82 protein-coding genes and 5 pseudogenes (1 of these 87 running past the window's edge) are annotated in these 88,863 nt (G+C 68.0%); 38 read left to right on the forward strand and 49 right to left on the reverse strand.

The genetic code is table 11. From position 1 onward, the window contains the following. Nucleotides 1-804 carry the 5' portion of a serine hydrolase domain-containing protein gene (locus tag ETD86_RS00280; RefSeq protein WP_170222804.1) on the reverse strand. The gene continues 336 nt to the left of window position 1, outside the view, so 804 of the gene's 1,140 nt are visible here — the first part of the coding sequence; the start codon lies at nt 802-804; its stop codon lies off the left edge, out of view. Between the two features lie 227 nt (nt 805-1,031). Between ETD86_RS00280 and ETD86_RS00285 the strand changes: the two genes are divergently transcribed. Next, nucleotides 1,032-1,217, forward strand: a complete 186-nt coding sequence (locus ETD86_RS00285; RefSeq protein WP_211369725.1) for a hypothetical protein — start codon at nt 1,032-1,034, stop codon at nt 1,215-1,217. A 59-nt stretch (nt 1,218-1,276) separates the two neighbouring features. On the opposite strand, the gene ETD86_RS00290 is transcribed toward ETD86_RS00285, so the two are convergent. Beyond that, a complete protein-coding gene (locus tag ETD86_RS00290; protein WP_138664015.1) occupies nt 1,277-1,648 on the reverse strand; it encodes a DUF1801 domain-containing protein in 372 nt (123 codons plus the stop codon). A 67-nt stretch (nt 1,649-1,715) separates the two neighbouring features. Then, nucleotides 1,716-2,369 carry a DUF998 domain-containing protein gene (locus ETD86_RS00295; RefSeq protein ID WP_138664016.1) on the reverse strand — a complete coding sequence of 218 codons (654 nt, stop codon included), beginning with the start codon at nt 2,367-2,369 and terminating at the stop codon, nt 1,716-1,718. 146 nt (nt 2,370-2,515) lie between these two features. Between ETD86_RS00295 and ETD86_RS00300 the strand changes: the two genes are divergently transcribed. Then, nucleotides 2,516-2,845, forward strand: coding sequence for a YciI family protein (locus ETD86_RS00300; protein ID WP_127933231.1), 330 nt, complete (start codon nt 2,516-2,518; stop codon nt 2,843-2,845). Nucleotides 2,846-2,924: 79 nt separating this feature from the next. Further along, complete coding sequence (locus tag ETD86_RS59550; protein WP_138664017.1) at nt 2,925-4,913, forward strand: sigma-70 family RNA polymerase sigma factor; 1,989 nt, start codon at nt 2,925-2,927, stop codon at nt 4,911-4,913. Here the strand turns inward: ETD86_RS59550 and ETD86_RS00310 are convergent. Then, entirely contained in the window at nt 4,862-5,137 is a 276-nt protein-coding gene (locus tag ETD86_RS00310) for a hypothetical protein (protein WP_138664018.1), read from the reverse strand. The two genes, ETD86_RS59550 and ETD86_RS00310, sit on opposite strands and share 52 nt — an antisense overlap. A 300-nt stretch (nt 5,138-5,437) precedes the next feature. On the opposite strand from ETD86_RS00310, the gene ETD86_RS00315 reads away from it, so the two are divergent. Together ETD86_RS00315 and ETD86_RS00320 are read left to right on the forward strand one after the other, a co-directional pair. Next, nucleotides 5,438-8,677, forward strand: a complete 3,240-nt coding sequence (locus ETD86_RS00315) for an AfsR/SARP family transcriptional regulator (protein WP_138664019.1) — start codon at nt 5,438-5,440, stop codon at nt 8,675-8,677. 347 nt (nt 8,678-9,024) lie between these two features. Beyond that, on the forward strand, nt 9,025-9,981 hold the full coding sequence (locus ETD86_RS00320; protein ID WP_138664020.1) for a DUF6879 family protein: 957 nt from the start codon (nt 9,025-9,027) through the stop codon (nt 9,979-9,981). On the opposite strand, the gene ETD86_RS00325 is transcribed toward ETD86_RS00320, so the two are convergent. From ETD86_RS00325 to ETD86_RS00335, 3 genes are read right to left on the reverse strand one after another with little or no spacing between them, the layout of a single operon-like run. Further along, on the reverse strand, nt 9,982-11,067 hold the full coding sequence (locus ETD86_RS00325) for an alkene reductase (protein WP_138664021.1): 1,086 nt from the start codon (nt 11,065-11,067) through the stop codon (nt 9,982-9,984). After that, entirely contained in the window at nt 11,064-12,254 is a 1,191-nt protein-coding gene (locus ETD86_RS00330) for an MFS transporter (protein WP_170222805.1), read from the reverse strand. Before ETD86_RS00330 ends, ETD86_RS00325 begins: the two co-directional genes overlap by 4 nt. 35 nt (nt 12,255-12,289) lie before the next feature. Further along, on the reverse strand, nt 12,290-13,600 hold the full coding sequence (locus tag ETD86_RS00335; RefSeq protein WP_138664023.1) for a tetratricopeptide repeat protein: 1,311 nt from the start codon (nt 13,598-13,600) through the stop codon (nt 12,290-12,292). Nucleotides 13,601-13,937: 337 nt separating this feature from the next. On the opposite strand from ETD86_RS00335, the pseudogene ETD86_RS59850 reads away from it, so the two are divergent. From ETD86_RS59850 to ETD86_RS00355, 5 genes and pseudogenes are all read left to right on the forward strand, one after another. Then, a pseudogene (locus tag ETD86_RS59850) lies at nt 13,938-14,117 on the forward strand (helix-turn-helix domain-containing protein); the annotation flags it as partial. 68 nt (nt 14,118-14,185) lie between these two features. Next, the gene (locus ETD86_RS59855; protein ID WP_425465604.1) at nt 14,186-14,620 is read left to right on the forward strand and encodes a helix-turn-helix domain-containing protein; all 435 of its coding nucleotides are present in this window, start codon (nt 14,186-14,188) and stop codon (nt 14,618-14,620) included. Beyond that, nucleotides 14,614-14,934 (forward strand): hypothetical protein, encoded by a 321-nt coding sequence (locus tag ETD86_RS59860; RefSeq protein ID WP_138664024.1) that lies wholly within the window; start codon nt 14,614-14,616, stop codon nt 14,932-14,934. The genes ETD86_RS59855 and ETD86_RS59860 overlap by 7 nt, the downstream gene beginning before the upstream one ends. Before the next feature lie 26 nt (nt 14,935-14,960). Beyond that, on the forward strand, nt 14,961-15,227 hold the full coding sequence (locus ETD86_RS00350; protein WP_138664025.1) for a type II toxin-antitoxin system Phd/YefM family antitoxin: 267 nt from the start codon (nt 14,961-14,963) through the stop codon (nt 15,225-15,227). Then, entirely contained in the window at nt 15,224-15,484 is a 261-nt protein-coding gene (locus tag ETD86_RS00355) for a Txe/YoeB family addiction module toxin (protein ID WP_138664026.1), read from the forward strand. Before ETD86_RS00350 ends, ETD86_RS00355 begins: the two co-directional genes overlap by 4 nt. Before the next feature lie 832 nt (nt 15,485-16,316). On the opposite strand, the gene ETD86_RS00365 is transcribed toward ETD86_RS00355, so the two are convergent. The 5 genes from ETD86_RS00365 to ETD86_RS00385 form a co-directional block, all read right to left on the reverse strand. After that, nucleotides 16,317-16,793: a hypothetical protein gene (locus ETD86_RS00365; protein WP_138664027.1), complete on the reverse strand. Its 477-nt coding sequence runs from the start codon at nt 16,791-16,793 to the stop codon at nt 16,317-16,319. Between the two features lie 808 nt (nt 16,794-17,601). Continuing rightward, the gene (locus ETD86_RS00370; RefSeq protein WP_138664028.1) at nt 17,602-18,099 is read right to left on the reverse strand and encodes a hypothetical protein; all 498 of its coding nucleotides are present in this window, start codon (nt 18,097-18,099) and stop codon (nt 17,602-17,604) included. A gap of 536 nt (nt 18,100-18,635) precedes the next feature. Then, nucleotides 18,636-19,427 carry a hypothetical protein gene (locus ETD86_RS00375; RefSeq protein ID WP_138664029.1) on the reverse strand — a complete coding sequence of 264 codons (792 nt, stop codon included), beginning with the start codon at nt 19,425-19,427 and terminating at the stop codon, nt 18,636-18,638. A 269-nt stretch (nt 19,428-19,696) separates the two neighbouring features. Next, nucleotides 19,697-20,383 (reverse strand): GNAT family N-acetyltransferase, encoded by a 687-nt coding sequence (locus tag ETD86_RS00380; protein WP_342779201.1) that lies wholly within the window; start codon nt 20,381-20,383, stop codon nt 19,697-19,699. Nucleotides 20,384-20,894: 511 nt separating this feature from the next. Further along, complete coding sequence (locus tag ETD86_RS00385) at nt 20,895-21,119, reverse strand: hypothetical protein (protein ID WP_138664030.1); 225 nt, start codon at nt 21,117-21,119, stop codon at nt 20,895-20,897. 344 nt (nt 21,120-21,463) lie between these two features. Between ETD86_RS00385 and ETD86_RS00390 the strand changes: the two genes are divergently transcribed. After that, nucleotides 21,464-22,126, forward strand: a complete 663-nt coding sequence (locus ETD86_RS00390; RefSeq protein WP_138664031.1) for a tetratricopeptide repeat protein — start codon at nt 21,464-21,466, stop codon at nt 22,124-22,126. A 399-nt stretch (nt 22,127-22,525) separates the two neighbouring features. Here ETD86_RS00390 and ETD86_RS00395 read toward each other — a convergent pair whose 3' ends face one another. Beyond that, nucleotides 22,526-23,257 carry a class I SAM-dependent methyltransferase gene (locus ETD86_RS00395; RefSeq protein ID WP_138664032.1) on the reverse strand — a complete coding sequence of 244 codons (732 nt, stop codon included), beginning with the start codon at nt 23,255-23,257 and terminating at the stop codon, nt 22,526-22,528. Between the two features lie 533 nt (nt 23,258-23,790). Between ETD86_RS00395 and ETD86_RS00400 the strand changes: the two genes are divergently transcribed. The 3 genes and pseudogenes from ETD86_RS00400 (at nt 23,791) to ETD86_RS00410 (ending at nt 27,992) form a co-directional block, all read left to right on the forward strand. After that, nucleotides 23,791-24,645: a DUF6891 domain-containing protein gene (locus tag ETD86_RS00400; protein WP_138664033.1), complete on the forward strand. Its 855-nt coding sequence runs from the start codon at nt 23,791-23,793 to the stop codon at nt 24,643-24,645. 133 nt (nt 24,646-24,778) lie between these two features. Beyond that, nucleotides 24,779-24,895 (forward strand): annotated as a pseudogene (locus ETD86_RS57785) (transposase); the annotation flags it as partial. A 214-nt stretch (nt 24,896-25,109) separates the two neighbouring features. Further along, complete coding sequence (locus ETD86_RS00410; RefSeq protein ID WP_138664034.1) at nt 25,110-27,992, forward strand: AfsR/SARP family transcriptional regulator; 2,883 nt, start codon at nt 25,110-25,112, stop codon at nt 27,990-27,992. On the opposite strand, the gene ETD86_RS00415 is transcribed toward ETD86_RS00410, so the two are convergent. Together ETD86_RS00415 and ETD86_RS00420 are read right to left on the reverse strand one after the other, a co-directional pair. Beyond that, complete coding sequence (locus tag ETD86_RS00415; protein WP_281286850.1) at nt 27,989-28,177, reverse strand: carotenoid oxygenase family protein; 189 nt, start codon at nt 28,175-28,177, stop codon at nt 27,989-27,991. The genes ETD86_RS00410 and ETD86_RS00415 overlap by 4 nt on opposite strands. A 401-nt stretch (nt 28,178-28,578) precedes the next feature. Next, complete coding sequence (locus tag ETD86_RS00420) at nt 28,579-29,340, reverse strand: class I SAM-dependent methyltransferase (RefSeq protein WP_138664035.1); 762 nt, start codon at nt 29,338-29,340, stop codon at nt 28,579-28,581. Nucleotides 29,341-29,805: 465 nt separating this feature from the next. Between ETD86_RS00420 and ETD86_RS00430 the strand changes: the two genes are divergently transcribed. Next, nucleotides 29,806-30,489, forward strand: coding sequence for a hypothetical protein (locus tag ETD86_RS00430; RefSeq protein ID WP_138664036.1), 684 nt, complete (start codon nt 29,806-29,808; stop codon nt 30,487-30,489). Nucleotides 30,490-30,783: 294 nt separating this feature from the next. On the opposite strand, the gene ETD86_RS00435 is transcribed toward ETD86_RS00430, so the two are convergent. Beyond that, nucleotides 30,784-31,419 carry a response regulator gene (locus ETD86_RS00435; protein ID WP_138664037.1) on the reverse strand — a complete coding sequence of 212 codons (636 nt, stop codon included), beginning with the start codon at nt 31,417-31,419 and terminating at the stop codon, nt 30,784-30,786. Then, nucleotides 31,416-32,786, reverse strand: coding sequence for a sensor histidine kinase (locus ETD86_RS00440; protein ID WP_170222806.1), 1,371 nt, complete (start codon nt 32,784-32,786; stop codon nt 31,416-31,418). Before ETD86_RS00440 ends, ETD86_RS00435 begins: the two co-directional genes overlap by 4 nt. A gap of 109 nt (nt 32,787-32,895) precedes the next feature. Between ETD86_RS00440 and ETD86_RS00445 the strand changes: the two are divergent. The 3 genes and pseudogenes from ETD86_RS00445 to ETD86_RS00455 all read left to right on the forward strand — a co-directional run. Next, nucleotides 32,896-33,531: pseudogene (locus tag ETD86_RS00445) on the forward strand (ABC transporter ATP-binding protein); the annotation flags it as partial. A gap of 59 nt (nt 33,532-33,590) precedes the next feature. Then, nucleotides 33,591-34,343, forward strand: coding sequence for a hypothetical protein (locus tag ETD86_RS00450; protein WP_138664040.1), 753 nt, complete (start codon nt 33,591-33,593; stop codon nt 34,341-34,343). A gap of 38 nt (nt 34,344-34,381) precedes the next feature. Beyond that, the gene (locus ETD86_RS00455) at nt 34,382-35,284 is read left to right on the forward strand and encodes a hypothetical protein (RefSeq protein WP_138664041.1); all 903 of its coding nucleotides are present in this window, start codon (nt 34,382-34,384) and stop codon (nt 35,282-35,284) included. Here the strand turns inward: ETD86_RS00455 and ETD86_RS00460 are convergent. From ETD86_RS00460 to ETD86_RS54715, 4 genes are all read right to left on the reverse strand, one after another. Beyond that, the gene (locus ETD86_RS00460; protein ID WP_138664042.1) at nt 35,266-35,850 is read right to left on the reverse strand and encodes a dihydrofolate reductase family protein; all 585 of its coding nucleotides are present in this window, start codon (nt 35,848-35,850) and stop codon (nt 35,266-35,268) included. The two genes, ETD86_RS00455 and ETD86_RS00460, sit on opposite strands and share 19 nt — an antisense overlap. 268 nt (nt 35,851-36,118) lie before the next feature. Beyond that, nucleotides 36,119-37,516 (reverse strand): hypothetical protein, encoded by a 1,398-nt coding sequence (locus tag ETD86_RS00465; protein ID WP_138664043.1) that lies wholly within the window; start codon nt 37,514-37,516, stop codon nt 36,119-36,121. A 112-nt stretch (nt 37,517-37,628) separates the two neighbouring features. Next, on the reverse strand, nt 37,629-37,964 hold the full coding sequence (locus ETD86_RS00470; RefSeq protein ID WP_138664044.1) for a hypothetical protein: 336 nt from the start codon (nt 37,962-37,964) through the stop codon (nt 37,629-37,631). Nucleotides 37,965-38,139: 175 nt separating this feature from the next. Beyond that, nucleotides 38,140-38,316 carry a hypothetical protein gene (locus ETD86_RS54715; RefSeq protein WP_170222807.1) on the reverse strand — a complete coding sequence of 59 codons (177 nt, stop codon included), beginning with the start codon at nt 38,314-38,316 and terminating at the stop codon, nt 38,140-38,142. A gap of 88 nt (nt 38,317-38,404) precedes the next feature. On the opposite strand from ETD86_RS54715, the gene ETD86_RS00475 reads away from it, so the two are divergent. The 3 genes from ETD86_RS00475 (at nt 38,405) to ETD86_RS00485 (ending at nt 42,385) form a co-directional block, all read left to right on the forward strand. Further along, complete coding sequence (locus ETD86_RS00475; RefSeq protein ID WP_138664045.1) at nt 38,405-39,028, forward strand: GNAT family N-acetyltransferase; 624 nt, start codon at nt 38,405-38,407, stop codon at nt 39,026-39,028. A gap of 273 nt (nt 39,029-39,301) precedes the next feature. Further along, a complete protein-coding gene (gene lgt / locus ETD86_RS00480; RefSeq protein WP_138664046.1) occupies nt 39,302-40,387 on the forward strand; it encodes a prolipoprotein diacylglyceryl transferase in 1,086 nt (361 codons plus the stop codon). 405 nt (nt 40,388-40,792) lie between these two features. Next, nucleotides 40,793-42,385 carry a peptidoglycan-binding protein gene (locus ETD86_RS00485; protein WP_138664047.1) on the forward strand — a complete coding sequence of 531 codons (1,593 nt, stop codon included), beginning with the start codon at nt 40,793-40,795 and terminating at the stop codon, nt 42,383-42,385. On the opposite strand, the gene ETD86_RS00490 is transcribed toward ETD86_RS00485, so the two are convergent. Together ETD86_RS00490 and ETD86_RS00495 are read right to left on the reverse strand one after the other, a co-directional pair. Further along, the gene (locus ETD86_RS00490) at nt 42,358-42,975 is read right to left on the reverse strand and encodes a type II toxin-antitoxin system Phd/YefM family antitoxin (RefSeq protein ID WP_138664048.1); all 618 of its coding nucleotides are present in this window, start codon (nt 42,973-42,975) and stop codon (nt 42,358-42,360) included. The two genes, ETD86_RS00485 and ETD86_RS00490, sit on opposite strands and share 28 nt — an antisense overlap. Before the next feature lie 222 nt (nt 42,976-43,197). Next, entirely contained in the window at nt 43,198-44,037 is an 840-nt protein-coding gene (locus tag ETD86_RS00495) for a M23 family metallopeptidase (RefSeq protein WP_246147464.1), read from the reverse strand. Nucleotides 44,038-44,044: 7 nt separating this feature from the next. Here ETD86_RS00495 and ETD86_RS54720 point away from each other — a divergent pair, with 7 nt between their 5' ends. Then, on the forward strand, nt 44,045-44,425 hold the full coding sequence (locus ETD86_RS54720) for a hypothetical protein (RefSeq protein ID WP_170222797.1): 381 nt from the start codon (nt 44,045-44,047) through the stop codon (nt 44,423-44,425). On the opposite strand, the gene katG is transcribed toward ETD86_RS54720, so the two are convergent. Both katG and ETD86_RS00510 read right to left on the reverse strand, forming a co-directional pair. Further along, nucleotides 44,394-46,625 (reverse strand): catalase/peroxidase HPI, encoded by a 2,232-nt coding sequence (gene katG, locus ETD86_RS00505; RefSeq protein WP_138664051.1) that lies wholly within the window; start codon nt 46,623-46,625, stop codon nt 44,394-44,396. The genes ETD86_RS54720 and katG overlap by 32 nt on opposite strands. Nucleotides 46,626-46,650: 25 nt before the next feature. Next, nucleotides 46,651-47,088, reverse strand: a complete 438-nt coding sequence (locus ETD86_RS00510) for a Fur family transcriptional regulator (protein WP_138664052.1) — start codon at nt 47,086-47,088, stop codon at nt 46,651-46,653. A 268-nt stretch (nt 47,089-47,356) separates the two neighbouring features. On the opposite strand from ETD86_RS00510, the gene ETD86_RS00515 reads away from it, so the two are divergent. Continuing rightward, nucleotides 47,357-47,755, forward strand: coding sequence for a hypothetical protein (locus ETD86_RS00515; protein ID WP_138664053.1), 399 nt, complete (start codon nt 47,357-47,359; stop codon nt 47,753-47,755). Nucleotides 47,756-47,893: 138 nt separating this feature from the next. On the opposite strand, the gene ETD86_RS00520 is transcribed toward ETD86_RS00515, so the two are convergent. The 6 genes from ETD86_RS00520 to ETD86_RS00545 all read right to left on the reverse strand — a co-directional run bounded on the left by ETD86_RS00520 (nt 47,894) and on the right by ETD86_RS00545 (nt 53,003). Next, on the reverse strand, nt 47,894-48,370 hold the full coding sequence (locus tag ETD86_RS00520; protein WP_138664054.1) for a hypothetical protein: 477 nt from the start codon (nt 48,368-48,370) through the stop codon (nt 47,894-47,896). A 138-nt stretch (nt 48,371-48,508) separates the two neighbouring features. Beyond that, nucleotides 48,509-49,378 (reverse strand): hypothetical protein, encoded by an 870-nt coding sequence (locus ETD86_RS00525; RefSeq protein WP_138664055.1) that lies wholly within the window; start codon nt 49,376-49,378, stop codon nt 48,509-48,511. A gap of 322 nt (nt 49,379-49,700) precedes the next feature. Further along, nucleotides 49,701-50,342, reverse strand: a complete 642-nt coding sequence (locus ETD86_RS00530; RefSeq protein WP_138664056.1) for a response regulator — start codon at nt 50,340-50,342, stop codon at nt 49,701-49,703. Between the two features lie 2 nt (nt 50,343-50,344). Then, the gene (locus tag ETD86_RS57790; protein WP_246147465.1) at nt 50,345-51,544 is read right to left on the reverse strand and encodes a sensor histidine kinase; all 1,200 of its coding nucleotides are present in this window, start codon (nt 51,542-51,544) and stop codon (nt 50,345-50,347) included. Between the two features lie 14 nt (nt 51,545-51,558). Next, nucleotides 51,559-52,284, reverse strand: a complete 726-nt coding sequence (locus ETD86_RS00540; protein WP_138664058.1) for an ABC transporter permease — start codon at nt 52,282-52,284, stop codon at nt 51,559-51,561. Beyond that, nucleotides 52,281-53,003: an ABC transporter ATP-binding protein gene (locus tag ETD86_RS00545; RefSeq protein ID WP_138664059.1), complete on the reverse strand. Its 723-nt coding sequence runs from the start codon at nt 53,001-53,003 to the stop codon at nt 52,281-52,283. The genes ETD86_RS00540 and ETD86_RS00545 overlap by 4 nt, the downstream gene beginning before the upstream one ends. A 180-nt stretch (nt 53,004-53,183) precedes the next feature. Here ETD86_RS00545 and ETD86_RS00550 point away from each other — a divergent pair, with 180 nt between their 5' ends. Further along, nucleotides 53,184-54,524, forward strand: a complete 1,341-nt coding sequence (locus tag ETD86_RS00550; protein WP_138664060.1) for an MFS transporter — start codon at nt 53,184-53,186, stop codon at nt 54,522-54,524. A gap of 3 nt (nt 54,525-54,527) precedes the next feature. On the opposite strand, the gene ETD86_RS00555 is transcribed toward ETD86_RS00550, so the two are convergent. Further along, complete coding sequence (locus ETD86_RS00555; protein WP_138664061.1) at nt 54,528-55,856, reverse strand: aminotransferase class I/II-fold pyridoxal phosphate-dependent enzyme; 1,329 nt, start codon at nt 55,854-55,856, stop codon at nt 54,528-54,530. Between the two features lie 37 nt (nt 55,857-55,893). Between ETD86_RS00555 and ETD86_RS00560 the strand changes: the two genes are divergently transcribed. Both ETD86_RS00560 and ETD86_RS00565 read left to right on the forward strand, forming a co-directional pair. Continuing rightward, entirely contained in the window at nt 55,894-56,580 is a 687-nt protein-coding gene (locus ETD86_RS00560) for an FMN-binding negative transcriptional regulator (RefSeq protein WP_138664062.1), read from the forward strand. Between the two features lie 386 nt (nt 56,581-56,966). Next, nucleotides 56,967-57,449 (forward strand): GNAT family N-acetyltransferase, encoded by a 483-nt coding sequence (locus tag ETD86_RS00565; protein WP_138664063.1) that lies wholly within the window; start codon nt 56,967-56,969, stop codon nt 57,447-57,449. 9 nt (nt 57,450-57,458) lie between these two features. On the opposite strand, the gene ETD86_RS00570 is transcribed toward ETD86_RS00565, so the two are convergent. The 3 genes from ETD86_RS00570 to ETD86_RS00580 form a co-directional block, all read right to left on the reverse strand. Continuing rightward, the gene (locus ETD86_RS00570) at nt 57,459-58,088 is read right to left on the reverse strand and encodes a GNAT family N-acetyltransferase (protein ID WP_138664064.1); all 630 of its coding nucleotides are present in this window, start codon (nt 58,086-58,088) and stop codon (nt 57,459-57,461) included. Between the two features lie 212 nt (nt 58,089-58,300). Beyond that, nucleotides 58,301-58,690 (reverse strand): hypothetical protein, encoded by a 390-nt coding sequence (locus ETD86_RS00575; RefSeq protein ID WP_138664065.1) that lies wholly within the window; start codon nt 58,688-58,690, stop codon nt 58,301-58,303. A gap of 292 nt (nt 58,691-58,982) precedes the next feature. Continuing rightward, complete coding sequence (locus ETD86_RS00580; protein WP_246147466.1) at nt 58,983-59,885, reverse strand: NAD(P)-dependent oxidoreductase; 903 nt, start codon at nt 59,883-59,885, stop codon at nt 58,983-58,985. A 397-nt stretch (nt 59,886-60,282) separates the two neighbouring features. Here ETD86_RS00580 and ETD86_RS00585 point away from each other — a divergent pair, with 397 nt between their 5' ends. The 3 genes from ETD86_RS00585 to ETD86_RS00595 are packed head-to-tail and all read left to right on the forward strand — an operon-like array spanning nt 60,283 to nt 62,256. Beyond that, nucleotides 60,283-60,696 (forward strand): hypothetical protein, encoded by a 414-nt coding sequence (locus ETD86_RS00585; RefSeq protein ID WP_425465605.1) that lies wholly within the window; start codon nt 60,283-60,285, stop codon nt 60,694-60,696. A 2-nt stretch (nt 60,697-60,698) separates the two neighbouring features. Further along, nucleotides 60,699-61,283 (forward strand): thiamine pyrophosphate-dependent enzyme, encoded by a 585-nt coding sequence (locus tag ETD86_RS00590; protein ID WP_211369728.1) that lies wholly within the window; start codon nt 60,699-60,701, stop codon nt 61,281-61,283. Beyond that, entirely contained in the window at nt 61,252-62,256 is a 1,005-nt protein-coding gene (locus tag ETD86_RS00595; protein WP_211369729.1) for an isocitrate lyase/phosphoenolpyruvate mutase family protein, read from the forward strand. Before ETD86_RS00590 ends, ETD86_RS00595 begins: the two co-directional genes overlap by 32 nt. On the opposite strand, the gene ETD86_RS00600 is transcribed toward ETD86_RS00595, so the two are convergent. The 6 genes from ETD86_RS00600 to ETD86_RS00625 are packed head-to-tail and all read right to left on the reverse strand — an operon-like array spanning nt 62,143 to nt 68,481. Beyond that, nucleotides 62,143-63,516 carry a cupin domain-containing protein gene (locus ETD86_RS00600; RefSeq protein WP_138664068.1) on the reverse strand — a complete coding sequence of 458 codons (1,374 nt, stop codon included), beginning with the start codon at nt 63,514-63,516 and terminating at the stop codon, nt 62,143-62,145. The two genes, ETD86_RS00595 and ETD86_RS00600, sit on opposite strands and share 114 nt — an antisense overlap. After that, nucleotides 63,513-64,616 (reverse strand): phosphonoacetaldehyde reductase, encoded by a 1,104-nt coding sequence (locus tag ETD86_RS00605; RefSeq protein WP_138664069.1) that lies wholly within the window; start codon nt 64,614-64,616, stop codon nt 63,513-63,515. Before ETD86_RS00605 ends, ETD86_RS00600 begins: the two co-directional genes overlap by 4 nt. Beyond that, a complete protein-coding gene (locus ETD86_RS00610) occupies nt 64,613-65,659 on the reverse strand; it encodes a glycerate kinase (RefSeq protein WP_138664070.1) in 1,047 nt (348 codons plus the stop codon). The genes ETD86_RS00605 and ETD86_RS00610 overlap by 4 nt, the downstream gene beginning before the upstream one ends. After that, complete coding sequence (locus tag ETD86_RS00615) at nt 65,656-66,198, reverse strand: NUDIX domain-containing protein (RefSeq protein WP_170222808.1); 543 nt, start codon at nt 66,196-66,198, stop codon at nt 65,656-65,658. The genes ETD86_RS00610 and ETD86_RS00615 overlap by 4 nt, the downstream gene beginning before the upstream one ends. Continuing rightward, nucleotides 66,191-67,165 (reverse strand): acetylxylan esterase, encoded by a 975-nt coding sequence (locus tag ETD86_RS00620; RefSeq protein ID WP_138664072.1) that lies wholly within the window; start codon nt 67,163-67,165, stop codon nt 66,191-66,193. Before ETD86_RS00620 ends, ETD86_RS00615 begins: the two co-directional genes overlap by 8 nt. 11 nt (nt 67,166-67,176) lie before the next feature. Beyond that, nucleotides 67,177-68,481 (reverse strand): protoporphyrinogen/coproporphyrinogen oxidase, encoded by a 1,305-nt coding sequence (locus ETD86_RS00625; RefSeq protein ID WP_138664073.1) that lies wholly within the window; start codon nt 68,479-68,481, stop codon nt 67,177-67,179. A gap of 425 nt (nt 68,482-68,906) precedes the next feature. Between ETD86_RS00625 and ETD86_RS00630 the strand changes: the two genes are divergently transcribed. Continuing rightward, nucleotides 68,907-69,263, forward strand: coding sequence for a VOC family protein (locus tag ETD86_RS00630; RefSeq protein ID WP_138664074.1), 357 nt, complete (start codon nt 68,907-68,909; stop codon nt 69,261-69,263). A gap of 152 nt (nt 69,264-69,415) precedes the next feature. Continuing rightward, nucleotides 69,416-71,806 (forward strand): ATP-binding cassette domain-containing protein, encoded by a 2,391-nt coding sequence (locus ETD86_RS00635; protein WP_138664075.1) that lies wholly within the window; start codon nt 69,416-69,418, stop codon nt 71,804-71,806. A 281-nt stretch (nt 71,807-72,087) separates the two neighbouring features. Here ETD86_RS00635 and ETD86_RS00640 read toward each other — a convergent pair whose 3' ends face one another. Together ETD86_RS00640 and ETD86_RS00645 are read right to left on the reverse strand one after the other, a co-directional pair. Further along, a complete protein-coding gene (locus tag ETD86_RS00640; RefSeq protein WP_138664076.1) occupies nt 72,088-73,803 on the reverse strand; it encodes an ABC transporter ATP-binding protein in 1,716 nt (571 codons plus the stop codon). A 2-nt stretch (nt 73,804-73,805) separates the two neighbouring features. Next, the gene (locus ETD86_RS00645; RefSeq protein WP_138664077.1) at nt 73,806-75,593 is read right to left on the reverse strand and encodes an ABC transporter ATP-binding protein; all 1,788 of its coding nucleotides are present in this window, start codon (nt 75,591-75,593) and stop codon (nt 73,806-73,808) included. Between the two features lie 731 nt (nt 75,594-76,324). Between ETD86_RS00645 and ETD86_RS00650 the strand changes: the two genes are divergently transcribed. Continuing rightward, entirely contained in the window at nt 76,325-76,711 is a 387-nt protein-coding gene (locus ETD86_RS00650; protein WP_138664078.1) for a hypothetical protein, read from the forward strand. A gap of 246 nt (nt 76,712-76,957) precedes the next feature. Here the strand turns inward: ETD86_RS00650 and ETD86_RS59865 are convergent, their stop codons facing one another. Then, entirely contained in the window at nt 76,958-77,578 is a 621-nt protein-coding gene (locus tag ETD86_RS59865; protein ID WP_246147467.1) for a helix-turn-helix domain-containing protein, read from the reverse strand. Beyond that, a complete protein-coding gene (locus tag ETD86_RS00660; RefSeq protein ID WP_138664079.1) occupies nt 77,575-78,507 on the reverse strand; it encodes an AraC family transcriptional regulator in 933 nt (310 codons plus the stop codon). The genes ETD86_RS59865 and ETD86_RS00660 overlap by 4 nt, the downstream gene beginning before the upstream one ends. 113 nt (nt 78,508-78,620) lie before the next feature. On the opposite strand from ETD86_RS00660, the gene ETD86_RS00665 reads away from it, so the two are divergent. From ETD86_RS00665 to ETD86_RS00675, 3 genes and pseudogenes are all read left to right on the forward strand, one after another. Continuing rightward, complete coding sequence (locus tag ETD86_RS00665) at nt 78,621-79,487, forward strand: NAD(P)H-binding protein (RefSeq protein WP_138664080.1); 867 nt, start codon at nt 78,621-78,623, stop codon at nt 79,485-79,487. Between the two features lie 575 nt (nt 79,488-80,062). After that, on the forward strand, nt 80,063-80,698 hold the full coding sequence (locus tag ETD86_RS00670) for a TetR/AcrR family transcriptional regulator (protein WP_138664081.1): 636 nt from the start codon (nt 80,063-80,065) through the stop codon (nt 80,696-80,698). Between the two features lie 66 nt (nt 80,699-80,764). Then, nucleotides 80,765-81,483 (forward strand): annotated as a pseudogene (locus tag ETD86_RS00675) (IS701 family transposase); the annotation flags it as partial. 463 nt (nt 81,484-81,946) lie between these two features. On the opposite strand, the gene ETD86_RS00685 reads toward ETD86_RS00675, so the two are convergent. Next, entirely contained in the window at nt 81,947-84,769 is a 2,823-nt protein-coding gene (locus ETD86_RS00685; protein ID WP_138664084.1) for an AfsR/SARP family transcriptional regulator, read from the reverse strand. 209 nt (nt 84,770-84,978) lie between these two features. Further along, a complete protein-coding gene (locus ETD86_RS56600; protein ID WP_211369730.1) occupies nt 84,979-85,275 on the reverse strand; it encodes a hypothetical protein in 297 nt (98 codons plus the stop codon). A 251-nt stretch (nt 85,276-85,526) separates the two neighbouring features. Here ETD86_RS56600 and ETD86_RS54725 point away from each other — a divergent pair, with 251 nt between their 5' ends. Further along, on the forward strand, nt 85,527-85,691 hold the full coding sequence (locus tag ETD86_RS54725; protein ID WP_170222809.1) for a hypothetical protein: 165 nt from the start codon (nt 85,527-85,529) through the stop codon (nt 85,689-85,691). A gap of 284 nt (nt 85,692-85,975) precedes the next feature. Here ETD86_RS54725 and ETD86_RS00695 read toward each other — a convergent pair whose 3' ends face one another. Further along, the gene (locus ETD86_RS00695) at nt 85,976-86,632 is read right to left on the reverse strand and encodes a TetR/AcrR family transcriptional regulator (RefSeq protein ID WP_138664086.1); all 657 of its coding nucleotides are present in this window, start codon (nt 86,630-86,632) and stop codon (nt 85,976-85,978) included. 915 nt (nt 86,633-87,547) lie between these two features. On the opposite strand from ETD86_RS00695, the gene ETD86_RS00700 reads away from it, so the two are divergent. Beyond that, entirely contained in the window at nt 87,548-88,018 is a 471-nt protein-coding gene (locus tag ETD86_RS00700; protein WP_246147468.1) for an HIT family protein, read from the forward strand. Between the two features lie 22 nt (nt 88,019-88,040). Further along, nucleotides 88,041-88,145, forward strand: a pseudogene (locus tag ETD86_RS59870) (transposase); the annotation flags it as partial. A 221-nt stretch (nt 88,146-88,366) separates the two neighbouring features. Here ETD86_RS59870 and ETD86_RS00710 read toward each other — a convergent pair. Next, nucleotides 88,367-88,863: helix-turn-helix domain-containing protein (locus ETD86_RS00710; RefSeq protein ID WP_138664087.1), on the reverse strand; the 497-nt coding region annotated here is incomplete at its 5' end.

An 88,863-nucleotide genomic window follows, 5' to 3' on the forward strand; every position in this document is an offset into this window, starting at 1 on the left:
GAAGAGGGCCTGGTAGAAGCGGTTCACGTCGCGGGCGTCCGACACCACGCCGTAGGCGGCCCAGGCGAAGGACGGGTTCAGCCGGGTGATCGGCCGCAGCGCACCCGGCTCGGCCGGGTCGGCGCCGCGGGGCAGGTGGTAGCCGGTGGCGTGCGGGCCGCGGACGGCCGGGTCGGTGAGGGGCAGGTACGAGCGCGTCATCCCGGCCGGGCGGAAGATCCGGCGTTCGAGCTCGTCCCGCAGGTCGTTGCCTGTCACCTTCTCCACCAGCAGCCCGAGCAGGATGTAGCCGGTGTTGGAGTAGGCGAAGCGGCCCGGCGCCTTGCGGGGCAGCCGTTCGCCCTCGGCCACGAGCCGCCGCGGAGTGTAGGTCCGGCGGCCGTACTGCTCGAGGTCGGCGAACTCGTCGGCGGCCACGTAGTCGGCCAGGCCGCTGGTGTGGTTGAGCAACTGGCGCACGGTGATCCGGTCGTCGCCCGCCACCAGCCCCGGCAGGCGCTCGCCGATCGGCTCTTCCAGGGTGAGCTCGCGCTCCTGGACGAGCTGCAGGATGACGGTGGCCACCATGCTCTTGGTCAGGCTGGCCACGCGGAAGCGGGCCTCGCGCGGCACCGGCCGGTCGGTGTCCAGGTCGGCCTTGCCGCTGGTGGCGATCCAGGTGCCGCGCTCGTCATCGATCCTGGCCAGGATGCCGGGCGCGCCGGCGGCCACGGCGGCGTCGAGCGCCTCCCGCACGTCGGTCTGACTGGGGGCCGGCAAGAGCGACAGCAGGATCGCGGTGGCGGCGGCGGTGGTGAACGGCATGCAGGCCTTCCTTCGGAGGGGAGAGATGATCTCCATCCTCGGGGCGCAGGCGCCCGTCCTCCTCCGCATCCGGGACGAACCTCGCCTGCGACGGCGGTCGCACCCCGGGTACGACTTCCGGCTGACCTATCCCGCACGGCGACCCGCCATCAGCCGCCGGGCCAGGTCGGAGATCTGGCGGCCGAGCTCCTTGTTGCCCCAGTGGCCGATGTGCGCCGCCACCGGACGTGTCCGCAGGGGTGGTCCGGTGCTCACCTCGTGGTAGGGCCGCCTCGTACAAGAAGCAGAGCCGCAACGAGCACGCGGTCACCGAGATCATCGAGATGCCCGGCCGCGGACACTCCCTGACCATCGACGGCGGCTGGCGCGAGGTCTGCGACACCGCCCTGGCCTTCGTCAAGCGCTTCGTCTGACGCTTCAGGAAGGGACCTCATCCCCTGATCCGCCGGTCTGCGACGGTCGAGCAGGGGAATCATGAGTTGGCCGGCGTTTCGAGGTCCCGCGCCTGGACCAGCCAGCCGGTGAACACGTCAGCGTCGACGTCGTCGGAGGTCCGCAGCTTGATCGAGGCCATGTCCCGGCCGCCGGGCTGGAGGCGGTCGGAGGGGTCAGTGATCTGTCTGCCGCGCCAGAATCCGAAGGTCAGGTGGGCGGGGTAGGCCTTGACGAAGCAGACCGGGGACTTGCCGGGTTTGTCGCCGAGGCTCCACACCGGGTGGCCGTGCCAGACGGCGCCGGCGCCCGGCAGCACCTGCTCGATCAAGGGCAGCAGCCGGTCGGCCACCTGACGCTGGGGTTCGGGCAGGGAGGCGATGTAGTCCTCGACGGTGGTGAACATGGGCATTGCGGGATCCTTCGCGCTCGGTTCGGGGCGGGGTCGGGTTCGTCAAGGTCGGCGGGTCGGTGTGGGCTCAGACGGTGCGGCGGCGGTAGCGGGCCGCGACCCACGAGACCCAGATCATCGCGGTGATGGCGCCGACGGCCAGGGTCAGGGAGCCGGCCGTGCCGCCGCTCATCGCCCAGGCGTCGCCAAGGAGGAGCGCCACGCCAGCGAGGTGGGAGGCGAGGGCGTGGCCGATGTGCCCGGCACGGTGGAAGTGGTGGCCGAGCACGTGGCAGGCGGCGATCAGCGCGATGAAGGTGATCGAGCCCGCGGCCATGTGGCCGAGGCCGTGCCAGCTGAGCGTCCCGGACCCGGCCGGGGTGCCGGCGGGGAAGCCGTCGCCCGGGTCCATGACGAACACACCGGCGGCGATCATGCCGATGCCGGTGACGCGGAGCAGGAGGGGCGCCCACGTGCCGCCGGGGGCACCGCGCAGGGCCCGGCGCAGTCCGGCCGCACCGGCGATGCTCAGGGCTCCGGCCAGGACGAAGTTGGCGATCTGCAGCCAGCCCAGTGAGCCGGTGCTCAGCAGGCTCAGCGGGTGGCGGGTCAGGTCGAAGCCCTCGCGGGTGGCGGCCTGGGTCAGGGACACCACCGACCACAGAGGGCCGGCGACGGCCGCACACGTGAGCAGGGTACGGGTGGTGGGCGAGACGGTGGCGGGGGCCTGGATGGGGATCATGTCAGTTGCCTTTCTCGGCTTGTGCTCTTCGCTTGTCGCCCACACGTCGATCGGCCGATGTGACAGGGAACGCCAGCATTCCCTGTCACATACTGGCGATCGACGTCTAGGCGGACGTAAGCCGCGAGATCAAGGGAGACCACCTGATGCGCTACCTGATGACGACCAGGGCCACCGACACCGCACCCGCCCCGGACGAGAAGCTGTACGCGGAGATGGGCGCGTTCATCGAGGAGATGACCGCCAAGGGCATCCTGCTGGCCACCGGCGGGCTGGAGCCGGGCGGCATCCGCATGACCTCCTCCGGAGACGAGATCACCGTGACGGACGGCCCGTTCACCGAGGCCAAGGAGGCCATCGTCGGGTTCGCGCTGGTGGAGGTGCGCTCCAAGGAAGAGGTGATCGAGCTGGCCCGCCGCTTCCGGAAGATCGTCGGCGACGGGGTGAGCGAGATCCGCCAGGTGTTCGGCCCCTGAGTCCCTGACCCTGCCGACGCCCCGCCCCGGGCCCCCGCCGACTTGCCGCGCGGGCCGGGGCGGTGCTGTCATCGTTGCCGTGACCGACCCCCATCGCACGATCGACGCGGTCTGGAAACTGGAGTCCGCCAAGATCATCGCCGGGCTGACCCGGCTGGTGCGCGACGTCGGCCTGGCCGAGGAACTGGCCCAGGACGCCCTGGTCGCCGCCATGGAACAATGGCCCGCCCAAGGCGTCCCCGATAACCCCGGCGCCTGGTTGATGACCATCGCCAAGCGCCGCGCCGTCGACCACATCAGGCGCGCCCAGCGGCAAGAACGCGCCAACGAGCACCTCGCCCATGAACTGCGCCGGCTCCCCGAGGACGCCGACGAGCAGCAGACCGAACGCGACGACACGCTGCGGCTGATGTTCCTGTCCTGCCACCCGGTGCTGCCGGCCCCGGCCCGAGCCGCGCTCACGCTCAAGCTGCTGGGCGGGCTCAGCGCGGCGGAGATCGCCCGGGCGTACCTGGTCGCCGAACCGGCGATCGTACGGCGCATCGCCGAGGCCAAACAGACGCTGGCCGAGCATCACGTACGATTCGAGCTCCCGGACGAGACGCACATGGCCGAGCGCCTGTCATCGGTGCTGGAGGTCATCTATTTGATCTTCAACGAGGGGTACGCGGCAGCCTCCGGAGACGACCTGATGCGCCCCGGGCTGTGCCTGGAGGCGCTGCGGCTGGGCACCACGCTGGCCGACCTGACGCCCGACCAGGCCGAGGTGCACGGCCTCGTCGCGCTGATGGAGATCCAAACCTCCCGCGCGGTCGCGCGTACCGGCCCGTCGGGCGAGCCGGTTCCGCTGCACGAGCAGAACCGGGGACGCTGGGACCAACTGCGCATCCGCCGCGGATTCGCCGCGATGCTGCGCGCCCGCCAGGCCGGCGGCGCACCCGGCCCGTACGTCCTCCAGGCCGCGATCGCGGTCTGCCACGCCCAGGCCCGCACCGCCGCCGACACCGACTGGCCCCGCATCGCCTCCCTCTATCAGGCCCTCGTACGGCTGACGCCCACCCCGGTCGTGCGACTCAACCAAGCCGTGGCCGTCGGCATGGCACAGGGGCCGCAGGCCGGGCTCGACCTGGTCGACGCCCTGACCACCGACCCGGCGTTGCAGCACTACCACCTGCTCCCCAGCGTCCACGGCGACCTGCTGCTGCGGCTGGGACGCCGCCACGAGGCACGGCTGGAGTTCCAGCGCGCCGCGTCCCTCACCGGCAACACCGCCGAACGGGCCTTCCTCCTGCGCCGCGCCGAACAGATCACCGCCGACGAGCCCGCCGGCGCCACCCTGGGTCAGACCGTCCGCGACTTCTTGAGCCGCCCCGACCTCGATCCCCAGACACTGCGCTCGTACGCCCAGACGCTGCGGCGCCTGTGCCTGGGCCTGGGCGAGCAGACCCCGCTCACCTCCGTGACCGCCGACCAGGTGACCCGCGTGGCCACCACCGCCTGGGGCCGTACGGCGGTCAAGACGTGGAACCGGCACCTTTCCACCATCCGCTCGTTCGCCACCTGGGCGGGCCTGGACGGCCTGGCCGCGGGCCTGCAGCGTCGCCCCGAGCCCCGCGCCACGACAAAACCGGACGGCGCGGCGCCCCTGGACCCCCTCTGGGGCCGTTCCGACCTGCCGCTGCGGGAACGCACCCTCTGGAGCCTGCTGCACGAGTCGGCGGCGCCGGTGTCGACCGTGCTGTCGCTGAACGTCGAGGACCTCGACCTGGACGACCGCCGTGCCCGCGCCGGCCGCACGTGGGTCACCTGGCGCTCGCGAACCGCCCGGCTGCTGCCCGACCTGATCGCCGGCCGGACCAGCGGGCCGCTGTTCCTCTCCGACCGGCGGCCTGCACCGGCCCGCACCCCGGCACCCGCCGACCTGTGCCCGCACACCGGCCGCCGCCGCCTGTCCTACGAACGAGCCGAATACCTCTTCAAACAGGCCACCAGGCACCTGGACCCGGCAGGCAACGGCTACACCCTCCGCCGCCTCAAACCCCGGGACACGCCCGGCAGATACCCTTGAGCGACGCGGCGGATGCGGCGCAGCGGGTCGCCGGTCAGCCAGCCCTGCTCGCGCCACCAGGCGCAGGCCGAACCGAGCGCGTCCAGGCGGGCGTTGACGATGCCCGAGGCCGCGGCGCCCCACCGGTCGGCGAACCAGGCCGCGACGCGGTCGGCGCCGGCCTCGCCCTCCAGCTCGGTCACGGCGGCGTGCTCGCCGAGCTCGGCTACCAAGAAAGAGATCATCCGCTGTCTCAAACGCTACATCGCCCGCGAGCTGTTCAAGATCCTCACCAGCCAGAAGGCGGCAAACAACAACCTCCCGGCATCCACTTGACAACCATAGGAGCATCGGGGCGGTTCAGGTGTTACGGCTTTCTCGGAGCACAGCGGGACATGACAGATTGAGCAGCTACCCCCCGAATTCCGAACGTTGACGCGCGCTCTCAAGAACGACGAACAAGATGACTATGCTGCCGCATAGGCGCTAACCCTGGTATCACCAAACCGAGGTAACTCAACCAGAGATGCACATGAGGTGCAGCGATGGATTTCCGAGTGTTGGGTCCGCTGCGGGTCACACGTGCGGAGCAGCCGGTTGTCCTGCCCAGCGCGTACAAGCTCCGGCTACTGCTCGCGTGCCTGTTGTCCAAAGCTGATCAACAAATTGCGACCGATGCGCTGATTGATGCGCTGTGGGGAGAGCGTCCTCCGGCCTCAGCCCGTCGTAACCTCCAGCAGTACGTGCATCGATTGAGATCCATCCTTGGCGCCGATGCGCTCAGCGGAGGAGCCGGGGGATATGAAGTCGCGGTGGGCGATCGCTTGGATGCGACCAGATTCCGCCGCCTGGTCACAGACAGATGTGGGGCAGAAAGGCACCGTGTCGATCAGTTGCGTGCCGCCCTTGATCTGTGGCAGGGACCGGCCTTCGCCGAATTCTCCGATTGTTATCTGGTCGCCGAGGAGGCGGAACGTCTGGACCAGCTCCGCCTCGCCACGTACGAGAGATGGATCCAGGCTGAGCTCGCGCGCGGGCGAAGCGCCGATCTGGTCATCGAACTGACCGATCTGGTGCGCGCCCACCCGTACCGCGAAAGCTTGCGCGGCGCTTTGATGGTGGCCCTCCGTCGGTCCGGCCGACCGGCAGAGGCGCTACAGGTCTTCCGCGCCACCCGGGCGCTCCTTAACGAGCAGCTCGGCACCGAACCTGGCCAGTACCTGCAACAGTTGCACCAGGCGATTCTTCGAGGCGACGAAGAATTGCCATCGGTCGGCCCTGACCACAATTTCTCCCGTGCCACGTACGCCGATTCGGCTCCGCTGACGCTGGTGCCCCACGAACTGCCACGCGACGTGTCCGGCTTCACCGGCCGCGACAAGGCCCTGGCGGCGCTGCATGAAATGCTGAGCGTGGAAGGCGCCACCTTCAGGCCGGTGGTGATCGTCGGCACGGCCGGCGTCGGCAAGACCGCTCTCGCGGTGCACTGGGCGCACCAGATCGCAGACCAGTTCCCCGATGGTCAACTCCACCTCAACCTGCGTGGTTACGCCGCCGAAGCGCCGATGCGTCCGATTCAGGCGCTGGATGCGCTGTTGCGGGCGCTGGGCATGCCGCCGGAGCGGATACCGGCCGATGTGGCCGGGGCGACTGCCCGCTACCGGACATTGACCGCGGGCCGGCGCCTGTTGATCCTGTTGGACAACGTTGCAACGGCGGAACAGGTGCGGCCGCTGCTGCCGGGATCCGCGCCAAGTCTGGTCCTGATTACTAGCAGGGATCGGTTGACCGGACTGGTCGCCCGAGATGATGCCCGCCGTCTGACCCTGGGCCCACTGACCGCAGCCGAGACGGAGACGCTGCTCGGCCGGCTCCTGGGTACGAGCCGGGTCACCGCTGAGCCAGCGTCCGTCGCCGAACTGGCTGAGGTCTGCTCCTACCTGCCGCTGCCGTTGCGCATAGGTGCCGCACACCTTGCCGACCGTCCCCATCACACAATCGCCGAATACGTGGCCGAACTGCGCGCCGACAACCCAATCACGATGCTCAGAGTCCAGGGAGATACGGAAGCCGCGGTCCGCACCGCGCTGGACCGGTCCTATCTGACCCTGACCGATCAGGCGCGGCAGGTCTTCCGCGGGCTCGGCCTGATCCCATTGCCGGACTTCTCGATTGCCGCCGTAGCGGCGCTGGCCGGCATTGCCGAACCACAAGCGTCGCACGCGTTGGACCAGCTGGAGGCAGCACATCTGATCGACCAGCATCAGCCTGGCCGCTACATGTCGCATGACCTGCTCGGTCAGTACGCCCGCGCCCTGGCCGACACCGAGAACACGACTCAGGAAAGCGATGCTGCGGTCTCACGGCTGCTGGACTGGTACCTGTCCATGGTCAGGGGCGCCGCCGAGCTGCTCCACCCCGATGTGCTGCGCCTTCCGCTCCCCGAACGGCACGGCACAGGCCCGTCTCCCCTGCAGGACCCCGAAGCCTGCCTCCGTTGGCTCGACGCGGAAAGACACAACCTGGTAGCCGCCATCCGTCATGCGGGACAGCACGGGCCCAGGCCGTTCGCCTGGCTACTGGCCGACGGAATGCGTGGCTATCTCGACCAATGCCGCTCCATGAACGACTGGCTCACCGTTGGCCGCGTCGCCTTGGCCGCTTCCCGCCGCGAGAAAGAGCTGCTGGCACAAGGATCCGCGTTCGTCATCCTCGGCCACGCGTACTGGTGTCTTTCCCGATATCACCGTTCTGTAGCCTATGTCACCCGGGCGGCAAAGATCTATTCGAATACCGGTTGGCTTGTCGGCGAGGCAAGCGTCTTGGGTAACCTCGGCACAGTGCTTGGCGACCTAGGGCGATTCCAGGAGGCCGAAATCCATCTTTCCCGAGCGCTCGAGCTGTCCGAGCAACTCGGACGGCCGCAGAGTCAAGCCAGCGCTCACAATTTCCTCGCCATACTGACAATGAATCTCGGCAACCTTACGGAAGCGTTGAAGCACAGCCAACACGCGATGGCCTTGTACCAGCGGGCAGGCGCCTTGGGCGGCGAGGCCACGGCACGTGCCACAGCGGGTGAGGTGCACCACAGCCTTGGACGATTCGATGCAGCACAGGAGCACCTGTCGCTGGCGCTCCGCTGCCATCGTGATTTACATAGCCAGTACGGCGAAGCGGACACTCTTGCGTCCCTGGCTCAACTGCATCGCGACACCGGGCAATTGGACTCCGGGCGTGACTGCGCCAGATCCGCACTCGAGATGGCCAGGGATATTGGCGATCGGCACGTCGAGTTCCGTGCGTTAATTGCGCTGGCAGGCGTCAGCACGGCATCCGGCGATCATGTGACCGCGATAGATCTCGGCCAGGCCGCCTTACGTCTCGCCGACGAGATAGACGCCTTCTACCTTGCGTGCCAGGCCCGAATCGAGCTCGCGGCAGCGCACCAGGCCGAGGGCCTTTACACAACTGCCGTCCACCAAGCCGAGGCTGCGATCACCATCGCGCAGAAGGCCCGGTTCAAAATCCTCGAAGGCTTGGCGCTCAACTTGCTCGCAGAAGTGCACGCGGTACAGGCTCAGTCTGGTATTGCTGCCGACCTCGCCGGTCGAGCACTTGACTGCCATCGCATGACCGGACATCGCCTTGGCCAGGCCCGCGCACATGTAGTGCTCGCTCGAGCCTTGCACGATCTTAATGAAATGACCGCCGATACCCACCGGCAAGCAGCGATACGGCTGTACACACAAATAGGCGCCCCAGTTCCCGAGGAACTCCTCAGTTGATCCGGCGATCCCGCTCCTCAAGCTCCGCCTCTGGTAGGTGTTGATCTCAGGTGGGTCACGCAGGCAGCCTCTTCGGGCGTTCAACGGACAGTCGCCGAACCAGTCCATGACCCTCCGTAATGTACCGCCGCTGAACTGACGCTATGGCGGGACCGGCCAGACTCGGCTGTGATCCTCCGACACTGAGAGCGGGAGAGGATGAACGGAGCAAGCCGCCGACGTCACCCCCGGTGCGAGGTGATCTTAAAGGGCGGCCATAGCGCGGCCATAGCGCCCATTCCTAGGCTGATATCCGTTCGCGAGTGCAATAGAACCCATGCACCCAACCGCGTGAATGGAGTTGATTGATGCTTGAAGCGCTCGGGGTTGATCCGTCCGCGGAGCAGGTATACCTGGAGATTCTCAAACGGCCGTACCTAGGGGTAGCTGGGCTGGCTGCGCGACTCGGCTGGACCGTCGAGGCGGTGCGCGCCGCTCTGGCAGAGCTGACAAGATTGTCGCTGCTCCGGCCGTCACTGGAGCCCGATCTGTTCCGCCCAGTACGCCCCGACGTGGGGCTCGAGGTCCTCCTCGCCAGGCAGCGCGTAGAGATCATGCAGCGCCAGCAGCTGATCGAGGAGGGCAGGGCGGCGATGGACGTGTTGGTCGCCGATTATGCGGGGCGGCACGACGCGACCGTGGCGAAGGAGATCCGCGGGCGGGTGCAGGTTCGGGAGAAGCTGGAGCAACTTGGCTATTCGGCAGAACGCGAGCTGTTGTCGTTCGCGCCGGGCGGCGAAGCATTTCCACCGAGCAGGCCGTTGGCCAAGTGGATGCTGGGGCAAGGGCTGACGATACGAACGGTGTACCTGACCAGCAGTCGCAACGATGCCGTGACGAGCGAGCACGTCCGGTGGCTAGCCGAGCATGGTGGGAGCGTACGCACCGTACCTGTGCTGCCGACCTGGATGCTGGCGATCGATCGGCGCTGCGTGGTGGTGCCGCTCGACCCTGAACAGCCGGCCGACGGCGTAGCCGTACACGAAGGCAGAGGGGTCGTGGCGGCGATGTGCGCGCTGTTCGACCAGATCTGGCACACGGCGGAGCCAACTGGAGTCCGCAGCACTGACAACGGTGATCTGAGCGCACAGGAGCGTTCCTTGCTGCGGCTGATGCTGCGCGTGGACACCGACGAGCAAGCCGCCAGGAGCATGGGGGTGTCGACCAGGACGATCGGTCGCATGGCCGCCGAACTCATGTGCCGGCTCGGTGCCAAGAACAGGTTCCAGGCTGGCGCAATTGCTGTCGAGCGTGGCTGGATCTGATCAGACAGTCGCGGCAGCTTCATCCAACGCCGGGTAGTCGATGTAGCCGTACGGCCCTGAGCCGATCACGGTGCTCGGCTCCGCCCTGGCCAGCGGCGCGGCGCGCTGGAAGCGCCGAACGAGGTCGGGATTCGCGATGAACGCTCGACCGAACGACACCAAGTCAGCGCCTCGGGCCAGCCAGGCTTCCGCATCAGCCCTTCCGCCATCGTCAGGCAGTTGCGCGCCCCCGTGGGCGGGGTTGGCGATCAAGGTGCCCCGCCACCTTCTCCGTATGTCCTGAACCAGCGGATCGTCGGGAGAGGCCGCTATGAGGTGCAGGTAGGCGATGTCGGGCAAGGCGGAGACAAGAGCGGGATAGACCAGGTGCGCCCGATTCTCCTCGACGTCGTTGGTTCCCTTGCCCGGCGAGAGCCGCAGGCCGACACGGTGCCGTCCGATCTCCGCAGCTACGGCCTCGACGAGCTCGGTCACGAATCTGATCCGGCCGGAGACCGACCCTCCATAGCCGTCAGTGCGCCGGTTGGTGTTGCATGCCAGGAACTGGTGGATCAGATAGCCGTTGCCCCCATGCAGCTCAACGCCGTCGAACCCGGCGGCGATCGCCCGTCCTGCCGCGGCGGTGAAGGCGCAGATGGTCTCCCTGACCATGGCCTGCGACATCGCCTGCGGCATCACGTACGGCTTGCGTCCGGCGCACGTGGTCACGGTTCCCGCAGGCTTGACCGCCGATGGAGCGACGGGTGACACCCCCGTGGTCAGCGGGTGCCCGATGCGCCCCGTGTGCATGAGCTGAACGAAGATTCGCCCGCCCATCTCGTGCACCGCCCGCGTGACGCTGCGCCATGCGATGACGTGACGCCCGGTGTGCAGCCCAGGCGTACCGGGGTACCCCTGGCCTATCCTGCTCGGGTGGGTTCCCTCAGTAATGATGAGCCCTGCGCTCGTGCGCTGACCGTAGTAGACGGCCATCTCCGGCGTCGGCACGCCGTCGCGTGTGGCTCGGCCCCTGGTGATGGGCGCCATCACCACCCTATTGGCCAGGGCCATCCCGCTCAGCTCCGTCGGATCAAGCAGGCTGCTCACGTCGTGATCCCATCAACAGGCCTCTCTGCAGGCGAAGTACGGCAGGCCGCAATGGTCACCAAAGCGACGGTGGTCAGCACGAGCACCAGCACGGCCGCCATCAGCCCAGTCACGCCCACACCGAGCGCGGTCAACGCGGCCCCGCCTCCGATGAGGCCGAGCGGTCTGAAGGCCGTGATGCAGAATTCGTCAACCGACAGCACACGGCCGAGCAGGTTTCGCGGCGTCGACAGTTGCAGCCTGGAGTGCCAGAGCGTGTCGAAGGTGCTGAAGGAAAAGCTGTACAGCACGAAGGCCGCGCACATCATCCAGAGCGAATCGGCCATGGCGAAGCCCGCCAGCGCCAACGCCGCACCCATCGTGGGTACGTACATGGAGATCGGTGAAGGTGTCCCCCGGTGACTGCGCAACCGCAGGTTCGCCACGCACTGGCCGAGAGCGAGGCTCGACACGAGGATCGGCCACGCTTGTGCGCCGAAGGAGGTGGCGGCGGCCTGTACGGGCCCCGCCACCTTGACGAACGCGTCGACGCAGGTCGCGAGTGCGAGCGAGAACAACAGGCCGGACCATAGCCATCGGGTGCGATGAATATGCCGGACCCCCTCGAGCGCTCCGCGCCAGAACCCGTCGTGCCTGGAGGCCGAAGGCGAGGTGTCGCCGAGTCGCCTCGCCGCCAACACCGCCAACACCAGGATCGACGCGGACAGGAACGGAATCGTCGTTGTCCCGATGACCCGGAACGCCACTGTCACAGCCAGCGGAGTGGTGATCCCGATAATGGTGAGTATCGTGCGCAAGTACCCGTTGATCGCCACCAGCTCATCGCGGTTGACGAAGTCGGGGATCAGCGATCGGGCCTGTGGCAGGGCCAGGCCGCCCGCCGTACCGACGACAGCCAGGACGACCAGCAGGGCGGCTGGACTGCGACCGCCGAGCGTCAGCGTGATTCCCAGACCGACGTGGCCGACGCCGGACATCATCAGCGCGACAGTCAGCAGCCGCTTGCGTGGGAACCTGTCGCTGATCACACCGGCAGGCAGCACGGTGAGCCCATATACGACGGAGTAGACGGCCAGGGCCGCCGAGAGCAGGGTCACGGAGCCGCCGTTCTTCAAGATGGCCACGGGCACCAGTGCCGTCACCGCGCTGCTTGAGATCGCCGATGCGCATAAAGCGACAGTGAGCATGCGGAAGTCGCGACCTTGACGGCTCAGTACGGACATCAGGCGTGGGCGCCGGCGCCCTGGAGTGCCCGTCGGAGGTCTCGGCCGATCTCGTCGTCCGTGGGGTCCAGGTGCTGGCCGAATCGCAGGTCGTCGAGGGACTGATCGAGCAGGCCGAGCTCACGGCGGATGATCGCACGGTTGTGGTAGGCCTCGGGGCCCGTCACGCAATGATCGATGGCGAAGTCCAGGTCGGCCAGCGCATCGTTCACCCGCCCGGCCTGATGGAGCACCAGCGCGCGCTCCATCCTGTATTCAGCCGTATACGGATCTCGGGAGACGACGAAGTCGAGGTCGTCGAGCGCGCCGTCGAGCTGCCCGAGATGGAGGCGGAGCGTGGCGCGGTTGTTGCGGGCCACCACCCGGTGCTGCAGCTCGCTGAGGTCGGCGAGTTCCTCGTCCAGAGCGCGGAGATCGCCTTCCATGTGCTGCACCGCAGCGTTGATATCGCCTCGCCGTACCTCGAGGAAGGCCATTCCGTTCTTCAGGAAAGCGCGGTAGTACGAACGCTGGCGCGCGTCGTCCAGCCGCTCGGTTGCGGCGAACGCCTGGCCGAGTGCCTCGACCGCCTTGTCCACATCACGGCGTTCCCCGCCGAGGTGGCGGGCGTGGAGCATGGCGATGGCGTAGTAAGAGGTCGCGGCGACCCACGGATGGTTCCAATGGTCGAGAAGCCGCCGATGGACGATGAGGGCATCGTCGGCACGGCCGACCGCCGTGAGTGCCCGAGCGAGCCCCCGGGTGCTCGCGTGAAAGCCGGGATCGTAGGAAGCCGGCATGTGCCACTGGCTGAACAGCTCATGGCCATAGGCGATCGCCGCGGAGTAGAAGCCCTTGGCGGTGGCATCCGCCAGCAGGCGGCGCAGTGCGGCGGGCTCTGTCGTGGGCGCGCCCTGATCGTGGTCGGGCGAGACGTCGATCGTCACAGGATCGGCCACGCCACGAAAGGCAGCGCGGGCGCGCAGAACATCGACTAGTTCACGGTCCGTTTCATCAGAATGTGCTAGATGACATACCTGCAACTCGAGAGCGGCGAGGCCTGCTCGCTCTTCGATGATTGACGCGACGGCGTGACAGAGAAACCGTAGATGGTTGGCGCTGAAATGACGGGTGCGCTGGTCCTGTCCGACCGCCAGGCTCAGCGGGCGCGCAGAATGCTCGCCGAGCAATTCGGACTCGGAATCGACAAAGGCGAGCACCACTTCTTCCCGCCTGGTCAACGGCCCGTAGCAGATCTGCCGGAGCAGTACGCGTCCGAGCGTGAAGGGGCCGGCCACGAAACGGCTGGCACAGATCTTCATTGTCGTCACCCCGTATCCATCGAGCGCATCGGGGCCGGCGTCACGCCCCGGCCCCGATGCTGATTCCTTTAGCCCGGCCAGTCGGTGTCGTAGATGGCGTTGAGAGAATTCATCCGACGCAGCATGTTGTCACCTCCAAGTTCGGGATTGATTTCCGCGGGAAGCGGAAGTTCGCGTCCCCCGTCGATAAAAAGTTTGTCGTTGGGACTGTCACCGGGTCAACGAAAATGCCTGTCCGAAGTCGGAATGGCGACAACAAGTCATCTGATACGGATGACCGCGCTACAGAGGTTGAAAGCCTGAGGCAACGCGGTGTGGTTGCGTGCTTACGGCGGGGTTCGGGAGTATGCCGGTGGGATGCGTTATCCCGGATGGTGGTGGTCTGACTCCGGCGGCGCAAGCCAAGCGTGAACAGGTGCGCTTGGAGGCCGCCGGGTTATTCGCCGCGGGCATGTCGCCGCCTCAGGTGACCAGGAAGCTGCGGGTCTCACGCAAGTCGGCTTATGTCTGGCACAAGGCCTGGCGCACGGCAGGGGTAGGGCGCTGGAGTCGAAGGGGCCAGGTGGGCAGCGCTGCCGGCTCAGCGATGCGCAGGTGGAGCGGTTGGAGGCCGCGTTGGACGCTGGTCCGGCCGTTTGGGGGTGGACCGAGGATCAGCGGTGGACTCTGGCGCGGGTCACCGCCCTGGTCGGCAGGTTGTTCCACGTCTCCTACACCCCGCGCGGGATCTCCTACCTCCTGCATCAGCTGGGCTGGAGCCCGCAGGTCCCCCAGCGCCGCGCCGCCGAGCGCGACGAAGAGGCGATCGCCACCTGGGTGCACCCCGACCGTCACCATCTCCGGCAGGGGCTTCGGGCGCGTCAACCCGGCCGGGCTGGTCTGCCTCAAGCCGGGGCAGCGGACCCGGCTGATCTACCGCATGATGATCTACCGACGTCGCAAGAACGAACGCAAAGGGTTCACCGCGACCGATTTACGCCCGCCTGCTGGACGCCGCCCACCAGCAGCTCGGCGGGCCCATCGTGCTGATCTGGGACAACGTCAACACCCACATCGACACCCTGATGCGCAGGAACACGAACATGTCCTCTTCGGGGGTCGACATAGGACGCAAGATCTTCAGCGAGAGGCATGATCGCCGCAGGGATGCCGGCTGTACGGCGGCCGGCCTCGACTCGACCAGGGCGCAGACGCATCTCCCCGGTACTTTTCATCAGGCGCAGGGCACGGCGGAAGCGGAAGGGTGGAGCTTTGGTCGTAAGAACCTGCAGCAATTCGCAACCTTTATGCAACGGCTTGATCTCTGCGTGTGCCCGTGTGCGGATCCACCGCCGCACCTTTGATGTACATCATCATGTACACTGATGACATGAAGGTGATGACCATGTCCGAATCGCGGGCCAACTACGCCGCTACTCTCGACGCCGTCATCGATGACCAGGAAGAAGTCCTCATCACCCGCCCCGGTGGAGAAGGCGTCATCATGGTGTCGCAACACGAGTACGAATCGATGCGCGAGACGCTCTACTTGATGGCGTCTCCTGCCAACCGCAGACGGCTGTCGGAGGCGGTCGCCCGTCTGGAGGCTGGAGGCGGTACCGTCCGCGAACTGGCCGATGAGGACATCACCTCGTGAAGATCCTCTTCGACGAACTTGCTTGGGAGGACTACTGCTACTGGCAGCGAGAAGATCGACGCATCCTCAAAAGGATCAATCAGCTGATCGCCGACATAGCCCGAAACGAGAACGAAGGCATCGGCAAACCAGAGCCGCTGAAGTACGAATGGTCCGGCTACTGGTCCCGCCGCGTTACCTCAGAACACCGGCTCGTCTACCGCGTCAACGACGACACCATCCTGATCGCCGCCTGTCGCTATCACTATGAGAAGTAGCGTCCGTCCAGCCGCCACCTCCACTCATCTCGCCGCCGGCACTTTGGCACCGGGAAGCGGCGAGGAGAACGCTCCCGCCGGGCCGAACTCGAATGGGAGCGCATCGCCTACAGCCGAGCCGACGACCGAACCAACGGCACGCTGCACAAGGTTCACTCCAGCAGGCCATCGAGCGGATCGAAGGAGAGGTCGGACGTCCGGGTCAAGTCGGTAAGATCGCCGGGCGGAGCGCTGTGTACAGCGGCCCCCGTTGGCAAGCAGGAAGTCAGGAGTTCGAATCTCCTAGGCTCCACATACAAAAGCCCAGGTCAGCGGCCTGGGCTTTTGATCTTTCTAGAGGCTATTCAGGGGTCCCGTGCCCGTTGCGTGCCCGATGGCTTGTCAAGCGCGCCGCGTGCCAGGTCGTTGAGCTTCTGGGCGCCCGCCCTTGCGCCCGCCCGCACGCCGGGCGTGCGGCGTGGGCGCCGGTCCCGACGTGCGGCAGGACTCCAGGGCGGCGCCGACGCCAACTCGCGCCGACCGGACCCCAACCGCCGGCTACGGTACGCACCGCCGCCCCACCACCGCACGACGATCGCCACGGGGTGCCTGATCTCCGTCGATGGCCGGGGGCGTTCGACGGTCTGGGACTTCGTTCCTCAGCCCCAGCCCGCCGGACAGCGTCGTTTACGACCGCCTACGGGGCCCGTTGCACGCCTCTCAGAAGTGCAACCGAGAGCTACCTCTGCGGCCAACCGTGCTGGGAACGTTCACGGTCGTGCTTCAGGGCCAGGCGCACGGCGGTGTAGATGACGAAGCCCGGGACGAGAGCGGCACCCCCCGTCACCTAGCGTCAGACGCTACGGGTGTGAGTGCTGCACTGTGGGTCGATGCCTTTGATGTCGAAGGTGGCCTTGAGGTCGACGTGCCACTTGGTCGAGTACTTCACTCTTGTGTTGGGGTCCTTGGAGTGGCTGCCCGGCTTGATGTCGTCTCCGGACGTCCAGCTCCACAGCGTTCGGTCGAGGCTATAGGGCAGGTCCCTGCGGATCCTCAATCTCACATTGCTCTTGTTTCCGAGCTGGTTCCCGGAGTTGGCCCCGAGGTTGTATTTGATCTCGTCGATCTCGTCGTAGCCGTTTTTCGGCGTGTAGTAGACGGTGAGGTACGCGAATCTATCGCGGTCGCCAACGTGGCATTGGCCGTAGAGCGCCCTCGCTGCGGCGGAGCTCGCGGTGGAGTTCGAAGCCGAAGCGCCCGCCGCGGGGGTGATCGACAACGCCACGCCCATGGTTCCGAAGATCGCCGTCGTCTTCAGGATGCTTGTCACTCGCATGGTGCCCTCTCGTGCCGGGGGTGATTCGGTTGCGGACAAAGGGCCAATTTAGGGAGGCGTGGTATATCAGCGGTATGTCCACTCGGAGGCTTTGAAGGCAGGCTCTAACTCGCCTATGCGTGACCAGAAGTCGAAGGGGCCCTTGGCTGGGCGGAAGCCGTACGCCTGGGGCCATGTCGGCGGCTTCGGTGAAGAGGTGGGCGAGGGCGGAGGGGGAGTCGGCGTCGCTGCCGAAGGTGAGCGTGTCGCCACCCTCCTTGCGTCACCATCGCAGGATCGTCGCGTCCATCGGGGGTCCTCGTAGAGATCGCGGAAATGACCCCTGATCCGCTCCCCGGAGGGTGGGACGACGGCGACGGGAAGATCCTCGTTGGGAGGTACGGCCGGGCCATTAGCGGGCCATTAAGGGGGTCGGCAGCGGTCAGTCACGGTCACTCGCGGGGTGTCCGCCGCCCAGGTCATGGCCGGTACGGCTCATGATCAGGCCGGTTTGCAAGCAGGCAGTCAGGAGTTCAAATCTCCTAGGCTCCACCAGCACAAACGCACTCTCGCCGAGGTGGTCGGCGAGAGCGCGTGACCATCTGAGTGACTACGATCTCTCTTCCGCTGGAAGTCATGCATCAGTATTTCGGCGTCGGCACGCTGTCCGCACACGCTGCCTCGGCGAGGCTGCACGGTGCTGTCCGGGCCTGTCCAGAAAGTGGTCCAGCGCAAGAGCACACGTTCGGCTACCATCCTGCGCGGACGGGGTCGTGTCCCCGTTGCGTACGCCGGGTGGTGTGCTCGCGGCTTCTCGGACGGCTCAGTTGTAGGGGTTGTCGTAGGTCACGGACTTGGTGCGGCTGTTGTAAGTGTTGCCGGGATAGAACCAGCCGCCCGTCACGTACAAGGTGACGTTCGTGACGGTGGTGGAGTGGGTGTATTCACCGTCGTAGAGGAATAGGGACAGCTGGCATCCGGGGGGAGCAGCTGCCGTGCCCGTCTGGGTCGGGTAGAAGATGGTGCTGCCGTTGACGGAGACGTAGAAGTTCGGCTTGGGGTAGGAACCGCTCCCCCAGCACAGCTGGAGCGCGTACCTGAACTTTGTGTTCCCGTCGTCGAACGCCAGCGTGCCGGTCAGCCGGGCGAGCATGATCGACGGCCCGGCGTTCGAGTTAACCGTGATGGACACGGTCTGGTCTGGACCGTAGGTGGCGTGCGCGGGAGTGACGGGCACCAGGATTGCCACGAGTGTGGCGATGGCGATGGCGACAGAGGTGGCCGCACGACGTGCTTTGGAACGTGTCAATTCCAACCTCATCTCTTTCATGATGTCGGGGGAGCGCGCACGGAGACTATTGTCGGGGCCTCCAGGCGTCCAGAGAGGCGATTGAGAGCCACTGATTCGGTCCGGCGTTAACTTGTGTCATGGCATCTCGCACGAGGGACGGCGAGGCGTGCCACCAGGTCGGGGATTAGACCTGTAGAGCCGTAATGCCGGAGTTACAGGTGAAATTTTCATTCCATCGGGACGCGGTCGACTCCGGCACCGGAAATGGCTAGACCGGCGTGATCGTTACTCGCTGAGCGAGATGCACGCTGCTTGCTGTACAGCAGTCCTGTACAGCAACATCGACGCATACGAGCGCGCGGCACCAGTCAGCATCTGCCGCTTGACCAGGATAAAGACCGCTGGACGATGTGGCTGGCTCTCGTTTGTAAGCAGGAAGTCAGAAGTTCGAATCTCCTAGGCTCCACCCCAGGTGAAGGGCCGCTTCCCATGATCGGGAAGTGGCCCTTTCAATCTTGTACGGCGGCACGTGCGACGACCGCCGGGCTGCATGAGGGCCTTTGGCATCATCCGCAACCCGCGTAGCCTTCCATGTCTCCTGCGAGAGCCAGCCAATGGGTATGTGCCTGAGCGTCGAGCCGCTCGTCCCCAGGGCGTAGCCGGATCCTGCCTTCCAGGACGCTGAGCCCAACGTCCCGATAGTCGGGGTCTTTCTTCCGATACACCCACACACGCAGGATCGTGCTGTTCGACATTCCGCTGACGGGTACCCCCAATGGGTCGGAGCCGGCCGGGGCATCCGGAATTCCGTTGAGCTCCTGCGGGGCAGGAATCGCGTCGTCTAAATGACGCAACAGCGAAACGATCGGGGTTCGCCCCCAGCGATCGTCCTCCACGCGGGCGACACGCAGGAGGACCAGGTTGCCGGAGGAAACTCGATAGGCCAGCACCGCTCCGGGTGCCAGGTCGGTGATGTGTCGCCACGGGGGACGCAGGCGCTTTCGTTCCGGCTGGGGGCCAGTGAGCTGGAGCTGGATCTTGTGGAGTGCGGCCTGCCTGCGGGCCAGGACCTTGGCGCCCTCTTCTGCCCAGCGCGAGAGGCCTTCGCCCTGCTCGATGATTTGAAGCGCCCTGTCACGCACCATGGGGTCCAGGCGGCCGACCTTCGACTGGGTGGCTGCAAGAGCCAGCCAGAACACCGGGCCATCGTCGGGATCATCCAAGACCTCGGCGTAGGACTTCATGATGCCGCGTTGGGCCTCCTCGTCCGTTGTCTCGTCTTCAATGAGCTCGCGATAGGCGTCTCGGACATCGCATGCGAGGTCGTCCGAGAACAGCGCGGGACCCCAAGCGCCCATTTAGCGCTCTCCCTTCGAGAGAAGGTCAAGATACCTAGCTAGCGGTTGAGCCACCTAATTTGCATAAGCATCGCACGCTACGAGGCATCACGGATTGCCAATCAATGATGGGGTGACGGCTTCACATGGCTGGCTGCTACATGCTTCTGCGGCCATCATTAGGCGACTGCTTCAGCCGTCCTATATTGACCCCAGTACGTGTTACGGAGTCGCCTGTTATCAAATTCGCCACCTTGCGGAGCGCGGGGCACTGTAGGAGTTGCCTTCGTTCAGCGACACGTCGACGCGTCGATGCCCAAGTAGGGCAGGCAGGACGCGAACCCTTCGATGCTGACGGGGATAGTCCGGTGCCGCTCCCAGGAAGCCCGGGTCAGGCATAGCCGATGCTCTACAAGCATTTTCCCGTCCAACGCCTGGCGGTGGTGGCCGTCAGGTTGGTAGCCGAGCTTGCGCGAGATGGCCAGGGAGGCGTGGTTGTGTTCAAGCGCGCCGGAAAGGGCTTCATCGGCATCCAGGCCGGCGAAGGCCAGATGGAGTACGGCCGCGCGCATTTCGGTGCCGATTCCCTGCCCCTGAAAGCGGCGACCGAGCCATGAACTTGTCCGTACCTGACGCGTGACGGCCAGGTCCCGGGCGGCGAGATTCTGTTGCCCGACCACTGTCCCCCCGCGGAATACCGTGAAGTTGAGCTCCCAGTCTCGTGGAGTCCATGCCCCGAGTTGGCGCCAATGGTAGTGGATCACACTGCGGGCAACCTCAGCGGGCGGGGCATCGGTCCACCGCACGATGAACGGCGAAGCGTCCGGGTCGTGGATACCCTCGGCGGCTAGATCAGCAAGAGCCGAAAGCTCCTCTGATGTCGGCAGCCGGAGTACGAGATGCGGCGTGGTCAGCCGCAGCCCAACCAGGGGAAAATGATCGATCAGCACAACGCTATCTTGATCGACAACCAGCAACAGGGCATTCCGTTTCGCGCCTGTTGCCCTGCCCCCGCCGCCCCATCATCCGGGGCAGCTAGCGGGGGCAGGGGGAGTGCGGCGCAGGGCCGTGAGGCGTACAGCAACGCGTACTGCAACAGAGGCACACGACTCCTTACATCGTCGATCTGGCCGATTTGCAAGCAGGAAGTCAGGAGTTCGAATCTCCTAGGCTCCACCTCGGAAGACTCTCCCTCGCCGAGCACTGTGAGGCGAGGAGAGTAACAAACTGCCTGACTACCGCGTCCGTGCTCACGCATCTCTCGCCTGTGATGGCCGCCGTCCTGAAGCGATCGTCCTCCGCGCCGCCGCGCCCCCACGCAACCCTCCTGCGCTGCGCGTGCGGCCTGGTGGCCGTTCTCGCACGGGGCACGCGCTGCTCGCCGCACACCACTGCACCGTAACCAAACGAACCGCCGACCCCGCTCCGTGCCACCGCGTTAGGCCGCCCGACCACTACGCAGCGCCAGCGGGGCTCTTTGGATTGCGCTCAGTCAGCACGGCTGTTGTCGTTCCTCATCGCTTGGCGTGGACGGACAACAGCGACCGCGAGCCAGATAAGACCGATGTGACCGAACAGCACGATGGTGTCGCCAAGGTGGTCGATCGACTCCGCGGGACGAGTCAGGTCCCAGATCTGCTTGATGGCCATGAGAGTCCCAAAGGCGGCCCAAACCCCCCACGGAACACGCTCAAGCCACTTCCAGTGGTCCATGATCCAGACTCTCCGATGCCGTCGGCATATAACACGATGACTGATCCATTGTGTGAAACACAAGCCTCCGGCGGCGGCGCTCCGACTCCGGGGTGATCACGGTGCCATGTGCCAGGGCCGTAGGCGGGTGAGGTGGAGGCCGTCGGCGTCTACGCTGTCGCAAGCGGCCGCCACGAAATCTGAAGTTGTCCCCACAAGTCGATGATGATCATGTGACGGCCATCCACCTGCGCGTAGCCACGTCGGCCAACCCACTCATCGCTGACCGTCCACATCACGATCCTGGGCCGGAGTACGCTACTGCTGATCTACCGCGTAGTGGCGATGCCAGGGCGGGGGCGGCGATGAGCGCCGAAGACCGGATCGAACAGGCCAAGACGCTCTATGAACGGGCAGTGTTCAGCGGCGACGTCAGCGTGCTGACCCACGCCGAACGGGGCCTGGACGCGGTGGAGGCCGATACCGCGTTGGCCCGTGGGCGGATCCTGCATGCGCGGTTTCTCAACGAGCGCGCTAGCGCCGGCTCGTCACCCGTCGAGGACCCGGCCGAATTGGCGTTGTTTGAGCGCGCGATCGAGCTGTACCGGGCGCTGGGCGATGCGCGCGGCGAGGCCGAGGCGTTGTTCTGGATCGGCTGCTTACATCAGGTCATCCGGCGTGACAACGAGACTGCGGTTCCGGAACTGGAGCAGTCCTGCCAGCTGGTGGCGCAGGTCGGCGGCAAGCCGACCCAGTCCGAGGCCCTGCGGCACTTGGGCATCGCGGCACACATGGCCGGTCGGCTGGATGAAGCGCGCGAGCGGCTGGAGGAGTCGTCGCGGCTGCGCCGGGAGGTCGGGGCCCTGCCGGGCATGGCCGCCAACATGGTCGGGCTGGCCTACATCGCCGCCGCCCAGGACCGCCGGGCGGACGCGCTCGCGACACTCGACGAGGCGCACGCCATCGCACAGGCGCATGGTGCCCATGCCATCGTGCGGCAAATCGAGCAGGCGAGAATGGAGATCTAGACTAGGTCAGTACGGCAGCCACAAGAAGATCGCCGCCGTCCAACTCCGCATCGGCGACCTCGACGAAGGCATCACCAGCGGACGCCTGAGTCTGGAAGCCGTACAGCGCACCGAATCCGCTGGGCCGTCCAACAACCGCCGGAGTAGAGAACGCACTCGCGGGCAAGCGAGACACCTCAGCGCGGGACTATGGGCCGGGCGCCGAACGCCTGCCGCGCCGTAGCCACCGAACGCTCCGGCCGGCGTTGACAGTTGCCGCACCGCCGCACAGCTACGGCCCTTACGATCGCCACGGCGTGGCCAGGCCACCGTACGTGTTTGGGGCGATCGACGGTCCAGTTTTTGTTCCTCACCCTGGTTCACCGGAAACTGGCTGATCGCCGTACCAGGAGTCGGACATTAGGCCCGACGCGCGATCGTGACGATCGAACGGCTGGCATCGGAGACGGCCTCATGCTGCCAGCCGCCGTACTGCGCCTCGATCTCGAAGCCCGCCTCGTGCAGGAACGCGCCAAGCCTCGACACATCCAGGAATCGCAGACTCGCCAGATCGACGCGCAGAACCGTGCCGTCCGGAGCGCTGGTGGTTTCGGTGAGCGTCACCACATCGTCGACCACCGACTTGACGTCGTGTGACACGCGAAGCGTACGGCCGTTTCCATCCACAACCTCGCTGGCGTTCGACGGCTTCCACTCCTCCCACTCACGCACCTGAGGGTTACGCGTGTCGAACGCGAACCGGCCGCCGTCACGTAGCGCCCTCCTGATCGCGACCAACGACGCGGACAGCTCCCTATCGCTCACCAAGCACTGGAAAGCGTTGCTGGCCATAGTCACCAGGTCGAACTCTCGATCCCAGGATGCGTCCGCCGCAACCCCGGCAACCCACTCGATGTCCGTGCGCCGCCTGGCCCGATCAAGCGCAGCAAGGTCCGGGTCCAGCCCGACAAGCCGTCCGCGATGACCCAGCTCGCGAGCTTGGTGCAACATGCCGCCGGTGCCGCACCCCACATCAAGCACGGCATCCGCAGCCATCACCAGCTCGTTGTAGAGTGCATCGCTGGGATACCGCGTCACGTCCCACGGGTTGAGCAGGTCATACAAGGCGGCGGCATCAGCATCTGTGAACATCACCGCAGTATCGCCACACCGTCAGTCGCTGCCAAGCGAATATCTGGAGCCGCGGACATGAGTGAGACACCGCGGGAAACGATCACTTCCCTTCTGGAAGCGACCTTTACACTTCAGAGAGCCGCCCCGGGTTGCAGTTCGGGTTGCGATACAGGGTCATTCAGATCCGTTCACCAAGGACCGCGCACAGGCGTTGACCTGCATTGAACAACCCGGAACGACTCGACTGGATGCCATGAAAGGCGCGGGTAGGTGGGCCACAGGTCACCCGCCCGTTGCCCGTTGTGGCCTGTCCCGATGGTCCTCGATTCGCTCGGGCTGTCTATCCCGGGCGCGTCTCCGGCGAGCAAGAAGGTCTTCGCAGTGGGCGCTTCGCGCGCGGGGGCTCAGCCGTGTTTCCAGTCGAGTCAAGCCTCGACCCCTGTAGGCCTTCGCTTCGCTCAGATGCTCTCATTCGTACTGCATACTGCCGATATACCGCTTCTCGCTAAGGTTCCGCGTGCCAGTGGCTCCTATCCGAGAATATTGGCGACATGATCGATGCGGAGATTTCAAAGAGCGTCCAAGTCGAGGTGGCCGTGGGCGTAGCGAGCTATGAACAGCTCGTCCAGGATCTGGAGGAGCAGTGGGAGACCGATGAGGGCATCGCCGAACTGTTGGACGTCGAGTTCGCCCGGCACCTCGCCGCGCAGGAGGAATGGCCTGAGGTCACCGACTGCGACAGGCTGACGGCTGCCTTCCGCGACCTGGACGTGGCGGGCATCACCGCGCGGGAGCACTTCTCCTGCTGCCAACGCTGCGGCGTTGACGAGATCACCGAGCAGGGGGTGGATCGGGGATACGTCTTCTATCACTTCCAGGACGTCAGAAGCGCGGCGGCGGAGGGCGGAGGGGTATGTCTGTCGTACACCCCCGAGCAGAAGATCGGTGAGGAAATCGCCGCCACGCTGCGCCGTCACGGTCTTGAGGTCGACTGGGACGGCAGCACAGAAGCGCGCATCGAAGTGCGGATGACTTGGCAGCGGCGGCGCCACGGACGGCTAGCCGCCCATCCGAGCAGGGCTGAGAGGCCGGCTGCTGAGCTAAGGGCCATCTACGACGATGGCCCGATGGAGCCTATGACGCTGCAAGGCTGTTTGGATGAGCTGATGCGTATGCGTCCCATAGAGGGAAACTTCATGGTGTTTCAGGCGCCATCGGGCGTGTCGTTCCAGGTCATGTGGAACAAGGGGCCGACGCTTTGGGGAGAGTGGCCGGATCCGTCGGTCAAAGGTTCGCGGGGGCGGAACCTCAGCCTCCAGGAGGCGCGCGAGATGATCACGATTCTGGCCCGTGAAGGGCGCAGCGCCGCGGAAGATCTCGGCGGCACCGAGTTCACTCCCTGGTGACACATCGTTTCTGATCGCCTTGTCGGGAGCCCTCCGTGAGATCGCGGAGGGCTTCTGCGTGACTTCCGTTCCGGCCTCGCCTGTGTGGGAGATCTCTCGTACGGCCTCATGACGCGATGAGCGCTACGACGATGCCAACCGGCCCACCTACCTCGCCATCGCGGTCACCGTCGACAGCGAACGCGCCATGCTCGGGCTGTGGGCCGACGACGGCGGCGAGGGTGCGAAGTTCTGGCTCCTCGTGCTCACGTTGGTGTCGGCGCTAGCAGCGGGGGTCGAGCGAAGAAGGCTGCTCATAGTCTTTGCCCTTCTCAGTGCCTGCCGTCGGAGCCAAACCGATCCGGCAGTTTAGGACCGTGATCGTCGGGGGCCCTGGTCTCGTACTCGCTCCCGCAAACAGCGAGGGACAGGGTGGCACGGGTGTGTCACGCCTCTCACCTTTGACTCGTCCGTAAGCTGAGGGTGTGTCCCCCTCACTGGTCCTGCTCGACGGCGTCCGCTGGCGGGATGTGCGCGTGGTCGGCGATCGTGCGCAGACCCTCCTGGCAGTGCTCGCCATGCACGGACGTGCAGGGGTCAGTGACGAGCGCCTGGTCGAGGAGTTGTGGCCCGATGAGGCGCCGACCAATCCGACGAAGGCGCTGCAAGTGGTCGTCTCGCGGACCAGGACGGCGACCTGCGCCGACGTCGTGGTGCGGATCTCGCGTGGTTACCGGCTTGGGCTGGCCACCGATCAGGTGGACGCGCTGCTGGTCGGCGCGCTGGTGGAGGAGGCGCGGGCGGCACTGGGCGAGGACGACGTGGCGCTCGCGTGTCGCCGCGCCGACGAGGCCATGGGTCTCGTGGCCGGCGGCTCGGATGGTGCCACGGGCGCGCTCGCTGAGCTGAGGGGCATGGCAGCGAAGTGGGTGGCCGAGGCGCGGCGGGTGGCGGCGATCGCGCGGGGCCGGAGCGGCGCTCACGAGGCCGCGCTGCAGCTGCTGGAGGAGGCCGCAGCCGATTGGCCGCACGACGAGGAACTGCTCGTCTGTCTGCTGAGGAGCGAGGCCGCCGTACGAGGTGTCGCCTCAGCTCTGGAGCGCTACGAGCGGTATCGCGCGGGCCTGGTGGCGCGGCTCGGCACCGAACCAGGGCCTGAGCTCGCCCGCGTGTACGCCGAACTCCTCATCGCGGATCGCCCGGTGCGTGAGGGCATCCTGTTCGACGGCTCCTCGTTGCTCGGCCGCGATGGCGACATCCGTGCGGTGCACGCCCTGTTGCAGACCAGCCGGGTGGTCTCCATCATCGGCCCTGGCGGGCTGGGCAAGACGCGGCTGGCTCATGTCGTCGGCAGAGCCGCCGCGCAGCCCGTCGCTCACTTCGTCGAGCTCGTCGGCGTGTCCTCGCCCGAGGGCGTGGTGGGCGAGGTGGGCTCGGCGCTCGGGGTTCGGGATTCGGTCAGCGGGCGTCGTGCGCTGACCGCCGAGCAGCGCTCAGACGTTCGCGCCCGGATCGCCCAGCATCTCGATCAGGCTCCGGCGTTGCTGATCCTGGACAACTGCGAGCACGTGATCGAGGCCGTCGCCGCCCTGGTGGCGTTCCTGACCGTGACGACCCGCGACCTGCGGGTGCTCACCACCTCGCGCGCCCCCTTGTCGATCCCCGCCGAACGCGTCTACCCGCTCGGCGAACTGCCCGCGGGCGACGCGGTGGAGTTGTTCCGCCAGCGCGCCACAGCCGCCCGTCCGGGTGTGCGGATCAACGAGGGAGTGGTCGACGAAGTCGTCGCCCGCCTCGACGGGCTGCCGCTCGCGATCGAGCTGGCAGCGGCCAAGGTACGGGCAATGTCGGTGGAGGAGATCGCACGGCGCCTGGCGGACCGGTTCGTCCTACTGCGCGGCGGGAACCGTACGGCCCCCGACCGGCACCAGACGCTGCTCGCGGTCATCGAGTGGTCGTGGAATCTGCTGGACGAGCCAGAACGGCGGGCGTTGCGATGGATGTCGCTGTTCAGCGACGGTTTCACGCTGGCCACGGCCGAGCACGTACTGGGTTCGGACGCCCTGCACGTCGTGAACGCGCTGACCGAGCAGTCGATGCTGAACGTCCGCGAGACGACGTACGGCCTGCGCTACCGGATGCTGGAGACCGTCAGGGAATTCGGGCGGATGCGGCTGAAGGAGGCCGGCGAAGAGGTGGCCGCTCGGGAGGCCCAGCGAGCCTGGGCGACGGCGTACGCCCTCGAACACGCCTCCAAGCTGTTCGGCCCGGCGCAGTTCGCGGCGGCCGACGCGTTGCACGCAGAAGAGAGCAACCTCGCCGATCTGCTCCGGCAGGCTCTCGGCGGGCCCGATCCCGTCACGACGGTCCAGTTGCTGGCCGGCGTCGGCTCGTTGTGGTCGATCCGCGGCGACCACTCCCGGCTTCTCGTTCAGCGGGACGCGATCGCCCAGGTGGTCAGCGGCTGGATGCCGCCGCCGCACCTCGTCGAGGTGACCAGGGCCGCCATGCTGATCACGCTCATGAACACCCTGATCATCACCGACCACACCGGTGGTCCGATGCGCGGCCTTCTCCGTACGCTGCCCACTAGTGACGCAACGGATCCCCGAGTGGCGGCGATGGCCACGGTGGTGCTCGCGTGCGACACGGACGACGGCGCCGACGTGCGCCGACGGCTGGAGGAGTTGTGCCGGAGCGCCGACCGTGACGTGGTTTTGGCGGCGACGCAGACGAGCGCCCATGTCCGGGAGAACGCCGGGGACGTTACCGGGGCGATCGAGGCCGCCGAGCAGACCCTGAGGATGCTCCGCGAGGGCGAGGGCGAGGGCGAGGGGCCGTGGGTCGCCGCGATCATGCACGCGATGCTGGCCCACTTGGTCATGCAGCTCGGCGACCGACGGCGGGCGGTCGGACACGCGCGCACTGCCATCCCGGTGCTGAGCCGGCTCGGCGCCGCCGACGACGAGACCCAGCTCCGCGCGGTGCTGCTGATCTCCGCTCTCGCCGACGGCGACCTCGACAGCGCGGAGGCCGAACTCGCCGAGATCGCCCGGATCAACGACAACGAGACCGTGCTCGGCGGGGTGGCGATGGCCTCGTTGTGCGCGGCCGAGCTCGCCCTCGCCCGCGGCGAGACAGCCGCCGCGCTCGCGGAATACCGCCTGGCCGTTCGGCGGGCGCACAACCTGCGTCTGCCTGGGGTGCCGCGCCCGGAGGTCACGCCGTGGACGATCATCGCAGAGTCGGTCACTCTGACGGCCTACGCGTATCACGCCCCGCCGGAAGACGCCAGGTACGGCGAGGAACTGTTCTCCACCGTCCGGGGCTACGACCTGCTGGCCGCCGACAATCCCACTCGCGACTAGACCCCGAAACCGGCCGTACGGCCCATGCCCCAGATGTGCATAACAGGGTCTTCCACACCCAGCGGGTTGGGCCCGTTGCGCAGGTACCGACCATTGAGCTCAGCCGTGATCCGCCCGGTCACAGGGAGATCGAAGGCGGTGACCTCTTCAGTGACGGGCGCGAAAGGCCCTTCCAGATATCTCATGTGGACACCGTACGCAGCAGACGTCTTTCCCTACAGCGGCAACGGAAAATGCCATGATGTGCACTAGTGCAACAGCGCGAGTCCGCTCTAAAAAATGGCTCTCGCGGCATCGCGGTCGGGCCGCCTGGCAGGCGGTTGTCGGCGCCGTGCCCTTTGCGTGCCCGATGAGACAGCTCTGCGCATTCCGCACGAAGGCAACTGTCCGCGGCTATTAGCGGACGGTAGGGGCGTGCAGATCCCCGACTATTTTCATGGCGGTCTGCTTGCAGATCGCGGGACTCAAGCACGCAGATTATCTGTTACGGGCCCCCGTGGCGGGCGCCCGGAAGAGCGTGCCGGCATGATCAAGCGTCGCCCGGGGGTAGTTCGTCGCGACGCAGGTCAACGAGGCGCCGTTGGCGTTATGAGCTCCGTTCGAGCGTGAGCAGTGGCTCAGAGAACACAGGCGCTGGTGCGCCAGGATCCGCGGCGACAGCCTGCTCCAGGCGGCGGAAGCCGGCCTCCAGTTCGTCGGGACTGAGCTGAGCGAAGAACGAAAGGGTGCGCAGGCGCAGCCGTTCGAGCATGTCACCGCAGGTGCCGGAGGACGACTCGGTAACCGTGGCGAAGCTGGCAACGCGCCAGCCGTCTGACGTGAACATCGCGATGACCTCGTGCAGCGGCTGAAACAGCGAGGCGTCCACCTCAAAACCGCGGGGGAAGTGCTCCAGCCACCACGGCCGGGGATGGTGGTCGCTGAAATTCGCGCGCAGGAGCAGCCGCACGCCGGGCCTGAGCACCCTGGCCAGCTCCCGTACCGCCCGCGGCTTGTCCTGGACGTGGTGCCAGGACAAGAACATGAGAGCGTAGTCGGCGCTGCCGGACGGCACTGGCATGTCCTCGGCGGAGCCTGCCAGATACCGCACCCCGGGATGCAGGGACTCTGCCTGCGCTATCTCGCGCATGCGGACCGACGGCTCGACCCCGGTGACCGGCCCGAACGCTCGCGCCAGCGCGGGGGTGAACCTGCCGGTCCCTGAGCCGACGTCCAGCCCCGCCAGCGGACGCCGCTCGGGCAGCACCGCTCCGAAGGCACTGATCCATACCTGCAGCTGCTGCTCGGCAAGCGCACGGCCACGCGCGTAGTCCTGGTACTGCTCCGTGTCGTAGTCGATCCGCCTCATCGCAGCTCCCCGCGTCAGCCGGGCTACGGCAAACCGTCCGCCCGATATATCGACTGGATACATCGGCACGATATGCAGTGACGCATCATGCCGCAAGTCCGGCATGGCGGGCGGCCGCGCCTGCACCGCGGCGACCAGCCAGGTCCAGGGCGCGTTACGGGAACGGGAAGACCGTCTACAACCGGCATCGCCGCTGGTCGATGGAGGGAGTGTGGGCCAAGATCCTTTATGCGCTGCTGGTCGGGTGTGATCAGGCCGAGGGCGCGGACTGGACGGTGAGTATGGACTCCATCGAGGTGCGCGCCCATCAGCACGCCTTGCCAGTGGCAGCAAGCCGACCCCGATGAGGAAGAGGTCAGCCGCTTGATCACGTGCCACTAGCGTGCTTGCGGAAGGCGAACATCATTCAGCATCACTTTTGGGGCGGTTGGGGCAAGAGGTGATGAACTACAGCAGTATTAACGCATGGGATACCCTCGGCAGCCCGACCCGCGGGACTACCCCGGTGTGGTCACCACCCTGGTAGCGATCCTGGTGGTGCTCCTGCCGGGCGGCTTCACGTTCAGCTTGTACAAGCACCTGAACGCCCCCGACCCGGACACCGCCGTGGCCCTGCCGACCACGGACCCCACACCCGAGCCCGCCGAGCCGAGACCCAGCGAGAAGGCACGACCACCGGGCTCCCCGATCGGCCACGAGGAGTTCGGCGACTGGAACTTCCGCCTGGGCAGCGTCACGTTCAAGGCCGAGAGGGTGGGTGGCTGGACGTACGACAACTGCGTCCCGGTCGACAGGCGGGGCGTGCTGGCGAAGAACAAGTGCGAGCGCGCCGTCCAGCTGGCCTACTCGGCCTACAGGGGGCATCTCACGGCGGTCCAGGTCATCATGTCCTTCCCCACCGAGAAGGCCGCAAAGGCCACGGCCGAGCAGCTGGCAAACTCTTCTGGGGCCGTGAAGTGGCGCCGAGACAAGATTCTCGGCAAGTACGTCTACGGCAAGATCCGATCGGGCGCGACCAAGAGGTACGTCATCCTCACGGTCGTCACCGCCGACAAGACAGCCCAGCCGAAGGCCACGCGGTTCCACCACTACCTGCACGCGGACCACTCGAACTATTTCCTCTTCCGCAACTCGACCGTCGCAGGCTGAGTCGGGGTTGGTCGTTCGGCATATCGAGGTGGCGTCAGGCTGCGCTAGCTCAAATCGATGAGAGCCGAACCTCGCGGTTCGAGTCCTCGCGGTTCGAGTCCTCTCGGCCGCGCTCCGTCCCTGCCACCGGCAGGATCACCCCGCCATGCTGCTCGCCGTACTGCGTCACCTGGACGCGGCGGAGCGAGCCGGAGGGCCCACCGAACGCGGAAGGATCTGCATGGCCCACGCGCGGGTGGACGTCAAGGGCGACCAGCAAGGACCTGAGCGACAAGAGAGAGCATCGCGACCCGGTCAGGGCACCAAGCCCGCTTCGTAGGCGACGATGACGAGGTGCACCCGGGTGCGCGCGTCGAGCTTGGTCAGCAGGCGGCCGACGTGGGTCTTCACCGTGCCCAGGCTGAGGTGAAGCGCGGCGCCGATCTCGTGGTTGGACAGACCTCTGGCGATCAGGACCAGGACCTCCCGCTCGCGTTCGGTGATCTCGAGCTTCTTGGGCGGCGGCACGTGGGCCACGTACCGTTCGATGAGCCGTTGGGTGACGGTGGGCGCGAGGAGGGCGTCGCCGCCGGCGATCACTTGGATGGCCTTGAGCAGGTCAGGCGGTGGGGTGTCCTTCAGCAGGAAGCCCGCGGCACCGGCGCGCAGCGCGCCGTAGACGTACTCGTCGAGGTCGAACGTCGTCACGATGAGAACCCGCACCTCCGGATGCGCGGCGCAGATGTGGCGGGTGGCCTCAATGCCGTTCATGACGGGCATGCGTACGTCCATGAGCACCACGTCGGGTCGTTCGCGCCGGCTGATCGCGACCGCCTCCTCGCCCGTGGCCGCCTCCCCTACCGCAGACAGGCCGGGCGCGCTGTCGACGAGCAGCCGGAAGCTTCCCCTGACCAGCGCCTCGTCGTCGGCGACCAGCACCCGGGTGGTCATGGCCCCTCCGCCGATGTCGGCAGGCGCGTGATCCTCGAGTCTCCCAGCCGGTCGGCTGGACGCCGGGAGGAGTCCTGGGACGGGCCCCGCACGGGGTCCTGCGGCAGGCGCCCTGATGTCTCCTGCGGCCGGGATCCCGACGGCTCCCCCGGCGGGCGTCGCGGATGTTCCTGCCCCGAATGTGGCCGCTCGTCCGTCGGCGGGGGTCGCAGGGGCTCCTGAACGGGGCGTCGCGGCGGGTCCTCTGGAGCGCCCTGCACCGGCAGGAACGCGTACACGCGGAAACCATGCAACGGCCGGGGCCCCGCCTCGAAGGCGCCACCGAACACCCGTACCCGCTCGCGCAGTCCCGCCAGCCCATGGCCCGCCGCCGCAGCGCCCGCTTCTCCGCCCCGCCCGTCGTCGACCACCTCGACCCGAATGCCCTCTTCCTCCCGCACCACGGTCGCACGGGCATGGTCCGCCCCAGCATGCTTGATCACATTGGTGAGCGCTTCCTGCACGATGCGGTACACGGTCAGCTCCAGCTCACGCGGCACGTCCCCGGTGACGGACAGGTACGCGTCGACCCCGGCCGTCCGGGTGCGCTCCACCAACTCCGGCAGATCAGACAGCGTGGGGGCGGGTGCCCGCGAGGCTTCGCCGTCCTCCCGCAGGATTCCGAGTAATCGACGGGTTTCGTGCAGCGCCGACCGGCTCGTCTCGCCGATGGAGCGCAGGGCCCGGCGCATCACCTCCGGCTTCCCGACGTGCTCGGCGACCCCCGCCTGCACGGCGATCGTGCTGAGGCTGTGTCCCACGACGTCGTGCAGCTCCCTGGCGATGCGCAACCGCTCCTCCGTCGCCTCCGCCCTGGCGCGCTCCTCCGCGTGCGCGGCCAGCCGTTCGACGTAGAGCGAACGCTCGCGCATCATCGCCCCGGCCGCCCAGAAGGCCACCAACACCCCGACCACCCACAGGGAACTCTGGATGCTCTCCTTGCTCATCGGCCACCGGAACAGCACCGTCGCTGCCACCGCGAGCGCGGTCAGCAACGCGCCGACCGCCCAGGTCCGGCCGGCGAACCGCGCGACCGCATAGGCGGCCATGGGCACGGCCAGAACGTCCCCTCCACCCGGCACCATCGCGAGCATGCCCATTTCACCGGCGATGACGACGCAGAACGCCGTACGCGGCCAGATCCGCCGCACGGCCAGCGGCAGCGTCGTGGCCAGCGCCGAGACGGCACCCGCCCATCCCGCGTCGTGGTAGCTCGCCAACTGCAGGTAGAGGAACGCCACCACGACCGCCCACAGGCCGTCGAGCAGCACCCAGGCCCACCTGGGCACCCTGCTGAACAACGGTGGACGGATCTCGGTGACTGGCACGCCTCGACGGTAGACCTCCGACTCGGCCCCGCACATCGGCCCGCAGTCTGATATCGGATCGGACCTGGGTCAGACGCGGAAACGCGTCCGGCGGGGGATCGTCGGACACATGATCGAAGTTTCCGGTCTCACCCAACGTTTCGGACGCGAAGTGGTCGTGCACGACCTCTCTTTCGAGGTACGCCCCGGCCGCGTCACCGGCTTCCTGGGCCCCAACGGGGCGGGCAAGACCACCACGATGCGGCTGATCCTCGGGCTCGAACGCCCCACGGCGGGTCGTGCCACGGTCGACGGCCTGCCGTACCACGAGATCGACAGGCCCCTCACCAGGGTCGGCGCGCTGCTCGACGCAACGGCAGTGCACGGCGGCCGCCGCGCCGACCAGCACCTGCGATGGCTCGCCGCCTCGAACGGCCTGCCGTACGACCGGATCGCACCCGTGCTCCGGCAGGTGGGCCTGGGGGACGTCCGTAAGCGCATCCGGGCCTACTCCCTCGGGATGAAACAGCGGCTCGGCATGGCGGCGGCGCTGCTCGGCGACCCGCCGGTGCTGCTGTTCGACGAGCCGATCAACGGTCTCGACCCTGAAGGCGTCAGGTGGACGCGCGACCTGCTCAAATCCATGGCCGCCGATGGCCGTACGGTCCTGATCTCGAGCCACCTGATGTCCGAGATGGCGATCACCGCCGACCACTTGATCGTCATCGCCCGCGGACGGCTGATGGCCGACGTGCCCACCGCCGAGTTCGTCCGCCCGGGCGCGTCCCTGGAGGACGTCTACCTTGAGGTCGTCGGGGGTATGTCGTGAGAACGCTGGCCGCGGAGTGGATCAAGTTCCGCACCCTGCGCTCCAGCCTGTGGTCGCTGGCCGCCGCCGTGGCCGTCGCGCTGGCCGTGACCGTACCCGCCGCCGGAACGGTCCTTCCTCGCCTCGATGCCGGCCGCTCACCCGACCAGGCGTCCTTGGTCGCATGGAGCGTGGCCTTCTTCGGCCTGGCACTCTCCGCACTGGTGATCGGCGTACTCGGCGTGATCACCATGACCGGCGAGCAGGCGTCCGGGATGATCAACCTGACCTACACCGCCATGCCGTCGCGCAGGGGCGTCCTCCTGGCCAAGGCGGCGGTTCTGACCGGCGCGGCACTGGTCACGCTGGTGCTCATCGGAACCACCGGATACCTGTACGGCCGTGCCGTGATCGCACGACTCCACCCGACGTTGCTGCCCCCGGACGCCTGGCCGCTCATCGGCTCCGCGGCGCTCGTCCTGGTCACCGCCGCGCTCCTCGGCCTGGCACTCGGCGCCCTCCTGCGCAGCGGAGCGCTGGCGGCAGTGGTGCTGATCGCGACCCTGTACGTCCTCCCGTTCATCCTCATGTCGATCCCCGGCGGTGAGAACGTCGGCGAGTTCCTCCCTCTCGTCGCCGGCCTCCAGCTCCTCCACCATTTCCCGCAGACCATGCCGGCGACGACGGCGTTCGCGGTCTGCGCGCTCTGGATGGTGGCGCCGATCGGGATCGCCTTGGCCATTTCCCCTGGCCCGGGAAGCCCTTCCTGACAAACCGGGGCCGCCGTGGTGCCGGCGACCTATCTCGGGTGCGCGAAAGCTGGTATGCAGGGCCAATGGTGTTACCGAGATCGAGGGGTCGGGCCGCCGCACTGCTCGGCCTGTCGGTCGCCGTCGGCCTGATCCTCTTTGCGCTGCAGGTCATCTCGTTCCCGCGGGACACCCAGGTCACCGTCGACTACATCATCCGCAGTGAGGGACGGTTCTTCCTCCTGGTGTTCGGCCCGGCGGTGGCCATGACGCTGCTCGTTCAGCGGGGCTCGCCTCTGGGGCGGATCCTGGCGATCGCAATGGCTCCGCCGTACCTGCTGGGGCTCTGGCAGATCGTGGACCCGAACGGATACGGCTGGGTCGGCCACGAAGCCGAGTGGATGGGCGTCGTCCGGCCCGTGCTGGCGCTGGTCGCCTTCTGCCTGTACCTCGCAGGGTTGTGCATCCTCCCGAAGGACGGACGCGACGGCCATGCCATCTGGGCGGGGCCGCTGCTGGTCGGGCTGGGGTGGCTGGCCATCGAGCACGGGATGCTGATCGGTGCGGGGAGGGACGAATCGGATCCGTTGTGGGTAGGCGCGCAGATAACGGCGGCCAACATGGAGGCTGTCGCGGACACGCTGCACGCGTATTCCGTCGCCCTCGCGGTGATCACATGCGGTCTGGCGCTTGTGCGTGATCAACGTGCCGCGACGATCGCGCTGGCCCTGCCGTACCTCGTGGTGCTTGTCTTCACCTCGATGAACACGCCTTTCGACCTGGCCCAATACGGCGCCACCCTGGTCGGGCCAGATGAGCCGCCCTGGTACGCCCCCGTTTACTGGACCTCGTGCGCGACGATGTTCATCGCACTACTGGTTTCTCAACCAATAGGTCTGTCGTTCACTTGGAGGAGAAGAGGTGATGCGGCAAGACGAGAGGCTCAGCGACGGATGCGGTAGCGGATGTGGGTGGCCTCCGGCGTGTCGATCACCCGAACGATCTCCAACTCCACACGCGACGACAACACATCGAAGAGCCGTCGGCCACCGCCGAACAGCACCGGGATCTGATGGATCTGCAACTCGTCCAGCACCCCGGCCTCGATCGCCCGTTGCGCCGTATAGGCGCCGATCACATGCACGTTCCGGTCCCCGGCGGCGGCCTTCGCCTGAGCCATCGCGCTGGCGATCCCATCGGTCACGTATGTCACCAGCGGATAGTTCGCGACCGACGGGTCGGGCGGCCGATGACTGGGCACGAAGATCGGGATCCCCTGACCATTGTGATCACCACCCCAGTGATCGACCTGCTCTGCGGTACGCCGTCCCGCGAGGACCGCGCCGGCCGCTCCTACCTCGCCGAGCAACTCTCCGGCCGGCCCGGACCGACGGAACTCCCCCTCCGGCGTGAGCCCCCAGTCGTGTAGCCGGATGAAGCCGTCGCCGCCGGGGTTGCCAGGTTTGTCGTTCGGACCCGCGATGTACCCGTCGAGCGACACCGACATGTCAAGCACTGATACCGACACTTCGACCTCCTGCAGTCTCGATCCAACGAGTTTCACCGTGCTGCAGACCCGGCATGGCGGCATTATTCATCGGCAGGCCGAACCCCCGCTGGGGCGTACACGGCGGCGGAAACACTCGCCTGGGCGAAACGATCACGTCTCCTCGGCGGTGGCACGGCGTTACCGTACATCGGATGGAGCGATTTCTCGAAGGGCTGTCCCGATCTCGTAGGAGGATCACCGGGCCCGCCCTGATCGCGCGCAGGCGCTCACGCCGAGGACATCGCGGCTATCCGGCGGCGTACAACTTGGCGATGCGCGCACCGAGATCGGCGCCGTAGTTCTGGTGGTAGACCTGGGCGGAGCAGTGGACCGGGCCGCCTTGGCGGGCCAGTCCAGCTGTCCAGGTAACGGCATTTTCCACGCCGGGGTCGCTCAGCGTCAGGCCGGTGGTCACGATGTCGTCGACTCGCACGTCGACGGAGTAGTTGCCCACGCCCTTGCGCTCGTACAGCCGCCATTGCAGCGTCGCGCTCGTCGCCCCGGCCAGCTTGGCCGTCAAGTCGATCGTCGCCTTCTGCCACGTGTACGGATCAGCGGCGACGTCCCGCTCCCACACCACCCTGCCGTTGAGGAGAAGCTGCTTCATGTGGTAGCCGGCCGGGCTCCCGGTTCCGCGGTTGGCCCGGTGCCAGAAGCTCACTGTGCGGTTGGTCGCGCCGGGTGTGAGCTGGACCTTCTGTGTGGCGCCGCACGACATCCCAGCCATGGTGACGGTGTCGGCCTCGACGACGAAGCTGAGCCGTCCGTTGCCGGTGCGGGCGAGGTTGTCGGTGGTGGGGCGGGTCCATCCGGGATCGCGCGACATGTAGGGGAGTTTGTACTGCAGGACTCCGGTGAGTTCTCCCGCGCGAACGTGCTCGAGTGCCTTCTTGGTGATCGCCTCGACGTAGGACACGGTCGGCTTCAGGGCGGTACGGCTCAGCGGGTGGGCGTACGGCATCAGGTAGATGTCGGTGCCAGGAAGACGCTTGGCGAGATCCTTGACCTGGTAGGACAGGCTCCACGTCCACGAGGTGTCCCGGACCGGCTCATCACGGAAGGGGAAGATCACGCCGTCCAGCAGCGGGGCCTGCTCGGCGATGAAGGCCGCGGTGAACTGGCTGTAGTAGACCGTCGGGATGAACTTGAACGAAGAGTTGATCGCTTTGGCGGCGTCCCGCATCTGCTTGACGTACGCCGGGGTGAACGTCCTGAGGTCGAAGCCGTAGTCGTCCACGGTCCAGCCGATCAGGTTCGGGTGGCTCTTCGAGAGAGTGGCGAGCTCGCTGGACCATTTCACGTAATCGTGCCCGTGTGGCCGGGAGACTGCCGACTGGCTCGGCGCGTAGACCATGACCCACACGTCGATCCCGGCGTCCGCGGCGGCCGGCAGGAACTCGTTCCGCAGGTCCTCCCAGTGATCGTAGCCACCGGCCAGCGGATAGACGTAGGTGTTCGCGTCGAGCGCCTTCAACGCCGTGATCATCGCCTTGGTGTCCATGTGCCTGATCCCGTCTGCCCGCGGCTCCACCTCCCGGATGAGGTTTCCCGCAGTCCCCACCACGCCAGGGGCCTCGGCGTGGGACACACCTGGCAGCATCGACAGCAGCAAGGCGACGAACACAACGAGTACAGGACGGGGCACGATGTTCCTTCAACATGATCCGTAGGCGCGGGCTCGTCAGCATAGAGAGCGTCGGTATATCGCCGGTATGGCGTGCCGCGCTCGCTACGGCGCCGCTCGGGATTCCTCCGCGCTAACCGGAGAACTTCTTCGCTCGGTCCCGAGCCCATTGCGCGGCCTCGGCCGCCTGATCGCCGATGATGGGCGCGCCAGGCATCCGGCTCAGGCGCTCCACCTGGTCGGCGAAGCGCAGGTGCTCCCGGTGAGCGTGTTCCCGGCAGGCGAGGCACGTGACGCTTTCCGGACGAGGAGAGGTCATCGCATAGGGCACCTGGAGTCCGCAACCGGTGGTGACCACTCTCGGTGTGTCGGGCACGAGGCCTGTCGTCGACACGATCATGTTGCGGAAGGCGGCACCGGCCTGCATCACCTTCTGTTCGACGTGGATGTGCGGATCGGTCTCGCTCATCTGCGTCCGCACCTCCGTCCGAGTCGTCCCTGAATCAGACTAATACTCTGACCACTCAGTTCCAGCCGAGATGCTCCGAAGCGATCATCGCTCTGTGGCGTTTCGCGTCTGTGGCAGCCTCGCCGGACCAGGTATCGGCAAGGCCCGGGCGAATGGATGGAGCGGGCCATGGCCGTCAGTGTCTGCGACTGACCGCATAGCCCTCGCCAAGGCGGACCAGCGAACGGATGAACTTGCCGCCGCGCCGTACGCCGTGCTCACTCCAGTGGAACGAGTCCATCTTGTGCGTCTTCTCGGCCAGGTTCATGACGCCTGTGGGCGTCGACAGCAGCCGGAGCAGAGGTGATCGCACAGGATCCAGCGCACCGGCGGGCAGGTGGGAGGGTGTTTCGAGTCCCGTCCTCGTAGAGCGTCGGTGGAGACATCGATGGAGGAGCGCCATGACCGTCATACTGTCCGCGAATCCGACTGCGTCCGCGTCCGCGCTGCGCCTGCGACCGTGGCGGGCTGAGGATGCAACGGCCCTCGTGACGGCTCATCGTGATCCACTGCTGCGCCGCTGGTTGACCACCTCTCTGGTCAGCGAGGCAGAAGCCCGTCGGTGGATCGATGAACAGAACCAAGGGTGGGCCGATGGCGTCCGATTCAGCTTCGCCATCCTGGAGTGCGGCAGCGACAAGAACGAAGTCGGCGATCCAGTGGGCCACGTTGTGGTCAAGGCGAGCGTCGACCCCACCAGTGCTTCGGCAGAGGTGGGCTACTGGACATCAGCGACGGTACGCGGCCGGGGAATCGCTCCCCGCGCCCTCGATGTCGTATCGCGGTGGGTGCTCGGCTCGCAGCGCTTGATGCCTCTGGCCCGCCTCGATCTGTTGCATGCCGTGGACAACCATGCTTCTTGCCGTGTGGCCGAGAAATGCCGCTACGCCCTGCGCTCCGTACTTCCCGCCCAACCCCCAGCCTTTCCAACCGAGGGGCACTTGCACGTGCGGACGAGAAGAAACAGGTTATTGCGGCCAGAATCCAAACAGGGCCAAGCCCGATACCCATCCATCCACCAATGATCAAGGTCTCATAGGACGTATCAGCGTGCGGCGCGATTCCGAAATACTGGTTCTCTTCCCAGCAGCGTCCAGCGTTCGCCAGATCGGGACCTCTCTGGGTCGTCGCAACTATTGGCGGGCGGAACGTCAGGAGTTCGAAACTCCTAGCACGGCAGCCGCCGGTTGTCAGCTGAGCTGGGTGTATGCCGTGGCGAGGCGGACACACGCCGTAGGAATGGCGCAATAAGGTCACGAAGGCGGCCAAATAGTCTCCCGTCCGCTACCCTCGCCGGCATGCCCCTTGCCGTGATTCCCAGCCCTTCCGAGGCGGTCTGGCATCTCGGATTCATCCCGATCCGGGCCTACGCGTTGTGCCATATCCTCGGCATCATCGTCGGCGTCTGGCTGAGCGAGCGCCGCTGGCGCGCCCGTGGCGGCGAGAAGGGCACGATCAACGACATCGCGGTCCCCGCGGTGATCTTCGGCCTGATCGGCGGCCGCCTCTACCACGTCATCATCGACTGGCAGACCTACTTCGGCCCGCGCGCGATCAAGGAGCCCTACCAGGCGCTGTTCATCTGGGAGGGCGGGCTCGGCATCTGGGGCGCGGTCGCTCTGGGAGGCGTGGGCGTGTGGCTGGCCTGCCGCCGCCGGGGACTGTCCCTCGGCGCCGTGGCCGACACGGTCGCGCCCGGCATCGCGTTCGGGCAGGCGATCGCCCGCTGGGGCAACTGGTTCAACCAGGAGCTGTACGGCAGCCCGACCACGCTGCCATGGGGCCTGGAGATCGACCAGGCGCACGGCGGCGAGCCAGGCGTGCTCTACCACCCGACGTTCCTGTACGAATCGCTGTGGGACCTGGCGCTCGGTTTCGGGCTGATCCTGGCCGGCAGGCGGTTCACGCTGCGCCACGGCCGCTTGTTCGCCCTCTATGTCGCCGGCTACACGCTGGGGCGGTTCTGGATCGAAGGGCTGCGGATCGACCCGGTCGGCGGGGTGGACCACGCGGTGACGTTCCTGGGGCTGCGGATCAACCAGTGGACCTCGATCGTGCTGTTCGTCGGCGCGCTGGTCTACCTCTGGGTGACTCGTAACAAGGACACCGAGGAGATCGTGGTGCCGGCCCCGCACAAGGAGAACGGCGGGGAGGCCGCCGATCCGGCCGACGCGGAGGAGGACACCGGCAAGGCCGGCCCGGCCGGGGAGGACGGTCCCGATGCCGTGGGCGATTCAGGCGACGGCGGGGCGGAGGGGCGTTCCGGAGACGCGGGGAATGATCCCGCCGAAGACGCGGACCGTCTGAAGGGCGTGGAGAGCCTGGCGACCGACGCTGAGGACGTCGAGGAGAAGCAGGCCGTACCGGAGAAGAAGAACGTGTGATGAGCGGGCGCGCGGAGATCCACCATCAGGACCGCGACGTCACCGGAGGCTGACTGCGGCCGTCGGTGTTCGGCGCGATGGACGGGCCGGTGTGCGACTTCGCGCTCATCGCCGGCGTCGCGCTGCTCCACGAGTCGCCGATGTCCTCGCTGGACCTTCGGGGTCCTCGCTGAGCCTTCGGGGTCCTCGCTGAACCTTCGGGGTCCTCGCTGAGCCTTCGGGGCCGATCGACGGTACCCGCCGCGTCGCCGCCGATCCACTGAGCCAAGCGCGTGCGCGGCCGGGACGCCCGGTGCCGAGCGTGGCCCGCAGCGGCGGGCCCAGTATGCCGGTGGTATAGCGCGTCATCGGCGGGTGGTCTACTGCCCTGAGGGCGAGGTTGTCTCTGCGAGAGTGGTGAACGTGATGGGTGTCTGGTCACGGCGGGAGGCACTGGCGATGGGGTTAGGGGCGATGGGCGCGGCGAGCCTGTCCCCCACTGCTGCCGCCGCCCGCGCGGGTGAGAGCGCGGAGTGGCAGTCCCAGCTGGTCTACCGAGGGGCGGGCGGCGGGCTGGCCTACCGCGCGGACACCTCAGGGAACCGGATTCCCGACTTCAGCTGGGCCGGGTACCGCAACGGCGAGGCGGCCCTGCCCACGGTGCCCGTGGTGCTGGAGATCGGCCCGGTCAGAGGCGACAACACCAGTCACATTCAGCAGGCGCTCGACAAGGTCGCCGCCCTGCCGCTCAACGACACCGGCTTTCGCGGCGCCCTGCTCCTCAAGCCGGGCACTTATCAGGTGGCGGGCACGATCCGCGTCCGGCAGAGCGGCGTCGTACTGCGCGGCTCCGGCATGTGGGGCGATCCCACCAAGGACACCGTGATCGTCGGGACCGGGGCGGGCACCGTGGCGACCGTCATCCGCGTGGGCGGCAGCGTGAGCAACTGGGACGGGCAGCAGCCGGGAACCCGGACCGACATAGTCTCCAGCCGGGTGCAGGTCGGTGCGCGCACCTTCCAGGTGAGCGACGCCTCCCAGCTCAAGGTGGGCGACAATCTGATCATCGTGCATCCGCACACCGCCGCGTGGGGCAAGGCCATCGGCAACGGCGGCGTCCGCACGGGTGAGCCCTGGCCGGTGGGCTCGCGCCCCATCGTCTACAACCGCTACATCAAGGCGATCGAGGACCAGAACGTCACCGTATGCGCCCCGGTCTTCAACCACTTGGTCAGGTCGCTGAGCCAGTCGTACGTCTACGCCTGGAACCAGGCGGGTCTGATCAGGAACGTCGGCGTGGAGAACCTCCGGGTGACCATGGGCGCGCCTCCCGCGGAGGATGAGAACCACCAGCAGAGCTGCGTGGTCCTCGACGGCGTGGAGGACGCCTGGGTCAGGAACTGCCACCTGCTGGAGTTCAGCTACTCGGGCGTGTTGTGCCAGCGCGCCACCCGGGTCACCGTTCAGTCGGTCCGTGCCAGCTACCCCCGGTCGAAGCTGATCGGCGAGCGGCGCTACAACTTCAACGCCGGACCCTGGTCTCAGCAGATCCTCTTCCGGGACCTGTGGTCCCAGTGGGCGCGCCACGCGTTCGTCTCCAACGGCTCGACCAGGACCTCCGGCTGCGTGTGGGTGGACGGCTACAACAAGTACGGATATACCGAGAGCGGCGGGCACCAGCGCTGGACCCACGGCCTGCTCTTCGACAACATCAAGGAGATCGAGACCCGCAGCGACAAGGCCTGGGTGCTGAACCTGCACAGCCGCGGTCACATCTCCAGCCATGGCTGGTCCTCGGCGCACAGCGTGCTGTGGAACTGCACGGTCGACAGTGGCCGCAGAGCCTGCGTGCAACGCCCGCCCACCGCGCAGAACTACGCCATCGGCACCAAGGGTGGCGCCTCAGGCGTGAACTGGTGGTCCGACTACCCCGCCGGCCACATCGAGGGGACGAACAAGAGCGGGCTGTGGCCGCCGAGCCTATATGCGGCTCAGCTCGCCGACCGCCTGGGATCGTAGGAGCCGCCGGCTGGTGGCGCGCCGGTCATACCGGCCGCAGGCCAGCCCGGGTCACCCCACGGTGGCGGCTCGGCGAGGGCGCGCAGCGCCTCACGGGTGTTGCGGCCCGCCCCGGCCGAGACCTCCGCGCCGTCCTGATCGCGGGCGATCGCCACGACGAGTCCTTCCACGGGATCCCGGGAGAGCGTGATGGTGTGGCCACCGACCAGCAGCGCGTCGGCGGCCGGATGATCTGAGGGGGCGGCCCTGTCCAGCAGGACATGGGAACCGACGAGGCCGGCGACCGGGGTTCGATGGCGGCCGAGCAGCACGGGCTCTCCATACGGGTCGGCGACCTGGCGGACGAGGTCGCCGAGCTTGGACCGCGCCTCCGACAGCGGCACGAGGGGCAGGCCGCTCCACACTCCGCCCACCTTCGACAGCGGCACCAGTCCGGCCCACTCCCACCGCTCGCGGGTGATCATTACGGTCCTACCGTTCCTGGCCTCCTCCACGAGTGAGCCCCAGCGGGCGCGGGCGTTCTCGACGGAGAAGGGCACGCCGAGCAGCGCCACGAGTTCGTCGTACGACGGCCGCTCCGTGTTGATCATCCGGAGATCGTAAGGCGCCTTACGGAATTTTCGCAAGCCACCTTGGAGATTCGCCAACATCGAGAGCACGATGTATCCAGCTCTCCGATGAAACAGGCCGAAGTAGCCGAAGTGCCGGGGCGGACCCGGCCGGCGCTTGCGGCGTGACATCAGGTGATGCTTCCGTCTGGCGGGCATCAGCACCCGCGGTCACGCCGCCGCACCGAGTATCTTGCCGCGCTCCTAACCGCAGTGTTCGAAGGGGCTGGTGTATGTGCTGGTGCCGATCGAGCCGCCCCACTTGACGCATTGTCCGGCCGCGTGGCGCTTCACAGGCCCCGCGTAGTAGCCGTAGCTGCCCGAGTCGGTCGTCCTGCTTTCCCCTTCCGGCTCCAGGAAGGCCGACATCGACGTCGACGTGCCGAGGTTCGTCGTCTTCAGCGTCACGACGCAGTTGTAGCCGTCACCCGAGTTGTAGAGCAGGTACGTACTGCCACCGATGAGGCCGGCCGAGTCGATGACCGAGTAACCGCTGCCGCAGACTTCCTCAGGGGTGTAGGGGTTGCCGCCGCACGCGTTCGTGCTCGTGATGGCCTTCTTCTGACCCAGGGACACGGTCACGCCGTCCACGGTCGGGCTGGTGTCCATCGCGCCGGTGGACGTCCGCTGTTCGTAGTGCAGGTGCGGCGCGTTGGAGCCGCCCGTCGAGCCGACAGTCCCGATCGTGGTGCCCTGGTTGACGCTCATCGAGCCACCGGCCGACCGCGCCATAGTGGCGAGGTGGGCATAGCGGGTTCTGGTGCCGTCACTGTGACGGACCTCTATCCACTTGCCGTAGCTCGTGCTTCCCGCGTCGTAGAAGTACGCGGTGCCCGAAGCGGTGGCACGCACCGTTTCGCCGTTGATGTCATCGCCCCCATAGTCCTGCCAGTCGAGAGCACCCGAAGGGCTGTGGCCGGGGGTCCAGTTGTTGGCGTAGAAGGTCTTCCCGCAGTTGAACGGGCTCTTGTGAGCCACGGCCAGGGTGCTGATGTCCTGCGCTGAGGCGGCCTGGGGGATCAGGGCCGCCGCGAGGGTGACCAACAGGGCAGTGATCGCGAATCTGAGGGTCTTCGGCCAGGTCGGCCTGCCGGTTTCGGGCATGCTCACCTCACTCTGGAAGGCGCGTATGGGGGGATACGGCTGGGCGCCCAATTCCTTGATGTCGATGAGCCCGTGGCGACGGAACTACGTTGGCGGCATGGTGATCAACCTCGGTGAGAAGGGAAAAAGCCGCCGTCAGGGAACATGTCGACATCTCGCCCGCCCATGGGGAAAGGACGGGTCGATCATGAAGATATCCCTGAAAGTTCTTTTCATCAATCTCTGCGGTATGAAATTTTGCGGCTATGCGGCGCACGTCCAGGTCGGCCCGGCGCGGGCCGACCTGGACGTCGTGATCACACGAGGTCGAACCGGTCCAGGTTCATGACCTTGTCCCACGCCGCGACGAAGTCCTTCACGAACTTCTCCTTGGCGTCATCGCTCGCGTAGACCTCGGCGAGCGCGCGCAGCTCCGAGTTCGACCCGAAGACCAGGTCGACACGGGTGCCGGTCCACTTGACCTCACCCGTGGCCTCGTCGCGACCCTCGAACGTGTTCGCGTCCTCGGAGGTCGCCTTCCACGTCGTGCCCAGGTCGAGCAGGTTGACGAAGAAGTCGTTGGTCAGCGACCCGGGGGTGGTGGTGAGAACGCCGAGCGGCGACTGCTGGTAGTTCGCGCCCAGGACGCGGAGGCCACCGATGAGGACCGTCATCTCGGGGGCGCTCAGGTTCAGCAGGTTCGCCCGGTCGAGCAGCAGGTATTCGGCCGGCAGCCGGTTGCCCTTCCCCACGTAGTTACGGAACCCGTCGGCGGTCGGCTCGAGCGCGGCGAACGACTCCACGTCGGTCTGCTCCTGCGACGCGTCCACGCGGCCCGGCGTGAAGGGGACCTCCACGTCGAGACCTGCGTTCCTGGCGGCCTGCTCGACAGCCGCACCACCGGCGAGCACGATCAGGTCGGCGAGCGAGACCTGCTTGCCACCGGTGTGGGCGCCGTTGAAGGCCTTCTGGATCCCCTCCAGCGTGCCCAGTACCGTCGCCAGCCTGTCGGGGTCGTTGACCTCCCACCCGCTCTGCGGCTGGAGGCGGATGCGCGCGCCGTTGGCGCCGCCACGCTTGTCGCTGCCACGGAAGGACGAGGCCGACGCCCACGCGGTGGACACCAGCTCGGACACCGACAGGCCCGAGGCGAGGATCTGGCCCTTGAGTGCGGCGATGTCCTCGGCGTCGATGGGCTCGTGCGTCACCGCCGGCAGCGGGTCCTGCCACAGCAGCGTCTCGGCCGGGACCTCCGGCCCGAGGTAGCGCACGACCGGGCCCATGTCGCGGTGGGTCAGCTTGAACCACGCCCGGGCGAAGGCGTCCGCCAGCTCGTCGGGGTTCTCGAGCCAGCGCCGCGTGATCTGCTCGTAGATCGGGTCGAAGCGGAGCGCGAGGTCGGTCGTGAGCATCGTCGGGGCGTGGCTCTTCGACGGGTCGTGGGCGTCGGGTACGGTGCCCGCACCGGCGCCGCCCTTCGGCCGCCACTGGTTCGCGCCTGCGGGGCTCTGGAACAGCTCCCACTCGTAGCCGTACAGGATCTCGAGGAAGCTGTTGTCCCACGTGATCGGGGTGTTCGTCCAGATGCCCTCGAGACCGCTGGTGATCGCGTCGGCGCCCTTGCCGGTGCCGAACGTGCTCTTCCAGCCGAGACCCTGCGCCTCGATCGGGGCGGCCTCGGGGTCGGGGCCGACGTGCTCGGACGGGCCCGCGCCGTGGGTCTTGCCGAACGTGTGGCCGCCCACGATCAGGGCGGCCGTCTCCTCGTCGTTCATCGCCATCCGGCGGAACGTCTCACGGATGTCGCGGGCCGCGGCGAGCGGGTCCGGGTTGCCGTTCGGGCCCTCCGGGTTGACGTAGATGAGGCCCATCTGGACCGCGGCGAGCGGGTTCTCCAGCTCCCGGTCGCCGGTGTAGCGCTCGTCGCCGAGCCAGGTGGACTCGGGACCCCAGTAAACGTCCTCGTCGGCCTCCCAGACGTCCGCGCGGCCGCCGGCGAAGCCGAAGGTCTTGAAGCCCATCGACTCAAGGGCGACGTTGCCGGTGAGGATCATGAGGTCGGCCCACGAGATCTTCTGGCCGTACTTCTTCTTGACCGGCCACAACAGGCGGCGAGCCTTGTCGAGGTTGCCGTTGTCGGGCCAGCTGTTGAGGGGCGCGAAGCGCTGCTGGCCGGCCCCGGCGCCGCCGCGGCCGTCGCTGATCCGGTACGTGCCCGCGCTGTGCCATGCCATCCGGATCATGAACGGGCCGTAGTGGCCGAAGTCGGCCGGCCACCAGTCCTGCGAGGTCGTCAGCACCTCCAGGATGTCCTGCTTGACGGCGGCGAGGTCGAGGCTCTTGAACGCCTCGGCATAGTCGAACTCCTCACCGAGGGGGTTGGCCACGGCGGGGTTCTTGGCCAGGATCCTCAGGTTGAGGCGCTCCGGCCACCACTGCCGGTTTCCGCCGCCCTGAGTCGGGTGCGCGGCGCGACCGTGCGCGACCGGGCAGCCACCTTCGCTCTCGGGCTTCGGGTCTGTGACGATTGCATCATGGTTCTCAGACATGGGATCCTTCCGGACTTGGCGCATCTCACGAAGTGCGGGCGGTGGAACAGTCGGGGCACAGGCCCCAGTAGATGACCTCGGCCTCGTCGATCGAGAAGCCGTGGTCGTTTGACGCGTTCAAGCAGGGCGCATGGCCGACCGCGCAGTCGACGTCGGCGACGGCGCCGCACGACCGGCACACGATGTGGTGGTGGTTGTCCCCGACGCGCCCCTCGAACCGGGCCGGGCTGCCGGCGGGCTCGATGCGGCGTACGAGTCCCGCCGCGGTGAGCGCGTGGAGGGCCTCGTACACGGCTTGAAGGGAGACATGGCCTACGCGATCGCGTACCCCTGAGGCGATCGCCTCGACGTCGAGGTGGTGGCCGTCCCGGACGGTCTCGAGCAGCGCGACGCGGGCGGCCGTGACCCGCAGGCCGACACCGCGCAGCTCCTCGGCGGTGGTCGGAGTCCTGGGTGCGGTCATGACGCCAACCCTACCTTCATAAACACGAAAGATACAAGATAACGAATCGTCCCAGTTTAGTTCCGCCTCAGGCTCCGGCGTCCCGTCCTGATGGCCCTGGCCAGAGCAGTACGGGCGGAGCGTGCGGCCGGCCTATGGCGGCACCACCGATTCGACGACAGCGCGTACCCAGTCGTTGACGGAATCAATACGGTCTGGTCTTTACTCTGATTTGGGACAGTCTGTATGGTGCCGTTGTCAAGATCTACCGCCTTCATGAGGTTGAAGCATGAACTGCAAGAAGCTCACGTCCGTTCTGCTCGGTTCCGCCGCTGCGGCGGCCATGCTGCTGACCCCGGCAACGGCCGCCTCCGCACAGGCAGGCGCACAGACCAGCGCGACAACCGCCGCGACGGTCGAGCGTGACAGCGTCAGATGCTCCAAGCCCAGCAGCAAGTGGGCCAACTACTCCTGGGGCGAAGGCAACACGAGCGTGACGATCTACTTCAACAATCACTGCAGCCACAAGGTCAGCGTGAAGATCACGTTCGTCCGGAAGGGGTCGGTCGGCGACAAGGCCGCCAAGTACCGCTGCATGACGGTCAACGCCAACACCAAGGGCAAGAAGAAGTTCTACGCCGCCGTCTACAAGCCGTATGCCGTGACCCGGGTCGCCCGCTGCAGCTGAGCCGGCCGCCCGCGTCCCGATTTCCTGGGCTCCAAGCCGAACACCCCGCCACCAGGTCTTGTGGCGGGGTGTTCGGGTCGTCAAGGTCCCGTCGGAGCCGCGCTTCGGCCATTCCCGCCGCCGCAGGCTCAACGCCGGTCAATTCTCCAGCTCCCACAGGCGCCGCCAGCGGACCTCGTCGTAGGTCCCCAGGAGGACCGTGTCGATCAACAACTCCAGCAGCAGGCGGTCTGAACGGGCGTACTTACGCTTGCGCCACCGGCCGCGTGACTCGGCCGCCGCCCTGATGACCTGCCATCCCTGGTCACACGGCTGGAAGTCCGCTTGGAACAGCTGGTCGCCCGTCCAGCTCCGGTGCAGGTACAAGCGATCGTGCTCGACGAAAGCGACCCACTTGTCGTCCATATCTGCCGGGACGTGGCCGCGCCGGATGATCTGCCACTCGCGCTCACTCCACACTCGGTCAGGCGGCGGCAGAGCGCGGGGTTCGCGCAGCGGCTGTAAATCTCCCCAGTAAACCCTGGTCCCCATATCCTCATCGGGGGGCGGACCGGGCGAGCCGATCATGGCGTGGCGCCACACGGCGAACTGCGCATCGGAGGACGGCTTGTCCACGCCTCAAGGGTGGCACGTTTCTCGGATGCCGCCAGGCCCGTGCATTATCGTGGAGCTGAGTCCGGCACACTCTTCCTGTGCCGGACTCAGCCCACGATCGCCGGCCTGACGGATCGTCACCCCACGGACCGACGGGTCCTAACTCTTGCTCCAGATCGCCGCGAAGACACCACCCTCGGTGTCCAGGATCGTCGGCTTGTATCCCAGCGCCTTCATCTGGGTGGCCTTGAGCGTGTAGGTCAGGCGGGACAGGTTCAGGTACTCCTTCAGCCCGGTCGCGCTGCCCTTGCTCCACACGGTGGTGTAGAGCTTGCCGGGCTCGACGGCCATGAGGACGGGGCGCAGGCCCTGCTTCGCCTTCGCCAGGAGCTCCTGCCCACGCTGCTCCACGGTCTGGCCCAGGGTCACCTGGACGGTGCCCGTGGCGGCGCCGGCGACCCAGACGGCTGCGTACAGCGGCCTCTCGACCGTGCCGTACACGTCCAGCGAGGCGACGCTGTAGCCGGCGGCGGCGAACTCGGCGTTGACCTTCGCGAAGGTCTCCTTCGTCAGGCCCAGCTGGGACTTGACCTGCTCGGTGGTCTTCTCGAAGACCGCCCCGAACACGGCGTTCGCGCCCGTGCCGGTACCAGTGATCATGGCGGGCTGGAAGCCGGCCTTCAGCTGGTCGCTGATGGTCTTCTGCAGGTTGGTGGTGGAAAGACCCTGCAGGACGTTCACCTTGCGGGTGGTGTCCTTGATCCACACGGACGTGTACTGCGGGTTCGCCGCGTTCGACACGCTCAACGCCGAGGGAACGTAGCCCTTGCTCAGCAGCCCCTTGACGCGCTGCAGCAGCTGGGACCCGCTGAGTGCGTCGAGGGTCAGCCAGTCCAGCGGAAGGTTCTGCGCCGTCTGGGTGGTGGCCTTGGCGGGCGCGGCGGCCGCCGGAGAGGCGATGGCCAGCAGGGGAGCGGTGGCCGCGGCCAGCACCGTAGTGAGGGCGACCATCCTCTGTGTGCGCCTCATGATCCTCCTAGAAGGTATAGGTTGTCCCAATTTTTGGACAAGAAGGGACCATAACAGAGAATGAGGGCGAGTTGACCAATAGTCACCATGATCGCAACATTCCCGTGTCAGAAAACCTCAGGTATCAGGGCAAGATGGACACCCACCCGACAGATGTTCTTGTTTTGCCAGCTCACCGAGGTTGGTAGCCGTCCGTAGCGACTTGGCGAAAGGGATCGCTCCACTGTTACTCGCCGTCAATCCTCAGGTCGCCCGAGGCGATTAGGGTCTTTTCCCCCGTGATGGCCAGTGGAGGATTGTCAGGACCACCAGTTGAGTCGGCTCAGCCGTCGGCCGCCGGCTTGAGCAGGCCCACCTCGTACGCCGCCGCCACCGCGGCCGCCCGGTCCTTGACCTCGAGCTTGGCGAAGACATGCAGCAGATGCGTCTTCACGGTCGCCTCGGTGATGAACAGCCGGCCGGCGATCTCACGGTTGGTCGCCCCCCGGGCGATGAGCCTGAGCACCTCGAGCTCCCGCGGGCTGAGCGTGCGCTGTTCCGGCTCCCGTGCCTTCTGCCGCAGGACGCCGGCCACGGCAGGGGACAGGACGGTCTCGCCGCGCGCCGCCGCATGCACGGCGCGACAGAGTTCGGCCCGGGGCGTGTCCTTGAGGAGATAGCCGGTGGCGCCCTGCTCGATCGCGGGCAGCACGTCGGCGTCGTTGTCGAACGTCGTCAGCACCAGGACATGGATGCCGGGAGTCTGCTCGCGGAGGCGGCGGATGACCTCCGCGCCGGTCATCTTCGGCATGCGGAGGTCCAGGAGCACGACGTCGGGGTTGGTGCGGAGGGCCACCGCGAGGGCCTCGGGACCGTCGGCCGCCTCGCCGACGACCTCGAAGGCCTCGTCGGCGTCGAAGATGCCGCGCAGGCCGTCGCGGACGATCGGGTGGTCGTCCACGATGATCAGACGAATCGGCGGCATGGTCACGATCCCAGGTTCGGGCCGGCGGGGATGGCCGGGACAGTAGTGCAGATCCCCGTCCCCAGACCAGGAGCGGTCTCGATCACGAAATTTCCGGCTAAACGGGTGACTCTCTGACGCATCGCCGTGAGGCCGAACCCTCCCCCATCCGTCGCGTCCGCATCGAACCCACGCCCGTCGTCCCGTACGTCCAGCGCCACCACATCGTCCATGTACGACAAAGTGACCCGCACCCGATCGGCCGAAGCATGCTTGGCGACGTTGTGCAGCGCCTCCTGCGCCACCCGGAGGAGGGAGGTCTCGACTTCCGCGTGCAAGGGGCGGGGATCGCCGGTGACCCCCACGGACACGGCCACGCCCGTGCTCCGCGACCACTTCTCCGCGAAGTCACGCAGCACGGTCCCCAGCTCGGCTTCGTGTTCCAGCGGCCCCGGCCGCAGCGCCTGAACGGAGCGGCGGGCTTCGGTCAGGCTCTCCCTGGCCACGGTCCGCACCGTGTCCAGGCGCGACCGGGCCGCCGGCGCGTCCTCCCCGACCGCGGCCTCAGCGGCCTCCACCTGGGTGAGGATGGCGGTCAGCCCCTGGGCGATGGTGTCGTGGATCTCTCTGGCCATGCGCTGCCGTTCCTCCAGCACGCCGGCCTCGCGGGCGCTGCTCAAGAGCTGCGCGTGCAGGCTCGCGTTGTCCTCGGCGAGCGCCGCCAGCTTGGCGCTCTTGTCCTTCAGCTCCGCGATCACCGCCTTGTGCTGGTCGTTCTGCTCGGCGATCGTCCTGATGATCAGGCCGGTGGCGGAGGCGATCAGCACGCCGACGACGAACGAGGAGAGCAGCTCGGCCGGGGGGCGGCCGGGCTCGAGGCGGGCGGCGACCAGCACGCCGACCGTGGCGGCCACCCCTCCGTACGCCCACCACCCGGGCAGCAGGGCGAAGCACTGGACGAACACCCCCACGCCGGTCACCGTGAACACCGTGTCGATCCTGACCAGGACGGCGACCACGGCCAGCAGCACGACGAAGTAGGCGATCAGCGGCAACGGGCGCGCGGCCCACTTGGTCACGATCAACCAGTGCCAGGCGGCCGCGAACACCGTGAGAGCCAGCACCTCCCACCGCCACTCCCGCAGCAGGGCGAAGACCGCGGGGAAGAGGATGAACAGGTACGGCAGCGCCGGCTGCACACGATCCCAGCGCGTGACCTCCACGCCGGCGCCAGGCCCTACCACCGGAACGCCCTCAGGGCGACAGAACCCGCGACGATCGAGATCGCGACCATGATGCCCAGCGTAATCGGCGACGCCACGCCGCCGGCCCAACCGTCACGGATCGCCTGGACCGCAGGGGCCATGGGCAAGAGGTCGCCGACGGCCCGCATGGAGCCGGACATGCTCTCGCGCGGAATCACGGCGCCCGACAGGAAGACCATCGGGAAGAAGAGGCTCAACCCGATCACGGTCGCGGCCCGCCCGGTGGGGGCGACGGCGCCGAGGAGGAGACCGATGGCGCCGAGACTGAGCGCGCTCAGCAACCACGCCACCAGCACCCCCAGGAGGTGGCCGGGCGCGTTCAGCCCGTACGCGACCGCGCCGATGGCGATGATCAGCGCCGATCCCAGCACGGCCAGCAGCATGTGCGCGGCCCACTGTGCCCCGAACAACATCGTCGGCGAGGCAGGAGTGACGCGGAGCCGCTTCAGCACCCGCCGCTCCCTGTAGTGCGCCAGCGTGGCGGGCAGGACGACCAGCGCGGCCAGGCCGACGACGAAGATGATCAGCATCGGCACCGTCGCGTCGATCAGCGGCGTGCCGCCGGGCAGCGGCTTGTCGCCGCCGCGCAACTTGACCCAGAGCATGATCACGGGGAAGACGAGCGCGAAGAACGCCGACATCGGATCCCGGACGATGAGCTTCAGCTCGACGGTGACCACCTGCGTGATGCCTTTCATACCGCTTCCGTCCTTTCGGTCAGGGTGAAGTAGGCGTTCTCCAGCGAGTCGGATCCCGCCTTCGCGATCAGCTCCCGAGGCGTGCCTTCGGCGATGACGTGGCCGTGGTCGATGACGGCGAGGCGGTCGCACAGCGCCTCGGCCTCGTCCATGAAGTGGGTGACCAGCACGACCGTGACCCCGCGCTCGCGCATGGCGCGGATCAGACCCCACGTCGTACGACGGGCGGCCGGGTCGAGGCCGGTGGTGAGCTCGTCGAGCATGACCAGCTCCGGGTTGCCGACCAGGGCCAGCGCGATGAACAGCCGCTGTTTCCAGCCGCCGGACAGGTTCGCGAACCGCACGCCCTTCCGGTCCGCCAGCCCCCATTCGTCCATGACCGCCCGCCAGTCGGCGGGCTTGTCGTAGAACGAGGCGTACATCCGCAACGCCTCGCCGACCTTCAGCGCGTCCGGCAGGGCCGCCTCCTGCAGCTGGGCGCCGATGCGCTGGAGCAGCACCCGCCGGTCGGTACGCGGATCCAGGCCGAGCACGCGCAGCGTGCCGCCGTCCGCCTGCCGCAGCCCCGACACGCACTCGACGAGCGTGGTCTTCCCCGCGCCGTTGGGCCCGGCGATGCCGAAGATCTCGCCGCGCTCCACCCGCAGGGTGACGCCGTCCAGCGCCGTGCTCGACTTGTAGCTCTTGCGCAGTTCGTTGATCTCGATGATCGCTGTCATGATCCGAGATTCCCGTGTGCACGCGGCCGGCGATATCCACCGATCGGTTGATGGGGGTGGGCGCGCGCCGCGTCCGTAGCGGATCGGGAGGGGATCGTAACCCGCCGGCTCCAGGGTGAGGTCAACCGTTCGGGGCCCGCCGGTGTTCACCCATCGCCCCGCCGTTTCCCCTGGAGTCCCATGATCGCGCTGCCCGTCGTGCTCGTCGCCGTGTACATGACCACCCTCGACTTCTTCGTCGCCAACCTGGCCGTGCCGTCGATCCGGGCCGGTCTGGGCGCGGGCGACGCGGCCGTGCAGTTCGTGGTCGCCGGGTACGGGCTCGCCTACGCCGCCGGCCTGATCGTCTCCGGGCGACTCGGCGACCTTTACGGCCACCGTCGTGTGTTCGCGGCCGGGCTGGCCCTGTTCACGGCCGCGTCGGCGGCCTGCGGGCTCTCCCCCGACGCCGCGTCGCTGGTGCTGGCCAGGGTCGCGCAGGGTGTCGCGGCCGCGCTGCTCGCGCCGCAGGCGCTCACGTTGATCGGCGTGCTGTTCGAGGGCGCGGCCCTGGCCAGGGCGTTCGGCTGGTACGGCGCCGCCGTCGGCCTGGCGGGCGTGAGCGGTCAGGCGATCGGCGGGCTGCTGGTGGCGGCCGATCCCCTGGGGCTGGGCTGGCGGGCCTGCTTCCTGGTCAACGTGCCGATCGGGGTGGCGGCCCTGGCATTGATCGGCCGGGTGCTCCCCCGCACCCCGCGCTCCGGCGATCGGCGCGATCTCGACCTGACCGGGGCGGCGCTGATCGCGGCCGGGCTCGTGGCCGTGGTGCTGCCGCTGGTCGAGGGGCGGGAGCAGGCGTGGACGTGGTGGTGCCTGGCGGCGGCGGCGCCGCTCTTGGCCGGCTTCGTCCGGAGGCAACGGCGGCTGGCGGCGTCCGGACGGGCGCCTCTGCTCGATCTGGCGGTGTTCGCGGAGAAGGGGTTCGCGGGCGGGCTGGTGGCGGTGGCGTTGTTGTTCGGTACGTCGGCGGGGTTGTCGTTCGTGCTGGCCCTGTACCTGCAGGACGGGCTCGGGCTGAGTGCACTGGCTGCCGGCGCCGTGTGCACCGCCTTGAACGCCGGCTTCTTCCTCACCTCGCTCCGGGCCGGTCGTGTGCCGGCGCCGTTCGCCGCGCTGATGGTGGTGGCGGGGCTGGCGCTGCTGGGATACGCGGTGATCCGAGCGGCAGGGCCGTACCAGGTGGCGAGCGCGTTATTCGTGACAGGGGGCGGGATGGGGCTGTTGATGTCGCCGCTGATCTCCTCTGTCCTGTCACGGGTACGGCGGGAGCGCGCCGGCGCCGCGGCCGGGGTGCTCGGGACCGTGCAGGAGGCAGGGGGAGTGCTCGGCGGCACGGTGACCGGGGCCGCGTTCTTCGGCGCGCTGGACGGCGGATGGGCGGCGGCGACGTTGGCGGGGCTCGCGGTGCTGGTGGCGGGGGCGCTCGGCGTGCTGGCCCACTGTCTCGTGCCGTCGAAGCCCGTGATTCACGTGAATCCGTGATGCTCAGCCGTACCGGCCGCGTGCCGGCGGATGCACGGTGGCGGCGAGTTCGTCGGCCAGCGACGGGATGTCCTCCGGCCGCAGCGGGGAGACCGTGAGGCGGAGCGCGGGCGGCGTGGCGAGGCGGTTGCGCGCGCCCGGCGCGGCGGCCCAGCCGCGGGCCAGCAGGTGGCTGATCGCGGCGGCCTCGTCAGGGACCGGCACCCACACGTTGAGCCCGGTACGGCCGTGCGCCGGGACGCCACGGGCGGCCAGCGCCGCGACCAGCCCGTCCCGGCGCTCGGCGTACGAGGCCGCCACCGCGGCGGTGTCCACCGCTCCCGTCCGCCACAGGTGGGCCACGGCCCGCTGGAGCAGGTGGCTGACCCAGCCGGCGGCCAGCCGCTGCCGCCCGCGCAGTCGGTCCAGCGTGACCGGATCGCCGGTGATCAGCGCGAGCCGCAGGTCGGGGCCGAAGGCTTTGGCCGTGGAGCGGACGAGTATCCAGCGGCTCGTGGCGCCGGCCAGCGGATGCAGGGGCACGTCCACGAAGCCGTCACCGTGGTCGTCCTCGACGAGCAGCACTTCCGGATGTGGAGCCAGCTCGGCGCGAAGGGCGGCGGCGCGTTCGGCGGTGACGGCGGCGCCGGTCGGGTTCTGCGCGCGGGCGGTGATCACCACGGCTCGCGCCCCGGCTCGCAGCGCCTTGCCGAGCTCGTCGGGCAGCGGGCCGTCGTCGTCGAGCCGCATCGGCACGGGACGCAGGCCGAGCGCGGCGACCAGGTCGAGCAGTGCTGCCCAGCCCGGGTCCTCCACCGCGACCGCGTCGCCGGGACGCAGGTAGGCGTTGAGCACGCGCTCGACCGCGTCAAGGGTGCCCGAGCTGATCGCCAGCGGCGCGGCCGGCACACCGTCGCCGCGCAGGCGGGCTCCGGCGAGGGCGAGGAGTTCTTCGTCGTCACCCATGCCGTACATGGCGGGCCGCTCCTGGTGCGCATGGGCGGCGGCGGCGAGCGCTTCGTGCAGGGGCGGCAGCAGCACGGGGTCGGGGTTGCCCTTGGACAGGTCGCGGACCCCCGGCGGCGCCTCGATGCGGATGTCCTCGCGGGCCGTGCTTGCGGGCCTGGGCCGGACCCTGGTGCCGCGCCGCCCGGCGGTCTCCACGATGCCGCGCTCCCGCAGCAGCCGGTACGCGGCCGCCGCCGTGTTGGGGCTGACCCGGGCCAGCGCGGCCATCTCGCGGACCGGGGGGAGCAGCGCCCCCGGCGCCAGGCGTCCTTCCGACACGGCGGCCTCGACGCCGGCCGCAATCTCGCTGGCCGTTCCGCCGATGGTCCTATATGTTTCTAGCACAAAAACGATTATGTACTAATACATAAGGAAGGTTCCAGTGCTCATTCATCCATGGGACGCCGCCCGCGACGCGAACGAGTGGCGGACCTGGCTGCGTACCCGCGACTTCGGGCAGGTGGCGGCGAACGGCGTGAACGGCGGGCCGCCGGTGGTGGTGCCGACGCATTTCCTGTTCGACGGCGGCAGCGAGGTCGTGCTCCACCTGGCCAGGCCGAACCCGATCTGGGCCGCGCTGGAGGCGAACCCGACGGTGGTGGTGAGCGTGCACGACGACTACGCCTACGTCCCCTCCATGTGGCGCTCGGACTCCCCCGAGAACGGCGTGCCGACCAGCTATTACGCCTCGGTTCAGCTCACGTGCGCGGCCCGGATCGTGGACGACAAGGCGGGCAAGGCGGAGATCCTGCGCCGCCAGCTCGCCCATCACCAGCCTGATGGCGGGCACGGGGTGGTGTCCGTCGACGAGGGGCCGTACCGGAAGATGTTGTCGGCGATCCGCGGGCTGCGGCTGGAGGTCGTGGGAGTGCGGGCCAAGTTCAAGTACGACGATCACCGGCCGGTCGAGTTCCGGGAGCGGATCTCGAAAGAGCTGGCCGAGCGGGATCTGCCGGGGGATGCGGGAGCGCGGGAGCAGCAGCTCAGGCGGATCCGTACACCGTGCTCGGGAGCCGGCCTTGGCCCTGCTGCTCCTGCGCGAGAACCCACAGTCCACACCTGTGGATAACCCGCAATCGCTGTGGATAAAGCCCGGACCAGCTGCCTCGCACACAGCGTCACCGGGACACCGGTCACCATCCACCACGAAGCGCACAACCCCACCCCCACCGGGCCTCTCAGCATGCCAGGGGCACCGCTGAAGAGCCCTCTCCGGGAGGCTGACCCGTCGCCCAACTGAACGAGGGCTGCTATGCACAACCTGTGGATGACCGGGGCGGGCCGCTCAACTTTTCCAGCTTCAGACCCGCCAGGTTCCCCGCCCCGCCAGAAGCACGGCGACCAGAACGACAAGGCCAGTCAATGCCAAGGGCGCTCGCACCAGATGCCTCCACCCAATGATCGAATACCAAGGAGCAGGACACTACAGTTCCAGCCTTCTCAAGAGGTAGCCAGATGCCCCGAACTGCCACCATCGAGACCCCAGTCCTCACCCTCCTCCCGCTGCGTGCCGAGCACGCCGACGAGATGGCCGTCGTCCTGTCCGACCCCCGCCTGCACACGTTCACCGGCGGCGCCCCACTCACCGCGCAAGAACTCCGCGCTCGCTACGAGCGACTGCTCGCCGGACCGCCCAGTTGGTGCAACTGGGTGATCTGGTCGCGCGAGGAAAACCGTCTGGTCGGCTATGTACAGGCCACCATCGACGACGAGACGGCCGAAATCGCCTGGGTGATCGGAACGCCATGGCAGGGCCGCGGCCTGGCCACCGCATCGGCCAAAGCCCTGGTCGCCTGGCTCATCAAGCAAGGGATCGGCACGATCATCGCGCACATCCACCCCGACCACGGGGCCTCCGCCGCCGTCGCCGCCTCAGCGGGCCTGCACCCGACCGATCAATCGCACGACGGCGAGATCCGCTGGGAACGAACGGCCTGAAGAATCACATCACAGAGAAGTCTGGACAAGGAGTGCTTCCGCCCCGATCGGCACGTAGCCGGCCGCAAGGAAGGCCCTGACGCTCGCCGCGTTGCCTGGGGCGATCTGAGCCCACAGGGGATGCCCGGTGAGGTGCCTCGCCGCGCGGGCCAGGGCCCGGCCCAGGCCGCGTCCCCGATCGGCCGGGTCGACCTCGATCGCGACCTCCCACCGACCGGCAACGCCACGCCCGATGATCAGCACTCCTCCCGCGCAGGTCCAGACACATACGTCGTCGCGATACCGGCGTGCGCGCTCGACCCGGGGATGCGCCTCGTCCATGACCTCGGCCAGGTCGATCGGCGGACGGCCGGCGCAGGGGCTGCCCAAGGCCAGCATGTCGATGTTGTTGACCCTGCGCTCCATGCGTACTTCCAACTGCCCGAGGAACGGCGGGTTGAGAGGCGCCGAAAGATCCCCTTCGGGAAGCCGGGACCTGATCCACCCGTGGTCGAGGTCGGCGAAGACGACATTGTGCGCGGTAAAGGCGATCACTCCCGCGTCACGTCGGGATGGCTGCGGGACGATCGTCGGCCCTGCTCCCGGCTGGGGCAGGCGCCCCTGACCCGCCGCGGCGAGGATGTCGTGCAAAGTGATCATCCACCGACCGTATGACCAGTCAGCTCCATCAACCAGCTACAGTCCCCCGCACCGTGACCTTGGCTGTTCGGACTGCTTCTCTCTCGTCAAGGCCTGGGGCGTACATACGCATGGAGCGCGCGCGGCGGCAGCCGACCGGACAGCGCGGCGATCCCCCGGCCAGGCCCGCTGCGAGAGCGGGCCATGCCACCGGGCCGGAGAAATCGACCGACTCAGTAGATGCGGTACTTCTTGCCGCAGTTGTCGAACTTGCCGGCCCAGCAGGTGAAGGTGTAGATCTTCTTGATCCCGTGGCCCTTCCAGCCGCTGGTGACCTTGCCGTCCCAGGAGTGGTTGAAGCGGTGCCAGGAGCCGTTCTTGTAGTACTCGAACCACACCCAGCCCTTCTTCCCGCCGACCTTGTCGACGCCGTACCACTTCACGTGGACGCCGCCGCCGTGCTCGGCGGTCTTGCCGAAGGTGTAGGCCTTGTGGTCGCTGGAGAAGAACTTGCCCCAGCTGATGGTGCCGGTGCTGGTGGCGGCCTGGGCGGCCGGGGTCAGCGCGAGCGCGGTGACGGCCATGGAGCCGGCGAGGGTGACGGCGGCGAGGGTCTTACGCATGGTGGGTTACTCCCCGTTCGGTGTGTGCCGGTCGGTCCGGCAGCAGGGACATTACGGAGATCCCGGGCGACTCTCTGTGCAGGAGTCCACACATCGGAGGTGATCAGTGCCACACATCCGGCACGGGCCGCCAGACGATGGGTGCGGAGGCACACGTTGATCGCCACCTGGGCCGGGCGCGGTCAGCGGGGGCCGGTTCCCGGCCCGGTGAGTGCGGCCGTGCCCTCGGCGGTCGCGAGAACACCGAGCCGGCTCTCCTCGAGCAGCATGCCCGGGTCAACGGGCGGGCCGGTCATATCCGCACCTCTACCGGCTTACGGAACTGCTCGATCATCGCCGCATAGCCGTTGCCACCGTGCCCGTCGGCCACGGCCCGATCCGCCAGCGCCTTGATGAACTTCGGCAGCTCCGCGTTGACACCGAGGAACTCACTCTCGTGGATGAGGTGCTCCATCGACGCCAGGTGCGTGTCGATGGTGGCATCGAGCGCCGGGTACGCGCCGTCGTCGACCTGCTGCGCGTAGCCGGACACCCAGTCGGCCACGGTCCCGATCCCCGCTTTCGCGATCGGCGCGAACGCCGCGGCGTCCACACCCGCCGCGCCGAGCAGGGCGGCACCCTGCAGGAAGCCGTTCAGAATGTTCCACATCAGGCTCAGCACCGCCACGTCGTACAGCGACGACAGGCCGTGATCACCGCCAAGGTACGTCGTGCCCGCGCCAAGGCTCCTCAGCACCGGCTCGTGCAGGTCGAAGGCCTCCTGCGGCCCGCTGTAGAGAATGACGGCGTCCGCCGTGCCGATGGCCTGCGGGATGGCCATGATCGCGCCGTCGAGGTAGGAGCCGCCCCGCCGCGCCGCCCACGCGGCGGTCTCACCGGCCACCTCCGACGTGCCCGAGGTCAGGTTCACGAGGACTCGGCCGTGGAGGACCTCGTCCAGCGGATCGAGGAGCTCGTGCACAGCGTCGTAGCCCGAGACGCAGACGACCACGAGCGGGCTGGCCGCGACGGCCTCGCCGACCGAGTCGGCGAGCTTCGCACCCTGGGCGACAAGGTGCTCAGCCTTCGCCGCCGTGCGGTTCCACACGGTGGTGGGGTGCCCGTCACGCAGGAACGCCCCGGCCAGCGCCTGTCCCATCAGACCCAGGCCGATGACCGTCACAGGGGTGTGGCCGGCGTCGCGATTCTGCATCATGTGCTCCCCCTTAGATGGGTTGGAGGTCATGGAAGAATCCTCAACGTTCACACCGATATGAAGGTCAAGGGGGCCGCGAGCGATCGCGTACCTGCTGCCCTGCGCCACCGAACGGCGCGTGTCCTGGCACTACCGGGGATGCGACTCCCCCACGCTGAAGCCGGCGCCGGCATGATCACGCGGTCACGACAGCCGCACCGCCGGCCCGATGTGCCGCCGTTCCGCAGGCACGTCCGCGCTTGATGTGCTCGACGGCGCGGGTGATCCTAAGGAGGAACCCAAGGCGTGGGCATCTCCGCCTGCATCGTCGAGAATGAGGTGCCGAATGGTGGCAGCGAGACTGGTCCACGCACTCGCCGATCGCGGATATACCGAATTCACCGGCGTACCATGCTCGATGCTGAAAGGAATATTCGAGGTCCTGGAGAACTCCGCGCTCGACGGGCGGGTTCGCTACTTCCCAGCACCGCGGGAGGACACAGCGCTCGGAGTGGCGTCGGGATTGACGGTGGCGGGGCGCGGGTCCGTGGTGCTCATGCAGAATTCCGGGCTGGGTTACGGGTTGAATGTCTTGACGTCGTTCAATCTCATCTACGGAGTGCACCTGCCACTGGTCGTGAGCTGGCGCGGATTCGACGAGAACGACGCGGTCGAGCACGAGGTGATCGGCAGGGAACTCGTCACCTTACTGAATGTCCTCGGGCTGCCATGGACCATTCTTGATTGTTCGGAAGTTCAGCTGTCAGTCGACAGATGGCTGGGACACCTGGACGAACACACCTCTGTGCTCATCGTGCGGGACGAGGTCTAGCCGTGCTCGAGATCCGCAAAGCGATCGAACTCGTCCTCGACCGGTTTCCGGCGGCACTGTACGTCTCCACCTGCGGGTTCATCACACGCGACCTGTTCGGTCTCTCGGATCGACCGGCGAACTTCTACATGGTGGGCTCGATGGGGATGGCCGCTCCGCTGGCACTGGGCGTGGCTCTGGCCAGACCTGAACGTAAGGTCGTGATCCTGGACGGAGACGGCTCGCTGGCCATGAATCTCGGCTGTCTGCCCATGATAGGTGAGCTCGCTCCGGACATTGTGCATGTCGTTCTGGACAATTCGCTGCACGAAAGCACGGGGGGCCAGCAGACGGTTCGACCGCACGACATCTCGGCGACAGCCGTCGGATGCGGATACGCACGTGCGCATGTTGTCGATTCCGAAGAAAGCTTCCACAACCTGGAATTACACGGCACTCCGGCCCTTGTCCATTTCCGGTGCCTGCCGCGAAGCCACAAGCCAGGGCCCCGGGTCACCCACTCTCCACAGGAGATCGTGGCCAGATTCAGGTCGGAGATCGGAGTGTTTTTTGACCGTGAGCCTACGCACCGCGCTACGCAGCGGTAAGCTGCTTCGCGCCGCCGGCGGGCACAGTGCGCTGAGCGCCCGGCTCGCCGAAGAAGCCGGTTTCGATCTCATCTGGTCGAGCGGATTGGAGATCTCCGCGACGGCAGGTGTCCCGGACGCCAATATCCTGACCATGTCAGAATTCCTTGAGGTCGCCGCCGCGATGGCCGGCGCGGTGTCGATACCGGTGCTCGCGGACTGCGACTCGGGATTCGGCAACGCGAGCAATGTCGCGCATATGGTTCGCGTCTACGAGGCCCGCGGCGTGGCGGGCATCTGCATCGAAGACAAGCTGTTCCCCAAACTGAACAGCTTCCTGGACGGGGACCACGAGCTCGCCTCGCCCGCGGATTTCGCGGCCAAGATCCGGGCCGCGGTGGAGTGCCGCCGCAGCAGTGAACTCGTCGTCGTGGCCAGGATCGAGGCGCTGATCTCGGGTCGTGGCCTGGACGAAGCCCTCTACCGTGCCCGGGTGTACGAGCGCGCGGGCGCCGACGCGCTCCTGATCCACTCGAAGCAACAGGACCCGGAAGAGGTCTTCGCCTTTCGGGACAGGTACCGCGGAGAGCTGCCCGTCATCGTGGTGCCGACCACCTACCACCACGTCACGACCGCCGAGTTGGCCAGCCGCGGCTTCAGCATGGTCATTTACGCCAATCACGCCCTGCGCAGCTCGATCATGGCCATGCGACAGACCTTTGCCAAGATCATGCAGGACGGCACCAGCGAGAACGTCGAAACGACCATAGCCTCCCTGAAGGAGGTCTTCGACCTTCAGGGGGTCCAGCAGATGTCCGAACGGCAGGAACGGGTCGAAGCCCTCGGCCGTGAACTGACAGAGGTCGATGGCGCAGCCGGTTCAGTACCACCGGCCGTTTTCACGAAGATAGCGGGGCAGGCTCCCCGGATAGATCGTCCCCAGGGCGGTCCGGGTCTCGGGAGTGACCCGGCCGCCGATGCGCAGGCTCAGTAGCCGGCATGCGTCGGGCCGCTCCGACGCGAACGCGACCTCCACGAAGGGTTTGAGGTAGGCCGAGTCTCCGGGATCCAGCCGGTCGCGAAATGACCGGCCCTCGAACCGCCAGGCCAGGTCGGCGGTCTGGGAGCTCACGTTGTAGACGTATTGATGCTGGTACGTCCGCAAAGAAGAAGACGACGGCGCCACACGATCGGCAGCGGCCAGTGGGATGATCTCCAATGCCCGGGTATGCGGGTGGAGGCTGCTCCCCGCGAGCTCCCTGATCCGATAGGCGGCCTGCGGCGATGACGGATAGCGCCACTCCCTGGCCTCGCCGGCGCGGCAGTGCCGGATCGAGCCGACGACGTCCCTCTTGATCGGCATCAGATCGCGGGGTGAGACCCGCAGGGCCACCGCCAGACGCGTGATCTCCTCCGGCGCGGGCGCGACGGCCCCGTCGAGCAGGTCGGCGACACGTTCCTCCGAGAGTCCGGAAAGCGCCGCGAGCCGGTCGGCGGGAAGCGCGAGGGCGTTGAGGAAGTCCTGAAGAATGGCGGGAAAGGTGAGACCGCCGGGCGCGCGCGCGAAGTTCGCGGCGGTCTCGGCGCCGAGCGCGGCAAGCTCACGCTGAGCGTCGCCCACTAACTCCCCGCCGTAGGTGAGCGCCAGGATGTACGCCTCTTCACCGGCGCTGCGCGAGGTGAAGGTGTGCGGGGAGTACGGAACGCCCCACACCGAATCACCGGTGTCCATGCGCAGGACCCGGTCGCCCTCGGGCTCACGGACGTAATAGTTCACCGGCCCAACGAAGTAGGTGAACTGGTAGAGAAGATGGCCTTTGTTCCATCTGACACCCGGGTGAGCGGGATCATCATCGTCGACCACCGAGAGCATCTTGATCCACTCGGGCCGGAACGACGCCACCCGCGACATGGCCGTGTCGCGGTACTCGTAGTAGTCGATCCCCCCGCGCGTCAGCACCCTCGCCGAAGCGATGGAGTCCGCCAGCCGGTGGATGACCACGCCGTCCGGGCAGTCGTCACGCCAGGGCAGGAGATCGGCTTCGTTGACCGGCCAGACGGCGGCAGCCCGGCGGACCAGCTCCCCCGGGACGGCTCGCCGGCCCTCGGCGTAGGCGGCGAAATCCGCCACGGACACCCCGAGATCGGCGGCCGCCGCCGCGTCGTCACGCTTGAGATCGTTGGCCGCACTCCGGAGCAGCGCCGCGCCGCGGAGACGGAACCCCTCCTCGTCCACTGGCTCGTCGCCGCTCATAGGACAGCCGCCAGAGCCCGGCAGACCGAGTCCCGGTCGAGGTCCACCGGGTTGTTCCCGGCCCGGCCGCGCACACCCATCCCGGCCGCGACCAGGTCGGCCAGGTCCGCCGGACCGACCCCGTAGCCGCTGAGCTCGGCGGGCCACGCGTGCCGGCGCAGATGGCCGGCGATCACACCGGTCATCCGCCCCTCTGCCGGGCCCAGCAGGTGGACCACCTCGTCGATGACGGCACGCGACGGGCCGTCCGACCTGTCCCGGTTGTAGTCAAGAAGCCAGCGGAGGTTGAGCATACAAGCCACTCCATGCGGGATTCCGAAGCGGATGGTCAGCGCGTAGGCGAAGGCGTGGGCGGCGGTCGTCCGGGTGATCGCAATGGCCCGGCCTGCGGCCAGGGCCCCGGCGATGAGGCGTTCGCGGAGCTCCAGGCACGGGTCTTTCAGTGATTCGCCGAGCAGCGGCGACAACAGCGCCAGGGCCTCACGGGCCAGGGCTCGGGACGCGTCGGTGGCCCGCCGGCTCCAGTACGACTCCACGGCATGGCTCACCGCGTCAAAGAGGCCGCTGGTCGTCACGTCGTGCGGGCACGACGCCATCAGGTACGGATCCACGATCGTTGTCTCGGCGCCGACCCTCGGATGATCCAGAGAGTGCTTGTGGCCCCCGTCGTACATCGTGGCGAAGCCGGTCACCTCGCTGCCACTACCCGCTGTGGTGGAGACGAGGATCAGCGGCAGACTCTCCGCCACGAACCGGTCGGCATCTCCGAGCAGGCCGGCGAGCGCTGCGGCCGGGTCCGCCGGCAACAACCGGACAGCCTTGGCGACGTCCATCGCGCTGCCGCCACCGACCCCCAGGATCAGATCAGGTTGCCGGAGCTCCCTCGCCCGGCACCCCTCGACGACCTGGTCGAGCCGCGGATTCGAGGTGAAGTCCGAGAACGCCCACCAGTCGAGGCCCGCCAGGGCACGCTCGGCGTCGATCGACCGGAGCGCGCGGTCCGTCGCGACCACGAGCGGCCTGCGGGTGCGATACCGGGCGAGGACCGTCCTGAGGACGGCCGCCGTGCCTGGGCCGACCAGGAGTTCGGGAAGGCTCATGGGTTTCGGGCCCGCGGGCTGTGAAGAAGGGCCGTGGCCAGATCAGCGGCGGCCTCGTCGAGGATCGAGCCGGCGTCACGGATCGCCTCGGCGGTCCCCGGCCGGTAGTCGGTGAAAGGGACGACAACGGTGCCGGGACGGAGCGCGCCGGCCGCGTGCCGGTCCACGGAGCCGGCGATCAGCCCACCTCGGACCTTCTCGCCGCGGCCGGTCAGCAGCCGGTAGGTCCCCTTGCCGAGCAGGCTCGTCCGGTCGAAGCGGCCTTCGCCCGTGACGACGATGTCCGCGCGCGAGAGCGGATCGTCCAGTCCCAGCAGTTCGCTCATCACCGTGAATCCGGGCGCGCAACGTGCACCGAACACCGCCAGGGCCCCGGCCAGCCCGCCGCCGGAACCACCGCACCGCACCGCGTCGGCGTCCCGGCCGGTGACGTCACGGTAACGTTCCCCCAGCCGTTCCAGCTGGGCGCTGAGCCGGGGGATCTCCTCGTCGGTCGCGCCCTTCTGCCGGGCGAAGTGCCGGACCGCGTCGGTGAACAGGATGTCCACGTCGCCCGCGACGCGGACCTCCGCCCGAACGGGTGACCAGGACAGTGCCTCGATCGCCCCGAGCCCTCCGTCCACGGTGACGGTGTCGCCGATCGTGACGATGATTCGCTCATGGCCCATATGGCAGGCGATGCCGATGAGCTCCCCCACCCCTCGGGTGGTGGACTGCAGCGGGCGGAGCCCCGTTCCGGCCCGCGACCAGCCGCACACATCGGCGGCCTCGATGACCGCGGTCCCATCGGGCAGGGCCGCCCATCTTGCCGGCACCGGATCGCCATAAGGGCCGGTGACCTCCGAGCGGTGGAGCACCGCACCCCGATGTTCCGCCAGGATCCTCAGCGTCCCCTGGCCTCCGTCGGTCAGTGGCATCGCGAGGACGTCCAGGGAAGGATCCAGCCGGCGCATGGCCCGTGAGACCGCGGACGCCACTTCTTCCCCGGTCAGCGATCCACGGAACTTGTCAGGGAGGACGACCACCCGTAAGCCGCCGGTCATGGCGTCGGATGGGAGCGGGCTACCGCGAGCAGCGCCGCGACAGTCCGCGCTTCATGGATCTCGCCGTTCAGGCACATGCGCACAGCGTCGTCCAGCTGAAGCGTCACCGGCTTGATGCTGTGCTCCTCATCGCCCTCGAGCGGATCGGGCGACAACGCCGTCGCCAGGAATATCTCGGTCCGCTGAGACAGATAGCCGGGGCTGACGCTGAGCGTGCAGAGATGCCCGAGATCGCCGCGGAGCCCAAGCTCCTCACGCAGTTCGCGGCCCGCGGCCTCGGCGGGGGTCTCTCCCGCATCGATCCGCCCTTTGGGCAGGCAGAGCGCACGTTCGCCGGTCGCCCCGAAGTACTCCTCCACCAGATGGACCCGGTGTTCAGCGTCGATCGCGACGATCGCGACGCTGTCGTCCTTCTGGATGACCTCCCAGGTGACGACCCGGTCGGCGGCGATCCTGATGTCCCGCTCGACGACTGTGAGCCGGCGACCGCGGAACACCTCGCGCTCCGCGACGACCTCCTCCTCTTCGAAGTCAGCCAATTCCCGCCTCCTGGGACAACCACCGGTGCTGGTCGGCCAGGTGGTGGGCTTCTCCGCTCTCGTGGCCGTTCCAGGCGTACACGGTGATCTCCTTCCGGCCGCCATAGGAGTTGAAACATCCGTAGACCCCCAACGGCGGGCAGGTCTCGTCAAGGAGGGCGACGCCGAAATGGGCAGGACAGCGGGCCGCGCGAACCAGATTGACCACGTCGAAGTAGCCGAGTGTGGCCAACGCCTGGTCGGCCAGGCTCCGGTGGGTGCGGCACCACTTGACGAGCTCGGGGTAGGGACCCGTTACCGCGGCCCGGGCGGAGTTCCGGATGTCGCACAGGAAAGGCACGTTCGGCATGGTCGCTGCGACCCCGGGGTGCAAGGACGCCGTGGCGAGTGACAGCGCGCCACCCTGGCTGGTGCCTGTGGTGACCAGCTTGGCAGGGTCACTGTGGGGGAGTTCGGCGGCGGCGTCCACGGCGCGGACCGCATCGGTGAACAGCCGGCGATAGTAGTAGTCCTCTCGCGACGTCACACCATCGGTGAGGAAGCCGGGCACGTGGGGCCTGCCGGGCGAGCCGGGATCGCCGGTGTCGCCGACCCGCCAGGAACTGCCCTGGCCGCGGGTGTCCATGATCAGGTGTGGATGGCCCGAGGCGGACCAGAACAACAGCTCATGCGGCAGGCCGCGACCGCCCCCGTAGCCGATGAACTCGATGATCGTCGCAGCGCCGGGCTCCGGCTCGCGCGGGACCAGGTACCACGCCTTGATCGGATGACCGCCGAAGCCGGCGAACGTCACGTCGTACACCGACACCGTCCGCAGCGGGGTGTCGGTCACCGGTACCGCCGTCACGGCCAACGGAAACTGGGCGGCCTCCGCGAGGGTCTTCTGCCAGAACTCCTCCAAGTCCTCCGGCACTGGCAGCGTCGGCCGGTAGGAGGCCAGTTCGTGCGCGGGAATGTCGAAGAACATGGGTTCCTCCGTCAGGTGTTCTCTGCTGATCCGGCTACCAGTGCTGCGACGGAGAACCCGTCGAGAATGGCGTCTCCCATCGAGCCGTAGGTCCATCTCCCGTACCGGCCGCACGAGTGGACTCCCGCTTCCGCGAGCCACGGAAGGATCGTGTCGATGGCCTTCTCCCTGGCGTCGTCGAACACGATGTAGGCATGATCCACTTTGTGGTGCTCCATGAACAGCACATCGGCGGCTGACCCGATCGCGCCGATCTTCAGCAGCGCGTCGACGATGTCCGGGTCCGCCACCGGGCCCTTCTGGTCGGCGATCTCCACCCAGAGGCTCGCGCCACCCGGCGGCGCCATCCGTGGTGCGGCGTTCGTGTACACGCCCATCCGATAGAAGGGAATGTCCGGCTCCGGGGTGTACACCCAATGTTCCCGCAGCGGGGACGGCGCCCGCAGGGCTATGTTCGCGTAGCGCATCGCACTCGATCGCAGCGTGCGGCGCGCGTCCCTGATGTGCTCGGGCAGCCCCGGAATACGGTCGAGCAGGTCGGACAGCGGGATCGTGGAGACGAGCGCCCGCCAGCCCAGCCAATCCGCCGACCCGCTGAGCCGGATCCGCCTCCTGTCGAGATCGACCTCCTCCAGCGAGGTCGACATCTGGATGTCGAAACCGTCACGGCTCCTGCAGGCCGCCAGCATCGCCTCCGGCAGGAGGCCGATGCCGCCCTGAGCGGGGTAAAGGAAGCGGGCGTTGTATCCGAATCGATCATTCCGGACCCCGAGCGCCCCACCGAGCACCTGCGCGGTGCTCGGCATCGGAAAGTAGTCCTTCAGCCATTCGGTGCGCAGCTCGTCCAGCGCGATCCCCTGGAACTTCTTGGAGTAGTACGGCACGAAGAAATGCCGCGCCATGCCCCGCCCGAAGCGCTCGACGACGAAATCCTCGAAACTCATCTCCGCCGGCGCTCCCCGCCGCCGGCGCATGCGCGCCGCCGCGAAACCGGCCAGGCACTGCAGACGACTCGGCCACGGCAGCCCATGGATATTCGCCTGGAACGGGTACGTGATCATCCTGCCGTCGAGCCACACCGTGGCCCTGCGCTCGAGGCGGGCCAGGTTGTCCTCTCCCAGCAACCCGAGCACCAGCTCCTTGAGCGGTTCCTCGCGCAGGTGCAGCCAGTGCCCTGTCACGTCGAAAGTGAAGCCGTCGCGTCCTCGGCTCCGCGCCTTCCCGCCGACCGCCTCGTCCCGCTCCACCACGACGACGCGTTCCCGCTCCAGTCGCATCGCGGCGGCCAACCCCGTCAGCCCGGCTCCGACCACCACCACAGGTTCCCCCGGGATTTCCGGAACTCCCCGTTCCAAAGATCACCGCCCTGATCCCGCCGCGAGTCGCTCCCCAGAATGTACGACGGCACCGGAGCCCTGGCCATACATGGATTCGGCCAGAGCCTGCCCACCTGCTGGATCCGGTCGGCCGGCGCGTGAACCGTGCTGGCGGCGGACGAACCGCCGGCACGCTGGTGCCTTCCATGCCGCGTGGCGAAACAGGGGACCGAACCGGTCAGGAATCGAGAAGCGCCGGCCCCCGAGCCGCACCTAGTGTGACCGGCATGGACCTCACCAGTCGCTAGACCCCGCATGACGACCCGGACGCCTCTCTGGCCTTGTACCGCGACACCCGCGGCCGGGCGGCTTCCCGTGTCCTTGACCAGACAATCCCCACCAGACCTACGACCTCAGGAGTGACCATGACCGGCTCGTCCACCCAGGGAATCAAGACCGTGCTGCATCCCGTGTCCGACCTGGCGAAGGCCAAGGAGGTGTACGCCGCCCTGCTCGGCGTCCCGCCGCAGGCCGACTCGTCCTACTACGTCGGCTTCGAGGCCGAGGGCCAGCACATCGGGCTGGTGCCGGGCGGCGCGTCGCAGGGTATGACCTCGCCGGTGGCCTACTGGCACGTGCCCGACATCGAGGCGAAGCTCGCCGAGGTGACCGCCGCCGGTGCCACCGTGAAGGAGCCCGTACGGGACGTAGGTGGCGGCCGCCTGGTCGCCACCGTCACCGACCCCGATGGCAACGTCCTCGGGCTGCTCCAGGACCGATGACCGCCGACCCCCCGCTCCCAAGCAGCGGATGACCGGTTCGACCCACGTGGCCGGAAGCCCAGAGGCTCCACGGGGTCGAAGCGAAGGGAACCAGACGTATCCTCAAACCTGGCCAGATCACGCCAGGCGCCCGCGAAACAGATGGAGACACGATGAGCACGCCCCCGAGGACGGACAAGCAGTCGCCTGTGCCTCACTCTGCCGACAGCCACGACCTGATCCGCGTGCACGGCGCGCGCGTGAACAACCTCAAGGACGTCAGCATCGAGATCCCGAAGCGCCGGCTGACGGTGTTCACCGGCGTCTCCGGCTCGGGCAAGAGCTCACTGGTGTTCAGCACGATCGCCGCCGAGTCGCAGCGGCTGATCAACGAGACCTACAGCGCCTTCGTGCAGGGCTTCATGCCCACCCTGGCGCGGCCGGACGTCGACGTCCTCGACGGGCTGACCACCGCGATCATCGTCGACCAGCAGCGGATGGGCGCAGACCCCCGCTCAACCGTCGGCACCGCGACCGACGCCAACGCGATGTTGCGCATCCTGTGGAGCCGCCTCGGGCAGCCGCACATCGGCCCCCCCACGGCCTTCTCCTTCAACGTCGCCCAGGCGGTGGCGAGCGGGGCCATGAAGGTCGACAAGGGCAAGGGCGAGCGAAAGGTGGTGCGCGAGGCCGTCTACCACGGCGGCATGTGCCCGCGCTGTGAGGGCCGGGGCACGGTCACCGACTTCGACCTGTCCCAGCTGTACGACGACACCAAGTCACTCAACGAGGGCGCGCTCTCCGTCCCCGGCTACAGCATGGACGGCTGGTACGGCCGCATCTACCGGGGCTGTGGCTACTTCGACCCGGACAAGCCGATCCGCAAGTTCACCAAGAAGGAACTCGACGACCTGCTCTACAAGGAGCCGACCAAGATCAAGGTCGAGGGCATCAACCTGACGTACTCGGGTCTGATCCCGACGATCCAGAAGTCGTTCCTTTCCAAGGACGTCGACGCGATGCAGCCGCACATCCGGGCGTTCGTGGAGCGGGTGGTGACGTTCACCGCCTGCCCGGACTGCGGCGGCACCCGGCTCAACGAGGCGGCCCGCTCCTCGAAGATCAAGGGCATCAACATCGCCGAAGCCTGCGCGATGGAGATCCGTGACCTGGCCGAATGGATCCGCGGCCTCGACGAGCCGTCGGTCGCGCCGCTGCTCGGCAAGCTGCTGCACACCATCGACTCGTTCGTGGAGATCGGGCTGGGCTACCTCTCCCTCGACCGGCCGGCGGGCACGCTGTCGGGCGGCGAGGCACAGCGCACCAAGATGATCCGCCACCTCGGGTCCGCGCTCACCGACGTCACCTACGTCTTCGACGAGCCCACCATCGGCCTGCACCCCCACGACATCCAGCGGATGAACGGCCTGCTGCTGCGGCTGCGGGACAAGGGCAACACGGTGCTCGTCGTCGAGCACAAGCCGGAGGCGATCGCGATCGCCGAGCACGTCGTCGACCTCGGCCCCGGCGCCGGTACGGCGGGCGGCACCGTCTGCTACGAGGGCACCATCGAGGGGCTGCGGGCCAGCGGCACCATCACCGGCCGCCATCTCGACGACCGGGCCGCACTCAAGGAGACGGTGCGTACGCCCAAGGGCATGCTGGAGATCCGCGGCGCCAACCGCCACAACCTCCAGGACGTCGACGTCGACGTCCCGCTCGGCGTCCTCTGCGTCGTCACCGGCGTCGCCGGCTCCGGCAAGAGCTCGCTGATCCACGGCTCCATCCCCGCGTCCGCGGGCGTCGTGTCGGTCGACCAGGCCCCCATCCGCGGCTCGCGACGCAGCAACCCGGCGACGTACACCGGACTCCTCGACCCGATCCGCAAGGCGTTCGCGAAGGCCAACGGCGTGAAGCCGGCGCTGTTCAGCGCCAACTCCGAGGGTGCCTGCCCCGCCTGCAACGGCGTCGGCGTCATCTACGTCGACCTGGGGATGATGGCCGGCGTCGACACCCCCTGCGAGGAGTGCGAGGGCAAGCGGTTCCATGCCTCGGTGCTGGAATACCACTTCGGCGGCCGCGACATCAGCGAGGTGCTCGCGATGTCGGTGACCGAGGCCAAGGAGTTCTTCGGCGCCGGCGAGGCGCGCACGCCGGCCGCGCACGCCATCCTCGACCGGCTCGCCGACGTCGGGCTCGGCTACCTCAGCCTCGGCCAGCCGCTCACCACGCTGTCCGGCGGCGAGCGGCAGCGGCTCAAGCTGGCCACCCACATGGCCGACAAGGGCGGCGTGTACGTCCTCGACGAGCCGACCACCGGCCTGCACCTCGCCGACGTCGAGCAGCTGCTCGGCCTGCTCGACCGGCTCGTCGACTCCGGCAAGTCGGTCATCGTCATCGAGCACCACCAGGCGGTCATGGCGCACGCCGACTGGATCATCGACCTCGGTCCCGGCGCCGGGCACGACGGCGGCCAGATCGTCTTCGAGGGCACGCCGGCCGACCTCGTCGCGGCCCGCTCCACCCTCACCGGCGAGCACCTCGCGGCCTACGTCGGCAAGTGACCGACGTGCCGACGGCCGTCACCGTCGCGTGCTTCGCGCTCGGCGGACCGCTCACCACGGCGCTGGGCCCGGGGGCGACGCTCGGCGGCTCCAGGACTCGTCACCGTGGCGCTCGGGGCCCTCGCGTGCGTCCTGCTGCTGACCCGGCGCCGGAACCAGTGAGCCATGACCCCATGCTCACGTCCCGAGGCTGACCACGTGCCCCCTGCTCGGCCTTCGTCGCGGTGCGTGCCGGCGGCACGCCGTGCTCAGGGATGCCGCCCGGGCGCTCGACCAGCAGGTCACCGGGCCACGGCCAGACAGTAGTCCTCGTCGGTCGCGAGGAGGTTCCGATGGGTGTCCTCGGCGGTGATGACGCCGTCGTCCAGGACGAGGACACGGTCGGCGGCGTCCAGGAGTGCCGGGCTGCTGGTGATCACGATGGTGGTGCGGCCCCGGCGCAGCTCCGCGATGTTGCGCGCGATGAGCTGTTCGGTGACCGCGTCGACGGCTGTCGTCGGGTCGTGCAGGACGAGGACGTCGGTGTCGGCGGCGAGGGCGCGGGCCAGAGACAGCCGTTGGCGCTGCCCTCCGGAAAGGTTCGCGCCGCGGTCGCGAACGCCGTAGTCGAGTCCTTCGCGGTGGAGGGCGACGACGTCGGTCAGCATGGACGCCTCGACGGCCTCGGGGACCATCCGGCTGGTGCCCGACGGGTCGATGTTCGTACGGAGGGTGCCCGCGAAGATCTCCCCGTCGTACGGGTTCACCAGCATGTGCTCGCGGACCGCCTCGATCGACAGGTCCGCGATCTCCTGTCCGCTGACCCGTACCACTCCCTCATACGCGTCAGGCGGGACGTTCACGGCCAGGATCGACGCGAGGTCGGCCGCCGCGCGCGGCTGGTAGGCGGCGATCGCCACGAACTCGCCGGCGGCCACCTGGAACTTCAGCTTGCGCAGGGACCCGTACCGGACGCAGTCGATCTCAAGGTCTCCTCCCACGGCCGGGCGCCCCGGCCCCGGGGTCGTCACCGGCGGCGCGGCCAACACCAGCGCCATCCGCTCGGCCGACGCACGCGCCATCATCACGTACTTCGGCATGTCCGAGAACAACTTGAGCGGTTCCATGATGAACTGCGCCAGCCCCACGGCCATGACCAGCTCCCCGATGGTGATCTGGCCGTTGAACGCCAGCCAGCCCGCCGTCAGGGTCACGGCGGCGGCCAGGACCGCGTTGAGGGCCAGCGCGGTGCCCGCGTACGCGCCGTTCACCCTGGCGACGGTGATCGCCTGGCGCTTCGCCTCCATGCTGACCTTCCGATAGGACAGGAACGCCGCGTGGTTGCCACCGAAGCCGTGCAGCGGTCGTAGGCCGACGATGAGGTCGGCGACCTTCGCGCCTGCGCGCGCCACCCGGGCCTGCTGTTCGCGGGTACTGACGCCGATCCGCCTGGACATCACGCTCAGGATCGACAGGATCGCGACAGTTCCCACGATCACCAGCAGTCCGAGCTGGACGTTGGCCAGGCCCAGCGCGACCGCCGCGACCAGCACCGCGACCAGCGAGCTGATCAGCAGCGGTACCACCTCGATGATGTCAGCGGTCTGGTCGGCGTCCTCGGTGGCGATGGTCAGCACCTCGCCGGACTTGAGGTCGACGTCCCTGGCCACCGGCTGGAGTCCGCAGGCCGCGACCCGCACCCGCCAGCGGTGCGCCTCGGTCGTGTTGGCCTTCTGCAGGATGCGCATCCCGAACCGCCACGACAGCGACACGGTCGTGATGATCACGGCCAACGCGGCGATCGACAGGGCGAGCGAGCCGAGGCTCCGCTCCCGCATCGTGTGTTCGACGATCAGGCCGAGCGCGATGGGGAAGGCGGTCTCACCCGCCTGGTACATGCCCATGAGGACGGTGCCCCAGGTCATGGCGCCGATGTTGCGACGCAGCGCGGTCCAGAGGATGTCGGACCCCGGGCGGGGGCGCTGCGTGCCACCGGTTCGGCGACGTACGTCGGACATACCTAACTACCTTCTCGCCAGGCCCGCCACAGCCGCGCATACCGGCCGCCCAGAGCCACCAACTCCTCGTGAGTCCCTTGCTCCACAACGCGTCCCGCGTCCAGCACGGCGATCCGGTCCGCCGCCATCGCCTGGGTCAGCCGGTGCGCCACGAACAACGTGGTCCGGCCCGCGCACGCGGCCGACACGGCCCGCTCCAGCTCGGCGGCGCCCTCGCTGCCCGCCTCCGCGGTCGACTCGTCGAGCACCACCACCGGCGCCCGGCCCAGCACCAGCCGGGCCAAGGCGACCTGGGCGACCTTGGTGACGTCCAGGCGCTCGCCGCCCTCGCCGACCATGGTGTTCAGCCCATCGGGCAACGCGTCGACCCACCCGTCGGCGCCGACCGTGCGCAACGCGTCCATCAGCTCGGCGCCGGTCGCCTCCGGCGCGACCAGCCGCAGGTCGTCGGCGAGCGCACCGGAGAACACGTGCGTCTCCTGCGTCAGGATGCTCACCAAGGCTCGCGCCCCGGCCTCGTCCAGGTCCGCGAGGTCGGTCGACCCTATGCGCACCGATCCGGCCTGCGGGGTCCCGATGCCCGCGATCAGCGCGGCCAGGGTCGTCTTGCCCGCGCCCGTCGCCCCCACCAGTGCGAGCGAGCCGCCGGCCGGGATCGTCAGGTTGACATCCCGGAGGACCGGCTGCTCACTGTCGGGATAGCTGAACGTCAGCCCCTCCACCGTCACCGGGTACGGCGCGGCGTCCGCCGGAGCGACCGCCACGTCGCCCACCAGCCGGTCCTCCGCGGCCTCCCCCAGCACCCCGACCAGCCGGGTCAGGCTCGCGCCCGACTTCTGCGCCTCGTCGAAGGTGAACATGATGGCGCCCAGTGGGTTGAACAGCCGGTGGAACAGCAGCGGGGCCGCCGACACCTCGCCCAGGCTGGCGGCATCGGCCTCCAGCAGGGCGTACCCCACCACGATGATCAGGACCAGCCCGATGAACTCGGCGCGATTCTCTCTGCCGACGAACCGGCCGAAGAACCGGAACACCTCGATGCCGAGATCCCGCACCCGCCACGACTCACGGGTGACCTTCTCGCGGAAGGTGTCCTCAAGGCGGTACGCCCGGACGGTGTCGATCCCGTTCAGACCACTGATCAACGCCTGCGCACGGTCGGCCTGGGCCGCCCGCTGCTTCTGGTAGAGCGGGGCGGACCGGGGGAGATACCAGCGCAGGGCCAGCGCGTACGCGGGCAGCGCTCCGGCGCCCGCCAGGCCGAGCCGCCAATCCAGTCCGAACATGCCGACCGTGGCGATGACGACCAGCACTCCCGCCGAGAACACCGTGGGGATGGCCGTGCGGATGCCTTTGGAGAGCACGGCCACATCGTCACCGACCCTGGACAACACGTCTCCCCGGCCGACCTGCTCGATCCGCGCGCTCGGCATCGCCAGCACCGCCCGGACGGCGTCCTCCCGCAGCCGCGCGAGCAGCCCCGCGCCCAGCCGCCCGATCAGGTACGTCGACGCCGCCGTGGCCGCCGAGCCGAGAAGCGCGGCGGCCACCATCAGCGCGCCGATCGTGACCAGCATCGATTGCGGTTCGCCTTCGATCACCCCGTCGACCACCCGGCCGAGCAGGAGCACCGGCAGCACCTGAAGCGCCGCCCCGGCCACCGTGGTGAGCACGGTGACGACCGTGAGCCATGGCACCTCGCGACAGTGCGCCGCCACCCAACGGGTGGCCTCTCGTCCGGTCGCCGTACGCAGGGTGGCCGGGGCGACGCCGGTGCCGGTGGTGCTCACCTCCGGACCAAGGCAGGCCGGGTGCAGGACACGTTCGTCGACATCGTCAGCCGACCGACTGGACGAGTTCGTAGATCTCGTACGGCAGAGACAGCACGGTGCCCCGCGACATGTCCGCGCCGATCGCCGGCCCCTTGACGTGCGAGCGTCAACGGATTACCGACGCCCCGCCCGATGCTCGCCAGTCCGGCGAACCCGAATAAAGGGGTCCCCCCACGAAGCATGCCCAAATCCACAACCCGCCGTCGAGGGACCTCTGTGCCCCTGGGCGCGGGGCGCTCACCTGCAGTCGTGCCCATGTCGACGTACGCTATCCCGTTGATCTCCCGGGGACGCATGGTCAGTGAGGCACCTCACGCTCGGAAAGGGGTGTGCCCACAACCTCGCCTCCGCCCTGGTCAGCGGACAGAGAGGACGCGGGCGGGCGGAGCGACCTGGAGGCGAGCATGGAACGATGCCGCGTGGTGTCCAGGAGTGCAGGCGACGGCGTTACCGCAAGTCGGGCTACACGCGTCCCAGGTCGCCCACAAGACGTCCGCAATTCCAGTGACATGCGCACGAGCTAGCGCGCCGCTAGTGAGCCGCTAGTTTTTCGACGAGCCGGCGGCCGACGATCTACGTTTGCACGACCAGCCGGCGAACTGTGCTCAGAAGATCCGTCGTCGGACTCGGTCTTGACCCAGGCTCCCTTTTGGGCGGTATCAGGATGACCCGTCCAAACGGAAGGAACCATGATGAAAAATCTGCTCAAGACCACCGTTGTCGGCGCTGCCTTGGTCGCGTCGAGCTTTGCCATGGCGCAGCCGGCGATGGCCAGCTCGTTGTCGTGGAACGTCAGCGATGGCCTGATCTCCTACGCCGATGCCTCGAACAAGTTCTGCGTGCGGGCGTACGACTCCGAGGGTGCCCGCCAGGTGACGGTGACGCTGACTCCGGTCAATGGCGGCAGCACGATCACCATCACCGACAAGAACAACTACTACGGTCACTCGGGCGGCACGTGCAGGTACCTCAACAACACGTACAAGGAGAACACCTCCCTCCGCGCGACCGCCAGGTCGTACTGGGGCGAGCGTGGCACCTGGGTGGGTCGCGGGACCAGATCGTTCACCAGCTGACCAACCTGCCGGCTCCCCGCACGCCGTCCAGGCGCGCGGGGAGCCGGCTCGGCCAGGGGCATCAATTCCGTCGATGTGAACTCCGCACGCGCCGAATACCGCCCCTGCTTCCCCTCAGAGGAAAGTCCAGCTGGCTTGAGAAATTCGCCGCTTTGGCGATCCTGACGGCCGTGATCGTGCTCGCGTTCATGGCACTCACCGGCTGGATGGGACACCAGCGGTGCGGAACTCGCAGGGCGGCTCTGGTTACTCTATGTCGCCGTGCTTGCGCCGATACCTGTACATCAAGGACTCGAGCATGGATATGAAAAGAAAGAGCATGCCGCCCAGGACGAGGCAATGCTCAATCCATTGGGCGACGGGGCCCCATCCTGATGATGCGAAGCTTTGCGGATCACCTGAGACGATGCCAACGATGTGAGTGAAAACGCTCCAGGCAGCGACGACTGCCAACAGCCAGGTCCCCACAGGGTGTTGATCGGCTGACGCCGCGTTGCTCAGGCGTATCGAAGCGCGTACGCTGCTCAGCGATTTGCGGTCGCTCACGACGATCACTATGGCACCGCAACCCAGGTAACGGAAGATCGTCCATAGGTCCTCGTGAGTGAACGTGAAGTGGCACGGGGATCGACGAGCCGATAAACGGCACTCACCAAGAACCCAGCGGGCACGACCGTCAAAACCGTCGACGATGAACTCTTCATCATCGCTGGTGATGCGGCGGGGACGGCCTCCCGCCCACTCGGGATCCACCGCCGACAGCCCGCGCTCGTTGAAGGCGCGGATCACATCCCGGACGGTGTCTTCATCGGCGGCGGCCAGGTGGGCGATCGCCGGCGCTTCCGCGAAACTTCGCCCCGGGTTCACTCGCCCGAGCGATGGCGGCTCGGCGACACCCCGCGGACGCGTTTGAAGGCCACGCTCAGCGCGAAGGCGTTGGCGTAGCCGACGTGCCGGGCGACTGCGTCGATCGTGGCGTCGGAGGAACGCAGCAGATCGGCGGCGAGCGCCATGCGCCAGCCGGTGAGGTAGGCCATGGGCGGCTCCCCCACGAGCGTGGCGAACCGGCGGGCGAACGCCGCGCGTGAGGCGCCCACCTTGCCGGCCAGCAGAGCCACCGTCCAGGGATGGGCGGGATCGCCGTGGATCAGCTGGAGCGCCGGGCCGATCAGCGGATCGCTCTGCGCCTGGTACCAGCCGGGCGCGTGAGCCTCGGGGCGGGCGAACCAGGCGCGCAGGGTCGCGATCAGCGCCAGGTCCAGGAGCCGGTTGAGGATGACCTGCTGGCCGGGCCCTTCGCCGTTGACCTCCTGCGCCAGCAGTTCCATGATCGGGGACTGCACGCTCGACCGGGGCACGAGTACGATCTCCGGCAGGGCGTTCAGGAGCCGCTCGCTCACCTCCCCGATGACCTGGTAGGTGCCGCTGGCCACGATCGCCGACCCGCCGGGGCTGTATCCGCTCGTCCGCGGCCCGAGCCGCAGCTGATCGGTGACGTCGACGCCGTCCATGGTGGTCAGGCGGTTGCCTGGCTTGACGATGACCTCCGGCGGGGTGGCCGGGTCGTCGCCGATCGTGTACGGCTTCGGCCCTTTGATGATGGTCACGTCCCCGGTGCGCATCAGCACCGGCTCACCCACGTCGGGCACGACCCAGGCGTGCCCACGCAGGGCGGTGGCCAGGGCGAGCGTGGCCTCGTCGGCTATCCGCAGCGACCACGGTGGTTCGAGGATGGCCTGGCAGAACGCCGCGCTGCGGGCACGGACACCGTCGAGGAGATCGGCGAGCGGGTCCACACCGCCAGTGTAGACGCACAGAAATGCAAATGAGCGTACGGGATATGGATCGTCTTTCTGCGGACGCGTTCACTGGGTGGTGACTCACCTCGACGACTCACCGGAGGTATCCGATGTACGCGATCACTGGAGTGACAGGCCACGTCGGCGGCGCGGCGGCCAGGGAACTCCTGGCCAAGAGGGAAGCGGTGCGGGCCGTGGTCCGCAACGAGGCCAAGGCCGAACCCTGGTCGCAGGCGGGCGCGGAGATCGCCGTCGCCGACTTCGGCGACAGGGCGGCGCTGGCGGAGGCCTTCCGTGGGTGCCGCGCGGCGTTCGTCATGCTGCCGACGGACCCGGCCCTGGCCGACGCCGACGCCGATCACCGACGGCTGGCCGACTCGATCGCCGGAGCGGTTCTCGACAGCGGGGTCCCGCACGTGGTGATGCTCTCGTCGATCGGGGCGGAGCTGGCCGAGGGCACGGGCCCGATCCGCTGGCTCCACCACATGGAGGACCGGCTGCGGAAGACGGGCGTGACCCTGACCGCGATCCGACCGCCGCACTTCCAGGAGAAGGTCGAGACCGTGCTCGGCGCCGCTCGCGAGCTCGGCGTCTATCCCGTCTTCGCCGACTCGGCCGACATTCCCACCCCGATGGTCGCGACGCGCGACATCGGCGCGGTGGTCGCCGAGGCGCTCTCCGCGCCTTTCCCGGCTGAGGAGGTCATCGGCCTGGACTGCCATCACTACACCGAGCGGCAGGTGGCCGAGGAGCTGGGCGACGTTCTCGGCAGGCCGCTGGAGGTGATCACCGTCCCGCAGCCGGGATGGGTCGGCCTGATGGTGCAGGCGGGTGTCCCGCCCCAGCTCGCCGAAGAGCTCGCCGGCCTGTACGACGCCGAGCAGCGCGGCATCCTCCAGCCCAGCGGCGACAGGCACATCACGTGCACGACGGAGCTGGGCGAGACGCTGCGCCATCTGGTGAAGACCCTCTCCTGACGGCACGATCGTTGTCCGCCCACCACGACGCCCCGGCCCGTCATTGCTTGGAGACGTCTGCCCGCGTGCATCCAGGATGACCTTGGCTGTGGCCTCCGCCAAGTCTTTCGCGGTGCCTATCGCCAGGGCATAGTCCCGGGCCTGCCAGGCGCGCTCAAGGCGCGAACGATGGCTCTCAATGGACGACCAGGCAGGGGCGTCAAGCCCTGAAGGGCGAGGAAGTTCCCAAGATGCGCCAAACGCTTTCGAACGCGGCAATACCCATGGTGCTGTCCAGCGCCACGGTCAAGTGACGGTCAAACGATGAAAAGGCCAGATCCCTGATCTCGGGATCCGGCCTCTGAGCTGGAGCGGAACGGTGGGGCTACCAGGACTTGAACCTGGGACCTCTTCCTTATCAGCACGATCATTCACCGCATCATACGGCTCCGGCCACGGAAACCCCTGGTGTGGCCGAGTGAGATCATGCGTGGTCGTTCGGCGGCGTTGCCGTCTTCGTTGCCGTCTTCGTTGCCGTCAACGTCCCGGAAGGCCGGACGAGGGCGCGGTACCCCAAGAGCGGACACAATGGAGGCATGACCTCGCGTAACACCAGCCGCGCCGCCGCGAACCGTCGCCGCATTCTCGACGTCGCCGTCGCCGAACTGGTTCGCGACCCGGACGCCTCCATGGACCAGATCGCGCGTGCCGCGGGCGTCGTCCGCCGCACGGTGTACGGGCATTTCCCGAGCCGCGAGGCACTGCTCAGCGCCATCCTCGACGATGCCGTGGAGACCGTTGCGGCGGCCAGAGCAGCGGGCCTGCAAGCCGCGACGGACCCCGCGGAATCACTCGCACGCGCCACCCTCGCGGCCTGGCAGGTCGCTGACCGCTACCGGCTCCTGCTTGCGCTCGCCCAGCGCAGCGTCACCGTGCAAGGCATCCGCGAGCGTCTCGCCCCGGTCCGCGAAGCCTCGTTGGAGACGCTCCAACACGGTCTCGATCAGGGCCGGTTCACGTCCCCGCTGTCGGCACGGGCCCTGATGTTCCTCCACGAGCAGATGCTCATGGCCCTCATGGACGCGGTGAACGACGGCCTGCTAGGGTCCGACACGGCCGGCCCCGCCGCCGTCGTCGCCATCCTGACCGTGTCGGGCGTGCCCGCTACCCAGGCCACCGACCTCGTCTCGAAGTTGGGCGCCGGAGACGGCCTCGGCCCGAACATCGGTTAGCCCTTCAGTCGTAGATCCTCTTTTCCGTGGCAGTTCAGTGGTGTCTGCGGTGGGTAGCCGCCGTGCATGCAGGTCCCGGTGTTGGACATCTCGGCGGTCGTTACTGACCGGGAGCGCGTGGATGAGTGGTCAGATCAGCTGGAGGACCTCCTGGTAGAGGTGGGGTCGATCTTCCCTCGAGCTGATTTGCGGCGGCGGGCGGCTGCCTGTGTGCGGGGCCTGCTGAGACCGTTATCACGGAAGAACGGCTGGCAATTGGCCGAGTATGCCGGGGACTTCCACCCCCACAACCAGCAGCATCTGCTCTACCGTGCCCAATGGGACGTCGATGAGCTGCGCGATTTTGTCCGCCGCTACGTGGTTCAGGGTCTGGACGATGGCGGGGCCGGTCTGGGACCGGGTGGCGCGGGCGTGCTGGTGATCGATGAGACCGGGTTCTCGAAGAAGGGCCGCGCCTCGGCAGGGGTAGCTCGCCAGTTCACCGGATCACTGGGAGGGGTCTTCCCGTGCCAGGTCGGGGTGATGGCGGCCTGGGCCACCGCCGCCGGGCAGGCGTTGATTGACCGCGAGTTGTATCTGCCCAGGGAGTGGACCGATGGTTGTGCACGCTGCCGCGCCGCGCACATTCCTGATCAGGTGGGATTCGCCACCAAGGCGCGGCAGGCCGAGCAGATGATCGACCGGATCCTGCCCGATCTTTCGGAGGCCGGGTGTGGGTGGCCGCCGATGAGGTGTACGGGCGTGACGGGGCCTTTCGCGCCTTCTTGGAAAAGCGCCGGCTGCCGTAGGCGGTGACGGTACAGGCCAACCACAGCGTGTTGCCACGCCCAGGCGGATCGGGCATGCCCGGCTTCTGAACGCGCTCGGAGCCGAGATCTTGGGGCCGAAGACTTCCATGGCCATGACCTGGATGGATGCAATAATCGGCAGGCGCACGGTTCGGCAGCGGCACCCGCTCGATCGTGCCGTGCAGGAACTCTACGTTGCGCGCGCGCCGACCTACTCACGTTGCGCCGGGCCAGGGCCAGCATGTCGACACCAGCTCGTACACGGGGGCTCACCAGACCACCACCTCAACCGACTGGACACCGGCAAGAAGATCCGCAACCACGTCCGCCAGCTCGAAGCCCTCGGACTCACCGTCACCCTGACCCAGGCTGCCTGACCTATACCGATCACACCAACGCCGACGCACCGCCGTCCGTCGGGGTTCGCTGCCGCGCAGTGGCGCAGGTGACTATTTTCCGGTCAGCCGAGCAGGGCGCGCACGTCGTCCGTGTCGGGCAGCTCCGGCCGGCCCAGCATCGCGACCGCCTCGGCCAGGCAGGCCCGGGCGCGGTCGCGCTGGCCGAGCTGCCCCAGCGCGCGGCCGAGCACCGTCAGGACCTTGCCGCGCGCCCACATCTGATCCACCTCCGCCAGGATGGTCAGGGCCTCCTCGGCATGGTCCACGGCGCGCTCGGGTCGGCCGATGGCGAAACAGGTCTCGGCCATCCGGCGCAGCGTCATGCCCTCCCAGGTGAACTGTTTTATCCGCCGGAACTCCGCGCGCCCCTCCTCGAAGCGGGCAAGCGCTTCCTCGTGGCGGCCGGCCGCGCTGAGCGCGACCGCCAGCTGATAGACGACCTGCGGGTTCGGACGGCCGCCGCTCAACTCGGTCGTGATGCCGAGAGCCAGCTCGGCGACCGGCACGGCCGCCTCGCCCCGGCCCGCCTCGCCGAGCACGAGCGCCAGGTTGCCCAGCGCGAGAGCCTCGTACGCGGAACGGTCGTGAGCGCGCCAGATCCGGATGACCTCGTTGTAGCGCGTGATCGCCTCGTCCCACGACCGCTCGTCGTGAGCGACCATGGCGGAGACGTTGACCGCGTAGGCCTGGTTCACGGAGAACACGCCGGCAGGATCGAGCTCCCGGATGGTCCTGACCTCGTCGAGCGCGGCCTCGCTCGCCTTGCGCCCGTAGAGGATCTCGGCGTGCTTGTGGCGGGCGTACACCTCGGTCGCCAGGTCGCCGCGCTCGACCGCCGCCGAGATGAGACTCTGCGCCGCCCGTTCGTAGCCGGTCGTGTCCGATTCGAAGTCGAACACCTGGCTCATCATGTCGAGCAGCCACACCGCGTCGTACAGCCGCCCGCCCGGCGTCTCGGCGACCTGTTGCAGGCAGCTGAGCGCCCCCTGCTCCTCGGCTTGCCCCCACTCCAGAGCGGCGTCAAGGTCCGGGAACGACGGGCAGGAACCGCTCGACGCCGCGTCGGCCAGCGGGTCGCCCGGGTACAACATAGCGAAGATCGCCCCGATGCCTGCCAGATGACAGCCGAGCAGCCGCTCCAGGACCTCTCGCCGGACCTGCTCGCCGTCCTCCTCGTCCAGCCGGGACCGGGCGAAGATCTTGAGCAGGTCGTGGTGGCGGTAGCGACCGGGCGCGGGGGAGTCCATCATGCTGACGTTCACGAGGGCTTCGCAGAGCTCCTCGGCGTCCGCCTCGTCCATGTCCAGCACGGCCGCCGCCAGTGACGACGACAGGTCGGGCGCGTTCGGCACCGCCAGCAGGCGGAACGCGGCCGCGTGCGCCGCGTCGAGCTGGTCGTAGCCGAGGGTGAAAGTCGCCTCGACGGCCAGGTCGTCCACGCGCAGCTCGGCCAGGCGCCGGCGCTCGTCGGCCACCCGGTCGCGCATCCTGGCCAGGCTCCAGCCGGGGCGGGCCGCGAGCCGCGAGGCCACGACCCTGATCGCCAAAGGCAGGTAGCCGCAGGCCCGCACCAGGTCGCCGGCCGCCTCCCGCTCGGCGGCCACGCGTGCCTCGCCCACCACCTTGATCAGCAGCGCCGTCGCCTCGTCCGGACGCATCGCCTCCAGGTGGAGGTGACGCGCGCCCGACAGCCCGGTCAGCCGCGCCCGGCTGGTGACCAGCACCGCGCAGCCTGCGGCGCCGGGCAGTAAGGGCCGCACCTGCGCGACGTCGGTCGCGTTGTCGAGCACCACGAGCACCCGCCGGTCCGCCAGGGCCGAGCGGTACAGGGCGGCCCGTTCGCTCAGGCTCTCGGAGACCACGTCCACTCCGAAGGCACGCAGGAAGGCGCCCAGCACCGCGTCCGGCGGCAGTGGGCGCGGCCCCGCCCCCTGCAGGTCCACAAAGAGCTGACCGTCGGGGTAGTCGGCGGCGATCCGGTGCGCGACGTGCACGGCCAGGGTGGTCTTGCCCATGCCGCCCGCTCCTGCCACGGCGGCGATGACCAGCGCCGAAGCATCGGCCGCGCGCAGCGCGCGTGTCACCTGCCCGATGTTCGGCTCCCTGCCAGTGAAGTCGGTCGTGTCGGCGGGCAGCTGGCGCGGCACGGGCGTCGCGGCCGGCCACTTCTTTGTCTTCACCCCGAGGTCCGGGTCGGCCTTGAGGATCTGCTGGTAGAGCTCGGCCAGTTCCGGGGACGGGTCGATACCCAGTTCCTCGGCCAGCAGCTCGCGGAGGTCGGTGAACACGCCGAGGGCCTCTGCCTGCCTGCCCGACCGGTACAACGCCCGCATCAGGAACCCGGCCAGGCGCTCCCTGGTCGGGTGCGCCGCGCAGAGCAGGGTGAGTTCGGCGACCACCTCGGCGTGCCTGCTGTCCTCGATGTCGTTCTCGATGCGGCGCTCCAGCAGGACGAGCCGCCGCTCCGCGAGATGCGCCTGCTGGGCCTGGGCGTAGGCGCCGTCCAGCCCGGCGAGGGGCTCCCCTTGCCACAGCGCCAGCGCCTCGCCGTGCCTGCCCGCGCGGGTCAGCTCCTCCATCCGGTCGGCGTCGCACGTCCCTGCGGGCAGCGCGTACCCGTTGCCGACCGAGACGATCACGTCTGCGCCGAGTGCGGCGCGCAGGCGGGAGATGTAGGTACGCAGGGTGCTCAGGGCGGTGCGGGGCGGGTCGGCGCCCCAGACGGCGTCGAGCAGTTGCCCATGGCCGACCACCCTGCCACCGGCCAGCAGCAGGACCGCCAGGACCAGCCGCTGCTGCGGGGAACCGATGTGCACTTCGATGCCGTCGCGGTGGGCGCGTACGGGGCCCAGCACGGAAAAACGCAGGTCCAGATTGCGTGACACGGCGGTGCGTTCGTTCCCTCCGACGGCCTGCTGAGGCAGAAATCATAGGGGACCTCATCCGCTGCCAGGCCAGGTAGTTGAGTTTTTGGGCTGCTGGCAAGGGTGCTGGGGAGAGGGGCCGGGCGGTGTAGATGCCGGGCCCGATCCAAGTTCGCGGGGACACCGTGGGGCTCGGCTGTGAGAGGGAGACTTCGTGTGCAACGTTCCGTTCATCCTGGCCGCCGTGCAGTCGGCGTGGTCGAGGGCCGCGCGGACGCATCGAAGTCGGCCCGGCCGGCCGGAGACAAGGCGAGCAGACCACCCACATAGGGGGTCGCCACCGGCCGAGCTCGCGCGCGGCCGGATGCGGGCAAAGAAACCCCGCGCTGGTGGAGGCGCTGACCGGCCGCTTCGACGACCATCACGCCGAACTGGCACGGCTGCTGCTGGACCAGATTGACACCTTGACCGGCCAGAGCAGGATACGGCCGGAAGGTGATCGCCACGAGGCTGAATGCCCTGGTCACAGGAGCACTTCATCCCCTGTGCCGCGGTATTTGAACGAGGCCCACCGGCCTGGCTTTAAATTTGCCTGGCGATCCGCTACCTTCCTCGGCGGAACGATCACCGGAAGAGGCCCGTTTTTCGGACATCCCTGCCCGTGTCGCGCCAATCACCCCGTACGTGACGCTGTCGCCCATCCGGTCGTGCAGACGATCCCGAGCACCCCCCGTCGCCACCCAGGAACAGCTCACGCCCTCGACCACGGAGAGACCATTTGCCCAGCGCCGACAACACCGCCATGCCTCCGGTCACGGCCGACCGTCCCTACACCCACGAGATGGTCATCGTCCACCGGGTGTTCCGCGTTCGAGAAGGCCTGGCCGCCACCCGGCACATCAAGGCCCACGCCCCGTACTGCCGCGTCATCTTGACGGTGTAGCGCTTCCAGGCTCTACACCGCTTCCATGGCCTTCGCCCCGATTTCGAAGGGCTCGGCTCTCCCTGTTCCCACCCGAGGGCGGGCTGAGTAGCGACGCCGCAGGCTTCGCTTCATGCTACGGACCGCACCATCGCTCCCCCTATTCGCAGGGCCTTTGACGCTGGGTTTCGACCCCGCCCGTTTCCAGACGAAACCGCCAGCCTGCTACCGGGCCTCCTGGCAGCTACCCGGACCGGACTTCCACCGGCAAGCGACGACGAGCTTACGAACAGCAAGATCCACCGCTACGTCGCGGCTTCACCCCCTGCTCTGCTGGGCGCACGAGAAGGGTTCATCAAAGTGACTGCCATGCGGATCGACGCGGAGGAGGACCGGGGTCGGATGTTCGCCGCAGGCCGGAATCTGCTCGCGGCTGCCCGGCCGACGCGCCGATGGCACGAATGACACGGTAGGCCGGAGACAGGGATGCCGCCGGCAGATCCGCGGGGGAACATCAGGGCCCGTGCCGACAGCGGGGACGTGAACCGGCCCTGATCGAGACCGTGTTGGAGCGTCTCCAACGAGGCTTCGCGGACCGGGGCGAGACGCTCGCGGATGCCTTGCACGGTGACGCTGCGCTGGGCGAGCGCAAGCAGGAGCCGGTAGCGGTCAGCGACCTGCCAGGCCGCGAGGGTGGCGCGTGCGAGTGATTCCGCGGGGTCCGTCGCGGCTTGCAGGCCCGCTGCTCTGGCCGCCGCAACCGTCTCCACGGCATCGTCGAGGATGGCGCTGACCAGTGCCTCGCGGCTCGGGAAATGCCCGTACACCGTGCGGCGGACGACGCCCGCGGCACGCGCGATCTGGTCCATGGAGGCGTCCGGGTCGCGAACCAGTTCGGCGACGGCGACGTCGAGAATGCGGCGACGGTTCGCGGCGGCGCGGCTGGTGTCACGCGAAGGCATGCGCCCATTCTGTCCCCCGCTTGGGGGTGCCGCGATCCGCCGTCCAGCCTTCCGTAACCTTGCGCACCCCTGCGCAATCGTCTAAATTGCACATCACTGTGCAACTGCGCGCTGTCGTGCACGTTGTGTTGAGTCCCAGAGAGGAGGCCTCCGCCTATGCATCTCGTCATGAGCGAACCGGCCGGAGGGATGAACCTGTCCTACCCGCGGCAGGTCGTGGGCGCTGCTTGCGCTCCCCCTGACTCTGCTGATGGCCCTGATGGCTGAGGCCGCCCTCGCCGTCGCCGCCCCCGTGGTGACAAGCGATCGCGGACTGTCCAGCAGCGGTCTGCAGTCGGCCATGGATGACTGCACCATTCCGCATGCCCTTCTGATACTGCTGCTCGCCGCGATCGGCGGCAAGTACAGCCATCGCGCTGCGCTGCCAGGCAGGCCATCGCCTGTCGCCCGGAGTGGAGGAATACCGGTGGGCACCGGTGGCGCATCGACTTTCCGATCGAGACAGCTCGGCGGGGTCTTAGGCATCCGCTTCACAGCACATGGGGGTAATGGTGGATTATGGTGCAGCTGCGATCTCGGACAGTCCTCAAGGGCGCAAAAGATTCGCCGGCGCACACCAGCACGCCGGAGGACACCCAGACGGGCGCGACCATGAGTTCATCGGCACCCGGCCGGCGGCACAGGGCCGTGGTATCGGCGCTCGGTTGCCGGCCGACCGCATCGGGCGGTGCGACCTCGCGATCTATCTGGACACGCCCAACCCCGCGCACCCTGTCGTTCGCCCGTGGGCCGCAGCGGACACCGCGGTGGGCGTTTTGGCGGGACCGGTGAAGCCAACCCGCTCTCCAGCCAAGCTGAACAAAGTCGAACCCGCTGCGTCAAGCAGAGTGTGCTCGGGCAGCCGTCCCGTTTTGCGTGACCGTCAACGAAGATGTTCCCATCAGCAAGGAGAAGAAGATGACCAGCGTATTTTCCCAGATCATCAACGGAGAGCTGCCGGGCCGTTTTGTCTGGAAGGATGTTGACGTGGTGTGTTTCTTGACCACCGCGCCGCTTCGGCCAGGTCACGCACTGGTCGTGCCGCGGCGGGAAATCGACAGTTGGACTGAGCTGCCGGCTGAGCTACTGGGCCGGGTGATGAGTGTGGCTCAGGTGATCGGCCAAGGCGTCGAGCGCGCCTGGGACGCGCCGCGATCGGGGCTGGCCATCGCGGGGTTCGAGGTGCCGCACTGCCACGTGCACGTCAGCCCGATCTGGAGCATGGACGACCTCGACTTCACAAAAATCAAGCCGGTGAGCGACCCGGTCGCGCTCGACGACGCCGCGGAGCAATTGCGGACCGCCCTACGAGAGTTGGGCCACGGGAAGTTCGTGCCGGCCGCGTAAAGCCCCGTTAGCGTCCACGGGAGAGGACAAGCATCCCAAGGCCGCCGCCCATCTGGACGAGGCCCGCGACGACATCCTGGCCTTCGCCGTCTATCCCAAGGGTGTGTGGCGGCAGATCTGGTCGAACTGTGAGGATTGTCTTGTTGACCGGTCCCTGGTGGGGTTGCCGAGGGTGGGACGGCTGGTAATCAACAATCGGTCTCGACACCTTGACACGCGCGTGGACGACGCGACAACTCTTCACGGGTCACACACGGTGGACCGTTGGAAAGAGCGCGGGGAAGAATAAGCGACAAGTTGAATAGGCGACTCCACCAGTACACGACCCGGAGTCGCACTGGTGGTCGCTCAAGGCGCCGCTCCTTCCTTCGCAGCCGCCGCGACCGGGGAGCCGAGGCGGGTGGCGTGGCTGGGTGGGTGGCCGTACTGGCGGCGGTACTCGCGGCTGAACTGGGAGGGGCTGTCGTAGCCGACGCGGTGCGCGACGCCCGTGACGTCGCCGGGGTGGGCGGCCAGCAGGAGCCGGGCCTGCTGGAGGCGCAGCTGCTTCTGGAACTGGATGGGGCTCAGCGCCGTGACGGTCTGGAAGTGGCGGTGGAACGCCGACGGGCTCATGCCGGCCAGCCGCGCCAGGTCCTCCACGCGGAGGGGCTCGGCGTAGTGGTCTTGGATCCAGCGGACGGCCCTGGTCACGTGGCTGAGGCTGCTGCTGGCCAGGCCGAGCTGGCGTACGGCGGCGCCCTGCTCCCCGGTGAGCAGCCGCCACAGGATCTCGCGTTTGACCAGCGGCGCCAGCACCGCCTGGTCGCGGGGCCTGTCCAGCAGGCTGTCTCTTATACACCTCT

This window comes from Nonomuraea turkmeniaca, assembly GCF_005889735.1.
GTDB lineage: Bacteria > Actinomycetota > Actinomycetes > Streptosporangiales > Streptosporangiaceae > Nonomuraea > Nonomuraea turkmeniaca.

Coding starts and splice junctions, on each gene's coding strand:
- ETD86_RS00330 (WP_170222805.1), bottom strand. CDS start 12,254: ATGCTCACTGTCGCTTTATGCGCATCGGCGATCTCAAGCAGCGCGGTG.
- ETD86_RS00320 (WP_138664020.1), top strand. CDS start 9,025: ATGCTTGAAGCGCTCGGGGTTGATCCGTCCGCGGAGCAGGTATACCTG.
- ETD86_RS00540 (WP_138664058.1), bottom strand. CDS start 52,284: ATGAAAGGCATCACGCAGGTGGTCACCGTCGAGCTGAAGCTCATCGTC.
- katG (WP_138664051.1), bottom strand. CDS start 46,625: ATGTCTGAGAACCATGATGCAATCGTCACAGACCCGAAGCCCGAGAGC.
- ETD86_RS00390 (WP_138664031.1), top strand. CDS start 21,464: ATGAGCGCCGAAGACCGGATCGAACAGGCCAAGACGCTCTATGAACGG.
- ETD86_RS00350 (WP_138664025.1), top strand. CDS start 14,961: ATGAAGGTGATGACCATGTCCGAATCGCGGGCCAACTACGCCGCTACT.
- ETD86_RS00575 (WP_138664065.1), bottom strand. CDS start 58,690: ATGCGTAAGACCCTCGCCGCCGTCACCCTCGCCGGCTCCATGGCCGTC.
- ETD86_RS00385 (WP_138664030.1), bottom strand. CDS start 21,119: ATGGACCACTGGAAGTGGCTTGAGCGTGTTCCGTGGGGGGTTTGGGCC.
- ETD86_RS00600 (WP_138664068.1), bottom strand. CDS start 63,516: ATGAGCGGCGACGAGCCAGTGGACGAGGAGGGGTTCCGTCTCCGCGGC.
- ETD86_RS00415 (WP_281286850.1), bottom strand. CDS start 28,177: ATGAGATATCTGGAAGGGCCTTTCGCGCCCGTCACTGAAGAGGTCACC.
- ETD86_RS00550 (WP_138664060.1), top strand. CDS start 53,184: ATGATCGCGCTGCCCGTCGTGCTCGTCGCCGTGTACATGACCACCCTC.
- ETD86_RS00295 (WP_138664016.1), bottom strand. CDS start 2,369: ATGATCCCCATCCAGGCCCCCGCCACCGTCTCGCCCACCACCCGTACC.
- ETD86_RS00570 (WP_138664064.1), bottom strand. CDS start 58,088: ATGATCACTTTGCACGACATCCTCGCCGCGGCGGGTCAGGGGCGCCTG.
- ETD86_RS00635 (WP_138664075.1), top strand. CDS start 69,416: ATGAGCACGCCCCCGAGGACGGACAAGCAGTCGCCTGTGCCTCACTCT.
- ETD86_RS00310 (WP_138664018.1), bottom strand. CDS start 5,137: ATGATCTCTTTCTTGGTAGCCGAGCTCGGCGAGCACGCCGCCGTGACC.
- ETD86_RS00420 (WP_138664035.1), bottom strand. CDS start 29,340: ATGAGGCGGATCGACTACGACACGGAGCAGTACCAGGACTACGCGCGT.
- ETD86_RS00490 (WP_138664048.1), bottom strand. CDS start 42,975: ATGATCAACACGGAGCGGCCGTCGTACGACGAACTCGTGGCGCTGCTC.
- ETD86_RS00630 (WP_138664074.1), top strand. CDS start 68,907: ATGACCGGCTCGTCCACCCAGGGAATCAAGACCGTGCTGCATCCCGTG.
- ETD86_RS00610 (WP_138664070.1), bottom strand. CDS start 65,659: ATGACCGGCGGCTTACGGGTGGTCGTCCTCCCTGACAAGTTCCGTGGA.
- ETD86_RS00470 (WP_138664044.1), bottom strand. CDS start 37,964: ATGAGCGAGACCGATCCGCACATCCACGTCGAACAGAAGGTGATGCAG.
- ETD86_RS00580 (WP_246147466.1), bottom strand. CDS start 59,885: ATGATGCAGAATCGCGACGCCGGCCACACCCCTGTGACGGTCATCGGC.
- ETD86_RS00665 (WP_138664080.1), top strand. CDS start 78,621: ATGTACGCGATCACTGGAGTGACAGGCCACGTCGGCGGCGCGGCGGCC.
- ETD86_RS00650 (WP_138664078.1), top strand. CDS start 76,325: ATGATGAAAAATCTGCTCAAGACCACCGTTGTCGGCGCTGCCTTGGTC.
- ETD86_RS00640 (WP_138664076.1), bottom strand. CDS start 73,803: ATGTCCGACGTACGTCGCCGAACCGGTGGCACGCAGCGCCCCCGCCCG.
- ETD86_RS00525 (WP_138664055.1), bottom strand. CDS start 49,378: ATGAGGCGCACACAGAGGATGGTCGCCCTCACTACGGTGCTGGCCGCG.
- lgt (WP_138664046.1), top strand. CDS start 39,302: ATGCCCCTTGCCGTGATTCCCAGCCCTTCCGAGGCGGTCTGGCATCTC.
- ETD86_RS00605 (WP_138664069.1), bottom strand. CDS start 64,616: ATGAGCCTTCCCGAACTCCTGGTCGGCCCAGGCACGGCGGCCGTCCTC.
- ETD86_RS00515 (WP_138664053.1), top strand. CDS start 47,357: ATGAACTGCAAGAAGCTCACGTCCGTTCTGCTCGGTTCCGCCGCTGCG.
- ETD86_RS00510 (WP_138664052.1), bottom strand. CDS start 47,088: ATGACCGCACCCAGGACTCCGACCACCGCCGAGGAGCTGCGCGGTGTC.
- ETD86_RS00585 (WP_425465605.1), top strand. CDS start 60,283: ATGCTGAAAGGAATATTCGAGGTCCTGGAGAACTCCGCGCTCGACGGG.
- ETD86_RS00375 (WP_138664029.1), bottom strand. CDS start 19,427: ATGGGCGCTTGGGGTCCCGCGCTGTTCTCGGACGACCTCGCATGCGAT.
- ETD86_RS00670 (WP_138664081.1), top strand. CDS start 80,063: ATGACCTCGCGTAACACCAGCCGCGCCGCCGCGAACCGTCGCCGCATT.
- ETD86_RS00530 (WP_138664056.1), bottom strand. CDS start 50,342: ATGCCGCCGATTCGTCTGATCATCGTGGACGACCACCCGATCGTCCGC.
- ETD86_RS00545 (WP_138664059.1), bottom strand. CDS start 53,003: ATGACAGCGATCATCGAGATCAACGAACTGCGCAAGAGCTACAAGTCG.
- ETD86_RS00315 (WP_138664019.1), top strand. CDS start 5,438: ATGGATTTCCGAGTGTTGGGTCCGCTGCGGGTCACACGTGCGGAGCAG.
- ETD86_RS00400 (WP_138664033.1), top strand. CDS start 23,791: ATGATCGATGCGGAGATTTCAAAGAGCGTCCAAGTCGAGGTGGCCGTG.
- ETD86_RS00695 (WP_138664086.1), bottom strand. CDS start 86,632: ATGCCTTCGCGTGACACCAGCCGCGCCGCCGCGAACCGTCGCCGCATT.
- ETD86_RS00435 (WP_138664037.1), bottom strand. CDS start 31,419: ATGACCACCCGGGTGCTGGTCGCCGACGACGAGGCGCTGGTCAGGGGA.
- ETD86_RS00290 (WP_138664015.1), bottom strand. CDS start 1,648: ATGCCCATGTTCACCACCGTCGAGGACTACATCGCCTCCCTGCCCGAA.
- ETD86_RS00395 (WP_138664032.1), bottom strand. CDS start 23,257: ATGTTCACAGATGCTGATGCCGCCGCCTTGTATGACCTGCTCAACCCG.
- ETD86_RS00370 (WP_138664028.1), bottom strand. CDS start 18,099: ATGAGGTTGGAATTGACACGTTCCAAAGCACGTCGTGCGGCCACCTCT.
- ETD86_RS00485 (WP_138664047.1), top strand. CDS start 40,793: ATGGGTGTCTGGTCACGGCGGGAGGCACTGGCGATGGGGTTAGGGGCG.
- ETD86_RS00300 (WP_127933231.1), top strand. CDS start 2,516: ATGCGCTACCTGATGACGACCAGGGCCACCGACACCGCACCCGCCCCG.
- ETD86_RS00430 (WP_138664036.1), top strand. CDS start 29,806: ATGGGATACCCTCGGCAGCCCGACCCGCGGGACTACCCCGGTGTGGTC.
- ETD86_RS00475 (WP_138664045.1), top strand. CDS start 38,405: ATGACCGTCATACTGTCCGCGAATCCGACTGCGTCCGCGTCCGCGCTG.
- ETD86_RS00565 (WP_138664063.1), top strand. CDS start 56,967: ATGCCCCGAACTGCCACCATCGAGACCCCAGTCCTCACCCTCCTCCCG.
- ETD86_RS00620 (WP_138664072.1), bottom strand. CDS start 67,165: ATGTTCTTCGACATTCCCGCGCACGAACTGGCCTCCTACCGGCCGACG.